The organism is Caenimonas sedimenti, from assembly GCF_007833165.1.
Classification (GTDB): domain Bacteria; phylum Pseudomonadota; class Gammaproteobacteria; order Burkholderiales; family Burkholderiaceae_C; genus Ramlibacter; species Ramlibacter sedimenti.
Genome location: NZ_VOBQ01000012.1, coordinates 165,976 through 277,444, shown reverse-complemented (window position 1 = coordinate 277,444; position 111,469 = coordinate 165,976). Strand labels below are relative to the sequence as shown.

Genomic DNA, 111,469 nt, shown 5'->3' with positions numbered 1-111,469 from the left:
GCGCGCGAGATGGTGCGCGCCGGAGAACTCGGCCAGGTCCGGAAGGTGGTGGTCGAATACAACCAAGGGTGGCTGGCGACGCGCCTGGAAGCAGAGGGCAACAAGCAGGCGGCCTGGCGCAACGACCCCGCGCAAAGCGGCGGGGCGGGGGCGGTGGGTGACATCGGCTCCCACGCCGAGAACCTGATCAGCAGCGTCACGGGGTTGCGGCTGGAGAGCCTGTCGGCCGACCTCACGTCCTTCGTGCCGGGACGCCAACTGGACGACGACGCCAACATGCTGTTGCGGTTCGCCGGGGGCGCGCGCGGCGTGCTGGTGGCGTCGCAGATCAATTCCGGCATCGAGAACGGCTTCCGGCTGCGGGTGTCTGGCACCGAGGGCACGCTGGAATGGTGGCAGGAGGAGCCGAACCGGCTCACCCATTTCCCGCTGTCGGGCCCGCCGCGGGTCCTGACGCGCGGCGCGCCCTGGCTGCATCCGGCGGCCCAGCGCGCGAGCCGCATTCCGCCTGGCCATCCCGAAGGATTCATCGAGGCCTTCGCCAACGTGTACGCCGGCGTGGCGGCCGACATCCGGGCCCATGCGACGGACACGATCGCCGATCCACTGGAGGCGGACTATCCCGGCGTGGAAGACGGCGCGCGCGGCGTGCACTTCATCGAGGCGGTACTGGCCTCGGCGCGCAGCAGCGAGAAGTGGACCGAGGTGCGCGGCTGAGCAGCGACGGGCCCCAGCACGAGGCCGCAGCCCCTAAACTGCAGCCATGATTCGCTGGGTGATCGTCATCTTTCTCGCGCTGATCCTGATCAGCTGGTTCACGCCCTTGCTGCAACGGCTGGGCTTCGGCAAGCTGCCCGGCGATTTCCGCTTCAAGCTGTTCGGTCGCGAGTTTTTCATCCCGCTCACCACCACCTTGCTGCTCAGCATGGCCGCGGCGGGCATCGCGAGATTCGTATGAAAGCCTGCATCGACATCGGCGGCACCAAGGTCGCGGTCAGCCTGAACAGCGGCGCAGGGCTGGAATTGGTCGCGCGCCGCAGCGAGCCCACTGCCAAGACCGGGAACGACGACGCGCTGGCCCACCAGGTGATCCGAATGGTGGACGAGGCCTGCGCCGAGGCGGGTGTGGCGCCGCAGACCGTGCAACGCGCGGGCGTTTCCTCCTGCGGGCCTTTCGTGCTGCGCGCCGGCCTGGTCGAGCTGGCGGCGCCGAATATCTGCGGCGGCCTGGCGGGGCCGGAGCGCGGCCTGCCGAACAACTGGATGAGCGCACCGGTGGAAGCGCCGCTGCGCCATCGATTTGCGGAAGTGCGGGTGGAGAACGACTGCATCGCCGCGCTGGAAGCCGAGCGGCGCTGGGGCGCCCTGCAGGGCTTCGAGCATTGCGCGTACGTGACCTGGAGCACCGGCATCGGCATGGGCGTGTGCGTCGATGGCCGCGTGCTGCGCGGCAAGAACGGCAATGCCGGCCACGGCGGCCACATGTTCGTGGTCGACAACGACGACGCGCTGTGCGGCTGCGGCAACGTGGGGGACCTCGAGGCGCTGGTGGCTGGCAACGCGATCGCGCGGCGCTTTGGCTCCGACGCGGCGGGCCTCCTGCAGCACGCACGTGCCGGCGATGCTGGGGCGGTGGCGACGGTGGACGAACTCTGCCGCGTGATGGGCCGTGCCCTCTACAACCTGGTCGTCACGCTCGACCTGCAGCGCATCAGCCTGGGCGGCAGCGTGTTCGTGAACAACAAGGACTACCTGTTGCCGCGCCTGCAGGCGCAGGTGGCGGGCAAGCTCCCGGCGCTGACGGCGGGGGCGGAGCTGGTGCCGGCCGGTTTGGCCGAGCGCGTCGGCGACTACGCGGCACTGGCGCTGCTGGTCTGAGCTGGCTCGGCTGTAAGGCCGCGTCCCCAGGCTCGACCAACGGGCCATGGACCCCTTCGACGACCTCATTTTCGACAGCCTCGGCCTGCAAGCCGAGGTGGTGTTCGTCGGCACGCGCTGCACGCAGGACAACCTGCTGCGCAACTACCGCACCGGCGCGCTGCATTTCGTGCGCGAGGGCCGCGCCGAGGTGCTGACGCCCGGTGGCGAGCCGCTGATCATCGACCAGCCGTCCCTGGTCTTCTTTCCGCAGGCCTGCGCCCACTGGGTGCGCGCGGTGGACGACCGCGGATTCGACCTGGTCTGCGCCTTCACGCAATTCGGCGAACGCTTCCAGCAGGCGGTGAGCCTCGCGCTGCCCGAGGTCGTGGTGCTGCCGCTCGCCCGGCTGGACGCGATCCGGCACACGCTGGAGGCGCTGTTCGCCGAAGCGGCTTCCAGCGCGCCCGGCAGCAAGCACCTGGCGGACCGCCTGTGCGAGGTGGTCCTCGGCTACGTCACCCGGCACGCGGCGCAGGCGGGCCAATGCCGGTCCGGCGTGCTGGCCGGCGCGGCGGACCCCCGCATCGCCAGCGCGCTGCAGGTGATCCATGCCAACTACGCGACCGGACTCGATGTCGAAGCCCTCGCGCGCCAAGCCGGCATGTCGCGCAGCCGCTTCGTCGAGCGCTTCAAGGCGCTGGTGGGCCGCAGCCCGCACAACTACCTGGTGAACTACCGCATGGGGCAGGCGCAGCGGTTGCTGGAACGCCGCCTGCCGGTGAAGGCGGTGGCGGGCCGCGTCGGCTACGCCACGGCATCCGCTTTCGTGCGCCAGTTCAAGGAAGTGGTCGGCACGTCACCCGCCGCCTGGGCGAAATAGGCAAGCGTCCGGGACGTTCGGGCAACGCGGCCGGACCCCGGCTCGGCACAGTGGCGACACCCGCGAGCAGCGGGGATTTTTCAACCACTTCGATCCGACAGGAGCTTTCCCATGAACCTCAAAAACATCGCTTGCGGCGCCTTGCTGGCCGCCTCCACCCTGATGTCCGGCACGGCCTTCGCGCAAGGTCCCACCAACGCCGAGTACTACCCTTTCGCCGAGATCATGTCCATGAAGATGATGGACAAGAACAAGGACGGCATGGTGTCGCGCAAGGAGTTCCTGGACATGATGGCCATGAGCTGGGACATGAACGCCAGGAAGATGGGCGTCAAGGGCGAGATGATGACGCGCGAGCAGTTCTCCGAAATCCTCATGTACCTGAAGGCCGGCGGCTGAGCCTGCGAAGCGGACGCCGTGGCAACGCATGCGCCGGCTTCCGATCCGCCGTTGCTGGCGGTCGAGGCACTCGATGAATTCGTTGCCGAGATCGTCCGGCAGGCCCATGCGCGCGGCCTGCACGTGCCGTCGCGCTTCTTCGACTGGGCCACGGGCGACGGCACGCGGCTGGTGGAACGGCTGGTGCGCCGGCGCGCGGTCCCGCCTGGCGGCGCGCCGCAGGAACTCCTGACGGCACTGCGCTGCGGGGTCCGCTACTGGGTGGCGCCCTGGGTCGTCGCCCGCTTTCCCGAGCTGCGCGAGCTGTTCCCCGAACTCGCCGTGCGCAGCGGCGGCGAGGTCCTGACCGTTCTCGTCCGCACGGGCCGTTGGCGCTGTGCGAGCGGCAGCGGCTGCCTCTGGAAATTCTGCGAGGCCGGCTAGTGCGCCAGCGCGGCCGCCACCGCCGCGATCCGGGCCTGGTGAATTCTTTGCCCGATGGCTTGGCCGGCCAGCCCCCGAGCCTGGCCTTCTTCCGCGATGGCGGCGGTCGACACGGCGCGGGCGGCCCCCAATGCAGCCAGGAGGCGGTCCCTCTGCGGGTAGGGCCGCTCTTCCAGTCCGAGCCTTCCGCGTGCATCGCATTCGCACGCCAGCAGCACCTGCACGAACCGGTCCGGCTTGCGGAAGGCATCGCAGCGTTCCAGCAACCGAACCACGGCCGTCGCATCGAAGGCTTCGCTGCGATGGATGTTGCCGTGCTCGCGCGCCACCACTTCCGCCAGTTCGCGGCATTCGTTGGGCACGCGCAGCCGTTCGCAGAGGACCAGCAGCAAATCCACGCTGCGGGCTTCGTGGCCGAGGTGACGCGGCAGGATGTCGGCTGGCGTGGTGCCCTTGCCCAGGTCGTGGGTGAGGCAGGCGAAGCGCGCCGGCAACGGGGCCTGCAGGCGCGCCGCCATGTCCAGAACCATCATCAGGTGCACCCCGGTGTCGACCTCGGGGTGGTAGTCGGCGCGCTGCGGCACGCCCCAGAGCCGCTCCACCTCAGGCAGCAGCACGGCCAGCGCGCCGCAGCCGCGGAGCACCTCGAACATGCGGGATGGCCGCTGTTCCCCGAGGCCACGCGCCAGTTCCTGCCAGACACGTTCGGGCACCAGCGCATCCACCTCGCCGTCGGCCACCATGGCACGCATCAATGCTTGCGTTTCCGGCGCCACGCTGAACCCCGGGAAGCGCGCCGCGAAGCGCGCGACGCGCAGGATGCGCACAGGGTCCTCGCGGAACGCCTCCGTGACGTGGCGCAACATCTTGGCGCGCAAGTCGCCTTGTCCGTTGAACGGATCGACGAGCGTACCGTCCTCGGCTTGCGCCATGGCGTTGATCGTGAGATCGCGCCGGGCGAGGTCTTCCTCCAGCGTGACGCCCGGGTCCGTGTGGAAGGCGAAGCCGTGGTAGCCGCGCGCGGTCTTGCGCTCGGTCCGCGCTAGCGCGTACTCCTCCCGGGTCCTGGGGTGCAGGAAGACGGGGAAATCCTTGCCGACGGGCAGGTAGCCGCCGAGGATCATCTCCTCGGGCGTCGCGCCGACCACCACCCAATCGTTGTCGTGGACGGGCAGGCCCAGCAGGGCATCGCGCACCGCACCGCCGACTCGATAGGTTTGCATGCGGCCAGTTTAGCGGCCGAGACCTTTCCAGACTTCGCGAGCCTGCTGCTCGACATTCGGCGGGCAAGGCGGCAACGGCAGCCGGCAGTCGCCGACGGCATGCCCCAGCGTGCGCATCATCGCCTTGACGCACATCGAATACACGGCTTCGTCGGAGTTGACGAACCGGAACGAAGGGATCAGGGAAGCGTGCACCTCGCGTGCCTCCGCCACGCGCCCGGCGCGGAACGCCGCGAACATGCGCTGGAACTGCGGCCCGGTCCAATGCGATGTGGTGCCGACCAGACCCGCCGCGCCGACGGCGAGCAGCGGCAGCGTGTACGCGTCATCGCCCGAATACAAATCGAAGTGCTCGCCGGCCTGCGCGACCAGGGCTGCGGCAGCAGGCGGATCGCCCGTCGCATCTTTCAGCGCGACGATGTTCGGCACCTCGCGGAACAGCCGCAGCAGCACGTCCTCCGCGATCCGCCGGCCGGTGCGGCCGGGCACGTCGTAGAGCATGACCGGGAGCTTGGTCGCGCCGGCGATGGCGCGGAAATGCGCCTCGATGCCGGCTTGCGGCGGCCGGTTGTAGTACGGCCCGACGGCGATGATGCCGGCCGCACCCAGGCCCTGCGCTTCGCGCGTGAGCTGGATGCTGTGCGCCGTGTCGTTGCTGCTGGTGCCGGCCACCACGGGCACGATGACCGCCTCGCTGACGGCACGCACCAGGTTGCGGCGTTCATCGTCGGTGAGCGTCGAGACTTCGCCGGTCGTCGCGGTGACGACCAGGCCGTCGTTGCCGTTCGCGACCAGCCAGCGCGCGAGGTCGCGCGCTGCATCCAGGTCGACGCGGCCCGCGCCGTCGAACGGCGTGACCATCGCGCTCATGACCGTGCCCCAATGGCGGGGCGTCGACACGCCCGTCATCCTCGGGATGTCCGGTAGGGCTCGTCGAAATCCACGAAATCTTTCTCCGCCAGTGCGTCTTCCACCCAGGCCTTCACGCCGGAGAGCGCGCAGACGCGGCGGATGTAATCGGTGATGTGGCCAGGCACCGGCAGCGCGTAGTTCTTCAGGCGCATGCAGACCGGCGCGAAATAGGCGTCCGCGATGCTGAACTCGCCGAACAGCATCGGGCCCTTGTGGGTTTCCAGCAGCTCGGTCCACATCGCCACGATGCGCTGGACGTCCGCCCGCACCGCCGGCTGGTCGCGCCAGACCAGCGCGCCGGGCGTCGGCAGCGAAGCCTCGATGTTCATCGGGCAGTGGCTGCGCAGTGCGGCGAAACCGGAATGCATCTCGGCGCAAACGCTCCGGGCGCGCGCCCGTGCTTTGGTGTCGGCCGGCCACAGCTTCTTGTCGGGAAATTTCTCCGCTGCGTATTCCGCGATGGCGAGGGTGTCCCAGATGCTGAAGCCGTCGTCGACCAGCACCGGCACGCGCCCGACCGGATTGACCTTGAGGATGGCTTCCTTGAAACCCGAATCGCCGTCGAAGGAATCGAAGCGCACCATCTTTTCCTGGAACGGGATGCCGGCCTGCTTGAGCAGGACCCAGGGCCGCATGGACCAGGAAGAGTAGTTCTTGTTGCCGATGTAGAGGCTGAGCATGGCGGTCCTTGGTTGCAGTGAGCGCGATGCTAAGGGGCCGCGAAGCGCCGATTGATGCAAAAAAATCGCCGGATTGATGCCGGGGCGAACGGTCAGTCCTGCTTGCCTTCCTTGCGGAGCCCCCAACGCGTCAGCGGCCCTTCCAGCGCCAGGATCCCCAGCACCAGCAGCGTGCTGAGCACCGCCGTGCTCTCGCGGCCGAGCCCCGCGCACATGCCGATGGCGGCCGTCATCCAGATGCCGGCGGCCGTGGTCAGGCCCTTGACCTGCTCCTCGTTTTCGAGCTTCAGGATGCTGCCGGCGCAGATGAAACCCACCCCAGCCAGCAGCCCTTGCAGCACGCGGCTCAGGCCTTCGGCATCCATGCCAGCCTGCATCGGGGCCAGCACGAACAGCGCGGACCCCGCCGCCACCAGCATGTGGGTGCGGATGCCGGCTTCCTTGCCCTGGCGCTCGCGCTGCAGGCCGAGCAGCCCGCCCAGGACGGCGGCGAGCAGCAAGCGGACCACCAGCCGGGTGAGCTGCTCCGCATCGGCCAGATCCGAGAACTCCGAGGCGACAGTGCGCACTACGGTGTCCCACCAGGCCATCAGGGGATTTCCTTGTTGGGTTCCGGCAGGCTGGTTTCGCGCGGGCCGATGGTACCCAGCCGCGCCTTCAGCGATTGCGGCTGGCCGGTGAGGATGGCGGCGTAGAGCGTGGTGTTGGCCAGCACCTTCTTCACGTAGTCACGCGTCTCGTTGAACGGGATGTTCTCCGCCCAGGCGGCCGCTTCCATCACCGGGCCGTTGCGCCAGTTGCGGGGGCGGCCGGGGCCGGCGTTGTAGGCCGCGGCGGCCATGGGCATCGAGCCCGCGAAGTCGTCCAGCACGGTCTTCAGGTAGCCGGTGCCGATGGCGATGTTGACGTCGCGCTCGTTCAGCTGCTCGATCCGGAAGTCGTTCATGCCGATGCGCTTGGCGGTCCAGCGTGCCGTGGCCGGCATCACCTGCATCAGGCCGGACGCCCCGACGTGCGAGCGCGCGTCCATGATGAAGCGGCTTTCCTGGCGGATCAGCCCATAGACATAGGCGGGGTCCAGGCCGATCTCGCGGCTGCGCTGGACCACCTGCTCGCGGAACGGCATGGGGTAGCGCTGGGCCGCCTCGAATTCACCGCGCGTGCGCTCGCTGGTGTTGATGCAGCGGTCCCACACCTGCTTGTCGCAGGCGAACTGCGCGGCGGCCAGCAGCTCGCGGTCCGTCATGCCGCCCGGCTTGTGCAGGTTGGTGGTGTAGTTCCATTCGCGCACGCCCTCGGCGCGCAGCCCGATCGCGATGGCGTACAGCGCCCGGTTCAGGCCGGGATTCAGGCGCGCCGCCTCCTTCTCGGTGTCGGTCAGCGGACCCGGGCGGATCGGAACGACCACCTTCTGCCCCAGTTCCTCCAGCGCCAGCATCTCGTAGAAGCCGCGCGGCGAGGCGATGGATTCCAGCAGCTTCTGCGCTTCGGCGCGCTGGTTCTCGCCCGGCGTCCCCGCGAGCAAGGCTCGGGCCTTCCAATAGGCCCAGGTCGGATCCGCCTTGCCTTCGTCCGTCATGGAATTCACGGCCTGCAGCACGCCCGCCCAGTTGGGTGTCCGGCCGGCGCGCAGGGCCGCCCGCACCTTCCAGCCGAGCAGTTCGTCGCTCAGGTGGCTGTCGCGGCCGATCTTCGCGAAGTACGAATAGGCGTCCGGCTGCAGCTTCTGCGCGGCGAGCCGGCCGATCACGCCCCAGATCCAGTCGCGCTCCTCGGGGCTCATCTGCACGCCCCATTTGTTTTCCAGCTGGGTGGCGGCGCTTTCCAGTTCCGTGGTGGCCATCTTGATCAGCGCCAGGCCGGTCATTTCACGGCGCACTCGCGACGCGGCAAAGGCCCGGCTCGCCAGGAACTTCGCGGGGTTGGCGTTCAGCTCCGCCAGCTGCGGCAAGGCCTCCGGCGCCACGATCTCGATGGCGGCGGCTGCCGGCCGCGGGCGGTTGATCTCCACCGATTGGCGCGCCTTGCGCCAGGCATCTGCTTGCGTCAGGCGGTGCCGGCCCGCCGCGTTGTCGCCGATCATCCGGCTGGCGGCGGTGGCGCAGCCGTCGTCGCCCTCGCGCTGGGCCAGCCAGAGTTTGCGCACTTCGTCGGCGATGGCGGGAGCGGCGCTCGGCTCCTTCAGGTACTGCACCAGGAGCGCGTAGCAGCGGACCTCGCGGTCGTCGTTCATGCGGTAGCGAGGGTGCTCCTGGGCGAAGGTGGTCCAATCACGGCGCGCGCCCAGCATTTGCAGGTAGTCGTTGCGCAGGCGATCCTCCTGGTAGCTGCCGGCGTAGCGCGAGAAGAACTCCTGGATCTCCTGCATCGAGGCGGTGTCCAGGCGGGACCGCAGTTCCCAGTAGGCGGCCCACGGCTCCAGGGCATGCCCGCGGGCGGCCGGCAGCAGCTGCGCGAGCCGCGCCTTGTTGCCGGCGCGGAAAGCCTGCTGCATCTCGTGGATGACGTCGTCGCGGGGCTGCGCGGACACGGTCGCCGCGGCCGCAAACAACGCGAAGAACGTGAGCGGCGCGAACGATGCCAGAATTGTTCTCAACTTGGAGGGTAGGGACAACATCTCGCGATGTTATCCCCCCCTAAGAACCGTACGTGCAAGTTTCCCCGCATACGGCTCACGCACGACCACCGATTTACCGAGGACTGTTGAGTTGCATGCCTCAGTCCTGGCTCATCAGATTAAAGTCCCCGTGCTGGGACCGGCTTGGCAACCTCCAAACCCAGGGCGTGGATACGCCTGTGACATACCGGGTGCAACAAAACCCGGTTGGCAAGAGCATCGCTCCCGCCAAGCTGAACCGGCTCGATATGGTGGTCGTGCCAGCCGTCCTCAGCCACGTCGATTTCCTGCTGACAGTGAGCGCAGCGTCCATCCTGGGCGGCCCACAACTTGAACCGTTGGATGTCCCAGATGTCTTGCGACATCCGGTCCACCCGCAGGCGCTCGCCATAGACCTCCCACGCCGGGTCGAAGGGGTTGTAGTCCCCCTTGATCTTGACGTGACGAACAATTTTCGTGTCCGCCAACTGGTACAGGTGAATCCGTACCGCGTCACCCCGACGATCAACGCCGCGTCCCCCGAACTGCCGGCGCGAACCGGCACCCAGCCAGTAGTGGTCATAGACCCACTTGCTGGTTTTTCGTGAGTGCCTCCGCAACCCCCAACGCATCAACCGCCAGTAAATGAGGTGGTCGAGTTTGCTGAAGGTCTCTTTGGCCACGACGCCTTGGTGGTACCTGGCCCAGCCCATGAGGACGGGGTTCAGGCGCTGTATCAGCGTACTTGTTGGAACGGCCAGCGAGTCGGCAATGATTCCCTTGACCTTGTCGTAAAACGCTTTCGCGTTCTTCCGGCTCGGCTTGATGAGCAGCGTTCCTTGGAACTTCCGGAACGTCCACCCCAGGAAATCGAATCCTTCGTCGATATGCACGATGCGGGTCTTCTCCTTGGACAGCGTCAGTCCCCGCTCGCGCAGGAATTCTTCTATCCACGGTTGGACCACAGTTTCCAGCAACTCTTTCGAGCTGCAGGTCACCACGAAGTCATCGGCATACCGCACCAGATTCACCTTCGCGCTTGCAGCCGGTTTGAGACCCAACGTTTCCCGTAGGTAACGCGCGAGCCCCGTTTCCAGGCTGTTCAGCGTGATATTCGCCAGCAACGGAGAGATGATCCCGCCTTGCGGCGTTCCTTCTTCCGTGCGCCGGAGTTGACCCTTGTCGACTACTCCAGATTTCAACCACTTCTTTAGCGTCACCTTGCTCATGTGAGCGTGGTTCAGCAACCAGTCATGGTTGATGTTGTCGAAAAACCCTGCGATATCCGCATCCAGCACCCAGACGGCCGAAACCTTCCGGGACAGAACGCTGAACAACTGGCTCCGCGCATCGTGTGTAGATCGCCTTTTCCGGAATCCATACGAATTCGGATCAGACGAGCACTCGGTCGCTGGCTCCAGTGCAAGCAGAAAAAGCGCTTGCATCGCGCGATCGCGCATGGTGGGGATACCCAGGGGGCGTTCCTTCCCATTCGCTTTCGGAATCCAGACCCGCCGCAGTGGGCGTGCCCGGTATCCCTTCAGGTGAAGACAACCAATCGCGTTCCATTTCTTTTCTGGCGTGTCCCAAAGTACGCGGTCGATGCCACTCGTCCGCTTCCCTTGGTTCTCGGTTACTTTCCTGACCGCCAATGCCTTGGCCTGCCAGGATCGGATCAGACTCCGTTGAAGTCGTGTGACTCTCCGGAAGTCTTTCACCAGTTCTGCCTGCGCGATGCGCAGCTGCATCTTTCCGACAAACCGCATGACGTGCTTCCAATCGATGGAATGCCAGTCAGTTGGTCCGCTTGAAGACGCAGCATCCTTGCGGATGTTTTCCATACCTTCTCCAATGAGGATGACCCGTTGAAGAAGGGACCAACCCTGGAGGGTTGGTCCCTCCGGGTCGGTTGATGAAGTTGCAGCGGCTTCACGCCGTCGCACCTGTAGCAAGTCAGCAGGCTTTCACCTTGGGGAACAGGCCCCTATCCACTCCATTACAGACTGGCATTCGCTTTTTGCTACTTCCTCTACCCACTACACAACTCACCGTCACTCTGGCAGTGCCATTGATCGGGCTAGCCATCTCCTTGCGGACATGGCGGTGAATTGGGCTTACCTCGTTTCCCCCGGCGCCCACCAGTTGGCGGACCGGTGACGGGGTTAGGGACGTACTATCTGCCGGGTGCGGTTGTAGGGAACGAGTCCAGGTCGATGATCCTGAACTCCACAGCACCTTACCTTTTGGTTGCAGCTCCCCGCTTGCGCGGGATTCAAGAGTTAGCTGCTCAATTTTTACGGCAGTTCAAACGTACGTTCAGCTTTCGCTTTCCCATACCCTGTTCCCCTTCGTCTCTGGCCAGTCTTGTTCAGGCCATCGACCTTGCTTGCGCATGGTCTGTGTGCTCGCGCACGGGACGTTTATCCGCAGCTCCGCACCCCCGGATTACTCCAGAAGCACGTGCGGAAGGGGACGCGCTGTTCCAAGCGCGGTTCCGAGAAACAAGACGCCGGGGATGGCGTCGCTGTGACCGGGCTAGAGCCCCGGTGCTGCGTTCTCGCACTTGTAAAAGTTCGTAAAACGTAGCGTTCAGGCAACAGAAAAGCCAGCCTCGTGGCGGCTCTTGTTGCGAAGTCAACCCTGGGTGGGCTGCTTCAGGGGCTGGAAGTGACGGGCACCGCGCAGCCTCTTCTGGTTAGACTTCCTGGGAGGAAGCCGTCCGTTTTCCCTCTGGAAAACGGCTCTAGTTAAGGCGTAGACACACTACGCAACCAGCCCTTTCGGACTGGCTAGAAGCGACATCGAGTCGCACCATCGGGAAATTATGGACAGGTCGGAAGAAAAAAGGGCCTTGCGGAAGGGTTTGATTGAACAACGCCTCAACATGCCGGACCGGCTACAGCGGGCCGACCTGTTGCAGCGGGTGATGCGCATCTGGCTGGTGGGACGGCCCGATACCGTGATCGGGGCCTATTGGCCCATCAAGGGCGAGTTCGATCCCCTGCCGGCCCTCCACCGGTGGAAGGAGGACGGCGAGCTGCTGGACCAGGCGCAGTTGCGCCGCATCGGGCTGCCGGTCGTCGACAAGCTGCATCGGACGCTGAAATTCCACGCATGGTTCCCCGGTTGTCCGATGGAAGAGGATGCATACGGCATTCCCAAGCCCAAAGACACGGAAGTCGTGGTCCCCACGCTGCTGTTCGTGCCTTGCGTGGGCTACGGGCCGGGCGGTTACCGGCTGGGCTACGGCGGCGGCTTCTACGACCGCACCCTCGCGGAGCTGCAGCCGCGCCCGTTCACCGTCGGGCTGGGTTTCACCAACGGCTTCCTGGCCGATCTGGAGGCCGAACCGCACGACGTGCCGCTGGACACCATCCTGAACGACAACGGCGTCGTGTGGCCGTTCAGCTGAGGTGGACCCGGCGCGCCGCGCGCATCAATCCATGTCATCGACGGTGTCCGGGTCGGGCACTTCGCCGATGGTCTGGCGGGTGATCTTGCTCTGGGCCATCAGCCACTCGCAGAAGGCCTTGATCTCCGGGCGCTGCGCGCTGCGTGGGCCGACGATCAGCCAGTAGGCCATCGGCGAATCCATGCGCAGCTTGGGCAGGGGCTCGATCAGGTCGCCGTTGGCCAGGCTCTCCGCCACCAGCGGCAGGCGGGCCAGCACCACGCCCTGGCCGGTCAGCGCGGCCTGCACCATCTGGTAGGCATAGTTGAAATAGAGCCAGCGCTTCGGTTGCAGCTTGGACAGGCCGTGCTCGTCGAACCAGCGGCGCCAGGTGAGCCATTCCAGGTGCGTGTGGTGCGCGTCGCCCGCCTCGATGATCGTGAACTGCGCCAGGTCCGCCGGCTTTGCGAGCGGTGGGCCGCTCTTGAGCAGCCAGGGGCTCACCACCGGGGTCAGCTGCTCGCCGAACAGCCGCACGGCGGTCGGCGGCATGTTGGCCATGGGGCCGTAACGCAGCGCCATGTCGACGTCGGACACATCGAGGTCCATCTTGTTGTCCGACGCATCAATGCGGATGTCGATGTCCGGGTTGTCGCGCTGGAACTGCTCCAGCCGCGGGATCAGCCACATCGAGGCGAAGGAAGCAAAGGTGGTGAGGGCCACCGCCTGACGGCCCGCGCTCTGGCGGATCTGCCGCACGGCGTTGTCGATGCGCGGCAGCGACTGCGACACCGCCATCAGCAGTTGCGCGCCGGCGCTGGTCAGCTCCACGGCCCGCGTGTGGCGCAGGAACAGGCCCACCCCCACTTCTTCTTCCAGGGACTGGATCTGCCGGCTCACCGCCGACTGGGTGAGCGCCATCTCTTCCGCGGCGGCGCGGAAGTTGAGGTGCCGGGCGACGGCCTCGAAAGCGCGCATGTGGCCGGCGGAGATCGGCCGGCTGCGCAAATGGGTCTGCGAATGCTGCATGGAAGTTTGCCAGTCCGTGTCAGGAGCGTCCGGGGCATTGATGCGAATCGGGAATCAATAGGGTAGCCCGAATTCATTGGACTGCCAAGCACCGGCCGCCGATCATTCAATGCCGAAAAGAGATTACTCCCTCAAGCAAACCTCAGGAGAAACGCCATGTCCGCACCGTCGATCGCCCAACTGCTCCAAGCCTCCCCCGCCACGGCCCTGCCGGGCACCTGGAAGCTGGCCCGCGGCCGCGCCATCACCTTGCGGCCGGCCACCAACGGCGTCCTGCGCATCGGCCACGGCCGGGTCTGGGCCACGCTCGACGGCCCGCATGGGGTCTCGCCCACCGATTCCGGCGACCACATCCTCGAGGTGGGCCGTTCGATGTGGGTGCAGGCGGGACAGCGCGTCGTCATCGAGTCCTGGAACAAGACCGGCGCCGCCTATTTCAGCTGGGACCCGGTGCTGGCCCCGGTGGCCGTGCCTGCCGCCGCCGCCCGGCGCATCAGGTTCGCCGGCGTGCGGCAGCCGCTGGCCGACCTGCGCATGGCCGTGGCGCTGGGCCTGCGCGCGCTGGGCCGGCTGGCGGTGGGGGTCGGCCACCTGGTGGTCGACCTGGTGCCCGTCCGCAGCGCCCCGCGGGGCCGCATGGCCAGTTGCGGCGCGCACGGTGCCATGGGCTGAACCCGGCCCTCGCTGCCAGGCGCGCGCCGCTTCCCGCGGCGCGCGCCTTTTTCATGGAGCCAGCGGGCGCATGCCCATAATCGCCGCATGGCGCGCCCCAAGTCCCTGCAACACGAGTTCCGGCGCGACGAGATCCTGGACATCGCGGCCCAATGCTTTGCCGAGCGCAGCTATCCCGCGGCCAGCATGAACGACATCGCGGCGTCTTGCGGCACCTCCAAGGCACGCCTGTATCACTATTACGACAGCAAGGAAGCCATCCTGTTCGACCTGCTGGACCGCTACACGCAGCGGCTGCTGGCGCTGATCGGCCAGGCCGAGGCGACGGCACAGCGGCGCAGCCTGGACGAGCGCGCCGCGCTGCACGAGCTGATCCGCACCTTCCTGGACGAATACGAACACTCGGCGACCCGGCACATCGCGCTGCTGCATGACACCAAGTTCCTGGGCGAGGCGCAGCGGGAACTGATCCTGGACCGGCAGCGCGACGTGGTTTCGGCGGTCACGCGTTTCCTCACCCGGGCCTATCCGCACCGGCTGGACGCGCGCAACCAGACCGCGCTGACCATGATGCTGTTCGGCATGATCAACTGGACCTTCACCTGGCTGCGCCCCGGTGGCGCGATGAGCTACCCGGCATTCGCCGAGGAAGTCATCGCCCTGCTGGAGCGCGGGCTGGCGCCGGCGGCATGAACCGGGTGCACGTGGTCATCATGGGCGTCGCGGGCTGCGGGAAATCCGCGGTCGGGGCCTTGCTGGCGGCCCGCCTCGGCGTGCCGCTGATCGAGGGCGATGACTTCCACCCGGCGGCCAACATCGAAAAGATGCGCCAGGCCCTGCCGCTCGACGACAACGACCGCGCAGGCTGGCTCGCGCGCCTGGCCGAAGAACTGTGCGCGCATCCGGGAGGCGCCGTGCTGACCTGCTCGGCGCTCAAGGTGGCGTACCGGGTGCGGCTGCGCGAGGCGGTGCCCGATCTGAAGTTCGTGCACCTGGCCTTGAGCCAGCACCAGGCGATGGAGCGCGTGGCTTCCCGCACCGACCACTTCTACCCGCCCAGCCTGGTGGCCAGCCAGTTCGAAGCGCTGCAGGATCCGGCGGGCGAGCCGGGGGTGCTGGTGGTGGATGCCACGGCCCACGTGGCCCGCCTGGTCGACCAGGCCGTGGATTGGCTGGGGCGGGCGGCGGAACGGTAAGCCATTCAACAATCCGTAATCGATTACGAATAGGTAAAATCGCCTGCTCGTTCCCAGGAGTTTCCGCGTGAGCAAAGCATTCGCCAGCCAGGCCGATCTGGCCGACAAGAAAATCACCTTCGAACAGCTGTCGCCGCACTGCTGGGCGTACACCGCGGAAGGCGACCCGAACTCGGGCGTCATCATCGGCGAGCGCTTCATCATGGTCAGCGACGCCACCGCGACGCCGGCGATGGCGAAAGACCTGATCGCTCGGATCCGCGAGGTGAGCGACAAGCCGATCAAGTACGTCCTGCTCACCCATTACCACGCGGTCCGCGTGCTGGGTGCAAGCGCTTACGTGGCCGAAGGCGCCACCGAAGTGATCGCCAGCCAGGGCACCTATGAACTGATCGTCGAGCGCGGCGCGGAAGACATGCAGTCCGAGATGGACCGCTTTCCGCGCCTGTTCCGCAATGCCGAGAGCATCCCAGGCCTCACCTGGCCGACCATGGTGATCGGTGGCGGTGATGCCACCAAGGGCGAAGTGCCCGGCAGGCTGACGGTCGACCTCGGCGGCGTGCGCGTGCAGATGTGGTCGCCCGGCTACGGCCACACGCGCGGTGACACCATCGCCTGGGTCGAGGAAGAGAAGGTGCTCTTTTCTGGCGACCTGGTCGAATTCGAAGCCGGCGTGTACACCGGCGATGCCCAGCTCGAGGAATGGCCGGCCACGCTGGAAGCGCTGCGCGCCCTGAAGGCCGAGGCCATCGTGCCTGGGCGGGGCGAGGCCATGAAGGGCAACGCGCAGGTCAACAAGGCACTCGACTACACCCAACGCTGGGTGGAAACGTTGTACCGCTGCGGCCGCGAAGCGGCGGCGGCCAACATGGACCTGAAGGCCGCGATGGAGCACACGCGCAAGGCCATGGACCCGGTCTTCGGTCACGTGTTCATCTACGAGCACTGCCTGCCCTTCGACGTGAGCCGGGCCTACGACGAGGCCAAGGGCATCAAGAACCCGCGCATCTGGACGGCCGAGCGGGACAAGGAAATGTGGGCCGCGCTGCAGGCGTAGGACACGGCTGACGGCGCTGCGCCGGAGCGGATGACAACAGCGAAGCTCCGCAGTTTCTAAGCTGGACCAAAGGCGGCCCGGTGGGCCGCCGATCCACCGAGGAGACCGACCCATGCCCCAGGACAACAAGTCCCCCCGCGGCCTGCAGCAGCAGCCCGCCCGCGTCACCGACCGCGAGCAGCAGCGCGCCGGTGCCACCGATTTCCAGCGCCAGCAACAGGCCGGCACCCAGGACGGCAAGCCGCAGCAGCAGATGGGCGAGGGCAGCTACGAAGCCACCCGCGACTACCAGAAGGACATCAAGGACTACTTGCAGAAAGCCGACGTGGAAGCGGATGCCGAAGCCGCCAAGCCGCGTTCGGAGTCCGAGGCGCGTGAACTGGAAGAGGCCGAGCGCGAAGGCCGCTCGCACTCCAAGGGCGAGCGCTAAACGTCCACAGGCGCCGCACGGCGCGCTGCCGCCAGCGCGAACAGCGCCAAAGCGGACAGCGTGCCCGCGAGAGCGATCAGCCCGGCCCATTGCAAAACGGCACCGCTCGCGAGCGGGCCGATGCTGCCACCGAGCGTGTACCCCGTGATCATCGCTGCCGCGCCGCCCGCCGTGGCGCGGCCGGCGAAAGCGTGCGCCACCTGCACCATGGTCAGCGTGTAGAGCGCACCACCCACGCCGCCCCAGACCAGCCCGCAAGCCCAGAGCAGCCAGGGCACCTGCCCGACAAAGCCGAAGGCGATGCTCGCCAGCAGCAGCGCGAACGCCGCGCCGGTGAAGACGTTGCGCATGCGGAAGTGATCGGCCGCCAGACCGGCCGGGTACTGGCACAGGAAGCTGCCGATGCCGACGGCGCCCGCGACGGTGGCCGCCGCTGCCAGCGACCGCCCCGTGGCCGACGCGTGGGCGCTGCCGATCGCGCCCAGCCCCGCCTCGAACACGCCGCCCGTGAAGGCGATCGCGGCCAGCCAAGGCACGTCGCGCAGCGCGCGCCAGGTGCCAGCCTCGTGGTGCGGCGTGGCGCCGCCGCTGTCCAGAGGCCGCGCGGCCAGCGACAGCGCCTGGCAGCCCGCCACCATGACGGCGGCCAGCCAGAGCGTGGTCTTCGCATCCCCGCCCAGCATCGCCGGCACGAACGGTCCGATGGCGAGCGCCGCGCCCAGCGCCGTCTGGTAAAGGCCCATGACGCGGCCGCGCATCGCCGGCGGTGCCTGCTGGGCCAACAGCGCTTCCGTGGCGTTCCACAAGGCGGCGGCGCCGATGCCGCTCACGACCGAGCAGAGGCTCCAAACCCAGAGGCCATCCCCGAGCGCATAGCCGATGGCGGACACCAGTTCCAGCGCGGCGCCCCACCGATAGGTGGGCAGCACGCCGAAGCGGGCCAGCACCCGGGGCACCACCGGGATCAGCGCGCCGATCAGCAGGAAGGGCAGCATCGCGAAGGCGCCGATGACCGCCGTCCCGTACCCGGCCTGCTGGAGCAGCACCGCCAGCACCGGCCCCGTCATCGAAAAGGCCAGCACGATGAGCGACGTCGCGAGCCCCAGCCGCCACACCAGGGCAAGCCCTGCCGCCGATGGCGTCATCGGCGGGCCGCGAGCTCGCGCAGGTCGCGCTGGTAGGCACGCAGCCGCCGCACCGCCTGGTCGCGTTGGGCGGGCGTGGTGCTTTCGTGCACCGCCGCGAAAGTGCGGCAGGTCTCCTGCACCAGGTCCTCCTGCAAGCGGCGGAACGCCGGGTCAGGTGACCGCTGCGCGCGCTGCAGGTACGCCCGGATGGCCGCGGCGCCGTCCTCCGGAGCGCCCGGCGCTTCCTGGATGCGCCTCAGGGTCTGCAGCAAGTCCTGCTGGCGCCGCTGCCGCTCGCCCAGCATGCGGGCGGCATCGAAGATCGACTGGTCGATGCCCTGGCGCAGCACCGCGCGCTGCGGCTCCTCGAGGTTGCCGTAGATCATCTCCGCGCGCTCGACGGCCTGCTGGAAGCGCTTGTCCCGCAGTTCGGCCGGCGGCAGCTCGACCCAGTCCTTGCGGAAGGTCTCGTTGTTGTTCCGGTACTTGCGCTCCAGGTGGCGCAGCTGCCTGGCGTCAAGGCCGGCCGCGAGCGCGCTCACCGCCGGTTCGGCGCGCTCGGCCACCAGGTTGAGCCGGCCCTGGATCTCCGTCACGAAGGCGCAGGCCTGCGGCGCCTTGATCGAACCGCCAGCCAGCTGTTCCATGCGCCCCAGGATCTCAGCCAGGCGCGGCAGCTCTTCCTGCCGGTGCCAGGCGTGCAGCCGCGCGAGTTCGGTCCGCACCTGCGGTGTCTGCGCGTCCGTGAAGTCGACGTAGCCGTCCAGCCACCAGTAGGCGAGGTCGGGCAGGGTGTTGTAGCCCAGCTTGATGGCGCTGCAACCGGCCAGGGCCAAAGCGATGGCGAGCGCGCCGATAATGCCTGCGAAGCGCGAACGTGTGGTTTTCATGAGCGGGAAGGGACAGGCATGGCGGCAGTCGATGTGGTGGTGATGGCGGCGGGCAAGGGCACCCGGATGAAGAGCCGTCTGCCCAAGGTTTTACACCGGTTGGGCGGGCGCCCGCTGATCGACCATGTGATTGCCACCGCCCAGGGCGTGGGCGCGCGGCGCGTGATCGTCATCACGGGCCATGGCGCGGCCGAGGTGGAGGGCTCGCTGGCACACACTGCTGCGGCCGCCGGACACGCCACGCCCACCTTCGTGCGGCAGGAGCCGCAGCTCGGCACCGGCCACGCAGTGCAGCAGGTGGTGCCGGTGCTGCCGGACGACGGCATCGCGCTCATCCTCAATGGCGACGTGCCGCTGATCCGCGCGGAGACGCTGCAGGCGCTGGTGGAACGATCGGGCGGCGCGCGGCTCGCGCTGCTGACGGTGGAGATGAAGGATCCGGCGGGCTACGGCCGCATCGTGCGCGAAGGCGACGAGGTGCGCGCCATCGTCGAACACAAGGATGCGAGCGCCGAACAGCGCCGCATCACCGAGGTGTACACCGGCTTCATGGCGGTGCCTTCTGCGCTGCTGAAGCGCTGGCTGGCGCGCCTGACCAACGACAACGCGCAGGGCGAGTACTACCTCACCGACATCGTGAAGCTCGCGGTCGCGGACGGCCAGCAGGTCGTCGCCAGTCTGGCCGCGGATGGCGTGGAGGTCGATGGCGTCAACAGCCCGGTGCAGCTGGCCGAACTGGAACGCGCGTTCCAGCGGCGGCAGGCACATGCGCTGATGGAGCAGGGCGTGCGCCTCGCCGATCCGGCCCGCTTCGATCTGCGCGGCACGCTGGCCTGCGGGCAGGACGTGGAGATCGACGTCAATTGCGTGTTCGAGGGGCGGGTCGAGCTGGGCGATGGCGTTCGGATCGGCGCGAACTGCGTCATCGCGAATGCGCGCATCGCCGCCGGCGCGGTGATCCATGCGTTCACGCACATCGACGGCGAGAAGGCCGGCGTGACGGTGGGCGAGGGCGCCCTGATCGGTCCGTTCGCCCGGCTGCGGCCTGGCGCTGAACTGGGCGCCGAGGTCCACATCGGGAATTTCGTCGAGGTGAAGAACAGCACGCTCGCGCGCGGGGCCAAGGCCAACCACCTGGCCTACCTGGGTGACGCGACGGTCGGTGAGCGGGTGAACTACGGGGCCGGCAGCATCACCGCCAACTACGACGGCGCGAACAAGCACCGCACCGTGATCGAGGCCGACGTGCACGTGGGCAGCAACTGCGTGCTGGTTGCGCCGGTCACAGTGGCGGCCGGCGGCACGGTGGGCGCGGGGTCCGTGATCAACAAGAACACGGCGGCGGGCGCACTCTCCGTCGCGCGGGCGCGGCAGGCGAGCATCGCCAACTGGGAACGCCCGAAGAAGGCCCCCAAGCCGTAGCGCGGGTTTAGCGGCGCGCGGCAGGCTCCAGCCCGACGCGCGGCTGGAACTTGGCGCGGCGCACCGAAAAGAACGCCTTGACGTTGCGCACATTGGCGTCGCTGGTGAACAGGCGCTGGGCGAGCGCCAGGTAGTCCGGCATGTCGCGGGCGCGGACCACCAGCACGAAATCGGGGCCGGGCGACACGCGGTAGCACTGCTGCACGGCGTCGTCGGCGCTGACGCGCGCTTCGAAAGCTTCCTGCTCTTCTGCGCCCTGGCGGTCCAGCGAGATTTCCACGATGGCCTCCAGCCCCTGGCCGAGGGCGCGAGCCACCCGCTCGGGGTTCAGCAACGCGACCTGCCGCTCGATCAGCCCCGCGTCGCGCAGGCGTTTCACACGCCGCAAGCAGGTGGGCGGCGAGACATGGACGCGGGCTGCGAGTTCGAGATTGCTCATCGAGCAGTCTTCCTGCAGTTGCGCGAGGATCGTCAAGTCGATCGCATCGAGGCTCAATTCTTCCGAAATGTCCATGATGATGGAATTTAAAATCACATAGTCATCGAATAGTTCAATTATTCCATATTCTGATCAATTAAGAACCCATATTCCACGAACTGGCGCCTAGAGTCGATCCCATCAAAGAAAGGCATTCCCATGTGCGGCATCGTCGGCGCGGTTTCCACCCGCGATATCGTCCCCATCCTGGTGCAAGGGCTCCAGCGGCTCGAATACCGCGGTTACGACTCGTGCGGGGTCGCCGTCTATGCCGACGGCCTCAGGCGGGCGCGGAGCACCTCCCGGGTGGCCGAACTGCTGGAACAGGTCCGCGGGGAACACATCGCGGGCTCGACCGGCATCGCGCACACCCGCTGGGCGACCCACGGCGCGCCCGCCGTGCACAACGCGCACCCGCACTTCAGCCACGGCCCCGGCGAGAACGCCGCCCATGGGCCGGGCCGCGTCGCGCTGGTCCACAACGGCATCATCGAGAACCACGACGAACTGCGCGCCGCGCTGAAGGCCAAGGGCTACCGCTTCACCAGCCAGACCGACACCGAGGTGATCAGCCACCTGATCGACAGCCTCTACGACGGGGACATCTTCGAGGCAGTCAAATCCGCCGTCGGCCAGCTGCACGGGGCCTATGCGATCGCGGTGTTCTGCAAGGACGAACCCAACCGCGTGATCGGCGCGCGCTACGGCTCGCCGCTGGTGCTGGGCGTCGGCAAGGACGAGAACTTCCTGGCGAGCGACGCGATGGCACTGGCCGGCGTGACCGACCAGATCGTCTACCTGGAAGAAGGCGACGTCGTCGACCTGCAGCTGGGCCGCACCTGGATCGTGGACCGCGCGCACAAGGCGGTGACCCGCCCCGTGAAGACGGTGCATGCCCACAGCGGCGCGGCCGAACTCGGGCCCTACCGGCACTACATGCAGAAGGAGATCTTCGAGCAGCCGCGCGCGATCGCCGACACGCTGCAGGGGGTCGAAAGCATCATGCCGGAGCTGTTCGGTGACGGCGCGCACACGGTGTTCAAGCAGATCGACAACGTGCTGATCCTGGCCTGCGGCACGAGTTACTACAGCGGCTGCACCGCCAAGTACTGGCTGGAGGACATCGCGCGCATCCCCACGCAGGTGGAGATCGCCAGCGAATACCGCTATCGCACCAGCGTCCCCAATCCGCGCACGCTGGTCGTCACGATCAGCCAGTCCGGCGAGACCGCCGATACGATCGCAGCGCTGAAGCACGCGCGCTCGCTCGGCATGGAGCACACGCTGACCATCTGCAACGTCGGCACCTCGGCGATGGTGCGCGAATGCAAGCTGGCGTACCTCACGCGCGCCGGCGTGGAGATCGGCGTCGCCTCGACCAAGGCGTTCACGACGCAGCTGGCGGGCCTGTTCCTGCTGACGCTGGCGCTGGCGCAGTCACGTGGCCACCTCACGGACGCGCAGGAAGCCGAACACCTGAAGGCGATGCGCCACTTGCCGGTGGCCCTGGCCGCGGTGCTGGCGCTGGAGCCGCAGCTCATCGCCTGGGCGCAGGACTTCACGGGCAAGGAGAACGCGCTGTTCCTGGGCCGGGGCCTGCACTACCCCATCGCGCTGGAAGGCGCGCTGAAGCTGAAGGAGATCAGCTACATCCACGCCGAGGCCTACCCCGCCGGTGAACTGAAGCATGGCCCGCTCGCGCTGGTGACCAGCGAGATGCCGGTGGTGACGGTGGCGCCCAACGACACCCTGCTGGAGAAGCTGAAGAGCAACATGCAGGAGGTGCGTGCGCGAGGCGGCGTGCTCTATGTGCTGGCCGACGCCGATTCCCGCATCGAGAGCAGCGAAGGCATCCACGTGATCCGCATGCCGGAGCACTATGGGGCGCTCAGCCCGCTGCTGCACGTGGTGCCTCTGCAGTTGCTGGCGTATCACACGGCGTGCGCAAGAGGGACCGACGTCGACAAGCCGCGGAACCTGGCGAAGAGCGTGACGGTGGAGTGACCGGCCGGGCGGCACGAAGGCGCCGCCCAGCAAGCCCATCCACGTCCTGGAACGGGCGCGCTACCGCCGCAGCCACTGCCGCCGCCGCGCCAGCCGCACGACGTCGTCCCAGCCCGCGCACTCCGCCCTCAGCCGCGGCCACACGCGCAGCAGCAGTTCGGCTTCCGCCAGGGCGTCGGCGGTGGCTTCATGGCGGCGGGGACAGTGGAGCCCGAAGTGCTCGAGCCAGGCGTCCAGCGTGCCGCCCGGGATTTCGCCGAAGGTGACGGCACACAGGAATTCGATGTCGGCCCACGGGTTTGCCAACTCGGGAGCCCGCTGGCTGCGCAGGGCGCGCTGCAGCACCTCCCGGTCGAATGCCGCGTGAAAGGCCAGCAAGGGCGAAGCGCCGACGTAGGCGGCGAAATCGGCCAGCGCGGTGCCGGCCGGCCGGCCCTCCCGCTGGCGCTGCCAGCCGATGCCGTGGAGCAGGATGTTCGCCCGGTCCGCCGACAAGTGCTCCGGCCGCACGATCGACTCGAAGCTGTCGCCCGGCAGGATGCTGGCCTGCCGCGTCACGCGGTCGATACGGACCGCGACGGCGCCGATCGCCACCAGCGCATCCCGCGCGGGGTCCAGGCCGGTGGTTTCGAGATCGACCACCACCCAGCGTGCCTCGTCGACCCGGGCCGGCCGGGCCGGCCGCCACAGGCGGGAAAGCAGCGTCACCGGTCGTAGTCCAGGCGCAGCCGCTGCTGCAGCAGTTTCGCGATGCGCAGCGCCTCCTTCAGCGTGCGGCGTTCCAGGTCGCTCAAGGTGTCGAGCCGGACGTGATTCGGCTGCGCGGCGGTGTTCTCGCCCGCGTCCATCTGCGCCCGCAGGCGCAGCGACTGGACGAAGTCGAAACCGCCAGCCCAGGACTGGCTTTCCCCCGCCGGCACGCCGAGGGCGGCGCCCGCGGCGAGCAGCCGTTCGCGCGTGCCGGTGGCCGCCACGCCCAGGGCCAGCGCATAGATGCGCGCGGCTTCGGTGTAGATGGCCGCCCCCTGCAGCTTCAGGTCCACCCCGCCACGCGCGTCGGGCGCGATCGCGCCGCGCCAGTCGAGCGGCACGCGCCGGTCCAGGGCGTTGAGCGCCATCTGCTTCAGGAAACGCGCGTTGCCGCGCGCCGCCCGCCCCACGTGCTCGCGCAAGGCACCGGCCAGCGCGTCGTCGCCGGCGATCGGCCGGAGGTCGAAGTGGATCGCGGCGGCCAGCAGGTCCTCCGGTCCACCGTGTGCCATCCAGCCAGAGAAGGCCGTGCGCCACTCCGGCAAGGTGCGGCACATGGCCGGCTGTCCGGCCATCACACCGCCCTTGCAAAGCGGATAACCGCAGGCGTCGAGCCCGTGGTTGACTGCCTGCGCGAACGCCAGGACCGCGGCCCGCTCCTGCGCGGGGAAGTCTTCCGCCAGCACCAGCGCGTTGTCCTGGTCGGTCGCGATGGTCTGCTCGCCCCGTCCTTCCGAGCCGAGCGCCAGCCAGCACACGCGCGTGGCATCGACACCATGGCGCGCCGCCTCCAGCGCCACCAGGCGCGCGGTCAGCACGTCGTTCAGGTGGCTGATCATTCCGGTGGCATGGCGCGCGCTCACGCCCTGGCCGAGCAAGAGCCGGGCGAAACGGCGGATCTCGGCGGCCCCCGCCGCCAGGGCCGCGACGTCAGGCGCTGCGCGCAACCGGCCGCTCACGCCCTTCAGGCTCAGGCGCTGCAGCGCGAACAGGTCGCGCTCGGAAACGAGCCCGACCGCCCGGCCGTCCCGCACCACCGGCAGGTGGCGGATGCCGTGGCGGCTCATCGTGAGTGCCGCCTCGTGCGCGGTCGCCTCCGCCGGCAGCGCGTGCACCGGGCTGCTCATGACGGCGCGCACTGGTGAATCCAGCGCGATGCCGGGGAGCGCCACACGGTCCAGCACGTCGTGCCGCGTGAAGATGCCGAGCGGCGCGCCGGCCGCATCGGTCACCAGCATCGAGCCGATGCGCTCCGCCTGCATGCGGCCCAGCACTTCACGCAGCGGGGTGTCCGGGGCGCAGCTCACCGGCGCCCTGCGCGTCAGCTCGCCGAGCGGTGTTTCCAATGACTGTTCGTCGACGGTGCGCGACCAGCTCGCTTCCTGCAGCGCCCGCCCGGTTCGCGCGAGGTCCTCCGCGAAGCGCCGGTTCAGGTAGGCGGCGAATTCCGCGCTGGTGGACGCCAGCTCGCGCAGCGCCGCCACGGGCAGTGCCAGCGCAAAGGTGTCCTGTGTCGCGCGGTAGGTCCGCGTCACCGCGCGGCCGGCCAGCGCCGCGCCGGCCGCCAGCAGGTCACCGGCTTCGTACGAGATGGCATCGGGTCCGCCGGCGGTGTCCGCCGGCCCGCTGCCGGTGACGGCGCCCTCGCGGATATAGAAGAGAGCCTGCGCGGGACCGTTCGCCGGCTCCGCCAGCACTTCACCCGGGGCCACGTACACCTGCTGGGCGTGCGTGGTGAAGAAGTCGAGGGCCGGCTCGTCCATGCGGTCGAAAGGCGGCCGGCGCCGCAGCTCGTCCCGGAACTGGGCGAGCAGGCTGGGTGACGGCACCATGGACCATTCTAGGCACGGCGCACGCGGGGCCGTGGTCTTTCGGATGAGCACGGCGCCGGTTCGCCTGGACGGCTCGAGGCTCTGCGGTATCGCGGTAACACTTTGTTCCTTGCCGCGGCCGCGTTGACACACCCCAGGGCGTGAAATACTCTGAACCTATGCTGGCATCCGAACCGCCCACGGCCGACGCCGCCGTGGTCTCCGCCGAGGCCGAAGCCGCGCGCTATGCGCTGTTGCGCCGCCTGGCGCCTTCCATGCGCCACCACCTGGTGGTCAACCTGCAGCCGATCGGCATGATCTACGAGGTCATGGAGCGGCGCCTGCGCGTCCCCGTGCCGGACCTTGCGAACATCCAGGAAAGCGCCGGCAAGATCAACGGTTTCGCTCGCGCCGCCCTCAACTCCTGCCTCGACGTCGTCGGCTGGCTGGCTCCCGACGCGACAGCGCGCACGTCCGTGCCGGAAGGCGCGCGCGAGTGCGCCTCGCTGCTCGCCACCAGCCTGAGCTTTCGCGGCTACTCGCTGCGCAACCAGGTGCCGGAACTGGCGGGGGAGGTGCGCCGCTCCGCTTTCCGCACGCTGCTCACCGCCGCGCTGGTGTACGCGACCGACCACGAGCCTCCTCCCGCGGACCTGGTGCTGGGCGCGGAAGCCGGGGAGGCCGGCGTCACCATCGTGCTGTCGGTGAAAGCGAACCAGGGCGAGCGCGGATTTCCGTCGGAGCGGAACTACCGCGTGCTCACCTGGGGTGACTTGCAGGCGCTCGCCGCCTCCGAAAGGGTGGAGGTCCAGCGCGCAGACGCCGGCTTGCGCCTGCTGTTTCCCTGGGCCGCGGCGGCGCCTAAGGCTTGAATCCCAGCTTCTTCATGGCGGCGCCCAGGCTGCCGCGGCTGCTTTCGTAGTCCGCCCAGGGCGCGTTGCCCTGGTCGAGACGCTGGTGGACCGTGGCGACGCTCCAGTGCGCGCCGCTCTTCAGCCCGGCCAGTTCGTCCCAGCGCACGGGCACCGAAATGCCCAGCCCCGGCCGGGCCCGCGCCGACCAGGCCGCGGCGGTCGTCGCACCGTAGCCGTTGCGCAGGTAGTCGATGAAGATCCGGCCAACCCGGTTCTTTGGCCCGCTCTTGGCGACGAAGCGGTCCGGCAGCGTCCGGGCGAGGTGCTGCACGACCGCCTGCGAAAAATCCTTCACCGTGTCCCAGTCGTGCTGCTTGCGCAGCGGCACCACCACGTGCAGGCCCTTGCCGCCGCTGGTTTTCAGGAACGAAGGCAGGCCCAGTTCCTCCAGCAGCGCGTGCACGAGCTGCGCGGCCTCCTGGATCTGTGGCCACTCGACCCCTTCTCCCGGGTCGATGTCGAAGGTCATCCGGTCAGGCTTGGTCATGCCGCTCTTGACGCCGTTCCAGGTGTGGAACTCGATCACGTTCATCTGCGCCGCCGACAGCAGGCCTTCCGGCGCGGCGATCTCCAGCATGGCCGCGTGGCCAGGGAAGAACGCCGGATCCAGTGGTGCCACGCCGGCCATCTTGTAGCGCTCCAGGTGCTTCTGGAAGAACAGCTGGCCGGTGATCCCGTCCGGCGCGCGCACCAGCGAGACCGGCCGGCCGCGCAGGTGTTCCATCATCAGCGGCGCGACCAGGGCGTAGTAGCGCACCAGGTCGATCTTCTTCAGGCCACTTTGCGGGTCCACCACGCGGTCGGGGCTGCTGATGCGCAGGTTCGACGGCAAGCCCGCAGCCGCCACCTGGCCAGTCGATGGCGCGGCGGCAGCCGTTGCGTTCCGCGGTGTCTGCCTCGACGGCGCGGGCGCATGCTGCACCGGTTCGCGGCCGATGGCCCGCGGCGGCTTGTCGTCGCGCAGGCCGTGGAACACGGCATGCCGCACCTTGCCTTCGCGCGTCCATTCGCCGAAGGCCACTTCGCAAACCAGCTCCGGGCGGACCCAATGCGCCGCGCGCGGCAGGCCCACGCCCCCCTGGAACGCGCTCTTATCCACCGCCAGCGCATCCAGCCGCTCGCGCAGTTCGCGCAGCGACCGTTCGTTGAACCCGGTGCCGACGTTGCCGGCGTATTGCAGCTTGCCCTCTTTGTCGTGCACGCCCAGCAGCAGCGACCCGATGCCGGTGCGCGAACCCTTGGGATCGGTGTAGCCGCCGATCAGGAACTCCTGCCGCTGCCCGCACTTGAGCTTCAGCCAGTCCGGCGAACGCCGGGTCGAATAGCGTGAGTCGCGCCGTTTGGCGATGACGCCCTCCAGCCCCAGCTTGCAGGCGGACTGCAGCATCTCGGCGACCGGGGCATCGAACACTTCGCTGAAGCGCACCTTGTCCTGCGGCTTGCGCTCGACGATGCGCTGCAGCACGGCGCGGCGTTCCACCAGCGGGACCGCGCGCAGGTCCTGGCCCGCGCAGTAGGGCACGTCGAACAGGTAGTAGACGATGTCGGCGGTGCGGGCACTGTCGAACGCGCCCTGCAGCGCCTGGAAGTCGGCCGGCGCGTGCGTGCCGGGCATGATGATCTCGCCGTCGTACCAGCCGTCGGGCAGGTCCATCGCGCGCAGGGCCTGCTCGAGCGCCGGCAAGCGCGCGGTCCAGTCGTTGCCGTTGCGGGTGATCAGTTGGACGCGTCCGGCCTCGGCGCGTGCCAGCATGCGGTAGCCGTCGAACTTGATCTCGAACAGCCAGTTCTGCGGATCAGCGGGCGGGGCATCGACCAGGGTGGCCAGTTCGGGCTGCAACTCCTTGGGCAATGTGGCGGGCCGGGCGCCTTCGGGCGGGCCGTCCCGCGCAACGCGCGTGGCGGCCGGTGCGGCGGCCCCTGCGACAGCTGGCGCGCCGCCGCGTGCGGACGGCCGGTCTTCCTGGTCTTTCACGCTGTCCGGCATTTCGTCCACGACGCTGTACTCGAGCGCGGGCCGGGCGGAGCCATCGCGTTCCTTGATCAGCAGCCAGGGATCCTTGCCGCGATCGCCCCGGCCTTTCATCCGCACGAGCGTCCAGTGCCCGTGCAGCTTGTGGCCACGCAACTCGAACTTGAGCTTGCCGTCCCTGTAGCCCTTGCGCGGGTCTTCCAGTGGATGCCAGGTGCCCTTGTCCCAGATGATGACCTTGCCCGCGCCGTAGTTGCCTGCGGGGATCGTGCCCTCGAAGCGGTTGTAGGCGATCGGGTGGTCCTCGGTCGGCATCGCCATGCGTTTGTCGGCCGGGTCGAAGCTGGGCCCCTTGGGGACGGCCCAGCTCTTCATGGTGCCGTCGAGTTCCAGCCGGAAGTCGTAGTGCAGGCGGGTCGCCCAGTGCTTCTGGACGACAAAGGAGGGCGCGTCTTCGTTCGCCAGCCCGCCCTCCGCAGGCTCGGGCGTGGCGTCGAATTTGCGCTTCTCGCGGTAGGTCTTCAGGGCGCTGTGTGCCCTGTCGTCCTTAGCCATTCGCCCGGAGCTGGTCGCGCAAAGCCTTCACCTGGTCGTGATTGCGTTGCACGCCCTGCATCTGGCGCTCCACCACCTGGCGCACGTTGGCCGGCAGGTTCTTCTCGAGCGCCTTCTTGTAGCGCGCCTTGGCGTTGTCTTCGCCGCGCTCGCACTCTTCCAGCACGGCCTTGTCGTCGTAGGTGCCGAGGGTGGCCTTCACGGACACCCAGCCGCGGTGGAGCGCGCCCATGGCACTGCCGCCGTCCTCGGGTTGGCCACCGCAATCGCGCACCAGCCCGTTGAGCTCCTGCGCGGCCGAGCGGCAGTCGTCGGCACGCTGCAGGAACAGGGTCTTGAGGTCTTGCCGCTTGGCCTGCTCGGCGCATTCGCGGAACCCATATTCGCCATCCTTGCAGCACTCCACGAGTTCCTTCAGCACGTCGAGGGTGTCCGCGCGGTCGCCGCTGTTGTCGCCAGCCGATTGCAGGCTCCCGACCGCCGCCGCGGCGCCGGTGCTCGCGCCGCCATAGCGCACCTGGTCATCGACCCTTTGCCAGGCGGCCTGGGAGGCCGGCCGGGCGCGCTCCCAGTCCAGCGTGGAACCGGCCCGCGCCGTGTCCCATTCGGAGCCGAGTCGCGGTTCGACGTGGGTCCAAGGGTCTTCGAAGCGCGAGCGTCCCGACAGTCCCAGGCGGTAGGCCGGGCCGTAGTCGTCGAAAGTGCGGCCGGCTTCGTAGTAGGACTCCTTCTCGAAGTTCTCCTTCCAGAAGGCTTCCTCTGCGGTCGGGTTCACGGATTCAGCCGCGGCCTTGCCCGCCAGCCCGCCGACCACGGCACCCACGACACCGCCCACCGCGGCCCCGACCGGCCCCGCCAGCGAGCCGGCGGCCGCTCCGGCGACCGCGCCGCCCGTCGCGCCGATCCCGGTGCCCACCGGGTGCGCCCCCGGTTCCTCGGTGATCGGGTCGCGGTTCAAGTCCTGTTCTTCACGTTCATCGGCGGCCATGGCATCGCTCCTTGCGAGTGGTGGGTGAGTGGAAAGTTGCTTGCCCCATCTTCGAAAAGCTGGCCCAGCCAGTGCGTAGGCGGCGAGCCGCTAGTGCCTGTAGGAGCACGCGCACCCCGCGCGCCGCTGGCAAGGCTGAGCCCGCTCACAGGGGAAAACTGCAACGTCCTACACCGGGCGGCTGGTGCATCAAGCACTCTCGCGTTGCAGGTCCCCCATGAAATATTCCCTCCGCAAGACGCCCTCGCATCTGCACCTCACTTACAAGTACGGCGAGGCGAATGGGGGCTTGCTCGGGCGCAACCTGCAGCTCGAAGTGGTCGACAACGTGCTCACGCTCGAGGTGGACCTGTCGTCCAACCTGTTGGCGCGCAACAAGAGTTCCGGCTGGTACCTGGACGCGGTCAGCCTGTCCACCAACTACCACAAGCTGAAGTTCCTCCAGTGTCCGGACAACCTGGTGCGTGCCCGCCTCATCCGCGCCTGGGAAGCGGTGGCGAACCCGCGGCTGCGCATGCGGCTCCACCTGAATCCCCGCGGCCGCTACCTCTACCTGGTGGCGCCCCATTCGCTCTTCATGGGTGGCATCCAGCTCGACGTCCAGGCCTTCCTCGAGGAAGAGTCGGAAGTCGGCGCGGGCCAGACCACCGAAGCCGAACCGGCCGGCGACGCCGACGCGGACGCCTCTTCGCATCACAGGAATCACGCATGAAATCATTTCGCTGGCTGGCGGCGCTCGCCGCCGCCTCCGCCTTCGCCTTGCCTGCCTTGCCCGTGCACGCCGACGCGGCGAGCTTGCGCGCCCGCCACGCGGACCTGCGCGACGAACTGCGCAACAACAACTACCAGCGTGCGCTGCACATCGACTCGACGGAAAGTCCCAACGTGCTGCAGGGCGACGTCTACGCGGTGCTCGACCACCCGTTCGTCAAGGTCAGCCAGGCCCTGAAGGAGCCGGCGGCATGGTGCGACATCATGATCCTGCCGTTCAACACCAAGTACTGCCACGCGGGGGGCGACCAGCTGCAGGTGCGCATCGGCCGCAAGTACAACCAGCCGGCCGAACAGGCGTTCAAGCTCAGCTTCGGGTTCCGCAACCAGATCGTGGGCAAGGACTACTTCGAGACGCGCCTGAACGCGCCTGAAGGCCCGATCGGCACGCGCGACTACCGCATCACCGTGTCCGCGATTCCGCTGGAGGCCGGCAAGACCTTCCTGCACCTGAGCTATTCCTACGGGTACGGGACCGTGGGACGCATGGCGATGCAGACCTACCTGTCCACGGCGGGGGCCAGCAAGGTCGGCTTCAGCATGTCGAAGGACGCCAACGGCCAGCCCGTGCTCACCGGGGGCGTGCGCGGGGCGGTCGAGCGCAACGCGATGCGCTACTACCTCGCGATCGATTCGTACCTGGAGACGCTCGATGCCCCGGCCGACCAGCGCAACGAAAAGCGGATCCAGTCCTGGTTCAGCGCGACCGAACGGTACCCGAAGCAGTTGCACGAGATGGACCGCTCGACCTACGTCACCATGAAGCGGCAGGAGTACGAGCGGCAACAGACGGCAATGAACTGAGGCGCTGCGCCAAAGAAAAAAGCCGGGGCGACCCGGCTTTTTGTCTGGAGCGAGCGCTGCTCAGCGCAGGCCGGCGGCAGCGCGCAGCGCGGCGGCCTTGTCCGTCCGCTCCCAGGTGAACTCCGGCTCTTCGCGGCCGAAGTGCCCATAAGCGGCGCTCTTCTCGTAGATCGGGCGCAGCAGGTCGAGCATCTGGATGATGCCCTTCGGGCGCAGGTCGAAGTGCTCGTTGATCAGCTCGGCGATCTTGTGGTCGGGCATCACGCCCGTGCCTTCCGTGTAGACGGTCACGTTCATCGGCCGCGCGACGCCGATCGCGTACGCGACCTGGATCTGGCACTGGCGCGCCAGGCCGGCCGCCACGATGTTCTTGGCGACGTAGCGCGCCGCATAGGCGGCCGAACGGTCCACCTTCGACGGGTCCTTGCCCGAGAACGCGCCGCCGCCGTGCGGGCAGGCCCCGCCGTAGGTGTCGACGATGATCTTGCGGCCGGTGAGGCCGCAGTCGCCCTGCGGGCCGCCGATGACGAAGCGGCCGGTGGGGTTGATCAGGTAGCGGGTTTCCTTCAGCCACTCCTTGGGCAGCACGGGCTTGATGATCTCCTCGATCACGGCCTCGTTGAACTCGGCCTTCATCTTGCTGCCGTCGCTCATCTCGGGCGCATGCTGCGAAGACAGCACGACGGTGTCGATGCTGTGCGGCTTGCCGTCGACGTAGCGCATGGTGACCTGGCTCTTGGCGTCCGGCCGCAGGAAGGGCAGGCGGCCGTCCTTGCGCAGCTGGGCCTGGCGCTCGACGAGGCGGTGCGCGTAATAGATCGGCGCGGGCATCAGCACCGGCGTTTCGTCGCAGGCATAGCCGAACATCAGGCCCTGGTCGCCGGCGCCGGTGTTCAGGTGGTCGTCGGACGCATGGTCCACGCCCTGGGCGATGTCGTTGGACTGCTTGTCGTAGCAGACCATGACCGCGCAGCCCTTGTAGTCGATGCCGTACTCGGTGTTGTCGTAGCCGATGCGCTTGATGGTGTCGCGCGCGACCTGGATGTAGTCGACGTGCGCGTTGGTGGTGATTTCGCCCGCCAGCACCACCAGGCCGGTGTTGCACAACGTCTCGGCCGCCACGCGGCTGCGGGGGTCCTGCTTGAAGATCGCGTCGAGGATCGCGTCGGACACCTGGTCCGCCACCTTGTCAGGGTGGCCTTCGGACACGGATTCGGACGTGAAAAGGAAGTCGTTCGCCATTTGAATACACTCCGTTGATGAATTGCGAAAGGCGCGTTGCCTTTGCCGGAGCGGGGGCGAACGCTTTAGCAGAAGTTCTTTAACGTCGCCCTGCAAGTAGTTCCAATAACTCGGCGACCCACGGATTCTACTGCGGGTGAAAAGACTCTTCCAATCCCTGGCCGCGTGGCCGCTGCCCCTGCTCCACGCCGTCGGCGCGGTCCTGGGCTGGCTGGCTTTCCTGGCCTCGCCGACCTACCGGCGCCGGTTCCTGGCCAACGCGGCCCAGGCTGGCTACGCCTGGCGCGAGGTCCGTTCCGCTGTCGCCGAAGCGGGCAAGCTGCTCGGCGAGGTGCCGCGCCTGTGGTTCGGATACACCCCGCCGGTGCGCTGGGAGGGCGAGGAACGCATCCTGGCCGCCCGTGCACTCGGTCGCGGTGTCGTCTGCCTCACGCCACACCTGGGGTGTTTCGAGGTCACGGCGCAAGCGTTCGGTGCACGCTTCGGCCACATCACCGTGCTGTACCGGCCCGCCCGCAAGGCCTGGCTGCGCGAGCTGGTCGACACCGCGCGCAACCGGCCGAACCTGAGCGCGGCGCCCGCCACGCTGCCCGGCGTGCGCCAGATGCTGAAGGCCTTGCGCGCGGGCGAAGCCATCGGCCTGCTGCCGGACCAGGTTCCGCCCCACGGCCTCGGGGTCTGGGCGCCGTTCTTCGGCAGCCCGGCCTACACCATGACACTGGCGGGGCGGCTCGCGCAGCAGACGGGGGCCCCGCTGCTGCTGTTCTGGGGCGAGCGCCTGCCCCGCGGGCAGGGCTATTGCATCCATGTCCGCGACTGGGTGGGCGAGCAGCCGGTGGACCCAGCCGCGGCAGCCAGGCAGTTGAACGAGAACATGGAGGCCCTGGTGCGCGAGTGCCCGGGCCAGTACCTCTGGGGCTACGCACGCTACAAGCAGCCGCGCGAGGCGGGGGCGGCGTGATCAGCCGCCTCGGCATCCTCTTCATGCGGCTGATCGCGCCGCTGCCGCTGCCGTGGGTCCGCGCCTTCGGACATGCCGTCGGCCTGCTGCTCTACCTGGTCGTCGTGCCGCGCCGCAAGGTGGTGGATGTGAACCTGCGGCTCTGCTTCCCGCAATGGAGCGAGGCCGAACGCCGGGCCGTGGCCCGCCAGGTGTTCGTGAACGTCGCCCAGGCCTGGTTCGACCGGGCCTGGCTCTGGCATGCGGACACGGAGACCGTGCGCAGCCGGCTGATGGTCACGGGTGCCGTGAACGAGATGGACGGCAAGGAGCCGGTCATCCTGTTCTGCCCGCATTTCGTGGGTCTCGACGCCGGCGTGACGGCCGTGACGCAGCAAATCCCGCGCAGCGTCATCGGCATCTACACCCGCCAGAGCGATCCGGTCATCGATGCCTGGGTCTTGCGTGGCCGCTTCCGGTTCGGCGACGCCCGGCCGGTCAGCCGCGCCGAGGGCGTGCGCGACATCGTGTCGGTGGTGCGCAAGGGGGGCGTCCTCTACCTGCTGCCGGACATGAACTTCGGCCCGGAGGAGTCGATCTTCGTGCCGTTCTACGGCGTGCAGGCGGCGACGGTGCCATCGCTGTCCCGCTTCGCGCGCCTGTGCCGCGCGAAGGTCGTGCCGCTGATCACCCGCATGACCCCTTCCGGCTACGAGGTGCGCCTGTTGCCGGCCTGGACCGGCTTCCCTTCGGAGGACCCCGAGGCCGACACGGCGCTCATGAACCGCCGGCTGGAAAGTTACGTCGACGAGATGCCGTCCCAGTACTACTGGGTCCACAAGCGGTTCAAGACCCGTCCGGAAGGTGAACCGGGCGTCTACTGAGCGAGGAAATGGGCCAGCCGTTCCGCGACGAAAGCGGGCCGCTCGTGAATGATCCAGTGCGTGGCCCCGGGCACCCGCTCCAGCGTCAGGTCGGCGATGTAGTCGTCCAGTCCATCGATCAACTCCGGTGGCAGCGCGATGTCGTTCATCGCCCAGAGCACGAAGGTGGGGACGGCGATGGTGAGCATTTCGCGTGGGAGCGTGACGGCGGCCGCCGCGGGATCCTCGGGGCGTGGCGGGCGCAGCGGCGATGCGCGGTAGTAGTTGCAGCCACCCGTGAGACTCGCGTCCCAGACCTCGCGGTATTGCTGCTTGACGGCATCGGTCAGCCACTCGCCGCCGCCGCCGTTGGAGAAGAACTTGAACAGGCGCTGGTAGTCGTTCTCGCGCAGGATCGCTTCCGCGTCCGGCCGGACGAGGAAGTTCATGTAGGCGCTGGCTTCCTGCTGGCGCGGGTTGGACTTCAGCTCGCGCAGGAAGGTGCCAGGGTGCGGCGAGTTGATGATGGCCAGGCGTTTCGCGAGCGCGGGCTGCTGGTTGACCAGGCTCCAGGCGACGGCGCCGCCCCAGTCGTGCGCCACCAGGCAATCCAGCCGCCCGCCCTCGGTGGCGATGAGCGCGGCGATGTCCTGCACGATGTGCTTCGGGCGGTAGGCGGCCACCTCTGCCGGCTGCGAAGACCGTTCGAAGCCGCGCAGGTTGGGCGCCACGCAGCGGTAGCCGCCGTTTTCGGGCCGCGAGAAGTGCTCCAGCAGCACGTCCCAGACGAAAGCCGCCTCGGGGAAGCCGTGCAGGAACATGAGCACCGGGCGGCCGCGTTCGCCGGCGGCACGCACGCTCAGGGTGATGCCGTGGGGCAGGGCCTGCTGGAAGGTTTCGATCATTCGGTTTCGGGATGGGTCCACTGCCAGAGCCGGAGGGCAGTTTCCTCCACGCCCTGCCGCTTGAGGGCGGAGAACAGTTTCACATCGCCGCCGCCGGCCTGCAGTCGCGCAATCGACAGCGCCTTGTTGGCCTCCGACCGGTTCAGCTTGTCGGCCTTGGTGAGCAGCACCAGGAACCGCATGCCGGCTTCGACGCGCGGGCGGATGACTTCCAGCAGGATGTCGTCGAGCTCGGTCAGGCCATGGCGGGGGTCGCAGAGCATCACCACGCCCTTCAGGTTGTCCCGGGTCATCAGGTAGTTCGCCATCACCTCCTGCCACCGGATCTTGTCCGCCTTCGGCACGGCCGCGTAGCCGTAACCCGGCAGGTCGGCCAGCACGGCGTCGGTGATGCCCTGCTTGCCGAGCGAGAACAGGTTGATGGCCTGGGTGCGGCCAGGAGTCTTGGAGGCAAAGGCCAGGCGCTTCTGCTGGGTCAGGGTGTTGATGCAGGTCGACTTGCCGGCGTTCGAACGGCCGACGAAGGCGATCTCGGGCGCGTCGTGCACCGGCAGGAACTCCAGCCGCGGTGCGGTGGTGAGGAAGCGGGCGGTGTGCATCCAGCCCATGGCCAGCGCCTCGGGAGTGGCGGCGGAATTTGCCGCGGGTGTGGCAGCGGGGCGGGGCGGGCCCGGCGGGGAAGTCATGGAAGGGGAGGCCGGGGAAGTTCGGCGAGAGGGGCGGAAGGAGGGTCATTGTAGAATCCCAGGGTTTTGCGCCCCGGAAACCGAACAATCGTCATGAAGTCGCCCGCTACCCTGCTGCTGGCCGCCGCGCTGGCCGTCCTTGCGCTCCCGTCCGCGGCCCAGCAGGCTGCCGCACCGGCTGCAGCTGCCGCCGCTCCCGCCGCTTCGGCCCCGCCCGCGGCCGCAGGTGCTGCAGCTCCCGCCGCGCCCGCCCCGGTGGCCAAGGTCGACCTCGCCGCCGGCGAAGCCAAGTACACCGCGACCTGCGCGGCCTGCCATGGCGCGGACGGCAACTCCGGCACGCCGGCCAACCCCAAGATCGCGCAGCAGCACCCCGACTACCTGGTCAAGCAGCTGCAGGAATTCAAGAGCGGCAAGCGACCGAGCCCCATCATGCAGGGCTTCGCCGCGCAGCTGACCGACGCGGACATGAAGAACATCTCGGCCTTCCTGGGTTCGAGGAAGTCCAAGGCCGGTTTCGCGCGGGACAAGGAACTGGTCGCCATGGGCGAGCGCATCTACCGCGGCGGCATCGCCGAGCGGCAGGTCGCCGCCTGCGCGGGCTGCCACAGCCCGAACGGCGCCGGCATCCCGGCGCAGTACCCCCGCCTGGGCGGCCAGCATGCCGACTACACGGCCGGCCAGCTGACCGCTTTCCGCGATGGCGCCCGCAAGAACAGCCTGCAGATGACGCAGGTCGCCCGCAAGTTGAACGACCGTGAAATCCGCGCCGTGGCCGACTACGTCGCCGGTCTGCGCTGAAACTCTTGAACTAACCGCCGGACCCAGACACCAAACAAGGCGGGCGCCTCGCAGGAGGGCCCGCCTTTTTACTTCCTCCCCTTCGCACCCCGACCCGTGACCGCCAGCACCGAGGCCCTCGCCCCCGCCAGCAACCACCGCGCCTCGCGCCAGGTGCTGGAGCTGGTGTCGTCGATGCGGTTCTCGATCTCGCTGCTCACGGTGATCTGCATCGCCTCCGTGATCGGCACCGTGCTGAAGCAGCACGAACCGGTGAACAACTACGTCAACCAGTTCGGCCCGTTCTGGTCGGAAGTGTTCTTCGCGATCAAGCTGAACGCGGTGTACAGCGCCTGGTGGTTCCTGCTGATCCTGGCCTTTCTGGTCGCCAGCACGTCCCTGTGCATCGCGCGCAATGCACCCAAGATCCTGGTGGACCTGAAGGCCTACAAGGAAAACATGCGCGAGCAGAGCCTGGCGGCCTTCCACCACCGGGCGGAGGCCACGCTGGCGCGGGCGCCCGAGGCCGAAGCCCGCCGCATCGGCGCGGTGCTGGCGCAGGCCGGCTGGAAAGTCCGGCTGCAGCAGCGTGGCGAAACCGGCTGGATGGTGGCGGCCAAGGCCGGCAGCATGAACAAGATCGGTTACCTGGCCGCCCACAGCGCCATCGTGCTGGTGTGCCTGGGCGGCCTGCTGGACGGCGACCTGATCGTGCGCGCCCAGATGCTGTTCGGCGGCAAGCAGCCGTTCGCGGGCGGCGGGATGATCGCCGACGTGCCGCCGCAGCACCGCCTGCCCGCGACCAACCCCACCTTCCGCGGCAACCTGCTGGTGGCGGAAGGCACGCAGTCCGGCACCGCCATCCTGAACCAGTCCGACGGCATCCTGCTGCAGGAACTGCCGTTCTCCATCGAGCTGAAGAAGTTCATCGTCGAGTACTACTCGACCGGCATGCCGAAGCTGTTTGCCAGCGAGATCGTCATCCACGACCGCGAGACCGGCGAGAAGATCCCGGCGCGCGTCGAGGTCAATCATCCCGCGCGGCACCGGGGCATCGAGATCTACCAATCCAGCTTCGACGACGGCGGCTCCACGGTGAAGCTGAAGTCGGTGCCGCTGAACGGCAGCGTCAAGGCCTTCGAAGTCGAAGGTGCCATCGGCGCCAGCACCCAGCTCACCCGGGGCCAGGCGACCGAAGCCGACAAGCTGACGCTCGAATACACCGGCCTCCGGGTGATCAACGTCGAGAACCTGGGCGCCACGGACACCGCGGTGGATCCGCGCAAGGTCGACCTGCGCGCGTCCATCGACGAGCGCCTCGGCGCGGCGAACAAGACGACAACGAAGAAGACGCTGCGCAACGTCGGCCCCAGCATCACCTACAAGCTGCGTGACGCCGCCGGCCAGGCCCGCGAATTCCACAACTACATGCTGCCGATGGACCTCGGCGATGGCGTGGCTGTCTTCCTGCTCGGGATGCGCGACACGCCGGCGGAATCGTTCCGTTACCTGCGCCTGCCCGCCGACGAGCAGGGCAACATGGACGGCTTCCTGCGGCTGCGCGCCGCGCTCGCCGACCCGGCGCTGCGCGAGCAGGCGGTGCGCAGCTATGCCCGGCAGGCAACGGACAACGCGCGCCCCGAGCTCGCCGAGCAGCTCGCGGCTTCCACGGCACGCGCCCTGGCGCTCTTCGCGGCGGCCGAGCCCGGCCCCAGCGGGCGCAGCCCCGGCGGGCTGCAGGCGGTGTCGGAGTTCCTGGAGGCCAACGTGCCGGAAGGCGAGCGCGCGCGCGCCGGCGAGGTGCTGGTGCGGATCCTGAACGGCACGCTGTTCGAGCTGGCGCAGCTTGCCCGCAAGCGCGACGGCCTGCCGCCGCTCGAGCGCGACGCCAAGACGCAGGCCTTCATGAACCAGGCCGTGCTGGCGCTGAGCGACGTGCATGCCTACCCGGCGCCCATGGCCTTCCAGCTGCAGGACTTCAAGCAGGTGCAGGCCAGCGTGTTCCAGGTGACGCGCTCGCCGGGCCGGGCCATCGTCTACCTGGGCTGCGCCTTGCTGATCCTGGGTGTTTTTGCGATGCTCTACATCCGGGAGCGCCGCATCTGGGTCTGGCTGAGCCCACGTGACGACGGCTCGCAAGCCCGCATGGCGCTTTCCAGCAACCGCAAGCTGCTGGACGTCGACCGCGAATTCGAACGCCTGCGCCACCATTTGCTCGAGGCCAAATCATGAACACGGCGACCACCACCGCGACCCACACGCTGACACTGCACGAAGGCTTTTTCGCGAAGCGCAGTCCTTTCGACTGGGTGTTTGCGCTGCTGGTCGTGGCCGGAGGCGCCTACGCGTTCACGCAGTACGCCCAGCACATGGATGTCTACGAGAAGGGCATCCTGCTCGGCACCGTGCCCGCGGCCATCTGGCTCGCCTGGTTCTGGCGGCCGCTGCGCGTGCTGATGCTGGTCGTCGCCGGCTTCTCGCTGCTGGCCATCGCCTCCTACCAGGGCAGCCTGGCCCGCGCCGATACCGTCTTCTGGCTCAAGTACTTCCTCTCCAGCCAGTCCGCCATCCTCTGGATGAGCGTGCTGTTCTTCATGAGCACGCTGTTCTACTGGATCGGCATGGTCTCGCGTGGCCAGAGCGCCGCCATGGAGTCCATCGCCTCGCGTCTGGCCTGGGTGGCCGTGGGCATGGCGCTGGTGGGCACGATGGTGCGCTGGTACGAGAGCTACCTGCTCGGCCCGGACATCGGCCACATTCCCGTGAGCAACCTGTACGAGGTGTTCGTCCTGTTCTGCTGGATGACGACGGCCTTCTACCTGTACTTCGAGGACCAGTACCAGACGCGTTCGCTCGGCGCCTTCGTCATGCTGGTGGTGAGCGCCGCGGTCGGCTTCCTGCTCTGGTACACGGTCGTTCGCGAAGCGCACGAGATCCAGCCGCTGGTACCGGCCCTCAAGAGCTGGTGGATGAAGCTGCACGTGCCCGCCAACTTCATCGGCTACGGCACCTTCGCGCTCTCGGCCATGGTGGCTTTCGCCTACCTGATCAAGCAGCAGGCCACCGAGACGCGCTGGTACAAGCTCGCGCCCCTGTGGCTGCTGGGCGTGGTGCTCTGCTTCGAGCCGGTGGTGTTCCGCAAGTCGGTCTCCGGCGCCGGCAGCTATTGGGCGGTGTATTTCGGCATCTCCGCGCTGATCGTCGGCGGCATCCTCTGGGGCCGCCGGCACATCGCGAGCCGGCTGCCCTCGTTCGAGATCCTCGATGACGTGATGTACAAGTCCATCGCCGTCGGCTTCGCCTTCTTCACCATCGCCACGGTCCTCGGCGCGCTGTGGGCTGCCGAAGCCTGGGGCGGATACTGGAGCTGGGACCCGAAGGAAACCTGGGCCCTCATCGTCTGGCTGAACTACGCGGCCTGGCTGCACATGCGGCTGATGAAGGGCCTCCGCGGCACGGTGTCCGCGTGGTGGGCCCTGGTGGGGCTGGCGGTGACCACCTTTGCCTTCCTGGGCGTGAACATGTTCTTGTCGGGACTCCACAGCTACGGCGAACTGTGATCGCGGAGTTGGACGGGGCGGGCGAATCCTTGTAAGAATGCGCTGCGTATAGAGACATACGCCAAGCATTCCAGGAGACGCCATGCTGATCAAGACCGGCCGCGACGGGTTCCAACATCCCGTTCCCAGCGAAATCACGCCCTTCGGCGTCTACCAGGATCGCCGCCGCCTGCTGAAGCTCATGGCGTCCGGCGTGGCAGGCGCGGGCCTGGCGGCATGGGCGGGGCGCCAGGCACTGGCGCAGCAGGTGGCGCCGCCGGGCAAGCACGCCGCCCTGAAGTCCACGCGTTCGACGGCGGCCGGTGCGGTGACCATGGAAAAGATCACCGACTACAAGGACGCCTCGACCTACAACAATTTCTACGAGTTCGGCACCGACAAGTCCGACCCCGCGAAGAACGCCCACACGCTCAAGACGACGCCCTGGACGGTGGAAGTCGATGGCATGGTGAAGAAGCCGGGCAAGTACGGCATCGAGGATCTGCTGAAGCTGAGCGCGCAGGAGGAGCGCATCTACCGCCTGCGCTGTGTCGAAGGCTGGTCGATGGTTGTTCCGTGGGTCGGTTATCCGGTCTCGAAGCTGGTGGAGAAGGTCGAACCCCTGGGCAGCGCCAAGTACGTGGAGTTCATCACGCAGGCCGACCCCAAGACCATGCCTTATGTCGGCTCACGCGTGCTCGATTGGCCGTACGTCGAGGCGCTGCGGCTCGATGAGGCGATGCACCCGCTGGCGCTGCTCACGTTCGGCATGTACGGCGAGGTGTTGCCCAACCAGAACGGCGCGCCGGTGCGCCTGGTGGTGCCCTGGAAGTACGGCTTCAAGAGCGGCAAGTCGATCGTCCGCATCCGCTTCACCGACAAGGAACCGAAGACCGCCTGGAACAAGGCGGCGGCCAACGAGTACGGCTTCTATTCGAACGTCAATCCCGAGGTGGACCATCCGCGCTGGAGCCAGGCGACCGAACGCCGCATCGGCGAGGACGGCCTGTTCGCCAAGAAGCGCAAGACGTTGATGTTCAACGGCTACGAGGCGCAGGTCGGGCAGCTCTACGCGGGCATGGACCTGAAGAAGAACTACTGAAATGTCTTTCGCGCGCGCCTTGCTGCATCCGGCAGCCAAGCCGGTGCTGTTCGTGCTGTGCCTGCTGCCGTTCGCCTGGCTGTTCTATGGCGCGTTGGCCAACCAGCTGGGTGCCAATCCTGCGGAATACCTGATTCGTTCCACCGGCGACTGGACGCTGCGCTTCCTCTGCATCACGCTGGCCGTCACGCCGCTGCGGGTGATGGCCGGGCTGCCGCCGCTCGCGCGCTTTCGCCGCATGCTCGGCCTGTTCGTCTACTTCTATGTCGTGCTGCACCTGCTCAGCTACAGCTGGTTCGACATGGGCTTCGACGTCGCCGACATCGCCAAGGACATCGCCAAGCGGCCCTTCATCCTGGTGGGGTTCGCGGGCTTCGTGCTGCTGACGCCACTGGCCGCCACGTCGTTCAATCGGGCGGTCAAGGCCATGGGCGCGAAGCGCTGGCAGGCCTTGCACAAGCTGGTCTACGTGATCGCCGGGCTCGGCATCCTGCACTTCTTCTGGATGCGCTCGGGCAAGAACGACTTTGCCGAGGTGGCGATCTATGCGGTCATCCTCGCCGTGCTGCTGGGATGGCGCTTGCAGCAGTTCCTGCGCAAGCGCAAAGGTGCTCAGGGCAGCAGCTTTTCCTTGCGCAGCTGATCGGCGACGTCTTCGCGTTCCCGGATCAGGAAGCTTTCGCCGCCGTCCACCAGCACCTCGGCCGCGCGCCCGCGCGTGTTGTAGTTGCTGGCCATGCTCATGCAATAGGCGCCCGCCGACAGCACCGCCAGCAAGTCCCCGGGCCGGACCGCGAGGCTGCGGTCGCGGCCGATCCAGTCGCCGCTTTCGCACACCGGGCCCACCACGTCGTAGTGGGCCGGTTCGCCGCCGCCGCGCGCCACCGGCACGATCGCGTGGAAGGCCTGGTACATCGCCGGCCGCGGCAGGTCGTTCATCGCCGCGTCGATCACGCAGAAGTTCTTGGCCTCGCCGGGCTTCAGGTAGAGCACTTCGGAGACGCAGACCCCGGCGTTGCCGACCAGGGACCGCCCCGGCTCGATCATGAACTGGCGTTCGCCGTAGCCACGGGCGTCGAGCCGGGCCAACAGCTGCTGCCAGAGCGCATCGGCGGCGGGCGGCTGTTCGCCGTTGTACGAGATGCCCAGGCCGCCGCCGAAGTCGATATGGGCCAGCGGCATGCCGGCAGCCTCGATCTGCGCCACCAGGTCCAGGATGCGATCCATCGCATCGAGATAAGGCGCGACCTCGGTGATCTGCGAACCGATGTGGCAGTCGATGCCGGCCACCCGCAACCCTGGCAATTCGCGTGCGCGCCGGTAGACCTCCAGCGCGCGCTCGTGCGCGATGCCGAACTTGTTGCCCTTCAGGCCCGTGGAGATGTAGGGGTGCGTCTTCGGGTCGACGTTCGGGTTGACGCGCAGACTGATGGCCGCCGTCTTCCCGGCGGCGCTGGCGACTTCGCTCAGCACTTCCAGTTCGGCTTCGCTCTCCACGTTGAAGCAACCGATACCGGCTTCCAGTGCGCGCCGCATCTCGGCCCGGGTCTTGCCGACGCCGGAAAAGATGATGTCGGCGCCGCGCACACCGACGGCCAGCACGCGTTCCAGTTCGCCCCCGGAAACGATGTCGAAGCCGCAGCCCGCGCGCGCGAAGGTCTGCAGGATGGCCAGCGACGAGTTGGCCTTGAGCGCGTAGCAGATCTTCACCTTGCGGCCGGCGAATCCGCGCTGATAGGCGGCCAGCGCCTCCAGCATCGAGGCCTTGGAATAGACGAAGAGCGGCGTCCCGTGCCGGCGCGCGAGGTCCGCCAGCGCGACCCCTTCCACCTGCAAGGCGTCGTCCTGGTACGCCACCTGGGGGCTACCCGGCAACGGCGCGGCACTCATGGCGTGCGCACGGGCGAAGCCGTGCCGGTGGCGGGTGGCGCCGAGGCCGGCTGCAGCGCGGGCGAGGAAACCGAGGTGGAAGGCGCCAGCGTTTCGGTGGCTGCGGGGGCGGGGCGGGCCGCGGGGCTGGTGGGCATGTAGAGCGGACCCTTCTGGCCGCAGGCCGCCAGCAGGGCGGCGCTGACTAGAATAGGGAAAACACGGAGCATCCGGAATTGTATGACCGACCTCGAGTACATGGACCGGGCCGAGGCCTTGCTCGCGAGCGTCGAAGCCTGCTGCGACCGGATCAATGAAGCCACCGACGCCGACATCGACAACCAGCGGGTCGGCGGCATGATCACGCTGGTGTTTCAGGACCGCAGCCAGATCGTCATCAACCTGCAGAAGCCGCTGCAGGAAGTCTGGCTCGCCACGCGGGCCGGCGGTTTCCACTACCGCTTCGACGGCACGCGCTGGAAAGACACCAAGGGAGAGGGCGAGTTCTTCGCCGACCTGAGCCGCTACGCCAGCCAGCAGGCCGGCGAGCCGCTGCTGTTCAGCCCCTAGTTCCGGAACAGGTCGAGGATGCTGCGCCGCTCGTCGCCCGACGGGGCGGGCCGCGGCGGCTGGCCGTCCGAGTTCATCAGGCTGCGGTCGCCGGGGACGCCCGGCGTTCCCTCGCCAGAGGGGCCGCCGGCCCGGGGTGGCGCCGCGCCGGCGGGCTCCTGGCTGGCGCCGTTGTCCACGCCGAGGTTGCCGACACCGCCGCCCCGTGCGTATTCCGTGTAGTACCACTCGCCCCCGACATTGACGACGCCCTCGGGCGCGGAAGCCTCCATCACCGGCACGCCCTTCAGCGCTTCCGCCATGAAGGAGATCCACACGGGCAGGCTCAGGCCGCCGCCGGTCTCCCGGTCGCCCAGCGAACGCGGCGTGTCGTAGCCCATCCAGACGACCGCGGTCAGCGTCGGGTGGAAGCCGGCGAACCAGGTGTCGATGGAGTCGTTGGTCGTGCCGGTCTTGCCGTACAGGTCGGTCCGCTTCAGCGTGGCCTGGGCGCGCGCGGCCGTGCCGGAGCGCGCGATCTCCTGCAGCAGCCGGTTCATGATGAAGGCGTTGCGCGCATCGATCGCACGGACCGACTCGTTCGGCAGCGGCGGCTGGCTTTCCACCAGCGCCTTGCCCTTCTGGTCGGTGATCTTGGTGATCAGCCAGGGATTCACGCGGTAGCCGCCGTTGGCGAACACCGAATAGGCCATCGCCATCTGCAGCGGCGTCACCGAGCCGGCGCCCAGCGCCATGGTCAGGTAGGCCGGGTGCTTGTCGGCGTCGAAGCCGAATTTCGAGACCCACTGCTGCGCGCTCTGGGTGCCGACGGCCTGCAGCACGCGGATGGACACCATGTTCTTCGACTTGGCCAGGGCGGTGTGCAGCGGCATCGGCCCTTCGAACTTGCCGTCGTAGTTCTTGGGCTCCCAGGGCTGGCCGCCGGTGACCCCGGCGTCGAAGAACAGGGGGGCATCGTTCACCACGGTGGAGGGCGTGAAGCCTTTTTCCAGGGCGGCGGAGTAGATGAAAGGCTTGAACGACGAGCCCGGCTGGCGCCAGGCCTGCGTCGCGTGGTTGAACTTGTTCTTGTTGAAGTCGAAGCCGCCCACCATGGCGTGCACGGCGCCGTCGCGCGGATCGATCGCGATGAACGCGCCCTCGACTTCCGGCAGCTGCGTGATCTCCCAGGTGTCCTTGGGCGTCTTCATGACGCGGACGATGGCGCCGCGGCGGATCTTGATCTTGGGCGGCGCCTTGTCGTTCAGGCCGGACTGGGCGGCCCGCAGGCCTTCGCCCGTGATCTCCACGCGCTCGGCGTTGAGCCGCACCGCGACGATCTTCTTGGGGCCGGCCTCCAGCACCACGGCCGCCATCACGTCGCCGTTGTCGGGGTGCTCCGTCAGCGCGTCGTCGATGGCTTCCTCGAGCTCCTTGGGTTCCGCCGGCAATTCGACGTAGCGCTCCGGCCCGCGGTAGATCTGGCGCTTCTCGTAATCCATGATCCCCTTGCGCAGCGCCTTGTAAGCCGCCTCCTGTTCCGCGGACTTGACCGTGGTGAAGACGTTCAGGCCGCGGGTGTAGGCCTCGTCGCCGTACTGCGCATAGACCAGCTGGCGGACGGTTTCGGCCACGTACTCGGCCCGGACGCTGAGGACGGGCAGGCCGGTGCGGATGCGCAGCTCCTGCTTTTTGGCTACATCAGCCTCCTCGGCCGTGATGAAACCGTTTTCGTGCATCCGTTCGATGATGTGAAGCTGGCGGGAACGCGCGCGGGTCGGGTTGCTGATCGGGTTGTAAGCGGACGGCGCCTTCGGCAGCCCGGCCAGCATGGCGGCCTCGGCGACCGTGAGTTCCTTCATGGGTTTGCCGAAATACGCTTCCGAGGCGGCCGCGAACCCGTAGGCGCGGTTGCCCAGGAAGATCTGGTTCATGTAGATCTCGAGGATCTGGTCCTTGGAAAGCTGGTGTTCCAGCTTGAAAGTGAGCAGGACCTCGTAGAGCTTGCGTGTGAACGTTTTCTCGGAAGACAGATAAACATTTCGCGCCACCTGCATGGTGATGGTGGAGGCCCCCTGGCTCTTGGCCCGGCCCATGTTGGCGAGGGCGGCGCGCATCAGGCCGCGGTAGTCGACCCCTCCGTGCGAATAGAAGCGCGCATCCTCGATGGCGAGGACGGCATCCTTCATGACCTTGGGGATCTGGGCGATGGGAGTGAGATTGCGGCGCTCCTCCCCGAACTCACCGATCAGGATGCCTTCGCTGGAGTACACCCGCAGCGGCAGCTTGGGGCGGTAATCCGAGAGGTCCGAGATGTCGGGCAGGTTGGGGTAGGCCACCGCGAGCGCCACGCCCGCGACCGTGACCACGGTCGCCACGCCGGCGAGCGCCAGGCCGAACAGCCAGGCGAATGCCCGCAGCAGGAAGCGTTGCCAGGCAGGCAAGGGCCGGGTCGGGCCGGCAGCGCCGTTGGGGGAATCAGAAGGCATGGAACTCCATAGTGCGGCCCGCTACGCCCATTATAAAAATGGCCTTCCTGGGAGAGCCGGAAGGCCTGCCGAGTTCCTGCCACGCATCCGGTCTGGACGGGTCTTCCTCGGCCTTGGCGCGAAGTATCGCAGGCAACAGCGTCGGTTTTTGGCAACGCCTTGTAGTGCGCAAAAGGGAAAAATCCTTTGTGCGACAAGGATGTTACTGCTAGCATTGATTGTGGAATCTTAAGTTTGTTACGCCAATAAACAGGCGTCTCAGGAGACCGGTTTGATCGCACTGGGTTCAATGATTGGCCAGAAAACGGCCCCGCTGCTGGGCCTGGACATCAGTTCGTCCAGCGTCAAGCTTGTCGAGCTCGGCAGGGACAAGAGTGGTCGTTTTGTCCTCGAGCGCTGCGCGATCGAGCCGCTGGAACGCGGCTGGATCAACGACGGCAATGTCGAGAAGTTCGAGGAAGTAGCCGAAGCCATGCGCCGCGTGGTGAAGAAGAGCGGCACCCGGACGCGCAACGTGGCCATGGCGCTCCCGGCCTCCGCCGTCATCACCAAGAAGATCATCCTGCCCGGCGGCATGACCGATGCCGAGCTGGAAGTCCAGGTCGAAACCGAGGCCAACCAGTACATCCCCTTCTCGCTGGACGAGGTGAGCCTCGACTTCTGCGTGGTCGGGCCCAGCAGCACCTCGGCGGGGGACGTCGAAGTCCTGATCGCCGCGTCCCGCAAGGAAAAGGTGCAGGACCGCCAGGGCCTCGCCGAAGCGGCCGGCCTGAAGCCGGTGATCCTCGATGTCGAATCCTATGCCTCCCGGCTCGCCGCCGGCCGGCTGATCGGCGCGCTCCCGAACGAGGGCAAGGACCAGATGGTCGCCCTGTTCGAAGTCGGGGCCTCCACCACCAGCATGCAGGTGATCCGCAACGACGAAGTGCTCTACGACCGCGACCAGGCGTTCGGCGGCGCCCAGCTCACGCAGCTGATCGTGCGCCAGTACGGCTTCTCGCCGGAAGAGGCGGAAGCCAAGAAGCGCAGCGGCGAACTGCCGGAAGACTATGAGTCCGGCGTGCTGCGCCCCTTCGTCGACAGCATGGCCCAGGAAGTCGCCCGCGCCCTGCAGTTCTTCTTCACCAGCACTCCCCACAACCGCGTCGACCACATCATGGTGGCGGGCGGCTCGGCAGCCCTCCCGGGGCTGAGCGACGCGGTGACGGCCCAGACATCGTTCCCCTGTGTCCTGGCGGATCCCTTCCAGGGCATGCATATCGGCGAAGGTGTGCGCGAGAAGAAGGTGCGGCGCGAGGCGCCCTCGTACCTGACCTCTTGCGGCCTGGCCATGCGGAGGTTCCTGCAGTGATCCTCATCAACCTGTTGCCCCACCGCGAAGCCGCTCGCAAGCGGCGGCGCGAGGCATTCTTCGCAGCCCTCGGCATGTCGGCGTTCGTCGGCGTGCTGATCGCCGGCGGCATCTATCTCTGGTACGCGGCGCAGATCTCGAATCAGCAAGGCCGCAACATGGTGCTGACCAACGAGATCAAGCGGCTCGAGGCCCAGATCAAGGACATCGCCACGCTGCAGGCCGAGATCGCCGCGCTGCGGGCCCGGCAGCAGGCGGTGGAAGACCTGCAGGCCGACCGCAACGTGCCGGTGCACCTGCTGAGCGAACTCGTCAAGCAGTTGCCGGACGGCATCTACCTGACCAGCATGCGGCAAGCCGGCGACACGGTCACGCTGTCGGGTGTGGCGCAGTCGCAGGAGCGGGTGTCGGAACTTCTGCGCAACCTGAGCGGCGGCAGCGCCTGGCTGGCGCGTCCCGAACTGGTGGAAATCGTCGCGGGCAACGTCGCCCTGGCGCCGAGGGACACGCGCCGGATCGCCAATTTCTCCATGCGGGTCAAGCTGCTGCGTGCGGCCGAAGCCCAGAAGGCGGCAGCCGCCGCGGCCAGCGCCGCCGGGGTCGCGCCTGCCGCTGGCGCGGCGATGCCGGCGGCCAGCGGTCCCATGGCGGCCGGGTCCGCGCCCGTGGCCGTCACCGCCCAGGCGGGTGCTTCCGGTCCTGCGACACCCGTGGCGGCCGCGGTCGTCCCCGCGTCGGCCAAGAAATGACCGCCTCTTCACCGAACAGCGCAAGAACGGACTGAATCATGGCGAAATCCGAAGCCAAGCCGGGCACGGCCTCCTTCCAGGACAAGATTGCCGCGCAGTTCCGCGGCCTCAATCCCAATGACCCGCCTTCGTGGCCGATCGTGCCGAAAGCGGCGCTGTGTGTCGCGCTCGCCGCGGCGATCGTCACCGCGCTGTGGTTCGCCTGGCTGACGAATTCGGCCGACGAACTCGCGGCGGAGCAGCAAAAGGAAGTCAAGCTCAAGGAAGACTACAAGAAGAAGGTCGCCCAGGCGGTCAACCTCGACGCCTTGCGCAAGCAGCGCGAGCAGGTGCAGCAATACGTGACGCAGCTCGAGAAGCAGCTGCCGAGCAAGGCCGAAATGGACGCCCTGCTGTCCGACATCAACCAGGCGGGACTGGGCCGCAGCCTGACGTTCGACCTGTTCCGCCCGGGCGCGGTGAACGTCAAGGAATACTACGCGGAGCTGCCGATCGCGGTGCGCGTCACCGGCCGCTATCACGACATCGGCTCGTTCGCGTCCGACATCGCTCACCTGTCCCGGATCGTCACGCTGAACAACCTGGTGGTCTCCCCGATTCCAGGCGGAAACCTTGCTCTGGAGGCGCAGGCGCGGACCTACCGCTACCTGGACAAGGACGAGGTCAGCTCGCAGCGCAAGGCCGCGCCAGGAGCCAAGAAATGATGCGCCCCCATTGGCCGGCAGCAGTCCTGTTCGCCGCCGCCGTCGCCGGTTGCGGCGGTGGTGACCAGCAGGAAGTCCAGGCGTGGATGAACGAGCAGCGGGCCCTGACCAAGCCGCAAGTCCAACCCATTCCGGAACCCAAGAAATTCTCCCCCCAGGCCTATACGCAGGACGCGGGCACCGAGCCTTTCAGCAACCAGAAGCTGGCCCAGGCGCTGAAGAAGGAGTCGCAGCAGTCCGGCTCCCCGAGCGCCGCGCTGGTCGCGCCCGAGCTGGCCCGCCGCAAGGAGCCGCTGGAAGCGTTCCCGCTGGATGCCGTGCAGATGGTCGGCAGCCTGATGAAGCAGGGCCAGCCCGTGGCCCTGGTCAAGGTCGACAACCTGTTGTACCAGGTCCGTCCTGGCAACTACCTGGGTCAGAACTACGGCCGCATCACCAAGGTGGGCGAAACCGAACTCGTGTTGCGTGAGCTCGTGCAGGACGCCGCCGGCGAATGGATCGAGCGCAACGCCACACTGCAACTGCAAGAGAGGTCCAAATGAACAAGCACAACGCATGGAGTTGGCGAGGGCTCTTCGTCACCGCGGTCGTCCTGGCCGCGGCCTGGTCGAGCGCGGTGCGGGCCGCGCCCGCCGTCCAGAACATCGCGGGCTCCGTCCAGGGAGGCTCCGAGGTGATCCGGATCGATTTCTCGGAGCCTTTGACCTCCGTGCCAACGGGCTTCGCGATCCAGGCGCCCGCCCGGATTGCGCTGGACATCCCGGGGGCCACGAACGCCATGGGGCGGAATTCGGTCGACGTGAACATCGGCAACCTCCGGTCCGTGAACGTTGTGCAGGCCTCTGACCGGGCCCGCCTGGTCCTGAACCTCAAGGCCGCCACCAACTTCCGCACGCAGATCGAAGGCAACTCGCTGCTCGTGGTGCTGGAGCCGGTCGGGCCGGTGACGGCCAGCGCGGCGACCCAGCAGGCTTTCGCCGAAAGCCGCAACCGCGACGCCCAGCCCCTGCGTGACCTCGACTTCCGCCGCGGCCCGGATGGCGCGGGGCGCGTCGTGGTGGACCTGCCGAACAACCAGGTCGGGGTGGACATCCGCCAGCAGGGCCAGACCCTGGTGGTCGAATTCCTGAAGTCGTCGCTGCCTGAAGGCCTGCGCCGTCGCATGGACGTGACCGACTTCGGCACGCCGATCCAGAGCGTCAGCTCGTTCCAGACCGGTGACCGCGTCCGCGTGGTGATCGAGCCCAAGGGCGTCTGGGAACACAGCGCCTACCAGAGCGACAACCAGTTCGTGGTCGAAGTGCGCGCGCAGAAGATCGATCCGAACAAGTTGTCGCAAGGCCCGGGCTACACCGGCGAGAAGCTTTCGCTCAACTTCCAGAACATCGAAGTGCGTTCGCTGCTGCAGGTGATCGCCGATTTCACCAACTTCAACGTGGTGACCTCCGATTCCGTGTCCGGCGGCGTCACGCTGCGGCTGAAGGACGTGCCCTGGGACCAGGCACTCGACATCATCCTGCAGGCCAAGGGCCTGGGCATGCGCCGCAGCGGCAACGTGCTGTGGATCGCACCCAAGGACGAGATCGCCGCCAAGGAGAAGCTGGAGCTGGAAGCCTCGGCGGCCATCCAGAACCTGGAACCCCTGCGGACGCAGCCGTTCCAGCTCAACTACACCAAGGCCGCGGACATCGCCGTTCAACTCACAGGCACGGGCGCCGCGCGCATCCTGAGCACCCGTGGCAGCGTGATCGCCGAGCCCCGCACCAACCAGCTGTTCGTGACCGATGTGCCGTCCAGGCTGGAGCAGGTGCAGGCGCTGATCGGCCGGCTCGACATCGCGGTGCGCCAGGTGTTGATCGAAGCGCGGATCGTCGAGGCCGGTGACAACTTCGGCAAGTCGCTGGGCGTGCGCCTGGGCGGCTCCGACCTGCGCGGCGTCCGCGGCGGTGACCCTGGGTACGCGCTGAGCGGGAACAACCGGGTGGCTTTTGGCGGCACCTACAACGCGGTGTCCGCCACCGCCGGCGAGACCGTCGCGACGGCGCTCGACACGACCAGCACGACCTTCTTCAACCTGCCGGCGACGGGCCAGGGCGGCTACTCGCCCTCGACCTTCGCCATCTCGCTGTTCAGCTCGGCCGCCAATCGCTTCCTGAACCTGGAGCTGTCCGCTCTCGAAGCCGACGGCAAGGGCAAGCTGGTGTCGAGCCCGCGCATCGTGACGGCCGACAAGACCAAGGCCTTGATCGAGCAGGGCACGGAATTCCCGTACCAGCAGGCGACTTCCAGCGGTGCGACCTCCGTCGCGTTCCGCCGGGCGACGCTCAAGCTCGAGGTGACCCCGCAGATCACGCCGGAAGGCAACATCATCCTGGACCTCGACATCAGCAAGGACAGCCGCGGTGAAACCACGGCGGCGGGGATTGCGATCAACACCAAGCACATCCGCACGCAGGTCCTCGTGGAGAATGGCGGCACGGTGGTGATCGGCGGGATCTTCGAGCTGACGGAATCCGAAAACGAGACGCGGGTCCCGCTGCTCGGCGACCTGCCGGCCGTGGGCAACCTGTTCAAGACCAGGACCCGCTCCGCCAGCAAGCAGGAAATGCTGGTGTTCATCACCCCCAAGATGATTGCCGAACGCGCCACGGCGGCTCGCTGATCGAACCTAATTGCAAGCAAGAGGACGTACGAGATGATTCGAAAATTGAAATTCCTGGGAGGCCTGCTGCTGGCGGCCGCCCTGGCCGCCTGCGGCGGCGGCGGCGGAAGCCCGGGCACGAATCCCGGTGGCGGCGGCGGGAGCACGACAACGCCCGTGGCAGCCAACCTCGAGGTGTTCACCTCGTCGCCTGAACTTTCATCGGGTGCGACCGGCAGCCTGAGCTTCACGGTCGTCGCCAAGGATGCGAACAACCAGGCGATCCCGGGCCAGACGGTGACGTTCTCGTCCAGTTCGGGCAGCCTGATCGGTGCGCTCCCGGTTCCGAAGACCGGCGCAGCTGGCGAACCGATCACCTCCGTGAGCCTGACGCCCGGCTCCGACCGGACCAACCGGACCATCACGGTGACCGTCACGGCGGGCAACACCAGCCGCCAGGTCGTGATCCCGGTGACCGGCACCACCCTCACCTTGTCGGGCGACACCTCGCTCCTGCTTGGATCGACGGCCCAGATCACGGTGCGCGCGCTGGATTCCACGGGTGCGCCGATCCCCAATTCCTCGGTGGCGCTCCGCTCCAGCACGGGCAACACCATCACCCCGGCGTCGGCCACGACCAACTCGCAGGGTGTCGCGACGTTCACGCTCACGGCGGCTGCCGCGGGAACGGACACGCTCACCGCGACTGGTATGGGCGCCTCCGGCACGTCGGTGATCAGCGTCAGTCCCGATGCTTTCCGTTTCTCCGCTCTGGCGTCGGGAAGCACGATCCCGGTCGGTACCACCCAGACGGTGACGGTCGAATTGCGTCGCAACGGCAGCGCCGCGGCGGGACAGGCTGTCACTTTCAGCACGACCCGCGGCGTGATCACTCCGCTGAGCGCAGTGACTGATTCCCAGGGGCGCGCTTCCGCTGTCGTCAGCTCCAACAGTGCCGGCCCCGCCAATATCATCGCCCAGGTGCCGACGGCGCAAGCCAGCCTGGCCGTGACGTACCAGGCGACGCAAGCCAGCTCCCTGGTCCTCCAGGCCAACCCGGGCGCGATCGCGCCGAACACGTCTGCGAACTCGGCCATCCAGTCGGTGCTGGTGGCCACGGTGCGTGACCCGATCGGCAACCCGGTGGCCGGCCAGGTCGTCAACTTCACCTTGCTTGTCGACGGCAGCAACGGCGTCCTGAGCCCCGCCTCCGCGGTGACGAACGCCAATGGCATCGCCCAGACGGCCTTCATTCCGGGCGGACTGACGACGGCGAACAATGGCGTCCAGATCGAGGCGACGGTGGCGGGCACGTCGGTGTCCGGCAGGGCCAACGTGACCGTGAACGCGCAGGCGCTGTTCATCTCGATCGCGACCAGCAACACCATCACCAACCTGAACGAGCAGACCTACGAGAAGGCCTTCTCCGTCTACGTGACGGATGCCAACGGGACGCCCGCGTCCAGCCGGATCGTCAATCTCGAAGTTTTGCCGCTCTACTACATGACCGGCAGCTACGACGTGGACATCGTCATCGACGTCGGCGGCTTCCCGCGTCCCACGGGCCCCTGGAGGAAAACCGAGACCGGCAGGTGCATCAACGAAGACCTGGACCGGGACGGCGTGCTGGACGTGGGCGAGGACGAGAACGGCAACGGCCGTCTGGACCCCGGACTGCCGGTCGTCGTGACACCTGCCTCGGTCACCACGGACGCCAATGGCTTCGCGACCTTCAAGCTGCAGTACGGCGAGAACTACTCGACCTGGGTGAACACCATGATCACGGCCCGCGCGTTCGTGGGCGGCACGGAATCGGTGAAGCGGCAGGAGTATCTCCTGGGCGCGTCGCTGGCTGACATGACCTCGGCCGCGACCCCGGCGAACCAGACGAGCCCGTTCGGTGCCTTCGCCCCGTCCTTCTGCACGCCTCCCTGATCCTCACTCTCATCGGCATGCCCGGCAGTGGTAAATCCACTGTCGGGCGGCAACTCTCAAGGCGGCTTCAGCTGCCTTTTTTTGATTCCGACCATGTGATCGAGCAGCGCCTCGGCTGCCCGATCAAGGACTACTTCGCCCGCGAGGGCGAAGCCGCCTTCCGGGACGTCGAAGAGCAGGTCATCGCGGAACTCGCCTCACAAGCCGGCTGCGTGCTGGCCACCGGCGGCGGCGCCGTGCTGCGCGAGGCCAACCGGCGCAAACTCCACGAATCGACCCAGGTCGTGTACCTGCGTTCCTCGGCGGAGGAGGTCTACCGCCGTGTGCGCCACAACCAGAACCGGCCGCTGCTGCAGGTGGAGGACCCGCTGGCGCGCCTGCGGACGCTGCTCGCCGAGCGGGATCCGCTCTACCGCGCAACCGCCCACTTCGTCATCGAGACCGGCCGGCCGTCGGTGCCGACGCTCGTGAACATGATCGTCATGCAGCTGGAGCTGGCCGGCCTGCTGCCGCCGCCCCCTTAAACTCGGGGCATGCCCCAAGCCGGATCTCATCACGCGCCCCAGCAGGTCGACATCGCACTGGGCGATCGCTCGTACCCCATCCTCATCGGCGCGGGCTTGCTGGAGCAGGCCAGCGCCTGGGACGGATTGCCGGCCGCGGCCAGCGCGCTCATCGTCACGAACAATGTGGTCGGGCCCCTGTACGCCGACCGCTTGCGCGCCGCCCTGGCCGGGCGCTACGCAGCCGTGCACACGGTGGTGTTGCCGGACGGCGAGGCCCACAAGGACTGGCAGACACTCAACCTGGTCTTCGATGCCCTGCTCGGCCACAGCTGCGACCGCAAGACCGTGCTGTTCGCGCTCGGCGGCGGCGTGGTCGGCGACATGGCCGGCTTCGCCGCCGCCAGCTACATGCGCGGAGTTCCGTTCGTGCAGGTGCCCACGACGCTGCTGGCGCAAGTGGATTCGTCGGTCGGCGGCAAGACCGCGATCAACCATCCGCTGGGCAAGAACATGATCGGCGCGTTCTACCAGCCGGCGCGCGTGCTGTGCGACCTGGCCACGCTGCAGACGTTGCCGCCGCGCGAATTCAGCGCCGGCCTCGCCGAGGTGATCAAGTACGGACCGATCGCCGACATGGCCCTGCTGGACTGGCTGGAGCAGAACCTCGACGCCCTGGTGCGGCGGGACACCGCCGCCCTGGCCCACGCGGTGCGGCGCAGTTGCGAGATCAAGGCCTGGGTGGTCGGCCAGGACGAGCGCGAGGCGGGCCTGCGCGCCATCCTCAACTTCGGCCACACCTTCGGTCACGCGATCGAGGCGGGCATGGGCTACGGGCAGTGGCTGCACGGTGAGGCCGTGGGCTGCGGCATGGTCATGGCGATGCACCTTTCGCGGCTGCTGGGCCTGGTGGACGAAGCCTTCGTGGCGCGCGTCACGGCGCTCATCGCCCGTGCGGGGCTGCCGGTGACCGGCCCGGACCTCGCGCCCGATCGCTACCTGGAACTGATGCGCGTGGACAAGAAGGCGGAAGGCGGCCAGATCCGCTTCGTGGTGATCGAGGCGCCCGGGCGGGCCGGCGTGCGCGCAGCGCCCGACGCGCTGGTGCGGGAAGCCATCGCCGCCTGCAGCGGCTGACGCGAAGCCATGCTGCTGGCGCCGTATGCGTGCGATCCGGCCCGCTCGCGCGGCCGCCGTTTCGCCGAGCCGGCCGCCCCGACGCGCACGGCCTTCCAGCGGGATCGCGACCGCATCGTCCACTCCACCGCATTCCGCCGCCTCGTCTACAAGACGCAGGTGTTCCTGAACCACGAGGGTGACCTGTTCCGCACGCGCCTCACGCATTCGCTGGAGGTCGCGCAACTGGCACGCTCCATCGCGCGGCCGCTGGGCCTGTGCGAAGACCTGGTCGAGGCCATCGCCCTGGCCCATGACCTGGGGCACACGCCCTTCGGCCACGCGGGGCAGGACGCGCTGGACGACTGCATGAAGCCGCATGGAGGCTTCGAACACAACCTGCAGAGCCTGCGCGTGGTCGACCAGCTGGAGGAGCGGTACCCGGAGTTCGACGGCCTCAACCTGAGTTTCGAGACCCGCGAAGGCGTGCTCAAGCACTGCTCGCGCGCCAACGCACAAGCACTGGAGCGCGACGAACCAGGAGGCGTCGGCCGGCGCTTCCTCGACCGCACCCAGCCCTCCCTGGAGGCGCAACTCTGCAACCTGGCCGACGAGATCGCCTACAACGCCCACGACATCGACGACGGCGTCCGCTCCGGGCTGATCACGCTCGAACAGGTGGAGCAGGTGCCGCTCTTTGGCGCGCATCTCGCCGCGGCGCTGGAGGTCCATCCCGGGCTGCAGGGCCGGCGGCTGCTCTATGAAAGCATTCGCCGCATGCTGAGCGCGCTGGTCTACGACGTGATCGACGAAACCCGGAGCGCGCTGGAACGCACGGCCCCGCCGGACGCGGCAGCCGTGCGCGCAGCGCCTCCGTTGGTCGCCTTCAGTGCGGCGGCGGCGGCCCAGTCGTCCGAGCTCAAGCGCTTCCTGCTGCGCAACCTGTACCGCCATCCGCGGGTGATGGACACCACCGGCCAGGCACAGGAGGTGGTGCGCGAACTGTTCGGGCGGTACCTGGCCCAGCCCGGCGAAATGCAGGCCGGTTTCGCCGCGCGGCCGGACGCGCCGCGCGCTGTCGCCGACTACATCGCCGGCATGACGGACCGCTTCGCGTTGCGTGAGCACGAGCGCCTCACGGGGCGCCGGCTGCTGGCTGCGCAGCAATGACCGGCCAGCGGATGGCCGCGCTGGTCGTGCTGGCCGGCATCAGTGCCGCGTTGCACGTCGGCAAGCTGCCGCCTGCCATCCCGGTGCTGAGGGACGCCTTGGGGGTGAGCCTGCTGGAGGCCGGCTTCCTGCTCTCCATGATGCAGTTCGCCGGCATGGGCCTGGGGCTGCTGGTCGGCGTCTCGGCCGACACGTTGGGCCTGAGGCGGACGATGACGGGCGGCCTCGTGTTGCTCGGAGTGGCGAGCCTGCTCGGGGCGCAAGCGTCGAGCGCCGTCGCGCTGCTCGCGTTGCGCGCGTGCGAAGGCCTCGGCTTCCTTCTGGCCACGTTGCCGGCGCCGGCGCTGATCCGCCGGCTGGTCGAGGGCGGCGCGCTGCATCTCACAGTGGGGTGGTGGGGCGCCTACATGCCGCTCGGGACGGCGGCCGCGTTGCTCGCCGGCCCGGCGGCGATCGCGTGGACGGGCTGGCCTGGGTGGTGGCGCCTGCTGGCCGGCATCTCGCTGGCGATGGCGTTGTGGCTCTGGCTGGCGTTGCCGCCTTCTCTGGACCAGGCGGCGGCAGGCCGCGGCGACGGCGTGCGAGACAGGCTGGTGCGCACGCTGCAGGCGCGGGGCCCCTGGCTGGCGGCACTTGCCTTCGCCTTCTATTCCGGGCAATGGCTGGCCGTCATTGGATTCCTGCCCACGATCTATGCCCAGGCCGGATGGCATGCCGGGCACGCGGCACTGGCCACGGCCCTGGCCGCAGGTGTCAACGCGTTCGGCAACATCGCGTCCGGGCGGCTGCTGCGGCGGGGCTGGACCGCGACCGCATTGCTGCATGCCGGGTACGGGGCCATGGCGCTGGGGGCGGTCCTGGCATTCGCACCGTGGACGGCGGAAGCGTCGACGGGTGTCGCTCTGAGCCGCTACGCCGGCGTCCTCGTGTTCTCCGCGGTCGGAGGCCTGATTCCGGGCACGCTCTTCGCGCTCGCCGTGCGGCTGGCCCCGGACGACGCCACCGTCTCCACGACGGTCGGCTGGATGCAGCAATGGTCGGCAGTGGGCCAGTTCTGTGGGCCTCCCGCCGTCGCATGGTTCGCGGCGCGCAACGGCTGGGACGCCGCCTGGTGGGTGACCTGTGCTTTCGCGGCTGCCGGCGCCCTGACTGCCTCCCTGCTGGGTCGGGCGATGCGGCAAAATCCAGGCCACGGGAGCACCGCGTCATGAGTTTTCTCAACCAGCTGAAGAACCAGGCCAAGGCCCTCCAGACGCAGCAGTTCGAGAACTCGCAGCAGCTGGAGGCGTACACGGCGGGCCTGCAAAAGGCCTGCGACCTCCTGCTCTACTACCTGCAGGACCTGGCGCGGCAGCTGAACGTGCTGCAGCCGGCGGTGCCCGGCTTCTCCCTGGACGGCAAGGTCCGTTGGCCGCAGATGAAGGCGACGGGATTCACCGTCGATTCGCGGCGGAAAACCGTGCGCAACAAGGAAGTGTTCGACAGCGTCGGCATCGGCTGGGACGTGGTGCCGCAGGTCGGCCAGCCGGTCGGCGGCCTCGTCAGCGTCAACTTCCCGCCCGACCTGAAGCGGGTGGAGGGCCGGCTCGCGCTCGGGCAGGTCAGGCACGAGCGCAAGGAGATCCGCCATCCCGAGAAGAACGCCCTGCAGGCGATCCAGTTCGAATACCTCACGCAGACGCGTGGCTACGTGAACGTCACGGCGGACCATGACAAGGGCCAGCTCCTGTTCCGCCTGGTCAACACCTCCGGCTTCGATCTGAGCGAGATGATGTACCCCGCGGAGCGCATCAACCATGACCTGCTCGACGAGTTGGCGAAGCGCATCGTGGGGCAGGAAAGCCGGTTTGTCTGACGCCGCTGCCGCCCCGGCCGTGCTGGCGGACACGCGCCGCTGGCTGGAACGCGCGGTCATCGGATTGAACCTGTGCCCCTTCGCGAAGGCGGTGGCCGTCAAGGACCAGGTGCATTTCGCGGCGAGCGAAGCGCATGACCTGGTCGGCGCCCTGGACGCCTTCGCGCACGAACTCGACGATCTGCTGGCGCGTCCGGCGGCCGAGCGCGACACCACGCTGCTCGTGCTGCCGCATGCCCCCCTGGACTTTCTCTCGTTCGATGCGTGGGCGCGGAAGGCGGAGCGCCTCGTGCGCAAGCGTGGCCTGGAAGGCGTGGTGCAGGTCGCGCATTTCCACCCGGCGTTCCAGTTCGCGGACGCCGAGGCCGACGACATCACCAACTTCACCAACCGCGCGCCGTACCCGATCCTGCACCTGCTGCGCGAGGACAGCGTCGCACGCGCGGTGGCGGCGATCCAGGACGCGGCGGCGATCTACGAAGCCAACCAGCACACGCTGCGCCGGCTCGGCCCGGCGGGCTGGGCCGCGCTGGGCGTCGGAGCATCGCGATGAAGGACGCCCAGGCGCTGGACCTGAAACCCGGCCAGTCAACCGAGCTGTTGAAGGAACTGCACATCCTCACGCGCGAGGGCCGGATCAACCAGGACTCGCGGCGCAAGCTCAAGCAGGTCACGCATCTCTACCAGTTCATCGAAAAGCTGCTGGTCGAACTGCCGGAGTCGCCGTCGGGTCCCACATTGGCGGATCACGGCGCCGGCAAGTCCTACCTGGGGTTCCTGCTGTATGACCTGTACTTCCGGCCGCGCGGGACGGGTCACATCTACGGCATCGAGACCCGCGCCGAACTGGTGGAGCGCTCCCGCGCGCTGGCGCAGCGGTTGGGCTTCGAGCGCATGAGTTTCCTGCACCTGAGCGCCGCCGATGCGGCCGGATCAAGTGAATTGCCCGAGCGCATCGACGTGGTCACCGCCCTGCACGCCTGCGACACCGCGACCGACGACGCCATCGCCTTCGGCCTGCGCAAGCAGGCGCGCTGCATGGTGCTGGTGCCGTGCTGCCAGGCGGAGGTCGCCGCCTGCCTGCGGCAAACCAAGGCCCTGGCACTGGCGCGAACCCCCTTGTCGGAGCTCTGGCGGCATCCGTTGCACACGCGTGAGATGGGCAGCCAGCTGACCAACGTGCTGCGCTGCCTGTACCTCGAAGCCATGGGCTACCAGGTCACGGTGACCGAGCTCGTCGGCTGGGAACACAGCATGAAGAACGAGCTGATCCTGGCGCGCGCCACGGCGCAGCGCAAGCGCAGCGCGGCGGAGCGGTTGCGGGCGCTGCTGGCGGAGTTCGGGTTGCAGGCGTTGGAAGCCGAGCGGTTTCCTGGGTTGCCGCAGTCCGCAGTCTAGCTACGTTCAGCTCCTTGCGCGCCGCCTCCTCGCGGCGTTGCAGGAACCGTGGTGGCATTCGACCAGAAGCTCTCCGCTGCCGTGACTGAAACCGAAGAGCCGGCATGCGATTAGTGGCGCACCTCGATGTGCCGGCAAAGCCGCACGCGGGCGGGCTGTGGCGCGCATCAGGGCCCAGGCGCCTGCGACGGCCGGTCTTGCGGCCCAGCGCGGCTACGAGAGCGGCCCGCAGGGCTGCGGATCGAGCCGTGCGTACGTGATCATGCTCGCGGGCGCTGTTTGAACGCAGCGCCCGTAGGGCGCGGAGTGAGTTCGCCCGCGGGGCCGCATGACCGGCCGTCGCAGGGGATTCGGTAGGGCCGTAAGCGGCCCGACGAACGCCGTGCCAGCGCGCCACAGCCCGCCCGCGTGCGGCTTTGCCCGCGAGGTCGAGGCGAGCCGACGCTCGGTGTTACCGATTCTTGAACGCCGGCTTGCGCTTCGCCAGGAAAGCGTCCATGCCCTCCTTCTGGTCCTCGGTGCCGTAGAGCGAATGGAAGACCCGGCGCTCGAACATCACGCCGTCCGACAACCCGCCCTCGAACGAGCGGTTCACCGCTTCCTTGGCGGCCATCACCGCCAGGCCCGGCATTTCGCAGATGGAAAGTGCCGCCGCCAGCGCTTCGTCCATCAACTTGTCGATCGGTACCACGCGGCTCACCAGCCCGGCGCGCTCGGCTTCGGCGGCGTCCATCATCCGGCCGGTCAGCACCATCTCCATGGCCTTGGACTTGCCGATGGCGCGCGGCAGGCGCTGCGTGCCGCCGGCGCCGGGGATGATGCCGATCTTGATCTCGGGCTGGCCGAACTTCGCGTTCTCGGCGGCGATCATGAAGTCGCACATCATCGCCAGCTCGCAGCCGCCGCCCAGGGCGAAGCCGCTCACCGCGGCGATCACGGGCTTGCGCACCGACCGGATGGTCTCCCAGTTGCGGGTGATGAAGTCCTTGCCATAGACATCGGCATAGGTGTACTTCGCCATCGCGGCGATGTCTGCGCCGGCCGCAAAGGCTTTCTCGCTGCCCGTGACGATCATGCAGCCGATCGCGGGGTCGGCGTCGAAGGCCTTCAGCGCGGTCCCGAGTTCGTCCATCAACTGATCGTTGAGCGCGTTCAATTGCTTGGGGCGGTTCAGCGTCACGATGCCGACCTTGCCGGCTTCGGTGCGCACTTCGATCGTTTCGTAAGTCATGCGTTTTCTCCAGGCGATGGCTGCCACTATACCGAGCAAATTTTTCGCCGACCGCTCGGTCGAAAATGCTAAAGTCCAGGCCAAGGAGACGCCATGAACGAGGAAACCCCCGTCCTTTTCGAGCAGCGCGGCGCCGTCGCGCTCGTCACGCTGAACCGGCCCCAGGCACTGAACAGCTTCACTGGCCCGATGCATGACGCGCTCTGGCAGGCGTTCGATCGCATCAACGCTGACAAAGCCATCCGCGCCCTCGTGATCACCGGCGCCGGCCGCGGCTTCTGCGCCGGGGCGGACCTGGCGGAGTTCGACTTCGCGCCCGGGCCCGACATGGTGCGCCGCGCCGACCCGGGCCCCGTCATCGACAAGCGGTTCAACCCCACGGTGCGCAAGCTGATGGACTTGCGCGTGCCCACCATCGCTGCCGTCAACGGCGTCGCGGCCGGGGCGGGAGCTTCGCTGGCCATGACATGCGACCTCGCCGTGGCGGCGTCCGGCGCCAGTTTCATCCAGGCCTTCAGCAAGATCGGCCTGATCCCGGACGCGGGCGGCACCTGGTTCCTGATCAAGAAGCTGGGCCTGGCGCGCGCCATGGGCTGCGCGATGCTCGCGGAAAAGCTGAGCGCCAGGGATGCGAAGGAGTGGGGAATGATCTGGGACGTGGCGCCGGAGGGCGAGGACTGCGTGGCGGCAGCCATGAAGCTTGCCGAGCGCCTCGCCACGATGCCCACCCAGGCCCTGGTGCAGACGCGCAAGCTGCTGCGCGCCGCCGCGTCGAACGACCTCGACACTCAGCTGGACCTGGAGCGCGACACGCAGTCGGGCCTCGGCAAGACGCACGACTACATCGAAGGCGTCTCCGCCTTCCTGCAGAAGCGCCCGGCGCAATTCAAGGGCGAGTGATGGCGGCGAACGACCTGGCCGCGCGGGTGGGCGCGGCGATGTGGGCCGAAGACATCGCGTCCAAGGACACCATGGGGATGCAGCTCGTCGCCTGCGAGCCGGGCCGCGCCGTCCTTCGCATGGAGGTGAAGGAGCTGCACCTGAATGGCCACCGCATCTGCCACGGCGGCTTCATCTTCACGCTGGCGGATTCGACTTTTGCGTTCGCCTGCAACAGCCACAACAAGGTGACGGTGGCGGCGGGCTGCAGCATCGAATTCCTGAAGCCCGGACAGTTGGGCGACGTGCTCACTTGCGAAGGGGTCGAGCAGACCTTGTCGGGCCGGCACGGCATCTACGACATGAAGGTGACCAACCAGCGGCGGGAGGTCGTCGCACTGTTCCGCGGCAAGAGCACCAGCATCCAGGGCACGGTGATTCCGGAGGAGACATGAACGCCAGGACCTTCCCTCTCGAACCCATCGAGAAGGCGAGCATCGACGAGCTGCGCGCGCTGCAACTGAAGCGCCTGCAGTCCACGCTGCGCCATGCGTATTCGAACTCGCCGGCCTACCGCAAGAAGTACGACGCCGCCGGCGTGCATCCGGACGACCTGCGCTCGCTGGCCGACCTGCGCAAGTTCCCGTTCACCACGAAGCTGGACCTGCGCGACAACTATCCGTTCGGGATGTTCGCCGTCCCGCGCGAGCAGTGCGTGCGCATCCACGCGTCCAGCGGCACCACCGGCAAGCCCACCGTGGTCGGCTACACGCAGAACGACATCGACACCTGGGCGCACGTGATGGCGCGCAGCATCCGCGCCGCCGGCGCGCGGCCGGGCGACATGGTGCACGTGAGTTACGGCTACGGCCTGTTCACCGGCGGCCTCGGCGCGCACTACGGCGCCGAGCGCCTGGGCCTCACCGTCGTTCCCTTCGGTGGCGGCCAGACCGAACGCCAGGTGCAACTGATCCACGACTTCAGGCCCGACATCATCATGGTGACGCCCAGCTACATGCTGGCCATCGCCGACGAGTTCGACCGGCAGGGGCTGGACGCGCGCGCATCCAGCCTGCGCCTGGGGATCTTCGGTGCCGAGCCCTGGACCAATGACATGCGGCTCGCGATCCAGCAGCGCATGGGGATCGAGGCGGTCGACATCTACGGCCTGTCGGAAGTCATGGGGCCCGGTGTCGCCAACGAATGCGTGGAGACGAAGGACGGCCCGACGATCTGGGAGGACCATTTCTATCCCGAGATCGTGAATCCGGAAACCGGCGAACCGGTCGCCGACGGCGAACTCGGTGAATTGGTCTTCACCAGCCTCACCAAGGAGGCGCTGCCCATCATCCGCTATCGCACCCGCGACCTCACGCGCCTGCTGCCGGGGACGGCCCGCACGATGCGCCGCATGGAGAAGATCACCGGCCGCAGCGACGACATGATGATCGTGCGTGGCGTCAACGTCTTCCCGACGCAGATCGAGGAGCTGATCCTGCGGCAGGCCGAGCTCGCGCCACATTACCAGTGCATCCTCACGCGTGAAGGGCCGCTGGACGCGCTCACGGTCGCCGTCGAAGCGAGCCAGGGCGTGGCGCACGAGAGCAGTGAAGCGCGCGGGGCCGCGGACCGGCTTGCCCACGACATCAAGGCTTACATCGGCACGAGCGCGCGCATCGAGTTGCGGCCTTCGGGCGGGATCGAACGCAGCATGGGCAAGGCCAGGCGGGTCGTGGATCAGCGGCGCGCGCCGGGCGCGTAACGCGCGAAGAGCGCGAAGAGCGCGAAGAGCAGCGCCGTCCCGGCGGCCGGCGGCAGCACCAGGTAGCTGCCGCGGTGCGGACCCCATTGCCACGAGAGATACCAGTCGGGCGCGCGCTGCAGGTGGAACTGGCCGTTCAGCCAGCCGCCCGCTGGTACCACCGTGCCAGGGGCCGGCGAGAGCACCACCCATCCGGCGGCGAACCCGAGCATGAGCACGGCGGCCAGGATCGCCGCAGTGAACCACTCCACCCGCGTGAGCTTCGCCATGGGCGCGCCCTTGGCGCGAGGCACGCCGTAGTACAGCATCACGCCCGCGGCCCCCGCGAGAAGGTTGACCAGGAAGTCGTTGAAGTCGAGGTAGTGCCCGTAACCGGCGGCGATCCACAAGTACTGCATCAGCTCGTCGACCATGCCGAGCGCCGTGGTCCAGAAGAGGACGCGCGCACCGGCGCCCCGGCTGCCATCCGGGTCCAGCGCGCGGGCCAGCAGCAAGGCGAGCAGCGCGTACTGCGGGTAGTGCGCGTACTCGTTCATGGAATAGGTGAGGAAACGATCGGTGAGTGCCACGCAAGCCAACCAGGTGGCCCAGTAGGGCAGGGCCGTGCGCATGGTTCCCGGATTTCTGGCCGCGCGGCGCATCAGCCAGGTGACCAGCAGCACCGTGCCCAGCACGACCAGGGCGGGCACGGCGTGCCGAAAAGACCAGGTCCCCCAGCTGGCCGTGCGATTGCGGACCAGCCAGATCGAAAACTCCAGGTGCCCCAAGCTGGTCGCGAGGAAATAGGCGCCCGCGGCGGGCCACGCCCACCGGCCCCACTCCGTCGCCCGCGGGTGTCCGGCCGCCGGCGCGTTCATCTCTGTTCGATGCGGTCGACCAGCAGGTCGACCTGCGCCTGCTCGCCCATGCTGACGCGGATGCGCACCGGCAGGTACTGCAGGCTGGGCGCGAACCACATCTCCGCGGTGATGTTGCCGCGCGGGTTGGCGATCGGCCGCGGCTTGAGGTGGAAGGCTTCGACGGCACCCAGGTTCGGCGTCTGGAGGATCTCCCGCTCGACAACGTCATAGGTCCAGCGGTCGACCGCACCCGGCCGCGCCAGCCACAAGCTCACGCTGCGGCCCACCTCCAGGGTCTCGCGCCCGGTGGCGAAGCGATGCGCGAGCTCGACAAACTGGCTCGCCGTGTCCTGCACCCCCGCCGGCCGAGGCACGCTGCGGCCGTTCTCCAGCTCCAGCGCCGTTTCGCCGAACCTGGCGGCGCGCCGCTTGCGGGAGGTCACCTCCTCGTAGGCGCGCGGCATCAAGCCCCCGGGTGTCACGTCGCCCTGGCTGGTCATGACCAGCGTCGCCAGCAGGGTGACGTCGATGTCGACGCGGACCTGGTAGAGGCTGCCCTCGCGCTGCCATTGCACCCGGGCATCGCCGTAGAGGTCACCGCTGCGGTAACGCCCGCCCAACCGGTACGACAGGCGGGTGTCGCGCGGCCAGTCGTCGAGGGAGGGAGGCGCGGGCGCCGCCGCTTCGGGCGTAGCCGCCGCCACGGTTTCGGCGGGCGCTGGCCCGGGTCCTGCGGTGACCGGTGACGCCTCGGCTTCCGGCGCGGCCGCCGCTGGCGCCATGGATGCTGCCGCATCGTCGGGAGGCGCCTTGGGCTGCGATGCCGCGGGGCGTGGCTTCACCGTGCGCGCCGTCGCCCGGGTCGGAGACCCCGCGGCAGGTGGCGCCGGTGCGGGAGGGACGGTCACTACGACCGCCGGTTCCGCCGGTTGCAGCAGACGGGTGTACAGCGGCGGCGCCATGGTCTGCAACACGGTGGGCGGCGCGAGATGCCGCGCCAGCTGGTCGAGCGCCAGCGCGTGCACGCCCAGCACCAGCACCGGCAGCAGCAGCCGCCAACGCGTACGGATCAGTCCTGGGGAGCCAGCCACGCCTGCGCCCGCGCGGCCTCGCGCATGACCAGCCGCCACGTCGTCACACCCGCCGGCAGCTGCAGGTCGAGCCGCAGGATGCGGCGGTCGCGCGCCACCAGCGCCGTCACCTTGCGCTGGCTGCCGGCATAGAGCAGGAGGTCGTCCAGCTTGGCCAGGCGCCATGCCTTGCCGCCGGCCTCCACGCCCAACCACTCGTCGCCCGCGGCCAGGCCGGCTTGCTCGGCGGCGCCGCCCCGCAGCACCGTCTTCACGACGATGCCCTGGCTTTCGCTGCACCGCAGGCCGAGCCGCTGCTGCAGCTGCGCGGGTTCCTCGAGCACGGCGACGCCCTGCTTCTCCAGCAGCTCCTTCAGCGGCAGTTCGCGCGTGCCATGGACCCATGCAGCCAGTTCGCGCGTGAAGGCGCGTCCGCCCAGGTCCTTCAGGACGGCGGCGAAGTCCGCCTCCGCCATCGGGCCGCCCTTGCAGCGCACCCACAGGGCGCGCATCACGTCGTCCAGCGTGGCGTGGCCCTCGGCGCGCAAGGTGAGGTCGAAGCAGAGCGCGACCAGGGCGCCCTTGGTGTAGTAGCTCACCGTCGCGTTCGGCGTGTTCTCGTCCTGCCGGTAGTACTTGACCCACGCGTCGAAGCTCGCCTGCGCCACCGACTGCACCTCGCGGCCCGGCGCCTGCAGCACCTGGTTGGCGGTCTTGGTCAGCAGCTTGAGATAGGTGGCATCGTCGATCAGGCCGCAGCGGCGCAGCAGCAGGTCGTCGTAGTAGCTGGTGAAGCCTTCGAAGAACCACAGCAGCTGCGTGTAGTTCTCCTGCGAATACTCGTAGTGCGCGAACTCCGCCGGCCGCAGCCGCTTCACGTTCCAGGTGTGGAAGTACTCGTGGCTGACGAGGCCCAGCAGCGTCGTGTAGCCGTCTCCCAGGCGGCTTTCGCCGACGCGCGGCAGGTCGCGCCGCGAGGCGATGAGCGCCGTGGAGTTGCGGTGCTCGAGGCCGCCGTAGCCGTCGTCCACCGCGTTGATCATGAAGAGGTAGTTCTTGTGCGGGGGGCGCTTCCTGTCGTGCCAGAAGCGGATCTGCGCCTCGCAGATCTTCTGCATGTCATTGACCAGCCGCTGATGGTCGAAGCCATCGGCGGCGCCGGCGACCACCACGCGGTGTGGCACGCCGCCCGCCTTGAACCCGGCGCTGAAGAAGGGGCCCATCTCCACCGGGCAATCGGCCAGTTCGTCATAGTCCTGGGCGAGGTAGCTGCCGAAGCCGCGCTTGCCCACTTTGAGGGGCGCCAAGCCGGTGGCGGCCTCCCATTGGGGAAAGTCGCGTGGGGCGACCAGCTCCAGTTCGTGGGCCTCTTTCTCCTGCCCGTGCACTTTCAGGCACAGGCTGGTGCCGTTGAAGAAGCCGCGCTGCGCGTCGAGCCACGCGGTGCGCACCGAGTTGTCGAACGCATAGACCTCATAGCTCAGGACCAGCGGGCGGGAAGGCACGCATTCCACGCGCCAGCCAGCCTTGTCCAGCTGGTGCACGGCCACCGCCTTGCCATCCTGCCGCGCGCCGAGCTTCTGCAGGTGCCGCGCGAATTCGCGCAGGAGGTAGCTGCCGGGGATCCACGCGGGCAGAGAGACGTCCTGCGCGGCCTCCGGCTGCGCGATCGTCAGGGTGACGCGGAAGAGGTGCGCGAAGGCGTCGGCGGCTTCGACCCGGTAGTGGATGGCCGCGGGTCCGGAGGCGCTCACTTGGCGGCCAGCAGCTTCTCGACCTCGGCCGCGGGGATCATGCCCGGCACGCGGGTGCCGTTGGCGAAGAACAGGGTGGGCGTGCCGCTGATGTTGTACTTGCGGGCGAAGTCGATGTTGCGCGCCAGCGCCGTCACGTCGCAGCCGGACTCGGCCCGCGGCGCGGCCTGGTCACGGGTCATCCAGTCCATCCAGGCCTTGCCCTTGTCGCGGGCGCACCAGATGTTGCGCGACTTGTCGGCCGAGTCGGCGCCCAGGATGGGCAGCAGGAACATGTGGACCGTCACGTTGTCCACCTTCTGCAGGTCGCGCTCGAACTTCTTGCAGTAGCCGCAATTGGGATCCTCGAAGACGGCGAGCTTGCGCTTCCCGTTGCCGCGGACGATGGTGAAAGCATCCTTGATGGGGAGTGCATCGAAATCGATGGCGAGCAGCTTGTCCAGCCGCTCCTCCGTCAGGTTCTTCTTCTGCCGGGTGTCCAGCATCTGGCCATTGAGCACATAGTTGCCCTCGGCGTCCGTGTAGAACAGCTCCGTGCCCACCCGGACTTCATACATCCCGTTCATCGGCGTGCGGGTGATCTCGTCGATCTTGCCCAGGTTGGGGACGCGCTCGGCCAGGTTCTTGCGGAGCATCGCGTCCACCGAAGCGGGCGCTGGTCCCGAGCTCGCCTGGGCGACCGTGGGCTGGCCGCGCAAGGCGGGCACGGCGGCGAGCGCGGCCAGCGCCACCAGGGTCGCCGCCAGGGCGCTTCGAATCGGTTTCATGTTCTTCTTCCAGTCCACGTCAATCCCGGCGCCGCCCGGCCCATCGCCTGGCGTACCGCCCAATGTTTCAAGGGGCCGCTGCGGTCGAAACCGCGCATGCCCCAGTTGCGCAGCAAGGCCCAGGCCTCGGCCGGCTGCGCGAAAACCTGCTGCAGGCCGTCCGTGGCCCAGCCCATCGCCAGCACATCCGCCTTCCGTGCCCGTTCGTAGCGCCGCAGCAGCCTGGCATCGCCCAGGCCACGCCAGTACTCGCGCGCATGCAGCACATCCGCGAGTTGCCGGGCGTCCGCCAGGCCCAGGTTGAGGCCCTGACCGGCCAACGGGTGCACGTTGTGCGCAGCGTCGCCCGCGAGGGCCCAGCCGGGACCGCACCAGCGGTCGGCCTGCGCGCGCTGCAGGGGCCAGGCAGCGCGCTCGCTGATGAGCGTCATCCGGCCCAGCGCCCCACCGCTGGCTGCTTGCAGCCTTCCTTCGAATTCGGCGGCCGGCATCGCCAGCAACTCGTCGGCCCGCGCCTCCTGGACAGACCACACCAGGGCGGCCGAGTTCCCCTGGGGGCCGCCCAGCGGCAGCAAAGCCAGCACGTCGCCGTCGGAAAACCACTGGCGGGCCACCTGGCCGTGGCCGTTCTCGCACTGGAGGCGCGCCGCGATGGCGCGCTGGGGATATGAAGTGACGTCGAACTGCACGCCGAACTCGGCCCGGGTGGCGGCGGCCCGGCCTTCGCAGACGATGGTCAGCGCGGCCGCTTGCGGTGCCTGCAGCGGCTCCACCTGCGGCTGGAAGCGCACCGCCTCGGCCAGGCGCGCGAGCAACGGCTCCACCTCCACGATCCAGGCCAGCGCCGGCACGCCCTCGTCCGCGGCGTTGAAACGCACCTGGCCGCCGTCGTCGCCCTGCACGGCCATGCCCAGCACGGGGGTGGCGTGCGCCTCGTCCGGCCAGGCCCGCAGGCGCTGCAGCAGTTCCGCGGAAGCGGTGTTCAGCGCATAGGCGCGCACGTCGCTCTGCGAGCCGGTGCGCCCGTCCGGCTGCTCGACCAGGCCGACGCGCAGGCGGTCGCGGGCCAGCAGCAGGGCGAGCGTGCGCCCCACGATGCCCGCGCCACGGATGCAAACGTCGAGAGGAGCGCCCATAGGAGGCGGATTGTAGGAGGCGGGCACAATCACGGCTGGCCCGCTCCCAATCGCCCTTCATCCCCATGAGCAACGACACCGCCGCCGCCGCGCCAGACGTTCACGCCCGGATCGCGCGCCTTTTCGTCTACCCGGTCAAGTCCTGCGCCGGCGTGGAGCTGTCCGAGGCGGTCCTGGCCGAAACCGGCTTCGACCTGGACCGCGCCTGGATGGTGGTCGACGAGGCGGGCGAATTCGTCTCGCAACGCGAGCTGCCGCGCATGGCGCTGATCCGGCCGCAGCTCAAGCACCTGGACGTGGTGCTGCGCGCGCCCGACATGCTGGCGCTGCACCTGTCCATCGACACCGTCGAAGAGCCGGTGCGGGTGCGGATCTGGGACGACGAGGTCCAGGCCTTCGACATGGGCGGGACGGCGGCGCAGTGGTTCACCGACTTCCTGGGCCGCAAGCTCCGCCTGGTGCGCTTCGACCCCGACCACCGCCGGCTGTCGAACCCGGCGTGGACGGGCGGCGCGGAGGCGTTGAACCAGTTCAGCGACGGCTATCCCATCCTCGTGGCCAGCACGGCTTCGCTGGACCTCCTGAACGACAAGCTGGTGGCGAAAGGCAGCGCGCCGGTGGGCATGGAGCGCTTCCGGCCCAACATCGTGCTCGAAGGCGTCGAGGCCCACGACGAGGACCGGGTGGGGACCCTGAGCATCGCCACCGAGACTGGGGAAGTGCGGCTGCGCGCCGTGAAGCCATGCGCGCGCTGCCCCATTCCCAATGTCGACCCCGCCACGGCGGAGATCGACCCGGTGGTCAGTGACACGCTGCAGGGTTACCGCCGCAACGAGATCCTGGGCGGCGCCATCAGCTTCGGCATGAACCTCATCGTCGAGCAGGGCGTGGATGCCACGCTGCGCGTGGGCCAGACGGTGACCGCCGATTGGGCGTTCGACTGAGGGCGCCGGCTATTTGACTGCCGCGAGCGGGGGCTTGCCGCGCGCCGGCTGCTCGTCTTCAGCGGACAGCAGCGACGAATCGGTCGCCAGCGGTGACGGATGGGTGTTCTCCGGGGCGATGAACCGGATCGGCCGGCGCGTGCGCGGCGACATGCTCGCCATCAGGGAAACCAGCCCGTCGACCAGTTCATGCGCGTCCATCGGCCGCTCGTCCAGCAGCACGGCGGCGATGTGGAACTGCAGCGTCACGTCCGGCTTCAGGCCCGACAGCGGCATCAGGCCCGCCGCGATCAGCCGGGCCGCGCGGTCCGTCACCGAGGTGCGGGAGGAGACGCCCTCCAGGATCACCCCGAAGCGCGCCTCGCCGATGCGGCTGACCGTGTCGACGTCGCGCAGCAGCCGCCGCAGCTTGATCACGCTGCGCAGCAGGCTCTGCTCCGCCACCGCCGAGCCGTAGTAGTCCTTGATCCGCGAGTGGTTCACCAGGTCGATGAACACGATGGCGGCGCTGTCCTGGTCCCGCTTGTGGCGCGCCACCACCTGCCGCAGCCGGTCATTGAACAGGTGCGGCGCCAGCAGGCCGGTCAGCGCGTCCTGCGTCGAGAGCGCCTGCTCGCGGATCTGGGCGCCGTGCCGCTCCCGCGAGCGGATCGAAAGCGCCACCAGCAGCATCGGCACTTCGATCGCCATCGCGACCACCACGGCGTATTGCGTCCCGAAGGACACCGGCAACCAGCCGAACAGCCGCACGATGCTGGCCGCAACCGACAGCGTGAGCGGCACGTACGCGGCAAAGACCCAGAGCCCGACGACGTCCCCGCGGCGCCAGGCGGCCAGCGCCACGGCGACGACGATCAGGATGGACGCGACCATGTAGCCGCTCAGCAGCATCAAGCCCGGCATCTTGGGCAGGAAAGGCGGGGTCACCGCCAGCAGCAGGCCGGCCACCCCGAGGCCGAAGATGAGCCGGTCCAGCCAATGGAAGCGCGCCGGGATCCCGACCAGGTTGTGCACGAACAGCAGTGCCGAGGCGCCGGCCAGGAAGGCGAGCATGGATTGTGGCGAGTCGCCCAGGATGCCGAAGCCGGGCCACAGCAGGTGGGCGGTGACGCCGGTGTAGGCCGCGACCGCGAGTGCCGTGACGAGGGCATAGAGGGCATACCACGCATAGACGCTGTCGCGGTACACCCAGCTCTGGGCCAGGCAGGCCAGGATCAATAGCAACAGGGCGCCGAAGGTGCAGCCCAGTCCCAGGTATTCGAGCTGGATGCGCTGGTTGTGCGCGAACCCGGTGGTCAGGCGGACCGGGAAATTGGCCGAGGTCACGTGGCGGATGCGCACGAAGACGTCGAACGCCTGGCCGTGCGGCAGCTCGAGTCGGAAGTACGGGTGGCGGCCGGCCTCGGGCCAGCGCTCGACCGCCATGGTGTCGCCCGCGGTCTCGCCGCGCCAGCGTGTGCCTTCGGCCTGGTAGACGGTGACCCGGTCCAGCACCGGCATCGGGAATTCGATCAGCCAGTCCTGCCGCTCGTTGATGCCGCGCACGAGGCGATAGCGCAGCCAGAGCGCGGCCGCCGGGCCCAGCGAGTGGATGGTGCCCGGCTGGGCGGGCTGGAAGCGCGCGAGGCCGTCCCGGCTGGCCACCTGCTCGATGGTGGCGTCGCCCCGGGTGTCGATCCAGACCTCGGCGAGGTCTTCCACGTCGATGGCCTGCTGCGCGTCACGCAGGACCAGGGTTTCGATCTTCGGCGTTCCGGCCGGGGTGGGTGCAGCGCGCGCACCCGGGGCCGCCAGGCCCAGCAGGAGCGCCCCAGCCAGCAGCCAGCCCGGCACCGTGATGCATCGCATACACTTTCGGGCTTCATTTGCGAGAACTGACATGAGTTTGAAGTGCGGGATCGTGGGGCTGCCCAATGTTGGCAAATCCACCTTGTTCAACGCCTTGACCAAGGCGGGAATCGCCGCCGAAAACTATCCTTTCTGCACGATCGAGCCCAACGTCGGCGTGGTCGAACTGCCCGACCCGCGCCTCGCCGCGCTGGCCGCCATCGTCAAGCCTGAACGCATCGTGCCAGCCATTGTCGAGTTTGTCGACATCGCCGGGCTGGTCGCGGGCGCGAGCAAGGGCGAGGGGCTGGGCAACCAGTTCCTGGCGCACATCCGCGAGACCGACGCCACGCTGAACGTGGTGCGCTGCTTCGACGACGAGAACGTCATCCACGTCGCCGGCAAGGTGGACCCGATCTCGGACATCGAGGTGATCCAGACCGAGCTGTGCCTGGCCGACATGGGCACCGTCGAAAAGGCGCTGCACCGCCACAACAAGACGGCCCGCTCGGGCGACAAGGAAGCCGCCAAGCTGGTGGCCATCCTCGAGAAGTGCCAGGCGGCCCTGAACGAGGGCAAGCCGGTCCGCACCATCGCCTTCAGCAAGGAAGAACTGCCGCTGCTGCAGCCGCTGTGCCTGATCACCGCCAAGCCGGCGATGTTCGTCGGCAACGTGGACGAGAAGGGCTTCGACAACAACCCGTACCTCGACCGCCTGCGCGAATACGCGGCTGCGCAGAACGCGCCGGTGGTGGCCATCTGCGCCAAGATGGAAGCCGAGATGGCCGACATGAGCGACGAGGACAAGCAGATGTTCCTGGCCGAGATCGGCCAGGACGAGCCTGGGCTGAACCGGCTGATCCGTGCGGCCTTCAAGCTGCTCGGACTGCAGACGTACTTCACCGCCGGCGTGAAGGAAGTGCGCGCCTGGACCATCCATGTCGGAGACACCGGCCCGCAGGCCGCCGGCGTGATCCATACCGACTTCGAAAAGGGCTACATCCGCGCCCAGACCATCGCGTTCGACGACTACATCGCTTTCAAGGGCGAGCAGGGCGCCAAGGACGCGGGCAAGATGCGCAGCGAAGGCAAGGACTACGTCGTGAAGGATGGCGACGTGATGAACTTCCTTTTCAGCAGCTAGCCGAGTTCACAGCTTTCCGCGTCCCGCGCGGCGCATGATGCTTCCACGCCCCGGCTTCGGCCGCGGCGCTTCACCTGGGAGTGTTGCATGGCCATTTCAATGCGATCCGCGCGCCTTCGGCGCAAGTTGCTCCGGTGCTGGGAAGTCGGCTTGTCCGCCGCGCTGTTGCTCGCGGCCGCCGGCATTGCCGCCCAGCCGGCCTCTCCGGAGCAGTCGGCGGAAGCACCGGGGGCGAATGTTCAGTGCGGAAAAGCCCAGAGCAGCGCCGCCGTCATGACCAGGTAACGCAGGAACTTGCCGATCAGCATGTAGCCCACGCAGGGCCAGAACGACATGCGCAGCCAACCGGCCACCGCGCACAGCGGGTCGCCGACCAGCGGCAGCCAGGCGAGCAGGCAGGCCTTGGGGCCGAGCTTCTCCAGCACGGCCAGCGCCTTCACGTGCGAGCGCGACTTGCTGTACTTGTCATGCACCTCGTGGGCGCCGTAGCCGATCCAGAAGTCGAGCATCCCACCCAGGGTGTTGCCCGCGGTGGCGACGAACACTGCGCTCCAGAAGATGTCGGGGTTGAGTTTGAGCAGGCCGAACAGCGCCGGCTCCGACCCGATCGGCAACAGCGTCGCCGAAATGAAGGCCGCGACGAACAGCGTGGACAGTCCGTACTGGGGCAGCGCCAGCAGGGCCAGCATCGAGTTCATCCACTCTTCCATCCGGGCGCATGTTAAGCCAGTCAAGTGCCGCGGACCTGTAGGCGCATACGCAGTTTTTCGTTTCAAGCGCTGAAATCGGCCGGGCCTACAATCGTGCCTCTTTTTTCGGCAATGCCCCAGACACCCCCGCATGAACATCGGCCCGCACTCCCTCGCGAACAACGTGTTCGCGGCGCCGATGGCGGGAGTCACCGACCGCCCGTTCCGCCAGTTGTGCCGCGCCTTCGGCGCGGGCTACGCGGTGAGCGAGATGGTCACCTCGCGCCGCGAGCTGTGGGCGAGCCTGAAGACCTCGCGCCGGGCCGACCACACCGGCGAGCCCGGGCCGGTGGCCGTGCAGATCGCCGGCACCGACGCCGCGATGATGGCCGAAGCCGCGGCGTACAACGTCGAGCGCGGCGCGCAGATCATCGACATCAACATGGGTTGCCCGGCCAAGAAGGTGTGCAACAAGTGGGCGGGGTCCGCGCTGATGCAGGACGAGCCGCTGGCCATCGCCATCGCGCAGGCCGTCGTCCGGGCGTGCGAGCCGCACGGCGTGCCCGTGACCTTGAAGATGCGCACCGGGTGGTCCAGCGAGCATCGCAATGCCGTGGTGCTGGCGCGTGCTTTCGCTGACAGTGGCATCGCGATGCTCACGGTGCACGGCCGCACGCGCGAGCAGGGCTACCGCGGTGAAGCCGAATACGAAACCGTTGCGGCCGTGAAGGACGCGGTCGGTGTTCCGGTCGTGGCCAACGGTGACATCAACACACCTGAGCGCGCGCGGGACGTCCTGCGCGCCACCGGCGCCGATGCAGTGATGATCGGCCGGGCGGCGCAGGGGCGGCCGTGGATCTTCCGGGAGGTGACGCACTTCCTGGCCACCGGCACGCACCTGGCGCCGCCGCTGGTGGCGGAAGTCCGGCGCGCGTTGCTGGCGCACCTGGAGGACCACTACGCGCTGTATGGCGAGTACACGGGTGTGCGCAGCGCCCGCAAGCACATCGGCTGGTACGTGAAGCACCTGCCGGGCGGCGCGGAGTTCCGCGACCGCATGAACCTGGTCGAAGACAGCCGCGCGCAGCACGAGGGTGTGGCCGCCTTCTTCGACGAACTCGCGGGGCACACCGATCGCATGCCGGCGGTCAACGTGCCTGCAGCGCCCGAACACGCGGAACAGGAATGAGCAAGAAGCACATCGAGGAGTGCGTGCGCTCCAGCCTGGAGGGGTACTTCCGGGACCTGCGCGGGACCGAGCCCGACGGCATGTACGAAATGCTGGTGAAGGCGGTCGAGAAGCCGCTGCTCGAGGTGGTGATGGCGAAAGCCGAGAACAACCAGTCGCGCGCGGCGGAATGGCTGGGCCTGAACCGCAACACGCTGCGCAAGAAGCTGATCGAGCACAAGCTCCTCAAATAACCCCTCAGAAATGCAAGCACTCCTCTCCGTTTCCGACAAGGCCGGCATCGTCGACCTGGCCCAGGCCCTGCACGCGCTCGGCGTCCGCCTCATCTCCACCGGCGGCACGGCCAAATTGCTCGCCGAGCAGGGCCTGCCAGTGACGGAAGTGGCGGAGGTCACCGGGTTCCCGGAGATGCTGGACGGCCGCGTGAAGACGCTGCACCCCAAGGTGCACGGCGGGCTGCTGGCGCGGCGCGACGTCCCGGAACACGTGGCGGCGCTCAAGCAGCACGGCATCGACACCATCGACATCCTCGTCGTGAATCTCTATCCGTTCGAGCAGACGGTGGGCCAGGCGGGCTGCACGCTGGAGGACGCCATCGAGAACATCGACATCGGCGGGCCGGCGATGGTCCGCAGCGCGGCGAAGAACTGGAAGGACGTCGCGGTGCTGACCGACGCGAGCCAGTACGGGCAGGTGCTGGCCGAGTTGCGCGCCGACGGCAAGATTGCCGAGAAGACCCGCTTCGCATTGGCGGTTGCTGCCTTCAACCGCATCAGCAACTACGACGCCGCGATCAGCGACTATCTCTCCAGCCTGCAACCCGAGGGCGGCCGCACGTTGTTCCCCGGTCAGGCCAACGGCCGCTTCGTCAAGTTGCAGGACCTGCGTTATGGCGAGAACCCGCATCAGCAGGCGGCGTTCTATCGCGACCTGCATCCGGCGCCCGGCTCGCTGGTGATGGCGCAGCAGCTCCAGGGCAAGGAGCTGTCGTACAACAACATCGCCGATGCCGACGCGGCGTGGGAATGCGTGAAAAGCTTCGACGCACCCGCCTGTGTGATCGTCAAGCACGCGAACCCCTGCGGCGTGGCGGTCGGCAAGGGCGCTTTGGAGGCCTACGGCAAGGCGTTCCAGACCGACCCCACCTCCGCCTTCGGCGGCATCATCGCCTTCAACCGGACGGTGGACGAAGCCGCGGCGCAATCCGTCGCGAAGCAGTTCGTCGAGGTGCTGATGGCGCCGGAGTTCACGCCGGAGGCGCTGGCCATCTTCCAGGCCAAGGCGAACGTGCGCGTGCTGAAGATCGCCTTGCCGCCGGGCGGGCCGACCGACTGGGACCAGGGCCGCAACGCGATGGACGTGAAGCGCGTGGGCTCGGGCCTGCTGATGCAGACTGCAGACAACCGCGAACTTGCGCTGGCCGACCTCAAGGTCGTGACGAAGAAGCAACCGACCCCGGACGAATTGCAGGACCTGCTGTTCGCCTGGAAGGTGGCGAAGTACGTCAAGTCGAACGCCATCGTCTTCTGCAAGGGCGGCATGACCATGGGCGTGGGGGCGGGCCAGATGAGCCGGCTCGATTCCGCCCGCATCGCGAGCATCAAGGCGGAACACGCCAAGTTGTCGCTGCAGGGCACGGTGGTCGCGAGCGACGCGTTCTTCCCCTTCCGCGACGGCCTCGACGTCGTGGTCGATGCCGGCGCCACCTGCGTCATCCAGCCCGGCGGCAGCATGCGCGATGCGGAAGTGATCGCCGCCGCCGACGAGCGCGGCGTGGCCATGGTGTTTTCAGGCGTGCGGCACTTCCGGCACTGAAGCCGCGGGCCGCTCAGCGCCGGGCGCGCAGCGCTTCCAGCGCCTGCCGCACGGCCGTCCGCGCCATGGGGGCGAACACCTCCGCGAAATCGCTGGGGACACCGAGCGATTCGCTCTCCGTCAGGCCATGTTCCAGGCGGAATCGTGTCTTGCAGGCGCGCGCGCGCTCTTGCGCCGCACCCATCGCGTCCAGGTCGGTGATCGGCAAGGCGCGCACGCCGGGACGCCCTGCCATGGCCAGCTTCAAGCGGGCCGCATGCAATTCGATCGCCTCGGACAGGACGAGCGCAGGCTCGATGAAGAGGGTGTCCACATCCGGCCCGCCAGTCAGGAAGTTGCGCCCGCGGGTCAGGGAGGTGATCAGCATGTGGCCGTCGTCGAGTTCCGACTCGAGGTCGACCAGCGGCTTGCCGCCGGCGCCGGAAACCAATGCCAGCAAAGTTCGGCAAGGCGCGCACCAGACCGACGACACCGTCTGGCTGCCGAACAAGGCACGATAGGCGGGCCACTCGACCCAGCCCAAGTCGCTCCATTGCAAGGCGGCCAGCGCCTCACGCGGCTCGCGCAGGACCGCCTCCCAGTCCCGCTCGAACGCCGCTGGGGCGATTGCCAGCGGCTGAAGCGGCGTGAACGAGATGCTGCCCACCACGCTGGCGGCCACCTGTTGCGCCATGGCCTGCATCTGGGCCTGTTGCGCGGCGTCGGGCCCGTCGACAGGTTGCGTCGCCCGCATGGCGTCGACGCTCGCCTGCAATTCGTCAGCATGCTGGCGCATCGACAGCTCCCAGTCCGCGGCGAACTCGCGCCGCGCCTCGCTCGCGTCCTCCGGGAGTGCCAGGGGCTCGCCGAATCTCGACACGGCATCGGCCAAGCCCTCGACCAGCGCGTTCGCAAGCGCACGGCGGCCGCCGGCGCAAAGCGCCGCCTGATCGCGCATTTCCGCGTACAGGTCTTCCGCCTGCGCATCGTTCCCGATCTCGGCGGCGCGCTTGGCCGCATCGGCGGCCTCCGCATAGGCTCGTGCCGCCGAGGCGAAATCACACCGGGCTTCGAGCAGCCGCGCCCGGCGCACGAGCAGCTCGGTGTCGCCCGCGTCGCGTTGCAGCAGGTCCGCGAGCGCCGCCAGGGCGCGCTCCTGCATGAACGGATCCCAGAGGGTGCCGCCCACGTCGACGAGGAAGCCCATGGGGAGTGGCGCGTTCTCGGGGTCGAACTCCACCGGCACCTGGTTGGCCAGCTCGGCCCAGGCGAGCGCCAGCACGCGCGCCAGCGCAGCGTCGGCGGGGTGCGCGGCAACGGCTTCGAGCGAGAGCGTGAGGCGCAGCCAGGGCGCATAGATGTTCGCCTGCTCCCAGCGCGCAAACACGTGGGCGCAGAAAGCGGCGTCGGCCTGATGTTCGCGCAGCAGCTGGGCAAGCCATCCGAGCGCCTCCTGCTGCAGCAATTCCTGGGGGGAACCCGTCGGCGGCTCGGCGGAGCGGACCGTGAGGCTCAGTTCCAACCCGCTCTCCTCGTCGCCCGCCGGGTCGTTCTCCGCGTCCAGGTCGTCGTCTTCGCCATCCGGCACCAGCAGGAACGCCCAGCGATGCTGCAGCAGCGCGAGGTCCAGCCGGGCTTGGCGGTCGGCCGGGTCGAGCCGGCGCAACGCCAGCAGGTCCTCATGCCGGCTCGCATGCATGAAGGTGGCCTCGGCCATCCGCACGCGCAGGCGCCTCAGCTCGGGCGCGTCCGGCTCCGCCTCGACCGCTGCGGTCAGCTCATCCCACACCGGCTCAAGATCGACTTCATCCGCGCCCGCGGCCGTTTCGAGCGCGGCTTCCCATTCGGCCAGCTTCTTCAGGTCCATTCGGTCCTCCTCGCCGGCAGTGTAGGAGCGGAGGCCGGCCGGGGGCTGTGATGCGCGTCACAAGGCCGGCCAGGTGCCGATCAGGCGAGGGTCCGGAACACCTCGCGCGCCGCCGCGACGGTCTGCGCGATGTCGTCTTCCGAATGCGCGGAACTGACGAAGCCCGCTTCATACAGTGCCGGCGCGATGTAGATCCCGCGATCCAGCAGGCCGTGAAACAGCCGGCCGAACTTCGCAGCATCGGATTTCATCACTTCACCGTAGTTCGCCGGCAACTGCGGCAACAAGAAAAATCCGAACATGCCGCCCTGATGATCCGCGGCGAAAGGCACCCCTTCGGCCTCCGCGGCGCCGCGCAGCCCCTCGACGAGTGTGCGGGTGCGGGCCTCCAGCATGGGAAAAAATCGCGGATCGGAGATTTGTTGCAAAGTCGCGAGGCCGCACGCCGTGGCCACCGGATTGCCCGACAAAGTCCCCGCCTGGTACACCGGCCCCAGGGGCGCCAGATGCTCCATCAGCGCGCGGGGCCCGCCGAACGCGGCAAGCGGCATGCCGCCGCCGATCACCTTGCCAAGCACCGTGAGGTCGGGACGGAACCCGGGAATATTCCTTGCATACAGCGCCTGCGCGCTGCCGAGCGCGACGCGGAAACCGGTCATCACTTCGTCGAAGACCAGCAGCGCACCGTGATTCGTGCACAGTTCGCGCAATTTCTTCATGAAGGGCACGGAGGCCCGGACGAAGTTCATGTTGCCCGCGATGGGCTCGATGATCACGCACGCGAGTTCATTGCCGTAGCGGGTGAATGCTTCTTCGAGCTGCGCGACGTTGTTGTATTCGAGGACCAGCGTGTGCTGCACCACCTCGGGCGGAACGCCGGCGCTGGTGGGGTGCCCGAAGGTGGCCAGGCCCGAGCCGGCCTTCACGAGCAGCGCATCCGCATGGCCGTGATAGCAGCCCTCGAACTTGATGAGGCGGCTGCGCCCGGTGGCGCCGCGCGCCAGGCGGATGGCGCTCATGGCGGCCTCGGTGCCGGAACTCACCAGGCGCACCATCTCGACGGCCGGCAGGTGCTTCACGATCTCCTCGGCGAGCTCCACCTCGCGCTCGGTCGGCGCGCCGAACGAGAAGCCGTCGCGCACCGCCTTCTGCACCGCTTCGACGACGGCCGGATGGCCGTGGCCCAGGATCATGGGCCCCCACGAACCGATGTAATCGATGTGGCGCGCACCGTTCGCGTCCCAGAAGTACGCGCCCTCGGCGCGCTGCACGAAGCGAGGCGTGCCGCCGACGGCGCGGAAGGCACGGACCGGGGAATTGACGCCGCCGGGAATGAGCGCGCGGGCGCGCTCGAAGAGTTGTTGGTTCCGGTCCATCGTCAATGTTTGGTGTCGTGCGCCGGCAGGTCGAACGCTTGTTGTGTCTCGGCAGGTGTCGCCACGGTCTCGTCCTCGCCTTCGTCGCCCTCGGGCTGGGCCCAGAACAGGCGGTCGGGGATGACGTGGCCCATGCCGGGGCGGAAGCCGCCGTCGAGGCAGCGGTCCAGGTAGGCGAGGGCTTCGCCCGACGCGGCCGCGAGGTCGGTACCGCCCGCGAGCAATGCGGCCAGTGCCGCGGAAAGCGTATCGCCGGCGCCGGAAAACACGGCGTCGAAGCGTTCGAACTTCTCGCTGGCCAGCACCGACTGCGGCGTCGCGAGCACGTTGTCGACGAACTGGTCCGGCAGCGGCACGCCGGTCACCAGCGTGTAGGGCACGCCCATCTCGGCGGCTGCTTTCGCGATGTCCCGCGCGGTGGGGCTGCGCTCGTTGTTCCACTCGGGAAGCAGCCAGCGCCAGAGCGTACTGTGGTTTCCTACCAACACGGTCGTCTGCGGCAGCATGAGCTCGCGGAAGGCATCTTCGTAGAGGTCGGTCGGGCCTTCTTCCCACCACGAAAGCGGCGGCATGTACGACACGACGGGCACGTCCGGATAGTCCGCCGCGATCTCGGCGATGGTGCTGATCGTTTCGGGGCTGCCGACAAAACCGACCTTGATGACCTGCACCGGAACGTCTTCGAGGATGGTGCGCGCCTGCTCGGCGACGGCCTCTTCGTCGAAGGCGAAATGGTCGAACACTTCGGCGGTGTCGCGCGCATAGGCGCCGGTGACCACGGGCAGTGGATGCGCACCCACCGATGCGATCGCGGTGACGTCCGCGGCGAGCCCGCCGGCACCGCTCGGATCACATGCGTTGAAGACCATCACGCAGGCCGGTCCATCTTCTTCCACACCCGGCTTGACAACGGAGGGCTGCATGTTATTGGGGTTTGTCATAGCCCTGGATCTTCCGCGCGTTGGCACGCTGTGCGTTGGGTCGCAAAGGGCCTCGATACAATCGTTGCATTCTATGCGAAGGCCCTTTAAGCTGTGACTGAGAACAAGACGTGGATGTGTCTGATTTGCGGGTGGATTTACGACGAAGCCGCCGGTGCTTCCGAGCACGGGATCGCGCCCGGCACGCCCTGGGAGCAAGTGCCGATGAACTGGACCTGTCCCGAGTGCGGCGCACGCAAGGAAGACTTCGAGATGGTCCAGATCTGAATGGATCGGAGCGCAGAAGCGGCGTTGTTACAGATGGGTGAGCCGCCGCCCCTTTCCAGGCAGTTACAAATGAGGAGCAGCGTCAAGTGAGCACTTCGGGATTGAAGGTGCTGGTGATCGATGACAGCAACACCATCCGGCGCAGCGCGGAGATCTTCCTGAAGCAAGGCGGCCACGAGGTGATGCTGGCCGAGGACGGATTCGATGCCCTCGCCAAGGTCAACGACTACCAGCCCAACCTGATCTTCTGCGACATCCTGATGCCGCGGCTCGACGGTTACCAGACCTGCGCGATCATCAAGCGCAACGCCAAGTTTTCCTCGGTGCCGGTCGTCATGCTCTCGTCCAAGGACGGCGTGTTCGACAAGGCGCGCGGGCGCATGGTCGGCTCCGAGGACTACCTGACCAAGCCATTCACCAAGGACCAGCTGCTGCAGACCGTGCAGCAGTTCGGGACCGCGAAATAAAAGGAGAGATGTGCCATGGCCATCCGAAAAGTGCTCGTTGTGGACGATTCGAAGACCGAACTGATGTTCATGACCGACCTGCTGCAGAAGAACGGCTTCGCGGTGCGCACCGCCGAAAGCGCCGAAGATGCCTTCCGCCGGCTCGGCGAGGAGAAGCCCGACCTGATCCTGATGGACGTCGTGATGCCCGGCCAGAACGGCTTCCAGCTCACCCGCGCCATCACGCGCGACCCCCTTTACGCCGACGTGCCGATCATCATGTGCACGAGCAAGAACCAGGAAACCGACCGGGTCTGGGGCATGCGGCAGGGCGCGCGCGACTACATCACCAAACCGGTGGACGCCGACGAACTCATGGCCAAGATCAAGGCCCTGGGTTGAAGCCGGCGTCACCCATCCACAGCACGCCGCAGTAGATCCAAAAAGCCATGGCCAACCGCGAAGCCCTCCGCGAATTGCAAAGCCGGCTCGCGAGCCGGCTCCAGGCGGCCCGCACCGAGGGCGTCCAGGCGGCCTGGCTCGCGGTCGAGTCCGCCGGCAAGAAGTACCTCTTCCCGCTCACGCAGGCGGGCGAGATCTTCCCCTATGCCGCCACCCAGCCCGTGCCGTACACCCAGGAATGGTTCCTGGGCGTGGCCAACCTGCGCGGGGGCCTGTTCGGCGTGGTCGACCTCGCCAGCTACGTCGCCGGCAAGGCGCCGCAGCAGCGTTCGGACGCCCTGCGCGCCGAATCTCGGCTGGTCGCGCTGAACGCACTCCTCGAAATCAACTGCGCCCTGCTGATCGACCGCCTGGCAGGCCTGCGCAGCCTGGAAGCCTTCACCGCCTCCACCGAAGCCCCCCCGGGCTCCCCCGACTACTTCGGCAGCGCCTACAGCGAAGCCGACGGCACGCACTGGCAGGAAATCAACCTGCAGGCGCTGTCGCAGCAACCCCAGTTCTTGAGCATCAGCGCTTAGCAGTACCCCGTCCCCGGAAGGCTCGAATCATGTCCGTCGTTGACTCCCTGAAAAACATCTTTGCGAAGAAGCGCTCCGATAGCGAAGACACCGCGCCGGCCGGGCTGAGCCTCGGCCCCGACATGCCGGATCCGAACAACACCGGCTCCATCGAGGCCGGCAGCACGCAGGGCATCGAGGCGCATGGCGGCCCCGACAGCGAGGACGATTCCCTCGGGATGGACGCGGTCGATGAGGCCGAACTGATCGCGGTCCCGTTGCTGGGCCGCCGCTCCATCGTCACCCACCAGCGCATCCTGTTCACCTTGCTGGCCATGTCGCTGATGGTGCTGGGCTCGGTGGCCATCTTCGCGGTGAACCAGGCCGACAAGGTCGCCCAGCAGGTGGCCGGTACCGGTAACTCGCTGATGCAGTCGCAACGCCTCGCGAAGTCGGTGTCGCAGGCCCTGATCGGCAGCGCGCAGGCGTTCCCGGACGTGAAGGAAAGCGCCGACGTGCTGGCCAAGACGGTGCGCGGGCTGAAGGCCGGCGATACGGCACTGCGCCTCGACGGCGTGTCGGCCGAACTGCAGGAAGACATCGACAAGATCACCCCGCTCATGGAGCGCGCCGAGAAGAACGCCGGCACCGTCATGGGCCAGCAGAAGATCCTGACGCAGGTGGGCAACGCCCTGCGCACCATCAACCGCCAGTCGTCCGACCTGCTGGAAATCGCCGAGACGGTGTCGTCGCTCAAGCTGCAGCAGAACGCGCCGCCCGCCGAAATCTCCGCGGCCGGCCAGCTCGTGATGCTGACCCAGCGCATCGGTAAATCGGCCAACGAATTCCTGACGATGGAAGGCGTGTCGCCCGAGGCCGTGTTCCTGCTCGGCAAGGACTTGAACTCGTTCAAGGAAATCGCGCAGGGCCTGCTCGATGGCAGCCCCGAGCTGCGCCTGGCCGGCTCCAAGGACGAACAGACCCGCGAGCGCCTCGACGCGCTGATGAAGCTCTACGAACAGACCCGCACGCAGGCCGGCGCCATCCTGGGCAACCTGCAGGGCCTGGTGTCCGCGCGCGAAGCGCAGGCCGCGATCATTCAGGACAGCGAACCGCTGCGCCGCTCGCTGGAAGAGCTGCAGGGCAAGCTGTCCGCCCAGACCGGCCTCGGCGCCGGCGCGCTGACGGCCCTCGGCGTCTCGGCGATCTTCGCCATCCTCTGCGCCATCGGCCTCGCCTTCGTGCAGCTGCAGGACAGCCGCAAGCGCCAGGAGCGCGCGGAATCGCAAAGGCAGGAAGCCGAGCGCCAGGAGCAGGAAGCCAAGCGCGTGAACGACGCCAACCAGGCGGCCATTTTGCGTTTGATGAACGAACTGCAGTCGGTCGCTGAAGGCGATTTGACGCAGGAAGCCACCGTGACCGAGGACATCACGGGCGCCATCGCCGACTCGGTGAACTACACGGTGGAAGAACTGCGGCAGCTGGTGGGCGCGGTGCAATCCACGGCCACGAAGGTCGCGCAGACGACGGCGCAGGTGGAAAGCACGTCCACCGAACTGCTGGCAGCCTCCACCGAGCAGCTGCGCGAGATTCGCGAAACCGGCCAGTCGGTGCTCGACATGGCGGGTCGAATCAACACGGTGTCCGGCCAGGCGCAGGAGTCGGCCAAGGTGGCCCAGCAATCGCTGAAGGCCGCCGAGTCGGGCCTCGCGGCGGTGCAGAACGCCATCGGCGGCATGAACGCCATCCGCGACCAGATCCAGGAAACCTCCAAGCGGATCAAGCGGCTGGGCGAATCGTCCCAGGAGATCGGTGAAATCACCGAACTGATTTCCGACATTACCGAACAGACGAACGTGCTGGCGCTCAACGCAGCCATCCAGGCGGCCTCCGCCGGTGAAGCCGGACGAGGCTTCTCGGTGGTGGCGGAAGAAGTGCAGCGGCTGGCCGAACGCTCCGCGGACGCCACGCGCCAGATTTCGGCCCTGGTGAAGGCCATTCAGACCGACACGCAGGACGCGGTGGCCGCCATGGAGCGCTCCACGCAGGGTGTGGTGGAGGGGGCCAAGCTGTCCGACAACGCGGGTACCGCGCTGACCGAGATCGACCAGGTGTCACGCCGCCTCGCCGACCTGATTGAGCAGATCTCGACCTCCACGTCCAAGGAAGCCGAATCGGCCAACATCGTGGCCGGCAACATCCAGCACATTTTCGCGGTGACGGAACAGACGGGTGAAGGCACCCGCTCGACGGCGCAGCAGGTGCGCGAACTGACCCGCATGGCAGAGGAACTGCGGCAGTCGGTGTCGCGGTTCAAGATCGCGTAATTCACGATGCAAGCCACCGCCCAAGACCAGGAAGGCGCCACCAACGACCTGGGGCCGTTGGCCTGGGTGCTGGATGAACTGCGCAAGTCGCTCGAATCCGCTTCGTCCGCGCTGCGCCGTTTCGTGCGCGACGCCGCCCAGGCGCGCGGCGAGGACATGGCGTCCATCGACACCGGCCAGCTGCGCATCGCGCGCCAGCACATGCACCAGGCGGTCGGCGCGCTCGAAATGGTGGGGCTCGGCGCCCCGGCCCACATGCTGCGCACCATGGAGGCGGCCGCCCAGAAGTTCGTCGAGCGGCCGGAGCTCTGCACCGAAGCTGCGGCTTCCAAGGTGGAACGCGGCGGCTTCGCGCTGACCGAATACCTCGAAGCGCTGCTGGGCGGCAAGGCCGTCTCGCCGCTCAGCCTGTTCCCGCAATACAAGGACGTCCAGGAGATCTGCGGCGCCGACCGCATCCACCCGGCCGACCTGTGGGCGTTCGACTGGCGCTGGAACGAGCCCCAGTCGCCCGAAGCCGCGCCGCTGAACTACGAGACCTCCGTGCGCTCCCGGCTCGACCAGTCGGTGCTCAAGATCGTCAAGACGGCGGACGCCGCGGCGGGGCGCGAACTCACGCAGGCTGCCCTCGGCCTGGCGGCCGCGCAGACGGCGCGCCAGCCCAAGGTCTTCTGGAAGGTGGCGGCCGGCTATTTCGAGGCCGTGGGCCTGGGCTTGCTGCCCTCCGACATCTACGTGAAGCGCGCCGCCTCGCGCGTGCTGCTGCAGTACGCGTCGCTGGCCAAGGGCGAACTCGGCGTGTCCGACCGCCTCGCGCAGGACCTCGTCTTCTTCTGCTCCCAGGCCGTGCCGCCCAATCCGGCGCAGGCACCCGCGCTGTCGGCCGTGCGGCAGGCGTACAACCTGAACAAAGGCAAGCCGGTCGACTATTCGGTCAGCCCCTTCGGCCGTTTCGATCCCATCCTGCTCGCCCAGGCGCGCAAGCGCATCACCGCTGCCAAGGAAACCTGGTCGGCGCTGTCCGGCGGCGACGCCAACAAGCTGAAGGGCATCCACGACCAGTTCCAGCTGGTGTGCGACGCGCTCGTCAAGCTGTACCCGCCCAGCGGCAAGCTGGCGGAATCGCTCATGCAGGCGATCGATTTCCTGGTGCGCGCCGGACGCCCGCCGGGCGCCGAGCTGGCGATGGAAGTCGCCACGTCCGTCCTGTACCTCGAAGCGGCCTTCCAGGATCTGGATCCCAACGATGCGCAGCTGGCTGAACGCACGCAGCGCCTGGCCGAACGATTGACCCGGGTCCTCGGCGGCAATCCGCCGGAACCGCTGGAGCACTGGGTCGAAGAGTTGTACCGGCGCGTGAGCGACCGCCAGACCATGGGCAGCGTGGTGGGCGAATTGCGCGGGACCCTGAGCGAGCTCGAAAAGGTGCTCGACCAGTTCTTCCGCGACCCGTCCGACCGCACGCAGTTGCGCGGCGCCCCCGGCTTCCTGGCGCAGATGCGCGGCGTGATCTCGGTGCTGGGCCTCGACCAGGCCTCGCAAGCCATCCTGCACATGCGCGACACGGTCGAATCCATCGTCGCCGGGATGATCAGCGACGAAGACGCGCGCGCCAACGGCACCTACGACAAGCTGGGCAACAACCTGGGCGCGTTGGGCTTCCTGATCGACATGCTGAATTACCAGCCGTCGCTCGCCAAGAAGCTGTTCGTCTACGACGAGGCGCGCGGCGAGCTGCGGCCGCTGATGGGCCGTGTCGCCGAGGAAGAGGCCGCGCCGGAAGCGCCGCTCTCGCAGGAAGTGCACGACGTCGTCACCGAAGCCGGCGAGTCCGGCATGGGCGAACTCGGTCCCCGCCTCGACACCCTGGCGGCCCACGCGGTCCTGGCGGACAACACCGGCGTCGCCAGTGCGGCGCGGGAGGCTTCCGCGGCGGTGTCGGCGCAGGACGAAGGCGCCGCCACGGTGGCGCTGCAACACCTGGCCGCCACGATGAAAGCGCCGGCGCCTCCGCCGGCACCGGCCCCGGCACCCGTGGCGCTGGCCTCGGACGACGAGGACGACGGCGAACAGGAACTGCGCGACATCTTCCTGGAGGAAGCGCGCGAAGTGGTCGGCAACGGGCTGGCCGCGGTCCAGGCGCTGCATGGCGACTCCGGCAACATCTCCGAGTTGACCACCCTGCGCCGGGCTTTCCACACCCTCAAGGGCAGCTCGCGCATGGTCGGGCTCACCGAGTTCGGCGAGGCCGCCTGGTCGATGGAACAGGTGCTCAACGGCTGGCTGGCCGAGCAGAAACCTTCCACCGAAGACCTGCGTACCTTGTCGGCGCAGGCCATGGAAGGCTTCGGCCGCTGGGTCGAGGACATCTCGAAGAACAACGATTCGGCCTGGAAGGCCGGCATGTTCCGCACACCGGCAGAGGCTTTCCGCAGCGAACAGAAGCTGCTGCCTTTCCTGCTGCCCGGCGCTGGCGCTGCCGAAGCACCCGCCGCACCCGCGGAGGTCGTGGCCGAAGTTCCGGTGCCGCTGGCCGAGCCTGTCGCCCCGCCCGCCGCGGCGATCGAGGCCGAGGCGCAACTGCCCGCGTTCGATGCAGTCCCGGCCGATCCCGTGGCGGCCGACCCGTTCCCGCCGGTGGCTGTCGAGGCCGCCTTCGAGCTCCCGGTCGATGTCGAGGCTCCTGCGCCGCTGCCCGAAACCGTCGAACCGCTGCCCGCGTTCGATGCGCCGGTCCCCGAGCAGGTCAACTTCAATGTCACGCATGTGATCCGCGGCGAGCCGCCGGAAGTTTCGGAGCTTCCCGCCGGCGCGCTGCCGCCCGAGTTCGAGATGGATCTCGGCTCGACGATCATCCTGCCCGAACCGGCCGCCCAGCCGCAGGCCCTGCCCGAAGTGCCGTTGGAAGTCTCCGGCATCGACTTCGGCAGTCTCGCCTCCGTCTCCGGACCAGCGCCGCTTGAAGCGGTGCCGGAGCCGGTCGCTGAACTGCCCCCGGCCTTCGAGGTGCCGGAATTGCCGGCGATCGAGCTGCCGGCCGAGGTTGCGCCCGAGGCTCCGCTGGAAATCCCGCTGGCCGGGTTCGAGCCCATCGCCGAGCCGGAGCCGGACGCCGCGATGGCGCGCGACGAGCAGACCAAGGTGATCGGCAGCCTGCGCATCGGCATCCCGCTCTACAACGTCTACCTCAATGAGGCCGACGAATGGTCGCGGCGGCTCGCCACGGAAGTCAGCGAATGGGCGCTCGAGGCGAACCGGCCGGTGCCCGACTCCACGGTGGGCCTGGCGCACGCCCTGGCGGGCAGCTCGGCCACGGTCGGCTTCAATGCCCTCTCCGACATCGCGCGTGCGCTCGAAGGCCAGTTGCAGCGGGCGCAGGGGCTGGCGTACACCACGCCGCAGCACGTGCAGGCTTTCACCGATGCCGCCGAGGAAGTGCGGCGGCTGCTGCACCAGTTCGCGGCCGGCTTCCTGAAAGACGCCGATCCGCGCGTCGCGCTGGGCCTGCAGGCCCTGCAGGACCTCGACATTCCGCCGCGTTCCGATCCGGAAACCGCCGGCGCGGACGACGAGATGGATTCGCAGTGGGGCGCGCCCGCCCCGGTGCAGGCGCCGCCGCCGGTGGCAGTGGCCGCGCCCCAGCCCGCACCTGCGCAGCCTGTTTTCGAGCAGCCGGTCTTCCAGCAGCCCGTCTTCGAGCCGCCGGCCTTCGTACCGCCTGCGCCGGTGCAAGCCCCGGTCGCGCAACCCGTTGCCGCGCAAGCCGCCCAACGCGACGAGAACGAAGACGACCTCGACGTCGTCGACGCGATCGACCCCGACCTGTTCCCGATCTTCGAGGAAGAGGCTGCCGACTTGATGCCGGCCCTCGGCAGCGCGTTGCGCCAGTGGGCGGCACAGCCGGGCCACCGCGATCCGCGCGACCAGGTGCTGCGCGCCCTGCACACGCTCAAGGGCAGCGCCCGCCTGGCTGGCGCCCTGCGCCTCGGTGAGCTGGCGCACCGCCTGGAATCCGAAGTCGAATACCTCGGCCACGAAGGCATCAACAGCGCCGACATCGAGGCCCTGCTGCACCGCTTCGACAACATGCAGGCGCGCTTCGACACGCTGCGCGCCACCGGCGGTTTCGCGCCGTCCGAAGCGCCGGCGGCGGTGGCCGATTCCGCGCCGGCCGAACTCCAGGCGTCGGCGCCGGACGCGTTCGCGCCCATGGCCGAAGCGCAGCCGCTCATCGAACAGCCCGTGCCGGACGCGACCGCATTCGAGCCCGTCGCCCCTGTCGAAGCGGCGCAGCCGGTCGAGGCCCGCAAGATGCTCGCGCCGGCCGCGCGCACCGCGATCGCGATGCCGACGACGACGTCGGTCACCGCTGCGCGCCAAGCCGCCAACCAGACCGTGCGCGTGCGCTCGCAGCTGATGGACCGCCTGGTCAACCAGGCCGGCGAGGTGATGATCACGCGTTCGCGCCTCGAGGCCGAGCTGCGGCAGCTGCGCGGCTCGCTCGGCGACCTCACGGGGAACCTCGACCGCCTGCGCGGCCAGCTGCGCGACATCGAGGTGCAGGCCGAATCCCAGATGCAGTCCCGCATGGCCCAGGCCAAGGACACGGCGTCCGGGTTCGATCCGCTGGAGTTCGACCGTTTCACGCGCGTGCAGGAACTCACGCGCATGATGGCGGAGTCGGTGAACGACGTCGCCACCGTGCAGCGCAACATCCAGCGCGTGGTGGAAGCGACCGAAGACGACCTGATCGCCCAGGCCCGCCAGACCCGCGAGTTGCAGCGCGACCTGCTGCGCACGCGCATGGTGGAGTTCGAAGGCATCTCCGACCGCCTGTACCGCGTGGTGCGGCTGGCGGCCAAGGAGAGCGCCAAGCAGGTGAAGCTGGACATCCTGGGCGGCTCGATCGAAATGGACCGCGGCGTGCTGGACCGCATGACGCCGGCGTTCGAGCATTTGCTGCGCAACTGCGTGGCGCACGGTGTCGAGGTGCCCGACGTGCGCACCGGCGCCGGCAAGGACGCCAGCGGCACCATCGTCATCCACGTGCGCCAGGAAGGCAACGACGTCTCGGTCGAATTCCAGGACGACGGCGCCGGCCTCAACCTGGGCCGCATCCGCGACAAGGCGCTGCAGCAGGGCCTGATCACGCCCGACCAGCAGATCTCGGACGACGAGGCCGCCAACCTGATCTTCCTGCCGGGCTTCTCGACCGCGACGCAGGTGACCGAACTCGCCGGCCGCGGCATCGGCATGGACGTGGTGCGCTCGGAAGTGGCCGCGTTGGGCGGCCGGATCGAAACGCGCACGCAGGCCGGCCAGGGCAGCAGCTTCAAGCTGGTGCTGCCCCTCACGACCGCGGTGACGCAGGTGGTGATGGTCCGTTCGGGCAAGCTCGCCATCGGCGTGCCGGCCAACCTGGTCGAACTGGTGCGCCGCGCCACGCAGAAGGAAGTCGAGCAGGCGTACAACAGCGGCAGCCTGGAGTTCGGCGGCGAGCAGCTGCCGTTCTTCTGGTCCGGCGCGCTGCTGCAGTCGTCGACCCGCACCGTCGAGCCGCAGGGCAAGACCGTGCCCATCGTGATCTTCCGAAGCGCCGCGCAGCGTGTCGCGGTGCACGTCGACGAAGTGCTGGGCAACCAGGAAGTGGTGGTGAAGAACCTCGGCCCGCAACTGGCCCGCCTGCCCGGCCTGGCCGGCATGACGGTGCTGGCGTCCGGCGCCGTGGTCCTGATCTACAACCCGGTGGCCCTGACGCAGGTGTACGGGGAGCGCGCGCGCCAGTTGAGCGCCGACCGCGCCCAGCCGGAGATGCTGGAGCAGGCCGGTGGCCAGTCGGCCACGCCGGCGAACGTGATGGCGGCGGCCCCCGCGATCCCCCTGGTGCTGGTGGTGGACGATTCCATCACCGTGCGCCGCGTCACGCAGCGCCTGCTGCAGCGCGAAGGCTATCGGGTGTCGCTCGCGGCCGACGGCCTGCAGGCCCTGGAGCGTCTCGCGGACGAGCGGCCCTCGGTCGTGCTCTCCGACATCGAAATGCCGCGCATGGACGGCTTCGACCTGGCCCGCAACATTCGCGGCGACGCGCGCCTGAAGGACCTGCCGATCGTGATGATCACGTCCCGCATCGCCGAGAAGCACCGTGAGCATGCGCGCGAACTGGGCGTCAACAACTACCTGGGCAAGCCGTACTCGGAAGAAGAGCTGCTGAGCCTGGTGAAGCACTACTGCACGCAGGCTGTGACGGCTTGAGGTCTCGCGTCCCTGCGCCATAGGCTGGGTTCCGCGCAACGGACCCAGCCTACTTTCCGACTCCTACCTGCCCTTCACCACTGCGTAACGCGCCAGCGTCACCTCGCGCGCCTGCGCATGGTCCACGATCGGCAGCGGGTAGTCGTGCCCCAGCCGGATGCCCGCCGCCTCCAGGTCCACCGGCCGCGCCGTCCAGGGCGCATGCAGCAGCGGCTTCGGCAGTTTCGCCAGCTGCGGCAGGTAGCGCAGGATGAATTTGCCGTCCGCGTCGAACTTCGCGCTCTGGCTCACCGGGTTGAAAATGCGGAAATACGGCTGCGCATCACAGCCGGACGAGGCCGCCCACTGCCAGCCACCGTTGTTGGCCGCCAGGTCGTAGTCGTTGAGCTTCTCCGCGAAGTAGCGCTCGCCGCGGCGCCAATCGATCCCCAGGTCCTTGCACAGGAAGCTCGCCACCACCATGCGCAGCCGGTTGTGCATGTAGCCGGTCTGGTTGATCTGGGCCATCGCGGCATCGACCAGTGGGAAGCCCGTCCGTCCTTCGCACCAGGCGGCGAACAGCCGGTCGGCATCGGCGCCTTCCTCCCAGTGGATGCGGTCGTATTCGCGCTTGAAACTTCCGTCCACGACATGCGGGAAGTTGCTGAGCACCTGGAAGTAGAAGTCACGCCACACGAGCTCGCTGAGCCAGGTGCCGGCACCTGCGTCGCCAGATGCCGCCGCCGCGTGCGCCCGGCGCGCGAGCTCACGGATCGACACGGTGCCGAAGCGCAGGTGCACGCTGAGGTAGCTCGGCCCCTTCGACGCGGGGAAATCGCGCTGGACCTGGTAGCGGTCCATGCGCGGCAGGAAGTCTTGGAGCAGGGCGGCTGCGCCGGAGGCCCCAACGGGGATCTTCAGATCCGGGAGGTTGGTCCGCTCGAAGCCCAGTTCGCCCAGGCCGGGCACCGCGCGACGCGATGCCTTCGGCCGGGCCGCGAGCCGGCCCGCGAGGTACTTCTCGACAGGGTAGGCGCTCCGATAGAACGCGTCGAGTTTCGCCAGCCACGCGGTCTTGTACGGCGTGAAGACCGTGTAGGGCGTGCCGGTGCGCGTGAGCACTTCCTGCCGCTCGAAGATCACCTGGTCCTTGAAAGGGTGCAGGGCGATCCCGGTGCTGCCGAGCGCCGTTGCCACCTCCGCATCTCTGGCTTCCGCCGCCGGCTCGTAGTCGGCATTGCAGAACACCGCCTGCACACCCAAGGCATGCGCGAGGCGGGGGATCTCCCGTCGCGCCGGGCCGTGCAGCACGATGAGTCCTCCATCCGGCCCGCCTGCGTCGCGCAGCGCCTCGTCAAGCTCAACCAGCGATTCACGGATGAATTCCACCCGCCGGTCCCGCCGCGGCAGCCCGTCCAGGATGTCCGTGTCGAAGACGAACGCGAGCCAGACCTGCTTGCAGGCCTTCAGCGCATGGTAGAGGGCCGCGTGGTCGGCCAGCCGCAGGTCGCGGCGCAGCCAGACGAGGCCGGCCGCATAGGTCGTGTCCATCGAATTACAATACCGGATCATGCCGCCCGATGCCGACCAGATCAACCTGACGCATCATTTCCTGATTGCGATGCCCGGCCTGCAGGACGCCGCCTTCGCGAAGTCGGTCGTCTACCTGTGCGAACACAGCCCGCGCGGCGCGCTCGGGCTGATGATCAACAAGCCGACCGACATCAACCTGCAGAACCTGTTCGACAAGGTCGACCTGCCGCTGGGCCGCGACGACCTGGCGAGCACGCCCGTGCTGCAAGGCGGGCCCGTGCAGACGGAGCGCGGTTTCGTCCTGCACGAAGCTGTGGTGGCCGAGGGGGCCGACGCCAGTGAATCGGTCTATGCGTCCACGATGACGATCCCGGGCGGGCTGGAAATGACGACCTCCAAGGATGTGCTGGAAGCCATCGCCACCGGAGCCGGCCCGCGCAGGTTGCTGGTCACGCTGGGCTATTCGGCCTGGGGCGAGGGCCAGCTGGAGTCCGAGCTGGCCGAGAACAGCTGGCTCACCGTCGGGGCCGACCCCAGCGTCATCTTCGACACGCCCATCGAGCAGCGCTACGACAAGGCGCTCAAGCTGCTGGGCCTCGAATCTTGGATGCTCTCGCCGAGCGCCGGGCACGCATGAGCCCGCCGGCCGACGTCCCCGCCCACTTCCAAACTTTTCTCGCTTTCGATTTCGGCCTCAAGCGGACCGGTGTGGCCACGGGCAACCGCCTGCTGCGCACCGCGACACCGCAAGCCACCATCCGCGCCGAAGGCGAAGCGCGCCTGGCTGCCGCTGCCGACCGGGTGAAGCAATGGGAGCCCGATGCCCTGGTGGTCGGTGTCCCCTTCCATCCCGATGGCGCCAGCCACGACAATACCGCCCGGGCGCGCAAGTTCGCGCGCCAGCTGCGCGGCCGCTGCGCGCTGCCGGTCTACGAAGTCGATGAGCGCTACAGCACGACGGAAGCCCTGGCCAGCGGCGCGCGCGATGCCGACGCGGGCGCCGCCTGCATCATCCTGGAGCAATTCTTGAGGAGCCTTCCATGAGCTCTCCCCCTGGGGCCCTGACCCTCGACGCCGAGGCGCTGTACGGCGAATTGCTGCGAGGGGTCCGTGCCCTGCGGACGCCCGATACCCTGCTGGTCGGCATCACCTCCGGCGGTGCCTGGCTGGCCGAGCGACTGCAGAAGGACCTTGGCCTCGCGGGCGCCGCCGGCGTCATCTCCTCGGCCATGCATCGCGACGATTTCGCGCGCCGCGGTCTGGCGGCCAGCGCCCAGACGCAACTGCCTTTCGACGTCAACGGCGCCCACGTGCTGCTGCTCGACGACGTGCTCTACACCGGCCGCACCATCCGCGCCGTGCTCAACGAGTTGTTCGACTACGGACGGCCCGCCAGTGTGCAGCTTGCCGTCCTGGTGGACCGCGGCGGGCGCGAACTGCCGGTGCAGGCCGATTTCGCCGGCGCGCGCGTGAGCCTGCCGGCCACGCAGCAACTCGCACTCGCGCGTGATGCGGCGGGCCGCTTCAGCTTCGAGGTGGAAGGCGCCTGATCCCATGCTGTCCCAACGCAACCCGCAACTCAACAAGCACGGCGAGCTGATCCACCTGCTGTCGGTGGAAGGCCTGCCGCGCGAGATCCTCACGCACATCCTCGACACGGCCTCCAACTTCGTGAGCGTCAGCGACCGCGAAGTCAAGAAGGTCCCGTTGCTGCGCGGCAAGAGCGTGTTCAACCTGTTCTTCGAGAACAGCACGCGCACGCGCACGACCTTCGAGATCGCGGCCACCCGGCTGTCGGCCGACGTGATCAACCTCGACATCGCGCGCTCCTCGGCCAGCAAGGGCGAATCCCTGCTGGACACCATCGCCAACCTGTCCGCGATGGCGGCCGACATCTTCGTGGTGCGGCACAGCGAGTCGGGGGCGCCGTACCTGATCGCGCAGCACGTCGCGCCGCACGTGCACGTGGTGAACGCGGGCGACGGCCGGCATGCGCACCCCACGCAGGGGCTGCTGGACATGTACACGATCCGGCATTACAAGAAGGACTTCAGCAACCTCACCGTGGCCATCGTCGGCGACGTGCTGCATTCGCGCGTGGCCCGCTCGGACATCCACGCGCTCACCACGCTCGGTTGCGCCGAAGTGCGCGTCGTCGGCCCGAAGACACTGGTGCCCGGTGACATGGCGCAGATGGGTGTGCGGGTCTTCCATTCGCTCGAAGAAGGGTTGAAGGGCTGCGACGTCGTCATCATGCTGCGGCTGCAGAACGAGCGCATGAGCGGCGCGCTGCTGCCCTCGTCGCAGGAATTCTTCAAGCGCTACGGCCTGACGCCGGAGCGCCTCGCCCTGGCGAAGCCCGATGCGATCGTCATGCACCCGGGGCCCATCAACCGCGGCGTCGAGATCGATTCGGCGGTGGTCGACGGCAAGCAGAGCGTGATCCTGCCGCAGGTGACCTTCGGCATCGCGGTGCGCATGGCCGTGATGAGCATCGTCGCGAGTGCCCGCGACGAGGAGCGCAGCGCATGAAGATCCTGATCCGCAACGGCCGCGTCATCGACCCGGCGCGCAATTTCGACGAGCGCTGCGACGTGGCGCTGGCCGCGGGCCGCGTCATCGCCGTCGGCAGCACACCGGCCGGCTTCAGCGCGAACAAGGTCATCGACGCCCGCGGCTGCATCGTGGCGCCCGGCCTGGTGGACCTGGCCGTGCGCCTGCGCGAGCCGGGCCACGAGCATGAAGGCATGCTGGAAAGCGAGATGGCCGCGGCGGTGGCGGGCGGCGTCACCAGCCTGGTCTGCCCGCCCGACACCGACCCGGTGCTCGACGAGCCCGGCCTGGTCGACATGCTGAAGTTCCGCGCCGAGAAACTGCACCAGTCGCGCGTCTTCCCGCTGGGCGCGCTCACGCGCGGGCTGCAGGGCGAAGTGCTGACAGAAATGGCGGAACTCACCGAATCCGGCTGCGTCGGCTTCAGCCAGGCCGAGGTGCCGCTGGTCAACACGCAGGTGCTGCAGCGCGCGATGCAATACGCAGCGACTTATGGCTACGGCGTGTGGCTGCGGCCGCAGGAGCACTTCCTCGGCCAGGGCGTGGCCGCCAGCGGCTCGCTCGCCACGCGGCTGGGCCTGAGCGGCGTGCCGGTCGCTGCCGAAACCATCGCGCTGCACGTCATCTTCGAGCTGGTCCGGGTCACCGGCGCGCGCGTGCATCTTTGCCGCATCAGCAGCGCCGCCGGCGTCGGGCTGGTGCGGGCCGCCAAGTCCGAAGGCCTGCCCGTCACCTGCGATGTCAGCATCAACTCGCTGCACCTGACCGACGTGGACATCGGCTACTTCGACAGCCGGATGCGGCTGCAGCCGCCGTTGCGTCAGCAGCGCGATCGCGATGCCCTGCGCGAAGGCCTGGCGGACGGCACCATCGACGCACTCGTGTCGGACCACACGCCGGTGGACGAAGACGGCAAGATGCTGCCCTTCGCCGAAGCGGAGCCAGGTGCCACCGGCCTGGAACTGTTGCTCGGCCTGGCGTTGAAGTGGGGCCAGGAAAGCGGCGTCGGCCTGTCGCGCGCCCTGGCCGTGCTCACCAGCGAACCGGCGCGGGTGCTGGGCCCCGCGCTGGGTACGCTGCAGGCGAGCGCCGGCCAGTTGATCGATGGCGGCGTGGCCGACATCTGCATCTTCGATCCGAATGAAGCCTGGGTGGTTGCGCCGGATGCCCTGCGCAGCCAGGGCCGGCACACACCCTTCAGCGGGCACGAACTGCCGGGCCGCGTGCGCTGCACGATCGTCGGCGGGCAGGTGGCTTTCGAGGGCTGGCAGGCCACGTGAACATGCTGCGGGTGGCGTGGCGCCTGTTCCGCGTGCTGCTGCTCGCCATCCGCGGCTGGTTCATCATCGTCTTCCTGTTCCCGCGCTGGCCGCAGCAGCGCCGCCAGGCGCGCGTGCAGCTCTGGTCGCGCCAGATGCTCGCGGTGCTCGGGATCGCCCTGAAGGTGCAAGGGCAGCCGCCGGTGCAAGGGCCGTTGCTGGTGGTGTCCAACCACCTGTCGTGGCTCGACATCCTCGTCATCCATGCGGCACGCCATTGCCGCTTCGTCGCCAAGTCCGAGGTGCGGCAGTGGCCGCTGATCGGCACGCTCGCGACCGGAGGCGGCACGCTGTACATCGAGCGCGACAAGCGGCGCGATGCGCTGAGGGTCGTGCATCACATGGCCGAGAGCTTGCAGGCGGGCGAGATCGTCGCGGTGTTTCCGGAAGGGACGACGGGCGACGGCCGCGAGCTGCTGCCGTTCCATGCGAACCTGATCCAGGCCGCGATTTCGGCGCAGGCGCCCGTGCAGCCGGTGGCGTTGCGCTTCGTGGACCTCGCGACGGGCGCGGACAGCGTCGGTCCGCTCTACCTCGGCGACGACACGCTGGTTGCATCGCTCTGGCGCACGCTGGCCGGGCCGCCGTTCGAAGCGCGCGTGCGCTTCGGTGAGCCGCAATCGGCCGACGGGCGGGACCGCCGCCGGTGGGCGGCGGACTTGCAGGATGCTGTCGCCGCGTTGCGCCAGCGCGAAGCGAGGCGTTAACTAGTGGTGTGACCAAGTTGCACCTTGCGTCGCCTCGCGGCGTCCTGCCGGTGAAGCTTTGGGGCAAAGGGCCATCCGCGTTGCGTCCGGCCTTGAAGTGCGAAGCAGGCGCGCCTTTAATCGGCTCCATCGCACCCTGGAGCACGCCATGCACATCATGTACCGCAAACCCACCGAACTGCCGCCCGCCGGGATGCTGCTCGGCAAGGGGGTGGCCGCCACCGCGCTCGGCACCACGCTGCTGGGCGCCGCCGCGCTGCTCGCGCCTTCGACGCATCCGCTGTTGCACGCGGCGGCGGGCAGCTTGCGGGTGCTCGCACCGTATGCATTGGCCTGCGGGGCCGCCGCGCTGATCACCTGGCTGGTGCTGCGCCCGATCCGGCCGGCGGCCACCGCAACGTCCGATCCGCAGGCGCCCGCGTCCCATTGGAGCGAACCCCTGTTCCAGCAGCTCACGCCGCAAGGCTTCACGGCCATCTGCGGCGAGTTGTTCGCACAGCCTGGCCGCCGCATCCGGGTCGAGCGCATCGATGCGGAAAGCGCGGACCTCTGGCTGCATCCCGCCGACGCCATGCGGCCGGTCGAATTGATCCAGTGCCGGCAGTGGGCCGGCCACCTGGCGGGTGTGAAGGAACTGCGCGAACTGCAGGGTGCGATGGTGTCCCGTGACGTCGCCCGCGGGACCTTCGTCACCACCAGCGGCTTCACCGCCGACGCCAGGCGCTTCGCGCGCGCGCACGGCATTGCCCTGGTGGACGTTCATGACCTGCTGGCGCTGGTCGAGCGCCGCTCGCCTGCGCAGCAGTGCGATCTGGTGGCGTTCGCCTGGACCGCGCGCTGAGCGCGGATCTCAGCCCGGGAACGAAACGACCGGCGGCGCGGCCGCGCCCGCCTCGCGCTGGAACGTCACCACGTGGTCGACCTCCGCGCGGATGCCGATCCACTCGCCGACCTTGTGGTCGTGGTGGCTGGGGACGTGGGCCAGCACCGTTTCGCCCGTGGCCAGGCGCAACGTGTAGAGAAACTCCGAGCCGCGGAACGCCTTGCGCAGGATCTCCGCCTTCACCGGCGCGTCGTCGTCATGCACGATGTCGTCGGCGCGCAGCAGCACCTCGCACTGGCCGGCGCTGAAGGCCGTCGGCCATGGACATTCCGCGCCGTCGCTCAATGCGCCCAATGCCGTGTGCACCACCACCTGGTTGCCCACGCGCTTGAGGGTCGCGGGCGCGAACACGCCGTGGCCGATGAAGTCGGCAACGAAGCGAGTGGCCGGCCGGTGGTACAGCGTGTATGCGTCATCCCACTGGTGCAGCGCGCCTTCGTGCATCACGCCGATGGCGTCGCCGATGGCGAAAGCCTCCAGCTGGTCGTGCGTCACGAACAGTGCCGTCGCCTGCGCCGCCTTCAGGATGCCGCGCACTTCGTGGGCGAGCCGCTCGCGAAGGTCGACGTCGAGGTTGGAGAAAGGCTCGTCGAGCAGCAGCAATTGCGGCCGTGGCGCCAGTGCACGCGCCAGGGCCACGCGCTGCTGCTGGCCGCCTGACAGCTCGTGGGGCATGCGCTTCTCGCTGCCCGCCAGGCCCACCAGCGCCAGCACTTCGGCCACCCGGGCCTGCCGTTCGGCCTTGCTCATGCGCCGGTGCAGGCCGAAAGCGATGTTGTTGCCGACGTCGAGATGCGGGAAGAGGGCGTAGTCCTGGAAGACCATGCCGATCTGCCGCTCCTCGGCCGGCACCTGGATGCCGGCTCCGGCGACGGTGCGCCCGGAGAGCTGGATCTCGCCGGCGCTCGCAGGCTCCAGCCCGGCGACCGCCCGCAGCAGCGTCGTCTTGCCGCAGCCGGAGGGGCCGATCAGCACGCCGATGTCGCCGGCGCGCAGCCCCAGCGACACGCCATCGACCGCCGGGCGGGGCCGGCCCGCGTACTGGACGCTGAGCTTCTGCAAGGCGACATGCATGCCTGCGATTCTAGATGCTTACAATTCTCATTTGCATCACAGGTGGCTCTATCTCCATGTTCCTGCGCCGGCTGCGCGATGTTCCCCTGGTCCTGCTGGCCGTCCTGCTGCTGCTGCCGGTGCTTTCCGTCGCGGCGTCCTGGCTGGACTGGAACGCCGCCAGCGGGCAAATCCTGAGGGAGATGGCGGCGACCGTGCTGCCCGGGTACGTCGTCACCAGCGTGGTGCTTTGCCTGGCGGTGGCGGTGGGCGTGGCTGTCGTCGGCTCCGCCACGGCGGCCGCGGTGACGTTGTTCGATTTCCCGGGCCGCCGCGTCTTCGAATGGGCCTTGCTGCTCCCGCTGGCCATGCCGGCGTATGTGGTCGCTTACGCCTACACCGATTTCCTGCAGTTCAGCGGCCCGTTCCAGAGCTGGGTGCGCGGCCAGTTCGGCCTCCAGGGCCGCGTGTTCCCGGAAGTGCGCAACCTGCCGGGCGCGGCCTGGGTCTTCATCTTCACGCTCTATCCCTATGTCTACCTGCTGGTGCGCGCGGCCCTGGCCGAGCGGGCGGCGCACCTGATGGAGGCGGCCCGACTGCTGGGCGCGCCGCTGGCCCGGCGCATCGGCCGGGTCGCCTTCCCCCTGGCGCGGCCGGCGGTGGCGGCCGGCATGGCGCTGGCCTTGATGGAGACGCTGGCGGATTTCGGCGTCGCCAGCTACTTCGGCATCCAGACCTTCAGCGCGGGCATCTACAAGGCTTGGCTCGCGATGGACAACCGGATTGCGGCCGCGCAACTGGCCACCATGCTGCTGGTGGTTGTGGCCTTGCTGCTCGGCCTCGAACTGCGGGCCCAGCGCCGGCTGCGCTTCGCGGCCGGGACGCGCGCGGGCGGCGCCGAGGCGTTGCCCGTGCCCTTGCGGGGCGGCCAGCGCTGGGTGGCCTGGGCGGTGTGTGGATTGCCCGTGCTCCTGGGTTTCGTGCTGCCGGTCGCCTTCATGCTGCGCCCGCTGCTGGCCGACTGGTCGGTGCTGCCCTGGGACCGCTTCCTGGCCTGGAGCTTCAACAGCCTGCGCCTGGGCGCCATCAGCGCGGCGCTCGCGGTCGCCGCGGCCTTGCTGCTGGCGTTTCAGCTGCGCCGCTCGCCGAACGCCCTGACGCGCGGCGTCGCCCAGCTCGCCGGCCTGGGCTACGCCGTGCCGGGCGCGGTGCTGGTCGTGGGCCTGCTGCTGCCGGTCGGCTGGCTCCAGCGGACCTGGCCGCAAAGCGGCGCCGGCTACTGGATGACGGCCACGATGCTGGGGATCGTGTGGGCCTACCTGGTGCGGTTCGTGTCGGTCGCGCTGCAGTCGGTGCAGAGCGGCTACGCACGCATTCCCGCCAGCCTGGACGATTCCGCGCGCATGCTGGGTGCCGGCGGCATGTCCCTGCTCGCGCGGGTGCACTGGCCCCTGCTGAAGCGCTCGGCCGCCGCCGCCGGGCTGCTGGTGTTCGTCGACGTCATGAAGGAGCTGCCCGCCACCCTGGTCCTGCGGCCGTTCGACAGCGACACGCTCGCCGTCGTGGCTTACCAGCTGGCACGCGACGAGCGCCTGGGCGAGGCGGCTTTGCCATCGCTCGCGCTGGTGCTCGTGGGCCTGGTGCCCGTGATCCTGCTCAGCCGGACGCTGCGTTCGGCGCGCTGACCCTTTCGGCGGCGATGCGCAACAGCGCTTGCGCGTCGGCGGCGTCATGCGGAAAGGCGGCCAGGCCCCAGGCCACCGTGCCCTTCAGTTCGATCAGGCCCGACCACACCGGTTGCCGCGCGAAGTCCGCCGCCAGGGCTCGCAGCCGCTGCGCGGCAGCGTCCGAGGCCTCCCCTGGCAGCACCCACGCGAGTTCGCCCCGGCCGGCGTGGCAGGCGAAGTCGCCGCCCTGGGAACGCTGGGCCACCAGCGCCGCCAGCGCACGCACCAGGCTGCCGGCCGCGGCCGGCCCGCCGTCGGGCTGGAGCGGCTCGTTGACCCGCAGCCACGCCAGCTGCAGCGTGGCGCCCTCGCGCCGCGCCCGCTCCAGTTCGCGCGGCAAGGTGCGGCGCAGGTAGTCGAGGCTGAACAGGTCGTCCGCTGCGTCGTCCGCCGTGGCGCCTTCGGCCATGGGCGCAGGCATGGGGACCACGGGCTGCACTTGCGAACGCAGACGCTGGTAGCGCAGGAACAACCAGCCGGCCGCGGCGAGCGACCCGGCGGCCAGCAGCCCCAGTCCGATCAACCAGGGATCGGGGCCGCGCGTGCCGCGCGACACGTCGTCGAACAGGAAGCCGTCCAGCGAGAAGCCGCGGGGCAGCATGCCGATCTCGGCATAGACGCCGGCCACGTGGCGCCAGCGGCCTGGGTTCATGTGGCCGATCTCGATCAGCTGCGGCTGCATCAGCCGCGCCATCTCGGCTGCTTCGAACAACAGGTGTTCGCGCGGCAGCCGCTGGCTGTAGCGCGCCAGGATCAGGTCCACCGTTTCCGCCGAGTGGTCCATCGCGTACTGCCAGCCGCGCAGGCTGGCTTCACGGAAGGCCCGCACGCGTTCCGGCTCGCCACGCGCCCGCTTTTCGGTGGTGAACAGCGTGTCACCGTAGAAATCGATGCCGCCGGCGCGCGGCGACAGCAGCGTGTAGGCCAGCCCGGCCTTGCGCAGCTGCCACACCTGGTCGGTGGTGTAGACGGAGAAGGCGTCCACCTTGCCGGTGACCAGGTCGTTGATGTCGTAGCTTTGCGGCACCTGCTGCACCCGGCCGCCGGCCAGGCCCTCCCGCTTCAGGTAGGCCAGCAATTCCTGGTCGTGCGGCGAGAGCATCGCCTTGCGGCCCGAGAGGTCGTGCACGGTCAGGCTGGTGCCGCCGCGCACCGCCAGCGCCAGGGCCGAATGCTGCAGCACGGTGGCCAGCGCCACCACGGGGTCGCCGAGGGCGCGCCGCAGCGCGAGCTCGGAGCCGGCGACGCCGTAGTGCGCCTTGCCGGCCAGCACCGCATCCAGCGTGTCCTCGCCCTGCGCCTCCGCCAGCTTCACCTCGAAGCCGGCGTCGCGGTAGTAGCCCTTCTCGACCGCCACGTAGTAGCCCGCGAACTGGAACTGGTGCTTCCATTTCAGCTGCAGCGTGACGGGCTCCAGCTTCTGCGCGAATGAGGGCGCGGCGGAAGCCAGCATCAGCGCGATGAAGATGAGAAGGTGGCGCATGGGAGCCTTGTTGGCATATCCTAGCTTGATGGCGGGGACTTTCTGGAAAGCGGCGTGCGTGCTGCTGCTCGTGGCGTTGGCCGCCTGCGGGGGGCGCGAGGTTGCGCGCCGCGCGCCGCCCGCCATCAGCGGCGGCGTGCTGGACCTGCGCGACTGGGACTTCGCCCGCGACGGCACGCTGAACCTCGACGGCCAGTGGGAATTGGTCTGGGCCCGCTTCGAGGAGCCGGACCTGGTCGGTTCGCCGGCCGCGGCGCCCGGCCACCCGGTGCGGGTGCCGGGCGGCTGGAACGACGCGCCGTACCCCGGCGGGCCCCCCGGCCCCGACGGCCATGGCACCTACCGCCTGATCATCGACTGCTACCAGGCCCGGGGCCTGGCGCTCGCCCTGCCGGTGCAGCACAGCGCCGTCCGCGTCTTCGCCAATGGCCGGCTCGTCGCCCAGCAGGGCACCCCCGCCGCCGACCCCAACCTCGCCCGGCCCGCGCCGGTCCGGCAGATCGCCGATCTCGGGGAAGTGGCGTGCCCCATCCGGCTGGCGGTGCACATCTCCAACCATGACATGCGGCGCGGCGGCCTGGTCCGCAGCATGGAGTTCGGGACGGCCGCGCAGCTGCATGCGCTGCGCGAGCGCGCCGTGATGCGCGACGTCTTCACGCTCGGCGTGCTCGCCGCGATGGTCGTGATGCCGCTGCTGTTCTGGCTGGCGCGGCGGCAGGACCGCAGCCCGCTCTGGTTCGGGCTGTTTTCGCTCAGCGTCGGCTGCGGCCTCGCCCTCACCGGCAGCCGGGTGCTCGAGCCCTTGCTGGCCCCCCTGGGCTGGGACGGGTACCTGCGCGTCGTCTTCCTGTGCTGGTACTGGTCGACCGCCGTCTACGTGCTGTTCCTCGGGGCGATCTATCCGCGGCAGGTGCGCGGCTGGCCGGTCCGGCTCGTCGTTCTCTGGGCCGGGCTGTCCTCTCTGGTGGTGCTGGCGACGACCGCGCGCACATTCACGGTGCTCGTGCCGGTGCTGATCTGGGGTGCCGCCGCCATCGCCGTGTACTGTGCCGTGAAGCTGGCGCTGCTGCTGCGCAACGGCGAGCGCAACGCCGCCTGGCTGCTGGGCGGGCTGGCGATCTTCGCCGCCGCTTCCGCGCACGACACGATGAACTTCTCCTGGCTGCAGCGCGACGGCCTGGTTCCCTACGCCCTGTTCTTCTTCGCGATGGCGCCGGCGGTGATGCTGGCGCAACGCTTCGCGCGGGCTTTGTCCGCCCAGGAACTGCGCTCCATCGAGCAGCGCGAGCGCGCCGACCTGCTGGTGCGCTCCACCAAGGCCGGCGTGCTCGATTGGGCGGTGGCCGACGGCACGCTCGCCTATTCCCAGCGCTTCCGGGAGATGCTGGGCCTGCCGGTGGCGGCCGATGCGGCGCCCGCGCCGAACTTCTACGAGATGGTCCACGCGGACGACCGCGAGCGCGTGCGCGAACACTTCGAGAGCCAGCTGCGCGACCGCAGCGTGCGCAGTGGCGTGCGCACGCTGGAGCCGCTCGAATGCCGCCTGCTGCAGCGGGGGGGCTGGGCGCTGTGGGTGCACGCCGAAGGCATCGCGGTGTGCGGCGCCAATGGGCGGCCGTTGCGCTTCCTCTGGTCCTTCATCGACGTCTCGGAGCGCAAGCAGCACGAGATCGAGATGTCCGACCGGCTGAAGTTCATCGACGACTTGTTCGATTCCGTGCCGCTGGGCCTGGCCCTGCGCGACCCCGAGGGCAAGTACCTCTACGTGAACCGGACCTGGGAGCGCTACATGGGCCTGTCGCGCGACAGCGTGCTGGGCGCCTCGCTGGAAGGCGTGCGAGATCCCGCCGCCGCCAGCGCGCTGGCGCTCGACCGCGAGGCGCTGGCGCTGGGGCCGGACGTGGTGCAGCCGGCCATCGAATACGACTACAACGGCCGCCGCTACATGCAGAGCCGCACGGTGATGGTGGACGGCGAGGGCCGCAACATCGGCGTGCTGGTCGCCAGCGTCGACATTTCCGACAAGCACCAGATGGAGCGCGCGCTCAGCACCGAGCGCGAGCGCCTGGGCCTGCTGGTGCGGTCGACCCGCGCCGGCTTCGGCGATTGGGACGCCAACCGCGACGTCGTCACGTACACGGAGCGCTTCAAGGAAATGCTGGGCTATGCAGCCGACGCAGACAGTTCCGGCTGGCCGAGCATCTTCGAGATGATGCATCCCGACGACCGCGAGCGGGCCCGCGCCGAATTCAAGGCCATGATCCGGCGCAAGCCGGGCGGCGGCGACCAGGACCCGGGCGAACCCATGTCGTACCGGCTGCGCCGGCGCGACGGCAGCTACATCTGGATCCATGCCGAAGGCATCGCCCAGGTCGATGCGAGCGGCCGCACGCGGCGCTTCATCACGTCCTACCTCGACGTCACGCGCTTCCGCGAGCAGGAGGAGGCCCTGCGCCGCTCGCGCGACGAGATCGCCGAGCGCATGAAGCACATCGACGACCTGGTCACCCGGCTCGAGGTGGTGGTGCGCGCCGCGCAGGTCGGCATCGTCGACTGGGACGGCCACACGCACCAGACCTACTACTCGCCGCGCTTCCGCGAGATCCGCGGTTACTCGCCCGATGCCGACACTTCCAACTGGCCGGACTACTTCAAGGTGATGATCCATCCCGAGGACCGGGAGCGCATCACCCGGCGCTGGATCACCTTCATCCGCGGCAAGGGCCCCGAGGGCCCGCGCGGCGAGTACTACGCGCCCGAGGAATACCGCATGCTGCGCGCGGACGGCACCTATGCGTGGGTCCAGGTGAGTGGCGTCGCGGTGCGGGACTCGAACGATTTCGCCGTGCGCTGGATCGCCGCCGTCATCGACATCAGCGAGCGGCACGCCCAGCAGGAAGTGCTGCGTGCGTCGCGCGACCAGATCGCGGCGCAGGCCGACCAGCTGGAGCAGCAGAACGAGGCGCTGAAGGAAAACGTGCGGCTGCGCGAGGAGGTGGAGCGCATCGGCCGGCACGACCTGAAGACGCCGCTGAACAGCATCGTCGCGGTGCCGCGGCTGCTGCGCGAGGAGCGCAACATCGGCCCCGAGGCCGACGAGCTGCTGGGCATCATCGAGCGTGCAGGCTACCGCATCCTCTCCATGGTCAACCTCTCGCTCGATCTCTACAAGATGGAGCAGGGCAACTACATCTTCCGGCCCGACGCGGTGGACCTGGTCGACCTGGCACAGAAGGTGATGGCGGACGTGCGCGTGCACGCGGCCGCCAAGGAGGTCCGGATCGACGTCCAGGCCGACGGCGCGCCCTATGCCTGGGCCGAGGAGCTGCTCTGCTACTCGCTGATCGCCAACCTGCTGAAGAACGCCGTCGAAGCTTCGCCCGAAGGCGGCAAGGTGCAGATCACGATCGAGGCCGCGGAGGACGGCCAGGTGGCGCTCAGCATCCACAACCGCGGCGCGGTGCCGTTGGCGATCCGCGGGAGCTTCTTCCGGAAGTACGCCACGCTGGGCAAGGCGAGCGGCACGGGTCTGGGCGCGTATTCCGCGCACCTGATGGCGAAGGTGCAGGACGGGTCCGTGACCATGCAAAGCAGCGACGAGGAGGGCACGACGCTGCGGGTGCTGCTGCGCGCGGCGCCGGCGGGCCAGGTACCGGCCACCCTGCGGCACGCCGGCGAGCAGCGCGCGGTGGACCCGGCGCGGCTGGCCAGCCTGCCGCCGGTGCGCGTGCTGCTGGTGGATGACGACGAATACAACCTCCTGATCGTGCGGCGCTTCCTGCCCGACCCGCCTTTCACGGTCGACACGGCCATCAACGGCCGCTTCGCGCTGACGCAGGCCGAGAAGGCCTGGCCCGAGATGATCTTCATGGATCTCGACATGCCCGTGATGGGTGGTCTGGAAGCCGTGGTCCTGCTGCGCGAAATGGAAGCGGCGCGCGGTGGCGCGCGCTGCGCCATGGTGGCGCTCTCATCGCATGAGGATGCCGAGACGCAGCAGCGCGCGCTGGACGCCGGCTTCGACCGCTACCTCACGAAGCCGGTCACGCGCGAGGCGATCCAGCAGGCGCTGGTGGAGCTGCACCAGGGCCTGGGCGACGTCGTGGTGCTGGACCCGGACATCGAGCCCGTGCTCGCCGGCTTCGTCGCCTCGCGCCGCACGCTGATCGGTGAACTGGAGACGGCGGCCGGGCGGGGTGACCGCCCGGAGGTGCGCCGGCTGGCCCACCAGCTGGCCGGCAGCTTCGCCCTTTACGGGTTCAGCTGGGCGAGCGAATGCAGCCGCGCGCTGGAGAAAGATTTCGAAAGCGTTTCCGCCCAACAGGTGAGCGAGTCGGCGGAACAGTTGCGGCGGCACCTCGATACCGTGGAAATCCGGTTCCACACGGCCGGGGCTTGAAGGCGTCCGCGCTGTACCATTGGCGAAAGACGAGAACGAGGGGCTGCCCACATGGACAAACGCAAGATCCTGCTGATCGACGACGATGATTCGGTGCTCGTGTACCTGACGGCCAAGCTGTCAAAGGTGTTCGACGTCGTCTCGACGGTCGATGCGACCGAGGCCGCGGCGCTCGCGCGCACCCACCTGCCGGACGTCATCCTGTGCGACATCGACATGCCGGAGATGAGCGGCGGCGAGGTGGCGAAGGTGCTGGAGGAAGACACGCTCACGGCGCGCATTCCCTTCATCTACCTCACGTCACTGGTGTCGCCCTCGGAGACCAAGGACATGGACGGCATGGTGAGCGGGCGGCCCGGCGTGTCGAAGCGCGCGCAGCTTTCGGAGCTGCTGGAGCGCATCGAGGAAGTCCTCAAGCGCCCAGGCGCCCAAGGCTAGTCAAAGCTCCCCGGTCCACTCGGCGTGGGCCTTGGGCGGTTTGCGGAAGATGATTTCACCGGTGGGCACGTGCACCACGCGGATTTCGCTGCTGGGGGTGAATGACTTGGCGGCGAGTGTGATGGCGAGCGACAGGTCGCTCACATCGAGCTGTTGGGAGCCCTGCGCGGGCCAAAGCCGCCCGGCGATGGGCTGGTTGCTCTCGATCCGGTAGTCGGAAGTCATCGGACTCTCCAGGTTCTTGTCTCTTGCTGGTTCTTCTTCATGGTAGGCCGCGCTTGTGGCTATGGCGTGACAGTGGTTGCAAGTGGAGCGTCACAGCGGTAACGAGGCGCAAGGCGGCACGCACTTCCAAAGTTACCGGCACGGTGGCGGGCGTCTGTAGGAGAGCGCGCCGTGGGTTGTAGGATATGCGCGTGGCATTTTTTGCAGTGCACAACGAGGAGCGGCGGATGCGCGAGGCCAGGAACCGTGGTTTCACCCTGATCGAGATCCTGGTCGTGGTCGCCATCATCGGCATCCTGGCCGCGGTGGCGATGCCCATGTACCAGGACTATTCCAAGCGCGCGAAGCTGACCGAAGTGGTCCTGGCGGCCTCCGCCTGCCGCACCACCGTGACCGACGTCTACGTGCAGTCCGGCACGACGGCGGTGTCCGCCGCCACCTTCGGCTGCAACGTCAGCGCCGTTGCCAGCCGTTACGTCAAGACGATTTCCACCGACGACAAGGGCGCCATCACCGTGGTGGCGCTGGGCTTCGACGACCTGGACATCGACAATCGCGCGATCGTCCTGACGCCCTACCACGACAACACGACGGTGAAGGACCCGGCCGTCGCCGGCCACCTGGGCCAGCCGGTGTTCAAGTGGGTCTGCGGGCCCCGGCCCGCCCAGGGCATCCCCGCGCGCCTGCTGCCGCATTCCTGCCGGGGCGCCTGAGTCCCTCGCCGATCGGTGGAAACCCTCGCGCCCGCACCCCCGGGCGCGCCTAGCATTGCCGCTGCCCATTCTTCCAAGGAAACGCCATGCACAAGTTCCTGATCGCGACGACCCTCGTCTGGCTGGCGGCGGGTTGCGCGCAGATGCCGTCCTCCGCACCGCCCACTGTTTCGCCCGTGGCCGGGCCGGTGCCGGCTGGTGCGCCCGCATGGCAGCAAGGGCGGGACGCGAATCAGGCCGCATCGCGGCTGGCCCCTTTGCCGGGCAAGCTGACGGCGACGCCGCCAGCGGAGATCCCGGTGCAGAACCTCAAGCTGCCGCCGGGCTTCCGCATCGAGCTGTGGTCGCATGGAACCCCCGGCGGCCGCGCGATGGCGCGCAGCGACAGCGGCAAGATCTACATCGGCACGCGCGGCATCGGGCGCGTCTACGAGATCACCGACAACGGGCGCGAGCGCACCAGCCGCGTCGTCGTGGACAAGCTGAACCAGCCGGCGGTGGCCTTCCACAACGGCGCGCTCTACGTCTTCGCCATCGACAAGGTGCTGCGCTACGACGGCATCGACCGCAACCCGAACGCGCAGCCGGTGGACCTGACGGCGCGCTTCAACCTGCCCCCTGAACAGCACCACAACTGGAAGTACATCCGCTTCGGCCCCGACGGCAAGGTCTACGTGCCCTTCGGCGCGCCCTGCAACATCTGCATCCCCGGCGAACCGTATGCGCAGATCCGCCGCTACGACGCCGACGGCTCCAACATGGAAGTGGTCGCGCGCGGCGTGCGCAACACGCAGGGGTTCGACTGGCACCCGGTCACACGCGAACTCTGGTTCACCGACCATGGGCGCGACTGGATGGGCGACGACAGCCCCGAGGACGAGCTCAACCGCATGGCGCGGCCCGGCCAGAACTTCGGCTTTCCGTACTGCCATGCCAACGGCATCGCGGACCGCGACATCCGCAAGGACCGGGCTTGCGATGGCGTCACGCTGCCGGTCGCCGGCATGGGGCCGCACGCCGCGGCGATGGGGCTGCACTTCTACACGGGCGCCATGTTCCCGCCCGAATACCGCAACGCGATGTTCGTCGCGCGCAAGGGTTCCTGGAACCGTTCCAAGAAGTTCGGCTACGACGTGGTCATGGTGAGCAGTGACGCCAGCGGCGCCAATGCGCGCGTGACGCCGTTCGTCACGGGCTTCGCCAACGCGGACGCCGACACCTTCTGGGGCCGGCCGGTTTACTTCCTGCAGCAGGCCGATGGCTCCCTGCTGCTTTCGGACGAGCAGGTCGGCGCCATCTACCGCATCAGCTATGCGCGTTGACGGAGCGCGGCGGCTCGTTCGGGCCGCCGCTGCCGTCGCAGCATTCATCGCGGGCCCGGGACTGGCGCAAGGCCAGTCCGCGCCGTCGCCGCAACTGCAGCTGTGCATGGCCTGCCATGGACCGCAGGGCAATTCGCAGATCCCCACCACGCCGTCGCTCGCAGGGCAGCCCCGGCTGTTCCTGGAGAACCAGCTGGTGCTGATCCGCGAGGGTCTGCGCAATATCCCCGAGATGAAGGGACTGCTCGATGGCGTGAAGGATGCCGAGATCGTGGCGATGGCGCAGTACTTCGCCGAGCAGAAGCCGGCGGCGCGCACGGGCACGGTGAACGACGCGACGTGGAAACGCGGCGAGGCACTGGCCGCGAAGATGCTGTGCGCCAGCTGCCACCTGCCGGATTATTCGGGCCGCCAGCAGATTCCGCGTCTGGCGGGCCAGCACGAGCCCTTCCTGCTGCTGTCGATGAAGCAGTTCCGCGACCAGCCCGGGTTGGGCCGCGACACCATCATGGCGGCATCGTTGTACGGCCTGAAGGACACCGAACTGGCGGACCTGGCCCACTATCTGGCCCACTTCCGGTAGTTTTCGACGACGGCGGGCGGGCGGCGGCCCAAATTTCCGCCACACCCGGCCCCTGTTGTGGCAAGGTGTGGAAGCAATGAGCTTCGATGTCCACATCATCAAGCGCAACCCGGCGTTCGTCCGGGTGGAGTTGAAGGGCCAGCCTTCGCTCGACCAGTTCATCTCCATGCTCCACCTGATCGGCATCGAAAGCGACGCCTGGGCCGGCCGGCCGGTGCTGTTCGACCTGCGCGGCGTGCGCACGCATTTCACCGCGGCGGAACACGCGCAGATCGGCAAGGAAGTCGCCGCGAGCATGATCCACATCTCCCGTGTCGCCTCGCTCGTGCGGCCGCATCGGATGACGCGTGCGGGCGAGAAGGTGGCGCGGCGCGATGGCCTCGACGTGCGCATGTTCGACTTGCCCGAGGCCGCGATCGACTGGCTGACGAGCCCGCCGGGCAGCGATCCGGCGCCGCTGGACCGCCAGGCGTCCTCTGTGTCAGGCGCCGAGCCGACCTCCTGCTCCTAGCGGCAGTCTGCGGGTCGCCGCACGCAGCCGGGTACAGTGCGGGCCTGCGCTTTTCCTCCACCCGATTTCTCAAGGCCCACCATGACCACGCTCGGCACGCCCCTGTCTCCCCATGCCACCAAGGTCATGCTGCTGGGAGCCGGCGAGCTGGGCAAGGAAGTGCTGATCGCGCTGCAGCGCCTGGGCGTGGAAACCATCGCGGTGGACCGCTATGAGCATGCCCCCGGCCACCAGGTGGCGCATCATGCGCGCACCATCACCATGAGCGATCCGGCGCAGCTGAAGGCGCTGATCGAGGCCGAGAAGCCCGACCTGGTGGTGCCGGAGATCGAGGCCATCGCCACGCCGATGCTGCAGGAGCTGGAAGCCGCCGGGGTGGTGAAGGTGGTGCCCACGGCCCGCGCCGCGCGCCTGACCATGGATCGCGAAGGCATCCGCCGCCTGGCGGCCGAGACGCTGGCCCTGCCGACCAGCCCCTATCAGTTCTGCGATTCGCTGGCCGAACTTCAGGCCGCCATCGATGCGGGCATCGGCTACCCCTGCATCGTCAAGCCCGTGATGAGCAGCAGCGGCAAGGGTCAGAGCAAGATCGAAGGACCCGCCGATGTGCAGAAAGCCTGGGACTACGCGATGGCGGGTGGCCGCGTGAGCCACGGCCGCGTGATCGTCGAGGGCTTCATCGCCTTCGACTACGAGATCACGCTGCTCACCGTGCGGGCCCGGGCGGCCGACGGCAGCATCCAGACGCACTTCTGCGACCCCATCGGCCATGTGCAGGTGAGCGGCGACTATGTGGAGAGCTGGCAGCCCATGCCCATGCCGCCGCAGGCGCTGCAGCGCTCGCGCGAGATTGCCAAGGCCGTCACCGACAACCTGGGACAGGGCTTGCAGGGCGAACCGGCCGGCCTGGGCCTGTTCGGCGTGGAGCTGTTCGTGCAGGGCGAGCAGGTGTGGTTCAGCG

The 111,469-nt window shown here is 68.4% G+C and carries 102 protein-coding genes and 1 pseudogene (2 of these 103 running past the window's edge); 68 read left to right on the top strand and 35 right to left on the bottom strand.

Annotation, left to right across the window (positions count from 1 at the left end; translation table 11 throughout):
• The 6 genes from FN976_RS16135 to FN976_RS16110 form a co-directional block, all read left to right on the top strand.
• On the top strand, positions 1 to 717 hold the 3' portion of the coding sequence (locus FN976_RS16135; protein ID WP_145894084.1) for a Gfo/Idh/MocA family protein. 417 nt of this gene lie to the left of the window's left edge; only the last 717 of its 1,134 coding nucleotides appear in the window; its start codon lies beyond the left edge, outside the window; the stop codon is at positions 715 to 717.
• Between the two features lie 46 nt (positions 718 to 763).
• Complete coding sequence (locus FN976_RS16130) at positions 764 to 958, top strand: DUF2905 domain-containing protein (protein ID WP_145894059.1); 195 nt, start codon at positions 764 to 766, stop codon at positions 956 to 958.
• Positions 955 to 1,878: an ROK family protein gene (locus FN976_RS16125; RefSeq protein WP_145894058.1), complete on the top strand. Its 924-nt coding sequence runs from the start codon at positions 955 to 957 to the stop codon at positions 1,876 to 1,878. The genes FN976_RS16130 and FN976_RS16125 overlap by 4 nt, the downstream gene beginning before the upstream one ends.
• Positions 1,879 to 1,924: 46 nt before the next feature.
• On the top strand, positions 1,925 to 2,740 hold the full coding sequence (locus FN976_RS16120; protein WP_145894057.1) for a helix-turn-helix domain-containing protein: 816 nt from the start codon (positions 1,925 to 1,927) through the stop codon (positions 2,738 to 2,740).
• Positions 2,741 to 2,851: 111 nt separating this feature from the next.
• Positions 2,852 to 3,139 carry a hypothetical protein gene (locus tag FN976_RS16115; RefSeq protein ID WP_145894056.1) on the top strand — a complete coding sequence of 96 codons (288 nt, stop codon included), beginning with the start codon at positions 2,852 to 2,854 and terminating at the stop codon, positions 3,137 to 3,139.
• A gap of 18 nt (positions 3,140 to 3,157) precedes the next feature.
• The gene (locus tag FN976_RS16110; protein ID WP_145894055.1) at positions 3,158 to 3,562 is read left to right on the top strand and encodes a hypothetical protein; all 405 of its coding nucleotides are present in this window, start codon (positions 3,158 to 3,160) and stop codon (positions 3,560 to 3,562) included.
• On the opposite strand, the gene FN976_RS16105 is transcribed toward FN976_RS16110, so the two are convergent.
• From FN976_RS16105 to ltrA, 6 genes are all read right to left on the bottom strand, one after another.
• Complete coding sequence (locus FN976_RS16105; RefSeq protein WP_145894054.1) at positions 3,559 to 4,785, bottom strand: multifunctional CCA addition/repair protein; 1,227 nt, start codon at positions 4,783 to 4,785, stop codon at positions 3,559 to 3,561. The genes FN976_RS16110 and FN976_RS16105 overlap by 4 nt on opposite strands.
• Positions 4,786 to 4,794: 9 nt before the next feature.
• On the bottom strand, positions 4,795 to 5,685 hold the full coding sequence (gene dapA / locus FN976_RS16100; RefSeq protein ID WP_255440477.1) for a 4-hydroxy-tetrahydrodipicolinate synthase: 891 nt from the start codon (positions 5,683 to 5,685) through the stop codon (positions 4,795 to 4,797).
• Between the two features lie 5 nt (positions 5,686 to 5,690).
• Positions 5,691 to 6,377, bottom strand: a complete 687-nt coding sequence (locus FN976_RS16095) for a glutathione S-transferase family protein (protein ID WP_145894052.1) — start codon at positions 6,375 to 6,377, stop codon at positions 5,691 to 5,693.
• Between the two features lie 92 nt (positions 6,378 to 6,469).
• The gene (locus tag FN976_RS16090; protein ID WP_145894051.1) at positions 6,470 to 6,967 is read right to left on the bottom strand and encodes an MgtC/SapB family protein; all 498 of its coding nucleotides are present in this window, start codon (positions 6,965 to 6,967) and stop codon (positions 6,470 to 6,472) included.
• Positions 6,967 to 8,994, bottom strand: a complete 2,028-nt coding sequence (locus FN976_RS16085) for a lytic transglycosylase domain-containing protein (protein WP_145894050.1) — start codon at positions 8,992 to 8,994, stop codon at positions 6,967 to 6,969. The genes FN976_RS16090 and FN976_RS16085 overlap by 1 nt, the downstream gene beginning before the upstream one ends.
• 119 nt (positions 8,995 to 9,113) lie before the next feature.
• Entirely contained in the window at positions 9,114 to 10,814 is a 1,701-nt protein-coding gene (ltrA, locus tag FN976_RS16080) for a group II intron reverse transcriptase/maturase (protein WP_145894049.1), read from the bottom strand.
• A 983-nt stretch (positions 10,815 to 11,797) separates the two neighbouring features.
• Here ltrA and FN976_RS16075 point away from each other — a divergent pair.
• The gene (locus FN976_RS16075; protein ID WP_145894048.1) at positions 11,798 to 12,385 is read left to right on the top strand and encodes a 5-formyltetrahydrofolate cyclo-ligase; all 588 of its coding nucleotides are present in this window, start codon (positions 11,798 to 11,800) and stop codon (positions 12,383 to 12,385) included.
• A 24-nt stretch (positions 12,386 to 12,409) separates the two neighbouring features.
• Here FN976_RS16075 and FN976_RS16070 read toward each other — a convergent pair whose 3' ends face one another.
• Positions 12,410 to 13,393 carry a LysR substrate-binding domain-containing protein gene (locus tag FN976_RS16070; RefSeq protein WP_145894047.1) on the bottom strand — a complete coding sequence of 328 codons (984 nt, stop codon included), beginning with the start codon at positions 13,391 to 13,393 and terminating at the stop codon, positions 12,410 to 12,412.
• Positions 13,394 to 13,549: 156 nt separating this feature from the next.
• Here FN976_RS16070 and FN976_RS16065 point away from each other — a divergent pair, with 156 nt between their 5' ends.
• The 5 genes from FN976_RS16065 (at position 13,550) to FN976_RS16045 (ending at position 16,748) form a co-directional block, all read left to right on the top strand.
• Positions 13,550 to 14,065 (top strand): DUF2917 domain-containing protein, encoded by a 516-nt coding sequence (locus FN976_RS16065; RefSeq protein WP_145894046.1) that lies wholly within the window; start codon positions 13,550 to 13,552, stop codon positions 14,063 to 14,065.
• An 87-nt stretch (positions 14,066 to 14,152) separates the two neighbouring features.
• A complete protein-coding gene (locus FN976_RS16060) occupies positions 14,153 to 14,758 on the top strand; it encodes a TetR/AcrR family transcriptional regulator (protein WP_145894045.1) in 606 nt (201 codons plus the stop codon).
• Entirely contained in the window at positions 14,755 to 15,261 is a 507-nt protein-coding gene (locus tag FN976_RS16055) for a gluconokinase (protein ID WP_145894044.1), read from the top strand. Before FN976_RS16060 ends, FN976_RS16055 begins: the two co-directional genes overlap by 4 nt.
• Before the next feature lie 67 nt (positions 15,262 to 15,328).
• The gene (locus FN976_RS16050) at positions 15,329 to 16,318 is read left to right on the top strand and encodes an MBL fold metallo-hydrolase (RefSeq protein ID WP_145894043.1); all 990 of its coding nucleotides are present in this window, start codon (positions 15,329 to 15,331) and stop codon (positions 16,316 to 16,318) included.
• Positions 16,319 to 16,430: 112 nt separating this feature from the next.
• The gene (locus FN976_RS16045) at positions 16,431 to 16,748 is read left to right on the top strand and encodes a hypothetical protein (protein WP_145894042.1); all 318 of its coding nucleotides are present in this window, start codon (positions 16,431 to 16,433) and stop codon (positions 16,746 to 16,748) included.
• Here FN976_RS16045 and FN976_RS16040 read toward each other — a convergent pair.
• Together FN976_RS16040 and FN976_RS16035 are read right to left on the bottom strand one after the other, a co-directional pair.
• Positions 16,745 to 17,893: an MFS transporter gene (locus tag FN976_RS16040; RefSeq protein WP_145894041.1), complete on the bottom strand. Its 1,149-nt coding sequence runs from the start codon at positions 17,891 to 17,893 to the stop codon at positions 16,745 to 16,747. The genes FN976_RS16045 and FN976_RS16040 overlap by 4 nt on opposite strands.
• Positions 17,890 to 18,765, bottom strand: a complete 876-nt coding sequence (locus tag FN976_RS16035; RefSeq protein WP_145894040.1) for a DUF6279 family lipoprotein — start codon at positions 18,763 to 18,765, stop codon at positions 17,890 to 17,892. Before FN976_RS16035 ends, FN976_RS16040 begins: the two co-directional genes overlap by 4 nt.
• Positions 18,766 to 18,783: 18 nt before the next feature.
• Here FN976_RS16035 and glmU point away from each other — a divergent pair, with 18 nt between their 5' ends.
• A complete protein-coding gene (gene glmU / locus FN976_RS16030) occupies positions 18,784 to 20,187 on the top strand; it encodes a bifunctional UDP-N-acetylglucosamine diphosphorylase/glucosamine-1-phosphate N-acetyltransferase GlmU (protein ID WP_145894039.1) in 1,404 nt (467 codons plus the stop codon).
• A 7-nt stretch (positions 20,188 to 20,194) separates the two neighbouring features.
• On the opposite strand, the gene FN976_RS16025 is transcribed toward glmU, so the two are convergent.
• Complete coding sequence (locus FN976_RS16025) at positions 20,195 to 20,701, bottom strand: Lrp/AsnC family transcriptional regulator (protein ID WP_145894038.1); 507 nt, start codon at positions 20,699 to 20,701, stop codon at positions 20,195 to 20,197.
• 123 nt (positions 20,702 to 20,824) lie between these two features.
• Here FN976_RS16025 and glmS point away from each other — a divergent pair, with 123 nt between their 5' ends.
• The gene (glmS, locus tag FN976_RS16020; protein WP_145894037.1) at positions 20,825 to 22,669 is read left to right on the top strand and encodes a glutamine--fructose-6-phosphate transaminase (isomerizing); all 1,845 of its coding nucleotides are present in this window, start codon (positions 20,825 to 20,827) and stop codon (positions 22,667 to 22,669) included.
• 60 nt (positions 22,670 to 22,729) lie between these two features.
• Here the strand turns inward: glmS and FN976_RS16015 are convergent, their stop codons facing one another.
• Both FN976_RS16015 and FN976_RS16010 read right to left on the bottom strand, forming a co-directional pair.
• Positions 22,730 to 23,377: a 3'-5' exonuclease gene (locus tag FN976_RS16015; protein WP_145894036.1), complete on the bottom strand. Its 648-nt coding sequence runs from the start codon at positions 23,375 to 23,377 to the stop codon at positions 22,730 to 22,732.
• Positions 23,374 to 25,251, bottom strand: coding sequence for a DUF294 nucleotidyltransferase-like domain-containing protein (locus tag FN976_RS16010; protein ID WP_145894035.1), 1,878 nt, complete (start codon positions 25,249 to 25,251; stop codon positions 23,374 to 23,376). The genes FN976_RS16015 and FN976_RS16010 overlap by 4 nt, the downstream gene beginning before the upstream one ends.
• Positions 25,252 to 25,409: 158 nt before the next feature.
• Between FN976_RS16010 and FN976_RS16005 the strand changes: the two genes are divergently transcribed.
• Complete coding sequence (locus FN976_RS16005) at positions 25,410 to 26,102, top strand: hypothetical protein (protein WP_145894034.1); 693 nt, start codon at positions 25,410 to 25,412, stop codon at positions 26,100 to 26,102.
• Here the strand turns inward: FN976_RS16005 and ligD are convergent.
• Together ligD and FN976_RS15995 are read right to left on the bottom strand one after the other, a co-directional pair.
• Positions 26,092 to 28,671: a DNA ligase D gene (ligD, locus tag FN976_RS16000; protein ID WP_145894033.1), complete on the bottom strand. Its 2,580-nt coding sequence runs from the start codon at positions 28,669 to 28,671 to the stop codon at positions 26,092 to 26,094. The genes FN976_RS16005 and ligD overlap by 11 nt on opposite strands.
• Entirely contained in the window at positions 28,664 to 29,659 is a 996-nt protein-coding gene (locus tag FN976_RS15995; RefSeq protein WP_145894032.1) for a PA2169 family four-helix-bundle protein, read from the bottom strand. Before FN976_RS15995 ends, ligD begins: the two co-directional genes overlap by 8 nt.
• Positions 29,660 to 29,876: 217 nt before the next feature.
• Between FN976_RS15995 and FN976_RS15990 the strand changes: the two genes are divergently transcribed.
• Both FN976_RS15990 and FN976_RS15985 read left to right on the top strand, forming a co-directional pair.
• A complete protein-coding gene (locus FN976_RS15990) occupies positions 29,877 to 30,371 on the top strand; it encodes a hypothetical protein (protein ID WP_145894031.1) in 495 nt (164 codons plus the stop codon).
• Complete coding sequence (locus tag FN976_RS15985) at positions 30,368 to 31,234, top strand: hypothetical protein (RefSeq protein ID WP_145894030.1); 867 nt, start codon at positions 30,368 to 30,370, stop codon at positions 31,232 to 31,234. The genes FN976_RS15990 and FN976_RS15985 overlap by 4 nt, the downstream gene beginning before the upstream one ends.
• A gap of 60 nt (positions 31,235 to 31,294) precedes the next feature.
• On the opposite strand, the gene metK is transcribed toward FN976_RS15985, so the two are convergent.
• On the bottom strand, positions 31,295 to 32,476 hold the full coding sequence (metK, locus tag FN976_RS15980) for a methionine adenosyltransferase (RefSeq protein ID WP_145894029.1): 1,182 nt from the start codon (positions 32,474 to 32,476) through the stop codon (positions 31,295 to 31,297).
• 136 nt (positions 32,477 to 32,612) lie between these two features.
• Between metK and FN976_RS15975 the strand changes: the two genes are divergently transcribed.
• Positions 32,613 to 33,437 (top strand): lysophospholipid acyltransferase family protein, encoded by an 825-nt coding sequence (locus tag FN976_RS15975; RefSeq protein ID WP_145894028.1) that lies wholly within the window; start codon positions 32,613 to 32,615, stop codon positions 33,435 to 33,437.
• Positions 33,434 to 34,300: an LpxL/LpxP family acyltransferase gene (locus FN976_RS15970; protein ID WP_145894027.1), complete on the top strand. Its 867-nt coding sequence runs from the start codon at positions 33,434 to 33,436 to the stop codon at positions 34,298 to 34,300. Before FN976_RS15975 ends, FN976_RS15970 begins: the two co-directional genes overlap by 4 nt.
• Here the strand turns inward: FN976_RS15970 and FN976_RS15965 are convergent.
• Together FN976_RS15965 and yihA are read right to left on the bottom strand one after the other, a co-directional pair.
• The gene (locus FN976_RS15965; protein WP_145894026.1) at positions 34,294 to 35,184 is read right to left on the bottom strand and encodes an alpha/beta fold hydrolase; all 891 of its coding nucleotides are present in this window, start codon (positions 35,182 to 35,184) and stop codon (positions 34,294 to 34,296) included. The genes FN976_RS15970 and FN976_RS15965 overlap by 7 nt on opposite strands.
• On the bottom strand, positions 35,181 to 35,870 hold the full coding sequence (gene yihA, locus FN976_RS15960; RefSeq protein ID WP_145894025.1) for a ribosome biogenesis GTP-binding protein YihA/YsxC: 690 nt from the start codon (positions 35,868 to 35,870) through the stop codon (positions 35,181 to 35,183). The genes FN976_RS15965 and yihA overlap by 4 nt, the downstream gene beginning before the upstream one ends.
• 93 nt (positions 35,871 to 35,963) lie before the next feature.
• Here yihA and FN976_RS15955 point away from each other — a divergent pair, with 93 nt between their 5' ends.
• The 5 genes from FN976_RS15955 (at position 35,964) to msrQ (ending at position 41,934) form a co-directional block, all read left to right on the top strand.
• Positions 35,964 to 36,671 (top strand): c-type cytochrome, encoded by a 708-nt coding sequence (locus FN976_RS15955; RefSeq protein ID WP_145894024.1) that lies wholly within the window; start codon positions 35,964 to 35,966, stop codon positions 36,669 to 36,671.
• A gap of 174 nt (positions 36,672 to 36,845) precedes the next feature.
• On the top strand, positions 36,846 to 38,882 hold the full coding sequence (locus FN976_RS15950) for a cytochrome c biogenesis protein ResB (protein ID WP_145894083.1): 2,037 nt from the start codon (positions 36,846 to 36,848) through the stop codon (positions 38,880 to 38,882).
• Positions 38,879 to 40,210 (top strand): c-type cytochrome biogenesis protein CcsB, encoded by a 1,332-nt coding sequence (gene ccsB, locus FN976_RS15945; protein WP_145894023.1) that lies wholly within the window; start codon positions 38,879 to 38,881, stop codon positions 40,208 to 40,210. The genes FN976_RS15950 and ccsB overlap by 4 nt, the downstream gene beginning before the upstream one ends.
• 82 nt (positions 40,211 to 40,292) lie before the next feature.
• Positions 40,293 to 41,291, top strand: coding sequence for a protein-methionine-sulfoxide reductase catalytic subunit MsrP (gene msrP, locus FN976_RS15940; RefSeq protein WP_145894022.1), 999 nt, complete (start codon positions 40,293 to 40,295; stop codon positions 41,289 to 41,291).
• 1 nt (position 41,292) lies between these two features.
• Complete coding sequence (gene msrQ, locus FN976_RS15935; RefSeq protein WP_145894021.1) at positions 41,293 to 41,934, top strand: protein-methionine-sulfoxide reductase heme-binding subunit MsrQ; 642 nt, start codon at positions 41,293 to 41,295, stop codon at positions 41,932 to 41,934.
• Here the strand turns inward: msrQ and lysA are convergent.
• Entirely contained in the window at positions 41,904 to 43,181 is a 1,278-nt protein-coding gene (lysA, locus tag FN976_RS15930) for a diaminopimelate decarboxylase (RefSeq protein ID WP_145894020.1), read from the bottom strand. The two genes, msrQ and lysA, sit on opposite strands and share 31 nt — an antisense overlap.
• 3 nt (positions 43,182 to 43,184) lie before the next feature.
• On the opposite strand from lysA, the gene FN976_RS29510 reads away from it, so the two are divergent.
• Positions 43,185 to 43,322 carry a hypothetical protein gene (locus FN976_RS29510; RefSeq protein WP_255440487.1) on the top strand — a complete coding sequence of 46 codons (138 nt, stop codon included), beginning with the start codon at positions 43,185 to 43,187 and terminating at the stop codon, positions 43,320 to 43,322.
• 17 nt (positions 43,323 to 43,339) lie between these two features.
• On the opposite strand, the pseudogene FN976_RS29505 reads toward FN976_RS29510, so the two are convergent.
• Positions 43,340 to 43,390: pseudogene (locus FN976_RS29505) on the bottom strand (hypothetical protein); the annotation flags it as partial.
• Between the two features lie 10 nt (positions 43,391 to 43,400).
• Between FN976_RS29505 and cyaY the strand changes: the two are divergent.
• A complete protein-coding gene (cyaY, locus tag FN976_RS15920; RefSeq protein ID WP_145894018.1) occupies positions 43,401 to 43,730 on the top strand; it encodes an iron donor protein CyaY in 330 nt (109 codons plus the stop codon).
• Here the strand turns inward: cyaY and FN976_RS15915 are convergent.
• Positions 43,727 to 46,198, bottom strand: a complete 2,472-nt coding sequence (locus FN976_RS15915) for a penicillin-binding protein 1A (RefSeq protein WP_145894017.1) — start codon at positions 46,196 to 46,198, stop codon at positions 43,727 to 43,729. The genes cyaY and FN976_RS15915 overlap by 4 nt on opposite strands.
• 289 nt (positions 46,199 to 46,487) lie before the next feature.
• Between FN976_RS15915 and FN976_RS15910 the strand changes: the two genes are divergently transcribed.
• Genes FN976_RS15910 through FN976_RS15850 form a run of 13 tightly spaced genes read left to right on the top strand, consistent with a single transcriptional unit; the run spans position 46,488 to position 59,620 of the window.
• Positions 46,488 to 47,549, top strand: a complete 1,062-nt coding sequence (locus FN976_RS15910) for a pilus assembly protein PilM (RefSeq protein ID WP_432417870.1) — start codon at positions 46,488 to 46,490, stop codon at positions 47,547 to 47,549.
• A complete protein-coding gene (locus FN976_RS15905) occupies positions 47,546 to 48,298 on the top strand; it encodes a PilN domain-containing protein (RefSeq protein WP_145894015.1) in 753 nt (250 codons plus the stop codon). The genes FN976_RS15910 and FN976_RS15905 overlap by 4 nt, the downstream gene beginning before the upstream one ends.
• Positions 48,299 to 48,336: 38 nt before the next feature.
• A complete protein-coding gene (locus FN976_RS15900) occupies positions 48,337 to 49,002 on the top strand; it encodes a type IV pilus inner membrane component PilO (RefSeq protein ID WP_145894014.1) in 666 nt (221 codons plus the stop codon).
• Positions 49,002 to 49,544, top strand: a complete 543-nt coding sequence (locus tag FN976_RS15895) for a pilus assembly protein PilP (RefSeq protein ID WP_145894082.1) — start codon at positions 49,002 to 49,004, stop codon at positions 49,542 to 49,544. The genes FN976_RS15900 and FN976_RS15895 overlap by 1 nt, the downstream gene beginning before the upstream one ends.
• The gene (locus tag FN976_RS15890) at positions 49,541 to 51,664 is read left to right on the top strand and encodes a type IV pilus secretin PilQ (protein ID WP_145894013.1); all 2,124 of its coding nucleotides are present in this window, start codon (positions 49,541 to 49,543) and stop codon (positions 51,662 to 51,664) included. The genes FN976_RS15895 and FN976_RS15890 overlap by 4 nt, the downstream gene beginning before the upstream one ends.
• Positions 51,665 to 51,697: 33 nt before the next feature.
• Positions 51,698 to 53,578, top strand: a complete 1,881-nt coding sequence (locus FN976_RS15885; protein WP_145894012.1) for an Ig-like domain-containing protein — start codon at positions 51,698 to 51,700, stop codon at positions 53,576 to 53,578.
• A 17-nt stretch (positions 53,579 to 53,595) separates the two neighbouring features.
• Positions 53,596 to 54,102, top strand: a complete 507-nt coding sequence (locus FN976_RS29500; RefSeq protein ID WP_489885983.1) for a shikimate kinase — start codon at positions 53,596 to 53,598, stop codon at positions 54,100 to 54,102.
• 9 nt (positions 54,103 to 54,111) lie between these two features.
• Positions 54,112 to 55,218: a 3-dehydroquinate synthase gene (gene aroB, locus FN976_RS15875; protein ID WP_145894010.1), complete on the top strand. Its 1,107-nt coding sequence runs from the start codon at positions 54,112 to 54,114 to the stop codon at positions 55,216 to 55,218.
• Positions 55,219 to 55,227: 9 nt separating this feature from the next.
• Positions 55,228 to 56,367, top strand: a complete 1,140-nt coding sequence (locus FN976_RS15870) for a deoxyguanosinetriphosphate triphosphohydrolase (RefSeq protein WP_145894009.1) — start codon at positions 55,228 to 55,230, stop codon at positions 56,365 to 56,367.
• Positions 56,364 to 57,578 (top strand): MFS transporter, encoded by a 1,215-nt coding sequence (locus FN976_RS15865; protein WP_145894008.1) that lies wholly within the window; start codon positions 56,364 to 56,366, stop codon positions 57,576 to 57,578. Before FN976_RS15870 ends, FN976_RS15865 begins: the two co-directional genes overlap by 4 nt.
• Positions 57,575 to 58,222, top strand: coding sequence for a hypothetical protein (locus FN976_RS15860; protein ID WP_145894007.1), 648 nt, complete (start codon positions 57,575 to 57,577; stop codon positions 58,220 to 58,222). The genes FN976_RS15865 and FN976_RS15860 overlap by 4 nt, the downstream gene beginning before the upstream one ends.
• Positions 58,215 to 58,775: a DUF1415 domain-containing protein gene (locus FN976_RS15855; RefSeq protein ID WP_255440472.1), complete on the top strand. Its 561-nt coding sequence runs from the start codon at positions 58,215 to 58,217 to the stop codon at positions 58,773 to 58,775. Before FN976_RS15860 ends, FN976_RS15855 begins: the two co-directional genes overlap by 8 nt.
• Positions 58,772 to 59,620: a class I SAM-dependent methyltransferase gene (locus tag FN976_RS15850; RefSeq protein WP_145894005.1), complete on the top strand. Its 849-nt coding sequence runs from the start codon at positions 58,772 to 58,774 to the stop codon at positions 59,618 to 59,620. Before FN976_RS15855 ends, FN976_RS15850 begins: the two co-directional genes overlap by 4 nt.
• A 451-nt stretch (positions 59,621 to 60,071) precedes the next feature.
• Here FN976_RS15850 and FN976_RS15845 read toward each other — a convergent pair whose 3' ends face one another.
• Positions 60,072 to 60,851, bottom strand: a complete 780-nt coding sequence (locus FN976_RS15845) for an enoyl-CoA hydratase (RefSeq protein WP_145894004.1) — start codon at positions 60,849 to 60,851, stop codon at positions 60,072 to 60,074.
• A gap of 93 nt (positions 60,852 to 60,944) precedes the next feature.
• On the opposite strand from FN976_RS15845, the gene FN976_RS15840 reads away from it, so the two are divergent.
• Genes FN976_RS15840 through paaK form a run of 3 tightly spaced genes read left to right on the top strand, consistent with a single transcriptional unit; the run spans position 60,945 to position 63,492 of the window.
• Positions 60,945 to 61,751 (top strand): enoyl-CoA hydratase-related protein, encoded by an 807-nt coding sequence (locus FN976_RS15840; protein ID WP_145894003.1) that lies wholly within the window; start codon positions 60,945 to 60,947, stop codon positions 61,749 to 61,751.
• Positions 61,751 to 62,185 (top strand): hydroxyphenylacetyl-CoA thioesterase PaaI, encoded by a 435-nt coding sequence (paaI, locus tag FN976_RS15835; protein ID WP_145894002.1) that lies wholly within the window; start codon positions 61,751 to 61,753, stop codon positions 62,183 to 62,185. Before FN976_RS15840 ends, paaI begins: the two co-directional genes overlap by 1 nt.
• Positions 62,182 to 63,492: a phenylacetate--CoA ligase PaaK gene (gene paaK / locus FN976_RS15830; protein WP_145894001.1), complete on the top strand. Its 1,311-nt coding sequence runs from the start codon at positions 62,182 to 62,184 to the stop codon at positions 63,490 to 63,492. The genes paaI and paaK overlap by 4 nt, the downstream gene beginning before the upstream one ends.
• Here paaK and FN976_RS15825 read toward each other — a convergent pair.
• Genes FN976_RS15825 through FN976_RS15805 form a run of 5 tightly spaced genes read right to left on the bottom strand, consistent with a single transcriptional unit; the run spans position 63,468 to position 69,058 of the window.
• Positions 63,468 to 64,349, bottom strand: a complete 882-nt coding sequence (locus FN976_RS15825; RefSeq protein ID WP_145894000.1) for a VanZ family protein — start codon at positions 64,347 to 64,349, stop codon at positions 63,468 to 63,470. The genes paaK and FN976_RS15825 overlap by 25 nt on opposite strands.
• Positions 64,346 to 65,422: a DUF3108 domain-containing protein gene (locus FN976_RS15820; protein WP_145893999.1), complete on the bottom strand. Its 1,077-nt coding sequence runs from the start codon at positions 65,420 to 65,422 to the stop codon at positions 64,346 to 64,348. The genes FN976_RS15825 and FN976_RS15820 overlap by 4 nt, the downstream gene beginning before the upstream one ends.
• Positions 65,401 to 67,155: a M61 family metallopeptidase gene (locus FN976_RS15815; RefSeq protein ID WP_145893998.1), complete on the bottom strand. Its 1,755-nt coding sequence runs from the start codon at positions 67,153 to 67,155 to the stop codon at positions 65,401 to 65,403. Before FN976_RS15815 ends, FN976_RS15820 begins: the two co-directional genes overlap by 22 nt.
• Positions 67,152 to 67,922, bottom strand: coding sequence for a DsbC family protein (locus tag FN976_RS15810; protein WP_145893997.1), 771 nt, complete (start codon positions 67,920 to 67,922; stop codon positions 67,152 to 67,154). The genes FN976_RS15815 and FN976_RS15810 overlap by 4 nt, the downstream gene beginning before the upstream one ends.
• Positions 67,919 to 69,058 carry an FAD-dependent monooxygenase gene (locus FN976_RS15805; RefSeq protein ID WP_145893996.1) on the bottom strand — a complete coding sequence of 380 codons (1,140 nt, stop codon included), beginning with the start codon at positions 69,056 to 69,058 and terminating at the stop codon, positions 67,919 to 67,921. Before FN976_RS15805 ends, FN976_RS15810 begins: the two co-directional genes overlap by 4 nt.
• A 65-nt stretch (positions 69,059 to 69,123) precedes the next feature.
• Between FN976_RS15805 and FN976_RS15800 the strand changes: the two genes are divergently transcribed.
• On the top strand, positions 69,124 to 70,002 hold the full coding sequence (locus tag FN976_RS15800) for an MOSC domain-containing protein (RefSeq protein WP_145893995.1): 879 nt from the start codon (positions 69,124 to 69,126) through the stop codon (positions 70,000 to 70,002).
• A 9-nt stretch (positions 70,003 to 70,011) separates the two neighbouring features.
• Here the strand turns inward: FN976_RS15800 and FN976_RS15795 are convergent, their stop codons facing one another.
• The gene (locus FN976_RS15795) at positions 70,012 to 71,850 is read right to left on the bottom strand and encodes a sensor domain-containing diguanylate cyclase (protein WP_186510921.1); all 1,839 of its coding nucleotides are present in this window, start codon (positions 71,848 to 71,850) and stop codon (positions 70,012 to 70,014) included.
• Between the two features lie 31 nt (positions 71,851 to 71,881).
• Between FN976_RS15795 and ychF the strand changes: the two genes are divergently transcribed.
• On the top strand, positions 71,882 to 72,973 hold the full coding sequence (gene ychF / locus FN976_RS15790) for a redox-regulated ATPase YchF (RefSeq protein WP_145893993.1): 1,092 nt from the start codon (positions 71,882 to 71,884) through the stop codon (positions 72,971 to 72,973).
• Between the two features lie 239 nt (positions 72,974 to 73,212).
• Here the strand turns inward: ychF and FN976_RS15785 are convergent, their stop codons facing one another.
• Positions 73,213 to 73,683, bottom strand: a complete 471-nt coding sequence (locus FN976_RS15785; RefSeq protein WP_145893992.1) for a YqaA family protein — start codon at positions 73,681 to 73,683, stop codon at positions 73,213 to 73,215.
• A 130-nt stretch (positions 73,684 to 73,813) separates the two neighbouring features.
• On the opposite strand from FN976_RS15785, the gene dusB reads away from it, so the two are divergent.
• Genes dusB through purH form a run of 3 tightly spaced genes read left to right on the top strand, consistent with a single transcriptional unit; the run spans position 73,814 to position 76,666 of the window.
• Positions 73,814 to 74,851 carry a tRNA dihydrouridine synthase DusB gene (gene dusB, locus FN976_RS15780; RefSeq protein WP_145893991.1) on the top strand — a complete coding sequence of 346 codons (1,038 nt, stop codon included), beginning with the start codon at positions 73,814 to 73,816 and terminating at the stop codon, positions 74,849 to 74,851.
• Positions 74,848 to 75,084 (top strand): Fis family transcriptional regulator, encoded by a 237-nt coding sequence (locus FN976_RS15775; protein WP_145893990.1) that lies wholly within the window; start codon positions 74,848 to 74,850, stop codon positions 75,082 to 75,084. Before dusB ends, FN976_RS15775 begins: the two co-directional genes overlap by 4 nt.
• Positions 75,085 to 75,094: 10 nt before the next feature.
• Positions 75,095 to 76,666, top strand: coding sequence for a bifunctional phosphoribosylaminoimidazolecarboxamide formyltransferase/IMP cyclohydrolase (gene purH / locus FN976_RS15770; protein WP_145893989.1), 1,572 nt, complete (start codon positions 75,095 to 75,097; stop codon positions 76,664 to 76,666).
• A gap of 13 nt (positions 76,667 to 76,679) precedes the next feature.
• On the opposite strand, the gene FN976_RS15765 is transcribed toward purH, so the two are convergent.
• The 3 genes from FN976_RS15765 to thiD all read right to left on the bottom strand — a co-directional run bounded on the left by FN976_RS15765 (position 76,680) and on the right by thiD (position 80,829).
• Entirely contained in the window at positions 76,680 to 78,512 is a 1,833-nt protein-coding gene (locus tag FN976_RS15765) for a hypothetical protein (RefSeq protein WP_145893988.1), read from the bottom strand.
• An 80-nt stretch (positions 78,513 to 78,592) separates the two neighbouring features.
• Positions 78,593 to 79,888, bottom strand: coding sequence for a glutamate-1-semialdehyde 2,1-aminomutase (gene hemL, locus FN976_RS15760; RefSeq protein ID WP_145893987.1), 1,296 nt, complete (start codon positions 79,886 to 79,888; stop codon positions 78,593 to 78,595).
• Between the two features lie 2 nt (positions 79,889 to 79,890).
• Complete coding sequence (thiD, locus tag FN976_RS15755) at positions 79,891 to 80,829, bottom strand: bifunctional hydroxymethylpyrimidine kinase/phosphomethylpyrimidine kinase (RefSeq protein ID WP_145893986.1); 939 nt, start codon at positions 80,827 to 80,829, stop codon at positions 79,891 to 79,893.
• Positions 80,830 to 80,922: 93 nt separating this feature from the next.
• On the opposite strand from thiD, the gene FN976_RS15750 reads away from it, so the two are divergent.
• From FN976_RS15750 to FN976_RS15725, 6 genes are all read left to right on the top strand, one after another.
• Positions 80,923 to 81,096, top strand: a complete 174-nt coding sequence (locus tag FN976_RS15750; RefSeq protein ID WP_145893985.1) for a rubredoxin — start codon at positions 80,923 to 80,925, stop codon at positions 81,094 to 81,096.
• A gap of 86 nt (positions 81,097 to 81,182) precedes the next feature.
• Positions 81,183 to 81,563 (top strand): response regulator, encoded by a 381-nt coding sequence (locus FN976_RS15745; RefSeq protein ID WP_145893984.1) that lies wholly within the window; start codon positions 81,183 to 81,185, stop codon positions 81,561 to 81,563.
• A gap of 15 nt (positions 81,564 to 81,578) precedes the next feature.
• Positions 81,579 to 81,944, top strand: coding sequence for a response regulator transcription factor (locus tag FN976_RS15740; RefSeq protein ID WP_145893983.1), 366 nt, complete (start codon positions 81,579 to 81,581; stop codon positions 81,942 to 81,944).
• Positions 81,945 to 81,991: 47 nt separating this feature from the next.
• A complete protein-coding gene (locus FN976_RS15735) occupies positions 81,992 to 82,522 on the top strand; it encodes a chemotaxis protein CheW (RefSeq protein WP_145893982.1) in 531 nt (176 codons plus the stop codon).
• A 29-nt stretch (positions 82,523 to 82,551) separates the two neighbouring features.
• On the top strand, positions 82,552 to 84,828 hold the full coding sequence (locus tag FN976_RS15730; protein ID WP_145893981.1) for a methyl-accepting chemotaxis protein: 2,277 nt from the start codon (positions 82,552 to 82,554) through the stop codon (positions 84,826 to 84,828).
• 6 nt (positions 84,829 to 84,834) lie between these two features.
• Positions 84,835 to 91,080, top strand: a complete 6,246-nt coding sequence (locus tag FN976_RS15725; protein ID WP_145893980.1) for a hybrid sensor histidine kinase/response regulator — start codon at positions 84,835 to 84,837, stop codon at positions 91,078 to 91,080.
• Positions 91,081 to 91,143: 63 nt separating this feature from the next.
• On the opposite strand, the gene FN976_RS15720 is transcribed toward FN976_RS15725, so the two are convergent.
• Positions 91,144 to 92,610 (bottom strand): cryptochrome/photolyase family protein, encoded by a 1,467-nt coding sequence (locus tag FN976_RS15720; RefSeq protein WP_145893979.1) that lies wholly within the window; start codon positions 92,608 to 92,610, stop codon positions 91,144 to 91,146.
• A gap of 19 nt (positions 92,611 to 92,629) precedes the next feature.
• On the opposite strand from FN976_RS15720, the gene FN976_RS15715 reads away from it, so the two are divergent.
• From FN976_RS15715 to FN976_RS15685, 7 genes are all read left to right on the top strand, one after another.
• The gene (locus FN976_RS15715) at positions 92,630 to 93,229 is read left to right on the top strand and encodes a YqgE/AlgH family protein (RefSeq protein WP_145893978.1); all 600 of its coding nucleotides are present in this window, start codon (positions 92,630 to 92,632) and stop codon (positions 93,227 to 93,229) included.
• Positions 93,226 to 93,636 carry a Holliday junction resolvase RuvX gene (gene ruvX / locus FN976_RS15710; protein WP_145894081.1) on the top strand — a complete coding sequence of 137 codons (411 nt, stop codon included), beginning with the start codon at positions 93,226 to 93,228 and terminating at the stop codon, positions 93,634 to 93,636. Before FN976_RS15715 ends, ruvX begins: the two co-directional genes overlap by 4 nt.
• The gene (pyrR, locus tag FN976_RS15705) at positions 93,633 to 94,142 is read left to right on the top strand and encodes a bifunctional pyr operon transcriptional regulator/uracil phosphoribosyltransferase PyrR (RefSeq protein ID WP_145893977.1); all 510 of its coding nucleotides are present in this window, start codon (positions 93,633 to 93,635) and stop codon (positions 94,140 to 94,142) included. The genes ruvX and pyrR overlap by 4 nt, the downstream gene beginning before the upstream one ends.
• Positions 94,143 to 94,146: 4 nt before the next feature.
• Positions 94,147 to 95,124 (top strand): aspartate carbamoyltransferase catalytic subunit, encoded by a 978-nt coding sequence (locus tag FN976_RS15700; protein WP_145893976.1) that lies wholly within the window; start codon positions 94,147 to 94,149, stop codon positions 95,122 to 95,124.
• A complete protein-coding gene (locus tag FN976_RS15695; protein WP_145893975.1) occupies positions 95,121 to 96,425 on the top strand; it encodes a dihydroorotase in 1,305 nt (434 codons plus the stop codon). The genes FN976_RS15700 and FN976_RS15695 overlap by 4 nt, the downstream gene beginning before the upstream one ends.
• 2 nt (positions 96,426 to 96,427) lie before the next feature.
• Positions 96,428 to 97,171 (top strand): lysophospholipid acyltransferase family protein, encoded by a 744-nt coding sequence (locus tag FN976_RS15690; RefSeq protein ID WP_145894080.1) that lies wholly within the window; start codon positions 96,428 to 96,430, stop codon positions 97,169 to 97,171.
• 148 nt (positions 97,172 to 97,319) lie between these two features.
• Entirely contained in the window at positions 97,320 to 98,012 is a 693-nt protein-coding gene (locus FN976_RS15685) for a restriction endonuclease (RefSeq protein ID WP_145893974.1), read from the top strand.
• Positions 98,013 to 98,021: 9 nt separating this feature from the next.
• Here FN976_RS15685 and FN976_RS15680 read toward each other — a convergent pair whose 3' ends face one another.
• The gene (locus tag FN976_RS15680) at positions 98,022 to 99,128 is read right to left on the bottom strand and encodes an ABC transporter ATP-binding protein (protein WP_145893973.1); all 1,107 of its coding nucleotides are present in this window, start codon (positions 99,126 to 99,128) and stop codon (positions 98,022 to 98,024) included.
• 56 nt (positions 99,129 to 99,184) lie between these two features.
• On the opposite strand from FN976_RS15680, the gene FN976_RS15675 reads away from it, so the two are divergent.
• Positions 99,185 to 100,792, top strand: a complete 1,608-nt coding sequence (locus tag FN976_RS15675; RefSeq protein WP_255440469.1) for an ABC transporter permease — start codon at positions 99,185 to 99,187, stop codon at positions 100,790 to 100,792.
• Here the strand turns inward: FN976_RS15675 and FN976_RS15670 are convergent.
• Complete coding sequence (locus FN976_RS15670; RefSeq protein ID WP_186510920.1) at positions 100,764 to 102,317, bottom strand: ABC transporter substrate-binding protein; 1,554 nt, start codon at positions 102,315 to 102,317, stop codon at positions 100,764 to 100,766. The two genes, FN976_RS15675 and FN976_RS15670, sit on opposite strands and share 29 nt — an antisense overlap.
• Positions 102,318 to 102,345: 28 nt before the next feature.
• Between FN976_RS15670 and FN976_RS15665 the strand changes: the two genes are divergently transcribed.
• Complete coding sequence (locus FN976_RS15665) at positions 102,346 to 106,716, top strand: PAS domain-containing protein (RefSeq protein WP_145893970.1); 4,371 nt, start codon at positions 102,346 to 102,348, stop codon at positions 106,714 to 106,716.
• A 51-nt stretch (positions 106,717 to 106,767) separates the two neighbouring features.
• A complete protein-coding gene (locus tag FN976_RS15660) occupies positions 106,768 to 107,154 on the top strand; it encodes a response regulator (protein ID WP_145893969.1) in 387 nt (128 codons plus the stop codon).
• Here FN976_RS15660 and FN976_RS15655 read toward each other — a convergent pair whose 3' ends face one another.
• Positions 107,155 to 107,379 (bottom strand): hypothetical protein, encoded by a 225-nt coding sequence (locus FN976_RS15655; RefSeq protein ID WP_145893968.1) that lies wholly within the window; start codon positions 107,377 to 107,379, stop codon positions 107,155 to 107,157.
• A gap of 191 nt (positions 107,380 to 107,570) precedes the next feature.
• On the opposite strand from FN976_RS15655, the gene FN976_RS15650 reads away from it, so the two are divergent.
• The 5 genes from FN976_RS15650 to purT all read left to right on the top strand — a co-directional run.
• Positions 107,571 to 108,092, top strand: a complete 522-nt coding sequence (locus FN976_RS15650) for a pilin (RefSeq protein WP_284699198.1) — start codon at positions 107,571 to 107,573, stop codon at positions 108,090 to 108,092.
• Between the two features lie 86 nt (positions 108,093 to 108,178).
• Positions 108,179 to 109,414, top strand: coding sequence for a PQQ-dependent sugar dehydrogenase (locus FN976_RS15645; RefSeq protein WP_145893967.1), 1,236 nt, complete (start codon positions 108,179 to 108,181; stop codon positions 109,412 to 109,414).
• Positions 109,404 to 109,997 (top strand): c-type cytochrome, encoded by a 594-nt coding sequence (locus FN976_RS15640; RefSeq protein ID WP_255440465.1) that lies wholly within the window; start codon positions 109,404 to 109,406, stop codon positions 109,995 to 109,997. Before FN976_RS15645 ends, FN976_RS15640 begins: the two co-directional genes overlap by 11 nt.
• Positions 109,998 to 110,073: 76 nt before the next feature.
• The gene (locus FN976_RS15635) at positions 110,074 to 110,508 is read left to right on the top strand and encodes an STAS/SEC14 domain-containing protein (RefSeq protein WP_145893966.1); all 435 of its coding nucleotides are present in this window, start codon (positions 110,074 to 110,076) and stop codon (positions 110,506 to 110,508) included.
• 81 nt (positions 110,509 to 110,589) lie between these two features.
• Positions 110,590 to 111,469: the 5' portion of a formate-dependent phosphoribosylglycinamide formyltransferase gene (purT, locus tag FN976_RS15630; RefSeq protein WP_145893965.1), read on the top strand. It continues 347 nt past the right edge of the window; the window shows 880 of its 1,227 coding nt (coding positions 1–880); the start codon lies at positions 110,590 to 110,592; its stop codon lies off the right edge, out of view.

Excerpts from the sequence above, each read along its gene's own strand:
- FN976_RS15850 (WP_145894005.1), top strand. The coding sequence starts at position 58,772 with ATGAAGGACGCCCAGGCGCTGGACCTGAAACCCGGCCAGTCAACCGAG.
- FN976_RS16035 (WP_145894040.1), bottom strand. The coding sequence starts at position 18,765 with ATGAAAACCACACGTTCGCGCTTCGCAGGCATTATCGGCGCGCTCGCC.
- ligD (WP_145894033.1), bottom strand. The coding sequence starts at position 28,671 with ATGGCTAAGGACGACAGGGCACACAGCGCCCTGAAGACCTACCGCGAG.
- FN976_RS15635 (WP_145893966.1), top strand. The coding sequence starts at position 110,074 with ATGAGCTTCGATGTCCACATCATCAAGCGCAACCCGGCGTTCGTCCGG.
- FN976_RS15840 (WP_145894003.1), top strand. The coding sequence starts at position 60,945 with ATGAACGAGGAAACCCCCGTCCTTTTCGAGCAGCGCGGCGCCGTCGCG.
- FN976_RS16040 (WP_145894041.1), bottom strand. The coding sequence starts at position 17,893 with ATGACGCCATCGGCGGCAGGGCTTGCCCTGGTGTGGCGGCTGGGGCTC.
- FN976_RS15735 (WP_145893982.1), top strand. The coding sequence starts at position 81,992 with ATGGCCAACCGCGAAGCCCTCCGCGAATTGCAAAGCCGGCTCGCGAGC.
- FN976_RS16005 (WP_145894034.1), top strand. The coding sequence starts at position 25,410 with ATGCTGGCATCCGAACCGCCCACGGCCGACGCCGCCGTGGTCTCCGCC.
- FN976_RS15775 (WP_145893990.1), top strand. The coding sequence starts at position 74,848 with ATGAGCAAGAAGCACATCGAGGAGTGCGTGCGCTCCAGCCTGGAGGGG.
- purH (WP_145893989.1), top strand. The coding sequence starts at position 75,095 with ATGCAAGCACTCCTCTCCGTTTCCGACAAGGCCGGCATCGTCGACCTG.
- FN976_RS15805 (WP_145893996.1), bottom strand. The coding sequence starts at position 69,058 with ATGGGCGCTCCTCTCGACGTTTGCATCCGTGGCGCGGGCATCGTGGGG.
- FN976_RS15990 (WP_145894031.1), top strand. The coding sequence starts at position 29,877 with ATGAAATATTCCCTCCGCAAGACGCCCTCGCATCTGCACCTCACTTAC.
- pyrR (WP_145893977.1), top strand. The coding sequence starts at position 93,633 with ATGAGCTCTCCCCCTGGGGCCCTGACCCTCGACGCCGAGGCGCTGTAC.
- FN976_RS16090 (WP_145894051.1), bottom strand. The coding sequence starts at position 6,967 with ATGGCCTGGTGGGACACCGTAGTGCGCACTGTCGCCTCGGAGTTCTCG.
- FN976_RS16105 (WP_145894054.1), bottom strand. The coding sequence starts at position 4,785 with ATGCAAACCTATCGAGTCGGCGGTGCGGTGCGCGATGCCCTGCTGGGC.
- FN976_RS15720 (WP_145893979.1), bottom strand. The coding sequence starts at position 92,610 with ATGGACACGACCTATGCGGCCGGCCTCGTCTGGCTGCGCCGCGACCTG.
- ychF (WP_145893993.1), top strand. The coding sequence starts at position 71,882 with ATGAGTTTGAAGTGCGGGATCGTGGGGCTGCCCAATGTTGGCAAATCC.
- FN976_RS16120 (WP_145894057.1), top strand. The coding sequence starts at position 1,925 with ATGGACCCCTTCGACGACCTCATTTTCGACAGCCTCGGCCTGCAAGCC.
- FN976_RS15640 (WP_255440465.1), top strand. The coding sequence starts at position 109,404 with ATGCGCGTTGACGGAGCGCGGCGGCTCGTTCGGGCCGCCGCTGCCGTC.
- FN976_RS15995 (WP_145894032.1), bottom strand. The coding sequence starts at position 29,659 with ATGGCCGCCGATGAACGTGAAGAACAGGACTTGAACCGCGACCCGATC.
- msrP (WP_145894022.1), top strand. The coding sequence starts at position 40,293 with ATGCTGATCAAGACCGGCCGCGACGGGTTCCAACATCCCGTTCCCAGC.
- yihA (WP_145894025.1), bottom strand. The coding sequence starts at position 35,870 with ATGACTTCCCCGCCGGGCCCGCCCCGCCCCGCTGCCACACCCGCGGCA.
- FN976_RS15845 (WP_145894004.1), bottom strand. The coding sequence starts at position 60,851 with ATGACTTACGAAACGATCGAAGTGCGCACCGAAGCCGGCAAGGTCGGC.
- FN976_RS15895 (WP_145894082.1), top strand. The coding sequence starts at position 49,002 with ATGCGCCCCCATTGGCCGGCAGCAGTCCTGTTCGCCGCCGCCGTCGCC.
- FN976_RS15660 (WP_145893969.1), top strand. The coding sequence starts at position 106,768 with ATGGACAAACGCAAGATCCTGCTGATCGACGACGATGATTCGGTGCTC.
- FN976_RS16125 (WP_145894058.1), top strand. The coding sequence starts at position 955 with ATGAAAGCCTGCATCGACATCGGCGGCACCAAGGTCGCGGTCAGCCTG.
- FN976_RS15740 (WP_145893983.1), top strand. The coding sequence starts at position 81,579 with ATGGCCATCCGAAAAGTGCTCGTTGTGGACGATTCGAAGACCGAACTG.
- FN976_RS16130 (WP_145894059.1), top strand. The coding sequence starts at position 764 with ATGATTCGCTGGGTGATCGTCATCTTTCTCGCGCTGATCCTGATCAGC.
- FN976_RS16070 (WP_145894047.1), bottom strand. The coding sequence starts at position 13,393 with ATGCAGCATTCGCAGACCCATTTGCGCAGCCGGCCGATCTCCGCCGGC.
- FN976_RS16045 (WP_145894042.1), top strand. The coding sequence starts at position 16,431 with ATGCCCCAGGACAACAAGTCCCCCCGCGGCCTGCAGCAGCAGCCCGCC.
- FN976_RS15810 (WP_145893997.1), bottom strand. The coding sequence starts at position 67,922 with ATGAAACCGATTCGAAGCGCCCTGGCGGCGACCCTGGTGGCGCTGGCC.
- aroB (WP_145894010.1), top strand. The coding sequence starts at position 54,112 with ATGCCCCAAGCCGGATCTCATCACGCGCCCCAGCAGGTCGACATCGCA.
- FN976_RS16060 (WP_145894045.1), top strand. The coding sequence starts at position 14,153 with ATGGCGCGCCCCAAGTCCCTGCAACACGAGTTCCGGCGCGACGAGATC.
- FN976_RS15885 (WP_145894012.1), top strand. The coding sequence starts at position 51,698 with ATGATTCGAAAATTGAAATTCCTGGGAGGCCTGCTGCTGGCGGCCGCC.
- FN976_RS29500 (WP_489885983.1), top strand. The coding sequence starts at position 53,596 with ATGCCCGGCAGTGGTAAATCCACTGTCGGGCGGCAACTCTCAAGGCGG.
- FN976_RS15870 (WP_145894009.1), top strand. The coding sequence starts at position 55,228 with ATGCTGCTGGCGCCGTATGCGTGCGATCCGGCCCGCTCGCGCGGCCGC.
- FN976_RS15985 (WP_145894030.1), top strand. The coding sequence starts at position 30,368 with ATGAAATCATTTCGCTGGCTGGCGGCGCTCGCCGCCGCCTCCGCCTTC.
- ccsB (WP_145894023.1), top strand. The coding sequence starts at position 38,879 with ATGAACACGGCGACCACCACCGCGACCCACACGCTGACACTGCACGAA.
- FN976_RS15665 (WP_145893970.1), top strand. The coding sequence starts at position 102,346 with ATGGCGGGGACTTTCTGGAAAGCGGCGTGCGTGCTGCTGCTCGTGGCG.
- FN976_RS16115 (WP_145894056.1), top strand. The coding sequence starts at position 2,852 with ATGAACCTCAAAAACATCGCTTGCGGCGCCTTGCTGGCCGCCTCCACC.
- metK (WP_145894029.1), bottom strand. The coding sequence starts at position 32,476 with ATGGCGAACGACTTCCTTTTCACGTCCGAATCCGTGTCCGAAGGCCAC.
- FN976_RS16095 (WP_145894052.1), bottom strand. The coding sequence starts at position 6,377 with ATGCTCAGCCTCTACATCGGCAACAAGAACTACTCTTCCTGGTCCATG.
- FN976_RS15645 (WP_145893967.1), top strand. The coding sequence starts at position 108,179 with ATGCACAAGTTCCTGATCGCGACGACCCTCGTCTGGCTGGCGGCGGGT.
- dusB (WP_145893991.1), top strand. The coding sequence starts at position 73,814 with ATGAACATCGGCCCGCACTCCCTCGCGAACAACGTGTTCGCGGCGCCG.
- FN976_RS15950 (WP_145894083.1), top strand. The coding sequence starts at position 36,846 with ATGCGGTTCTCGATCTCGCTGCTCACGGTGATCTGCATCGCCTCCGTG.
- FN976_RS15910 (WP_432417870.1), top strand. The coding sequence starts at position 46,488 with ATGATTGGCCAGAAAACGGCCCCGCTGCTGGGCCTGGACATCAGTTCG.
- FN976_RS15725 (WP_145893980.1), top strand. The coding sequence starts at position 84,835 with ATGCAAGCCACCGCCCAAGACCAGGAAGGCGCCACCAACGACCTGGGG.
- FN976_RS15900 (WP_145894014.1), top strand. The coding sequence starts at position 48,337 with ATGGCGAAATCCGAAGCCAAGCCGGGCACGGCCTCCTTCCAGGACAAG.
- FN976_RS15785 (WP_145893992.1), bottom strand. The coding sequence starts at position 73,683 with ATGGAAGAGTGGATGAACTCGATGCTGGCCCTGCTGGCGCTGCCCCAG.
- FN976_RS16075 (WP_145894048.1), top strand. The coding sequence starts at position 11,798 with ATGGACAGGTCGGAAGAAAAAAGGGCCTTGCGGAAGGGTTTGATTGAA.
- FN976_RS15695 (WP_145893975.1), top strand. The coding sequence starts at position 95,121 with ATGAAGATCCTGATCCGCAACGGCCGCGTCATCGACCCGGCGCGCAAT.
- FN976_RS15675 (WP_255440469.1), top strand. The coding sequence starts at position 99,185 with ATGTTCCTGCGCCGGCTGCGCGATGTTCCCCTGGTCCTGCTGGCCGTC.
- FN976_RS15685 (WP_145893974.1), top strand. The coding sequence starts at position 97,320 with ATGCACATCATGTACCGCAAACCCACCGAACTGCCGCCCGCCGGGATG.
- paaI (WP_145894002.1), top strand. The coding sequence starts at position 61,751 with ATGGCGGCGAACGACCTGGCCGCGCGGGTGGGCGCGGCGATGTGGGCC.
- FN976_RS16055 (WP_145894044.1), top strand. The coding sequence starts at position 14,755 with ATGAACCGGGTGCACGTGGTCATCATGGGCGTCGCGGGCTGCGGGAAA.
- FN976_RS15655 (WP_145893968.1), bottom strand. The coding sequence starts at position 107,379 with ATGACTTCCGACTACCGGATCGAGAGCAACCAGCCCATCGCCGGGCGG.
- FN976_RS16085 (WP_145894050.1), bottom strand. The coding sequence starts at position 8,994 with ATGTTGTCCCTACCCTCCAAGTTGAGAACAATTCTGGCATCGTTCGCG.
- FN976_RS15715 (WP_145893978.1), top strand. The coding sequence starts at position 92,630 with ATGCCGCCCGATGCCGACCAGATCAACCTGACGCATCATTTCCTGATT.
- FN976_RS15890 (WP_145894013.1), top strand. The coding sequence starts at position 49,541 with ATGAACAAGCACAACGCATGGAGTTGGCGAGGGCTCTTCGTCACCGCG.
- FN976_RS15800 (WP_145893995.1), top strand. The coding sequence starts at position 69,124 with ATGAGCAACGACACCGCCGCCGCCGCGCCAGACGTTCACGCCCGGATC.
- FN976_RS15860 (WP_145894007.1), top strand. The coding sequence starts at position 57,575 with ATGAGTTTTCTCAACCAGCTGAAGAACCAGGCCAAGGCCCTCCAGACG.
- FN976_RS16065 (WP_145894046.1), top strand. The coding sequence starts at position 13,550 with ATGTCCGCACCGTCGATCGCCCAACTGCTCCAAGCCTCCCCCGCCACG.
- FN976_RS16010 (WP_145894035.1), bottom strand. The coding sequence starts at position 25,251 with ATGGTGCCGTCACCCAGCCTGCTCGCCCAGTTCCGGGACGAGCTGCGG.
- cyaY (WP_145894018.1), top strand. The coding sequence starts at position 43,401 with ATGACCGACCTCGAGTACATGGACCGGGCCGAGGCCTTGCTCGCGAGC.
- ltrA (WP_145894049.1), bottom strand. The coding sequence starts at position 10,814 with ATGGAAAACATCCGCAAGGATGCTGCGTCTTCAAGCGGACCAACTGAC.
- FN976_RS16025 (WP_145894038.1), bottom strand. The coding sequence starts at position 20,701 with ATGGACATTTCGGAAGAATTGAGCCTCGATGCGATCGACTTGACGATC.
- msrQ (WP_145894021.1), top strand. The coding sequence starts at position 41,293 with ATGTCTTTCGCGCGCGCCTTGCTGCATCCGGCAGCCAAGCCGGTGCTG.
- lysA (WP_145894020.1), bottom strand. The coding sequence starts at position 43,181 with ATGAGTGCCGCGCCGTTGCCGGGTAGCCCCCAGGTGGCGTACCAGGAC.
- FN976_RS15825 (WP_145894000.1), bottom strand. The coding sequence starts at position 64,349 with ATGAACGCGCCGGCGGCCGGACACCCGCGGGCGACGGAGTGGGGCCGG.
- ruvX (WP_145894081.1), top strand. The coding sequence starts at position 93,226 with ATGAGCCCGCCGGCCGACGTCCCCGCCCACTTCCAAACTTTTCTCGCT.
- glmU (WP_145894039.1), top strand. The coding sequence starts at position 18,784 with ATGGCGGCAGTCGATGTGGTGGTGATGGCGGCGGGCAAGGGCACCCGG.
- glmS (WP_145894037.1), top strand. The coding sequence starts at position 20,825 with ATGTGCGGCATCGTCGGCGCGGTTTCCACCCGCGATATCGTCCCCATC.
- FN976_RS15690 (WP_145894080.1), top strand. The coding sequence starts at position 96,428 with ATGCTGCGGGTGGCGTGGCGCCTGTTCCGCGTGCTGCTGCTCGCCATC.
- hemL (WP_145893987.1), bottom strand. The coding sequence starts at position 79,888 with ATGGACCGGAACCAACAACTCTTCGAGCGCGCCCGCGCGCTCATTCCC.
- FN976_RS15730 (WP_145893981.1), top strand. The coding sequence starts at position 82,552 with ATGTCCGTCGTTGACTCCCTGAAAAACATCTTTGCGAAGAAGCGCTCC.
- FN976_RS15680 (WP_145893973.1), bottom strand. The coding sequence starts at position 99,128 with ATGCATGTCGCCTTGCAGAAGCTCAGCGTCCAGTACGCGGGCCGGCCC.
- FN976_RS15795 (WP_186510921.1), bottom strand. The coding sequence starts at position 71,850 with ATGCGATGCATCACGGTGCCGGGCTGGCTGCTGGCTGGGGCGCTCCTG.
- thiD (WP_145893986.1), bottom strand. The coding sequence starts at position 80,829 with ATGACAAACCCCAATAACATGCAGCCCTCCGTTGTCAAGCCGGGTGTG.
- FN976_RS15965 (WP_145894026.1), bottom strand. The coding sequence starts at position 35,184 with ATGATCGAAACCTTCCAGCAGGCCCTGCCCCACGGCATCACCCTGAGC.
- FN976_RS15765 (WP_145893988.1), bottom strand. The coding sequence starts at position 78,512 with ATGGACCTGAAGAAGCTGGCCGAATGGGAAGCCGCGCTCGAAACGGCC.
- FN976_RS15955 (WP_145894024.1), top strand. The coding sequence starts at position 35,964 with ATGAAGTCGCCCGCTACCCTGCTGCTGGCCGCCGCGCTGGCCGTCCTT.
- FN976_RS15700 (WP_145893976.1), top strand. The coding sequence starts at position 94,147 with ATGCTGTCCCAACGCAACCCGCAACTCAACAAGCACGGCGAGCTGATC.
- FN976_RS15915 (WP_145894017.1), bottom strand. The coding sequence starts at position 46,198 with ATGCCTTCTGATTCCCCCAACGGCGCTGCCGGCCCGACCCGGCCCTTG.
- FN976_RS15865 (WP_145894008.1), top strand. The coding sequence starts at position 56,364 with ATGACCGGCCAGCGGATGGCCGCGCTGGTCGTGCTGGCCGGCATCAGT.
- FN976_RS15670 (WP_186510920.1), bottom strand. The coding sequence starts at position 102,317 with ATGCGCCACCTTCTCATCTTCATCGCGCTGATGCTGGCTTCCGCCGCG.
- paaK (WP_145894001.1), top strand. The coding sequence starts at position 62,182 with ATGAACGCCAGGACCTTCCCTCTCGAACCCATCGAGAAGGCGAGCATC.